Origin of the sequence: Duganella sp. SG902 (assembly GCF_013376005.1) — a bacterium.
Taxonomy (GTDB): Bacteria; Pseudomonadota; Gammaproteobacteria; order Burkholderiales; family Burkholderiaceae_D; genus Rugamonas.
The window spans coordinates 680,892-778,664 of record NZ_JABMJK010000001.1; the positions used below are offsets into that span (position 1 = coordinate 680,892).

The 97,773-nt window shown below is 63.1% G+C and carries 81 protein-coding genes, 3 tRNA genes and 1 pseudogene (1 of these 85 cut by a window edge); 15 read left to right on the top strand and 70 right to left on the bottom strand.

Going from position 1 to position 97,773, the window contains the following annotated elements:
* Together FHW83_RS03060 and FHW83_RS03065 are read left to right on the top strand one after the other, a co-directional pair.
* On the top strand, positions 1-91 hold the 3' portion of the coding sequence (locus tag FHW83_RS03060) for an Hsp70 family protein (protein WP_176644853.1). 1,757 nt of this gene lie to the left of the window's left edge; 91 of the gene's 1,848 nt are visible here — the last part of the coding sequence; its start codon lies off the left edge, out of view; its stop codon occupies positions 89-91.
* 2 nt (positions 92-93) lie between these two features.
* Positions 94-2,940, top strand: a complete 2,847-nt coding sequence (locus FHW83_RS03065; protein WP_176644854.1) for an Hsp70 family protein — start codon at positions 94-96, stop codon at positions 2,938-2,940.
* Here FHW83_RS03065 and FHW83_RS03070 read toward each other — a convergent pair.
* The 7 genes and pseudogenes from FHW83_RS03070 to FHW83_RS03100 form a co-directional block, all read right to left on the bottom strand.
* Positions 2,924-3,526 carry a tRNA-uridine aminocarboxypropyltransferase gene (locus FHW83_RS03070; RefSeq protein WP_176644855.1) on the bottom strand — a complete coding sequence of 201 codons (603 nt, stop codon included), beginning with the start codon at positions 3,524-3,526 and terminating at the stop codon, positions 2,924-2,926. The genes FHW83_RS03065 and FHW83_RS03070 overlap by 17 nt on opposite strands.
* A gap of 15 nt (positions 3,527-3,541) precedes the next feature.
* Positions 3,542-5,248 carry a methyl-accepting chemotaxis protein gene (locus FHW83_RS03075; protein WP_176644856.1) on the bottom strand — a complete coding sequence of 569 codons (1,707 nt, stop codon included), beginning with the start codon at positions 5,246-5,248 and terminating at the stop codon, positions 3,542-3,544.
* Positions 5,249-5,350: 102 nt separating this feature from the next.
* Positions 5,351-6,205, bottom strand: a complete 855-nt coding sequence (gene tssA / locus FHW83_RS03080; protein WP_176644857.1) for a type VI secretion system protein TssA — start codon at positions 6,203-6,205, stop codon at positions 5,351-5,353.
* 9 nt (positions 6,206-6,214) lie between these two features.
* Positions 6,215-8,785 (bottom strand): type VI secretion system ATPase TssH, encoded by a 2,571-nt coding sequence (tssH, locus tag FHW83_RS03085; RefSeq protein WP_176644858.1) that lies wholly within the window; start codon positions 8,783-8,785, stop codon positions 6,215-6,217.
* Positions 8,782-9,243, bottom strand: coding sequence for a type VI secretion system baseplate subunit TssE (tssE, locus tag FHW83_RS03090; protein WP_176644859.1), 462 nt, complete (start codon positions 9,241-9,243; stop codon positions 8,782-8,784). Before tssE ends, tssH begins: the two co-directional genes overlap by 4 nt.
* A 94-nt stretch (positions 9,244-9,337) precedes the next feature.
* A pseudogene (locus FHW83_RS30435) lies at positions 9,338-9,637 on the bottom strand (Hcp family type VI secretion system effector); the annotation flags it as partial.
* 456 nt (positions 9,638-10,093) lie between these two features.
* Entirely contained in the window at positions 10,094-10,921 is an 828-nt protein-coding gene (locus FHW83_RS03100; RefSeq protein ID WP_176644860.1) for a M15 family metallopeptidase, read from the bottom strand.
* A gap of 126 nt (positions 10,922-11,047) precedes the next feature.
* Here FHW83_RS03100 and FHW83_RS03105 point away from each other — a divergent pair, with 126 nt between their 5' ends.
* Positions 11,048-11,806 carry a hypothetical protein gene (locus FHW83_RS03105; RefSeq protein ID WP_176644861.1) on the top strand — a complete coding sequence of 253 codons (759 nt, stop codon included), beginning with the start codon at positions 11,048-11,050 and terminating at the stop codon, positions 11,804-11,806.
* An 11-nt stretch (positions 11,807-11,817) separates the two neighbouring features.
* Here FHW83_RS03105 and FHW83_RS03110 read toward each other — a convergent pair whose 3' ends face one another.
* Entirely contained in the window at positions 11,818-12,522 is a 705-nt protein-coding gene (locus FHW83_RS03110; protein ID WP_176644862.1) for a glutathione S-transferase N-terminal domain-containing protein, read from the bottom strand.
* Between the two features lie 33 nt (positions 12,523-12,555).
* The gene (locus FHW83_RS03115; RefSeq protein WP_176644863.1) at positions 12,556-13,170 is read right to left on the bottom strand and encodes a protein-S-isoprenylcysteine O-methyltransferase; all 615 of its coding nucleotides are present in this window, start codon (positions 13,168-13,170) and stop codon (positions 12,556-12,558) included.
* Between the two features lie 147 nt (positions 13,171-13,317).
* Between FHW83_RS03115 and FHW83_RS03120 the strand changes: the two genes are divergently transcribed.
* Positions 13,318-13,872 (top strand): flavodoxin family protein, encoded by a 555-nt coding sequence (locus tag FHW83_RS03120; RefSeq protein WP_176644864.1) that lies wholly within the window; start codon positions 13,318-13,320, stop codon positions 13,870-13,872.
* Positions 13,873-13,876: 4 nt separating this feature from the next.
* Here FHW83_RS03120 and FHW83_RS03125 read toward each other — a convergent pair whose 3' ends face one another.
* The 5 genes from FHW83_RS03125 to FHW83_RS03145 form a co-directional block, all read right to left on the bottom strand.
* Entirely contained in the window at positions 13,877-14,365 is a 489-nt protein-coding gene (locus tag FHW83_RS03125; RefSeq protein WP_176644865.1) for a GNAT family N-acetyltransferase, read from the bottom strand.
* 26 nt (positions 14,366-14,391) lie between these two features.
* Positions 14,392-14,733, bottom strand: a complete 342-nt coding sequence (locus FHW83_RS03130; protein WP_176644866.1) for a YciI family protein — start codon at positions 14,731-14,733, stop codon at positions 14,392-14,394.
* Positions 14,730-15,674: an MBL fold metallo-hydrolase gene (locus FHW83_RS03135; RefSeq protein WP_176644867.1), complete on the bottom strand. Its 945-nt coding sequence runs from the start codon at positions 15,672-15,674 to the stop codon at positions 14,730-14,732. Before FHW83_RS03135 ends, FHW83_RS03130 begins: the two co-directional genes overlap by 4 nt.
* Positions 15,671-16,813, bottom strand: coding sequence for a sensor histidine kinase KdpD (locus FHW83_RS03140; protein ID WP_176644868.1), 1,143 nt, complete (start codon positions 16,811-16,813; stop codon positions 15,671-15,673). The genes FHW83_RS03135 and FHW83_RS03140 overlap by 4 nt, the downstream gene beginning before the upstream one ends.
* A gap of 156 nt (positions 16,814-16,969) precedes the next feature.
* Positions 16,970-18,061 (bottom strand): hypothetical protein, encoded by a 1,092-nt coding sequence (locus FHW83_RS03145; RefSeq protein WP_176644869.1) that lies wholly within the window; start codon positions 18,059-18,061, stop codon positions 16,970-16,972.
* A 341-nt stretch (positions 18,062-18,402) separates the two neighbouring features.
* Between FHW83_RS03145 and FHW83_RS03150 the strand changes: the two genes are divergently transcribed.
* Positions 18,403-18,771 (top strand): hypothetical protein, encoded by a 369-nt coding sequence (locus tag FHW83_RS03150; RefSeq protein ID WP_176644870.1) that lies wholly within the window; start codon positions 18,403-18,405, stop codon positions 18,769-18,771.
* A gap of 111 nt (positions 18,772-18,882) precedes the next feature.
* Here FHW83_RS03150 and FHW83_RS03155 read toward each other — a convergent pair whose 3' ends face one another.
* The 6 genes from FHW83_RS03155 to FHW83_RS31250 all read right to left on the bottom strand — a co-directional run bounded on the left by FHW83_RS03155 (position 18,883) and on the right by FHW83_RS31250 (position 24,491).
* On the bottom strand, positions 18,883-19,260 hold the full coding sequence (locus tag FHW83_RS03155; RefSeq protein ID WP_176644871.1) for a DUF86 domain-containing protein: 378 nt from the start codon (positions 19,258-19,260) through the stop codon (positions 18,883-18,885).
* On the bottom strand, positions 19,257-19,547 hold the full coding sequence (locus tag FHW83_RS03160) for a nucleotidyltransferase family protein (RefSeq protein ID WP_176644872.1): 291 nt from the start codon (positions 19,545-19,547) through the stop codon (positions 19,257-19,259). Before FHW83_RS03160 ends, FHW83_RS03155 begins: the two co-directional genes overlap by 4 nt.
* A 135-nt stretch (positions 19,548-19,682) precedes the next feature.
* Positions 19,683-19,758, bottom strand: a tRNA-Asn gene (locus tag FHW83_RS03165).
* Positions 19,759-19,815: 57 nt separating this feature from the next.
* The gene (locus FHW83_RS03170; protein ID WP_176644873.1) at positions 19,816-22,014 is read right to left on the bottom strand and encodes a TonB-dependent receptor; all 2,199 of its coding nucleotides are present in this window, start codon (positions 22,012-22,014) and stop codon (positions 19,816-19,818) included.
* Between the two features lie 367 nt (positions 22,015-22,381).
* Entirely contained in the window at positions 22,382-23,077 is a 696-nt protein-coding gene (locus FHW83_RS03175) for a DUF3334 family protein (RefSeq protein ID WP_176644874.1), read from the bottom strand.
* A 490-nt stretch (positions 23,078-23,567) separates the two neighbouring features.
* Positions 23,568-24,491 carry a tetratricopeptide repeat protein gene (locus FHW83_RS31250; protein ID WP_373997158.1) on the bottom strand — a complete coding sequence of 308 codons (924 nt, stop codon included), beginning with the start codon at positions 24,489-24,491 and terminating at the stop codon, positions 23,568-23,570.
* Between the two features lie 19 nt (positions 24,492-24,510).
* On the opposite strand from FHW83_RS31250, the gene FHW83_RS31255 reads away from it, so the two are divergent.
* Together FHW83_RS31255 and FHW83_RS03185 are read left to right on the top strand one after the other, a co-directional pair.
* The gene (locus FHW83_RS31255) at positions 24,511-24,696 is read left to right on the top strand and encodes a hypothetical protein (protein ID WP_373997159.1); all 186 of its coding nucleotides are present in this window, start codon (positions 24,511-24,513) and stop codon (positions 24,694-24,696) included.
* A gap of 1,392 nt (positions 24,697-26,088) precedes the next feature.
* Positions 26,089-27,051 carry a hypothetical protein gene (locus FHW83_RS03185; protein WP_176644876.1) on the top strand — a complete coding sequence of 321 codons (963 nt, stop codon included), beginning with the start codon at positions 26,089-26,091 and terminating at the stop codon, positions 27,049-27,051.
* A gap of 202 nt (positions 27,052-27,253) precedes the next feature.
* Here FHW83_RS03185 and FHW83_RS03190 read toward each other — a convergent pair.
* A tRNA-Asn gene (locus FHW83_RS03190) sits at positions 27,254-27,329 on the bottom strand.
* Positions 27,330-27,526: 197 nt separating this feature from the next.
* On the opposite strand from FHW83_RS03190, the gene FHW83_RS03195 reads away from it, so the two are divergent.
* Positions 27,527-29,014, top strand: coding sequence for an MFS transporter (locus FHW83_RS03195; RefSeq protein WP_176644877.1), 1,488 nt, complete (start codon positions 27,527-27,529; stop codon positions 29,012-29,014).
* Positions 29,015-29,021: 7 nt separating this feature from the next.
* Complete coding sequence (locus tag FHW83_RS03200; RefSeq protein ID WP_176644878.1) at positions 29,022-30,032, top strand: glycoside hydrolase family 43 protein; 1,011 nt, start codon at positions 29,022-29,024, stop codon at positions 30,030-30,032.
* A 24-nt stretch (positions 30,033-30,056) separates the two neighbouring features.
* Here the strand turns inward: FHW83_RS03200 and FHW83_RS03205 are convergent, their stop codons facing one another.
* Complete coding sequence (locus FHW83_RS03205) at positions 30,057-30,935, bottom strand: class I SAM-dependent methyltransferase (RefSeq protein WP_176644879.1); 879 nt, start codon at positions 30,933-30,935, stop codon at positions 30,057-30,059.
* Between the two features lie 117 nt (positions 30,936-31,052).
* Here FHW83_RS03205 and FHW83_RS03210 point away from each other — a divergent pair, with 117 nt between their 5' ends.
* Entirely contained in the window at positions 31,053-31,382 is a 330-nt protein-coding gene (locus tag FHW83_RS03210; RefSeq protein WP_176644880.1) for a DUF2322 family protein, read from the top strand.
* A 94-nt stretch (positions 31,383-31,476) separates the two neighbouring features.
* On the opposite strand, the gene FHW83_RS03215 is transcribed toward FHW83_RS03210, so the two are convergent.
* On the bottom strand, positions 31,477-32,187 hold the full coding sequence (locus tag FHW83_RS03215; RefSeq protein WP_176644881.1) for a glycoside hydrolase family 19 protein: 711 nt from the start codon (positions 32,185-32,187) through the stop codon (positions 31,477-31,479).
* Between the two features lie 367 nt (positions 32,188-32,554).
* Here FHW83_RS03215 and FHW83_RS03220 point away from each other — a divergent pair, with 367 nt between their 5' ends.
* Positions 32,555-34,051 carry a hypothetical protein gene (locus FHW83_RS03220; RefSeq protein ID WP_176644882.1) on the top strand — a complete coding sequence of 499 codons (1,497 nt, stop codon included), beginning with the start codon at positions 32,555-32,557 and terminating at the stop codon, positions 34,049-34,051.
* Between the two features lie 141 nt (positions 34,052-34,192).
* Here FHW83_RS03220 and FHW83_RS03225 read toward each other — a convergent pair.
* Positions 34,193-34,268 (bottom strand) — tRNA-Asn (locus tag FHW83_RS03225).
* 113 nt (positions 34,269-34,381) lie between these two features.
* Positions 34,382-35,578 carry an amino acid aminotransferase gene (locus FHW83_RS03230; protein WP_176644883.1) on the bottom strand — a complete coding sequence of 399 codons (1,197 nt, stop codon included), beginning with the start codon at positions 35,576-35,578 and terminating at the stop codon, positions 34,382-34,384.
* Between the two features lie 114 nt (positions 35,579-35,692).
* Between FHW83_RS03230 and uvrB the strand changes: the two genes are divergently transcribed.
* Positions 35,693-37,765: an excinuclease ABC subunit UvrB gene (gene uvrB / locus FHW83_RS03235; RefSeq protein ID WP_229223994.1), complete on the top strand. Its 2,073-nt coding sequence runs from the start codon at positions 35,693-35,695 to the stop codon at positions 37,763-37,765.
* 114 nt (positions 37,766-37,879) lie between these two features.
* Here the strand turns inward: uvrB and FHW83_RS03240 are convergent, their stop codons facing one another.
* The 33 genes from FHW83_RS03240 to FHW83_RS03400 all read right to left on the bottom strand — a co-directional run bounded on the left by FHW83_RS03240 (position 37,880) and on the right by FHW83_RS03400 (position 76,784).
* A complete protein-coding gene (locus tag FHW83_RS03240) occupies positions 37,880-38,812 on the bottom strand; it encodes an alpha/beta hydrolase (RefSeq protein ID WP_176644884.1) in 933 nt (310 codons plus the stop codon).
* Positions 38,813-38,824: 12 nt separating this feature from the next.
* The gene (locus FHW83_RS03245; protein WP_176644885.1) at positions 38,825-39,460 is read right to left on the bottom strand and encodes an SdpI family protein; all 636 of its coding nucleotides are present in this window, start codon (positions 39,458-39,460) and stop codon (positions 38,825-38,827) included.
* Positions 39,457-39,744, bottom strand: a complete 288-nt coding sequence (locus tag FHW83_RS03250) for an autorepressor SdpR family transcription factor (RefSeq protein ID WP_176644886.1) — start codon at positions 39,742-39,744, stop codon at positions 39,457-39,459. Before FHW83_RS03250 ends, FHW83_RS03245 begins: the two co-directional genes overlap by 4 nt.
* A gap of 137 nt (positions 39,745-39,881) precedes the next feature.
* A complete protein-coding gene (locus FHW83_RS03255; protein ID WP_176644887.1) occupies positions 39,882-40,964 on the bottom strand; it encodes an ABC transporter ATP-binding protein in 1,083 nt (360 codons plus the stop codon).
* 10 nt (positions 40,965-40,974) lie between these two features.
* Positions 40,975-44,757 (bottom strand): GH36-type glycosyl hydrolase domain-containing protein, encoded by a 3,783-nt coding sequence (locus FHW83_RS03260; protein ID WP_176644888.1) that lies wholly within the window; start codon positions 44,755-44,757, stop codon positions 40,975-40,977.
* Positions 44,758-44,762: 5 nt separating this feature from the next.
* Positions 44,763-46,121 carry a GH1 family beta-glucosidase gene (locus tag FHW83_RS03265; RefSeq protein WP_176644889.1) on the bottom strand — a complete coding sequence of 453 codons (1,359 nt, stop codon included), beginning with the start codon at positions 46,119-46,121 and terminating at the stop codon, positions 44,763-44,765.
* A gap of 19 nt (positions 46,122-46,140) precedes the next feature.
* Positions 46,141-49,299 (bottom strand): discoidin domain-containing protein, encoded by a 3,159-nt coding sequence (locus FHW83_RS03270; RefSeq protein WP_176644890.1) that lies wholly within the window; start codon positions 49,297-49,299, stop codon positions 46,141-46,143.
* The gene (locus FHW83_RS03275; protein ID WP_176644891.1) at positions 49,296-50,111 is read right to left on the bottom strand and encodes a carbohydrate ABC transporter permease; all 816 of its coding nucleotides are present in this window, start codon (positions 50,109-50,111) and stop codon (positions 49,296-49,298) included. The genes FHW83_RS03270 and FHW83_RS03275 overlap by 4 nt, the downstream gene beginning before the upstream one ends.
* Positions 50,108-50,983, bottom strand: a complete 876-nt coding sequence (locus FHW83_RS03280; protein ID WP_176644892.1) for a carbohydrate ABC transporter permease — start codon at positions 50,981-50,983, stop codon at positions 50,108-50,110. Before FHW83_RS03280 ends, FHW83_RS03275 begins: the two co-directional genes overlap by 4 nt.
* Entirely contained in the window at positions 50,980-52,242 is a 1,263-nt protein-coding gene (locus FHW83_RS03285) for a sugar ABC transporter substrate-binding protein (protein WP_176644893.1), read from the bottom strand. Before FHW83_RS03285 ends, FHW83_RS03280 begins: the two co-directional genes overlap by 4 nt.
* Positions 52,242-53,651: a glucoamylase family protein gene (locus FHW83_RS03290; RefSeq protein ID WP_229223995.1), complete on the bottom strand. Its 1,410-nt coding sequence runs from the start codon at positions 53,649-53,651 to the stop codon at positions 52,242-52,244. The genes FHW83_RS03285 and FHW83_RS03290 overlap by 1 nt, the downstream gene beginning before the upstream one ends.
* A 7-nt stretch (positions 53,652-53,658) precedes the next feature.
* Positions 53,659-56,511: a TonB-dependent receptor domain-containing protein gene (locus FHW83_RS03295; RefSeq protein ID WP_176644895.1), complete on the bottom strand. Its 2,853-nt coding sequence runs from the start codon at positions 56,509-56,511 to the stop codon at positions 53,659-53,661.
* 60 nt (positions 56,512-56,571) lie between these two features.
* Positions 56,572-57,579, bottom strand: a complete 1,008-nt coding sequence (locus tag FHW83_RS03300) for a LacI family DNA-binding transcriptional regulator (RefSeq protein WP_218105934.1) — start codon at positions 57,577-57,579, stop codon at positions 56,572-56,574.
* 144 nt (positions 57,580-57,723) lie between these two features.
* Positions 57,724-58,320, bottom strand: coding sequence for a MarC family protein (locus FHW83_RS03305; protein ID WP_176644897.1), 597 nt, complete (start codon positions 58,318-58,320; stop codon positions 57,724-57,726).
* Between the two features lie 67 nt (positions 58,321-58,387).
* The gene (locus FHW83_RS03310; RefSeq protein WP_176644898.1) at positions 58,388-59,032 is read right to left on the bottom strand and encodes a choice-of-anchor E domain-containing protein; all 645 of its coding nucleotides are present in this window, start codon (positions 59,030-59,032) and stop codon (positions 58,388-58,390) included.
* Between the two features lie 36 nt (positions 59,033-59,068).
* A complete protein-coding gene (locus tag FHW83_RS03315) occupies positions 59,069-59,743 on the bottom strand; it encodes a choice-of-anchor E domain-containing protein (protein WP_176644899.1) in 675 nt (224 codons plus the stop codon).
* A 231-nt stretch (positions 59,744-59,974) separates the two neighbouring features.
* Positions 59,975-60,520 carry a phosphoribosyltransferase gene (locus FHW83_RS03320; RefSeq protein WP_176644900.1) on the bottom strand — a complete coding sequence of 182 codons (546 nt, stop codon included), beginning with the start codon at positions 60,518-60,520 and terminating at the stop codon, positions 59,975-59,977.
* 12 nt (positions 60,521-60,532) lie between these two features.
* On the bottom strand, positions 60,533-61,843 hold the full coding sequence (locus FHW83_RS03325) for an adenylosuccinate synthase (RefSeq protein ID WP_176644901.1): 1,311 nt from the start codon (positions 61,841-61,843) through the stop codon (positions 60,533-60,535).
* A gap of 4 nt (positions 61,844-61,847) precedes the next feature.
* The gene (locus tag FHW83_RS03330) at positions 61,848-63,008 is read right to left on the bottom strand and encodes an ATP phosphoribosyltransferase regulatory subunit (RefSeq protein ID WP_176644902.1); all 1,161 of its coding nucleotides are present in this window, start codon (positions 63,006-63,008) and stop codon (positions 61,848-61,850) included.
* Between the two features lie 155 nt (positions 63,009-63,163).
* A complete protein-coding gene (hflC, locus tag FHW83_RS03335) occupies positions 63,164-64,075 on the bottom strand; it encodes a protease modulator HflC (RefSeq protein ID WP_176644903.1) in 912 nt (303 codons plus the stop codon).
* Entirely contained in the window at positions 64,075-65,376 is a 1,302-nt protein-coding gene (hflK, locus tag FHW83_RS03340; RefSeq protein ID WP_229223996.1) for an FtsH protease activity modulator HflK, read from the bottom strand. The genes hflC and hflK overlap by 1 nt, the downstream gene beginning before the upstream one ends.
* A gap of 17 nt (positions 65,377-65,393) precedes the next feature.
* Complete coding sequence (gene hflX, locus FHW83_RS03345) at positions 65,394-66,557, bottom strand: GTPase HflX (RefSeq protein ID WP_176644905.1); 1,164 nt, start codon at positions 66,555-66,557, stop codon at positions 65,394-65,396.
* A 42-nt stretch (positions 66,558-66,599) separates the two neighbouring features.
* A complete protein-coding gene (gene hfq / locus FHW83_RS03350) occupies positions 66,600-66,836 on the bottom strand; it encodes an RNA chaperone Hfq (RefSeq protein WP_072780809.1) in 237 nt (78 codons plus the stop codon).
* Between the two features lie 285 nt (positions 66,837-67,121).
* Entirely contained in the window at positions 67,122-68,468 is a 1,347-nt protein-coding gene (gene der / locus FHW83_RS03355; protein ID WP_176644906.1) for a ribosome biogenesis GTPase Der, read from the bottom strand.
* Between the two features lie 4 nt (positions 68,469-68,472).
* Positions 68,473-69,612: an outer membrane protein assembly factor BamB gene (gene bamB, locus FHW83_RS03360; protein ID WP_176644907.1), complete on the bottom strand. Its 1,140-nt coding sequence runs from the start codon at positions 69,610-69,612 to the stop codon at positions 68,473-68,475.
* A gap of 20 nt (positions 69,613-69,632) precedes the next feature.
* Positions 69,633-70,265, bottom strand: a complete 633-nt coding sequence (locus tag FHW83_RS03365; protein WP_176644908.1) for a tetratricopeptide repeat protein — start codon at positions 70,263-70,265, stop codon at positions 69,633-69,635.
* Between the two features lie 30 nt (positions 70,266-70,295).
* Positions 70,296-71,648, bottom strand: coding sequence for a histidine--tRNA ligase (hisS, locus tag FHW83_RS03370; RefSeq protein ID WP_176644909.1), 1,353 nt, complete (start codon positions 71,646-71,648; stop codon positions 70,296-70,298).
* A 63-nt stretch (positions 71,649-71,711) separates the two neighbouring features.
* Positions 71,712-72,974, bottom strand: coding sequence for a flavodoxin-dependent (E)-4-hydroxy-3-methylbut-2-enyl-diphosphate synthase (gene ispG / locus FHW83_RS03375; protein WP_176644910.1), 1,263 nt, complete (start codon positions 72,972-72,974; stop codon positions 71,712-71,714).
* An 18-nt stretch (positions 72,975-72,992) separates the two neighbouring features.
* A complete protein-coding gene (locus FHW83_RS03380) occupies positions 72,993-74,039 on the bottom strand; it encodes a helix-turn-helix domain-containing protein (protein ID WP_176644911.1) in 1,047 nt (348 codons plus the stop codon).
* 13 nt (positions 74,040-74,052) lie between these two features.
* Positions 74,053-74,874, bottom strand: a complete 822-nt coding sequence (gene pilW, locus FHW83_RS03385; RefSeq protein ID WP_176644912.1) for a type IV pilus biogenesis/stability protein PilW — start codon at positions 74,872-74,874, stop codon at positions 74,053-74,055.
* Positions 74,874-76,046: a 23S rRNA (adenine(2503)-C(2))-methyltransferase RlmN gene (rlmN, locus tag FHW83_RS03390; RefSeq protein ID WP_176644913.1), complete on the bottom strand. Its 1,173-nt coding sequence runs from the start codon at positions 76,044-76,046 to the stop codon at positions 74,874-74,876. Before rlmN ends, pilW begins: the two co-directional genes overlap by 1 nt.
* 72 nt (positions 76,047-76,118) lie before the next feature.
* Positions 76,119-76,526 carry a nucleoside-diphosphate kinase gene (gene ndk, locus FHW83_RS03395; RefSeq protein WP_176644914.1) on the bottom strand — a complete coding sequence of 136 codons (408 nt, stop codon included), beginning with the start codon at positions 76,524-76,526 and terminating at the stop codon, positions 76,119-76,121.
* 51 nt (positions 76,527-76,577) lie between these two features.
* A complete protein-coding gene (locus tag FHW83_RS03400; protein ID WP_176644915.1) occupies positions 76,578-76,784 on the bottom strand; it encodes a hypothetical protein in 207 nt (68 codons plus the stop codon).
* On the opposite strand from FHW83_RS03400, the gene FHW83_RS03405 reads away from it, so the two are divergent.
* Positions 76,774-77,454 carry a Bax inhibitor-1/YccA family protein gene (locus FHW83_RS03405; RefSeq protein WP_176644916.1) on the top strand — a complete coding sequence of 227 codons (681 nt, stop codon included), beginning with the start codon at positions 76,774-76,776 and terminating at the stop codon, positions 77,452-77,454. The genes FHW83_RS03400 and FHW83_RS03405 overlap by 11 nt on opposite strands.
* Positions 77,455-77,499: 45 nt before the next feature.
* On the opposite strand, the gene pbpC is transcribed toward FHW83_RS03405, so the two are convergent.
* The 9 genes from pbpC to FHW83_RS03450 form a co-directional block, all read right to left on the bottom strand.
* Positions 77,500-79,602: a penicillin-binding protein 1C gene (gene pbpC, locus FHW83_RS03410; RefSeq protein WP_176644917.1), complete on the bottom strand. Its 2,103-nt coding sequence runs from the start codon at positions 79,600-79,602 to the stop codon at positions 77,500-77,502.
* Positions 79,599-85,307, bottom strand: a complete 5,709-nt coding sequence (locus FHW83_RS03415) for an alpha-2-macroglobulin (protein ID WP_176644918.1) — start codon at positions 85,305-85,307, stop codon at positions 79,599-79,601. Before FHW83_RS03415 ends, pbpC begins: the two co-directional genes overlap by 4 nt.
* Positions 85,308-85,387: 80 nt before the next feature.
* Positions 85,388-86,731 (bottom strand): 23S rRNA (uracil(1939)-C(5))-methyltransferase RlmD, encoded by a 1,344-nt coding sequence (rlmD, locus tag FHW83_RS03420; protein ID WP_176644919.1) that lies wholly within the window; start codon positions 86,729-86,731, stop codon positions 85,388-85,390.
* A gap of 164 nt (positions 86,732-86,895) precedes the next feature.
* Positions 86,896-87,900 (bottom strand): RNA polymerase sigma factor RpoS, encoded by a 1,005-nt coding sequence (rpoS, locus tag FHW83_RS03425; protein WP_176644920.1) that lies wholly within the window; start codon positions 87,898-87,900, stop codon positions 86,896-86,898.
* A gap of 13 nt (positions 87,901-87,913) precedes the next feature.
* Positions 87,914-88,852, bottom strand: a complete 939-nt coding sequence (locus FHW83_RS03430; RefSeq protein WP_176644921.1) for a peptidoglycan DD-metalloendopeptidase family protein — start codon at positions 88,850-88,852, stop codon at positions 87,914-87,916.
* A gap of 29 nt (positions 88,853-88,881) precedes the next feature.
* The gene (locus FHW83_RS03435; RefSeq protein WP_176644922.1) at positions 88,882-89,751 is read right to left on the bottom strand and encodes a protein-L-isoaspartate(D-aspartate) O-methyltransferase; all 870 of its coding nucleotides are present in this window, start codon (positions 89,749-89,751) and stop codon (positions 88,882-88,884) included.
* Positions 89,748-90,485: a 5'/3'-nucleotidase SurE gene (surE, locus tag FHW83_RS03440; protein ID WP_176644923.1), complete on the bottom strand. Its 738-nt coding sequence runs from the start codon at positions 90,483-90,485 to the stop codon at positions 89,748-89,750. Before surE ends, FHW83_RS03435 begins: the two co-directional genes overlap by 4 nt.
* 70 nt (positions 90,486-90,555) lie before the next feature.
* Positions 90,556-92,517, bottom strand: coding sequence for a KGGVGR-motif variant AAA ATPase (locus tag FHW83_RS03445; RefSeq protein WP_176644924.1), 1,962 nt, complete (start codon positions 92,515-92,517; stop codon positions 90,556-90,558).
* A 9-nt stretch (positions 92,518-92,526) separates the two neighbouring features.
* Complete coding sequence (locus FHW83_RS03450) at positions 92,527-93,132, bottom strand: toll/interleukin-1 receptor domain-containing protein (protein WP_176644925.1); 606 nt, start codon at positions 93,130-93,132, stop codon at positions 92,527-92,529.
* Between the two features lie 158 nt (positions 93,133-93,290).
* Between FHW83_RS03450 and FHW83_RS03455 the strand changes: the two genes are divergently transcribed.
* A complete protein-coding gene (locus FHW83_RS03455) occupies positions 93,291-94,268 on the top strand; it encodes an NADPH:quinone oxidoreductase family protein (RefSeq protein WP_176644926.1) in 978 nt (325 codons plus the stop codon).
* A 107-nt stretch (positions 94,269-94,375) separates the two neighbouring features.
* Here the strand turns inward: FHW83_RS03455 and FHW83_RS03460 are convergent, their stop codons facing one another.
* The gene (locus tag FHW83_RS03460) at positions 94,376-96,412 is read right to left on the bottom strand and encodes an ATP-dependent DNA helicase (RefSeq protein WP_218105936.1); all 2,037 of its coding nucleotides are present in this window, start codon (positions 96,410-96,412) and stop codon (positions 94,376-94,378) included.
* A 15-nt stretch (positions 96,413-96,427) separates the two neighbouring features.
* Complete coding sequence (locus FHW83_RS03465) at positions 96,428-96,628, bottom strand: YdcH family protein (protein WP_008450659.1); 201 nt, start codon at positions 96,626-96,628, stop codon at positions 96,428-96,430.
* Between the two features lie 137 nt (positions 96,629-96,765).
* On the opposite strand from FHW83_RS03465, the gene FHW83_RS03470 reads away from it, so the two are divergent.
* Positions 96,766-97,569 carry a PP2C family serine/threonine-protein phosphatase gene (locus FHW83_RS03470; protein ID WP_176644927.1) on the top strand — a complete coding sequence of 268 codons (804 nt, stop codon included), beginning with the start codon at positions 96,766-96,768 and terminating at the stop codon, positions 97,567-97,569.
* Here the strand turns inward: FHW83_RS03470 and FHW83_RS30440 are convergent.
* Positions 97,536-97,773, bottom strand: a 238-nt coding sequence (locus FHW83_RS30440; RefSeq protein WP_218105937.1) for a hypothetical protein, incomplete at its 5' end; no start/stop codon positions are given. The two genes, FHW83_RS03470 and FHW83_RS30440, sit on opposite strands and share 34 nt — an antisense overlap.

Sequence of the window (97,773 nt, forward strand, 5' to 3'; positions counted from 1 at the left end):
GGCGACCGAATCCGGAACGCTGGAACTGGCCGCCGTGGCCAACGACGGCCGGCGCTGGAAGGTGGAGTTTGACGTTCGTTCCGCCGCCTGAGCATGAGCAAGTACGTCGTCAGCATCGATCTGGGCACCACCAACACGGTGATGGCCTATGCGGAAGCCGGCGGCGCCGAGATCCGCTTGTTCGATATCGACCAGCTGACGGCGCCCGGCGAGATAGGTGCGGCGGCGTTGTTGCCGTCCTTGCGCTATCACCCGGCCGACGGCGAGCTGGCGGATGGAGAGCTGCAGCTGCCATGGCCGTCCGACGAGCCGGCGGTGATTGGCCGCCTCGCGCGCAAGCTCGGGGCCCAGGTGCCGGGACGTTTGGTGGCCAGTGCGAAGAGCTGGCTCTCGCATCCGCAGGTGGACCGCATGGCGCCGATCCTGCCGTGGGGTGCGGAAGCCGATGTGGCCAAGGTGTCGCCGGTGGCGGCCAGCGCTTCATATCTGGCGCATTTGCGCCATGCGTGGAATGCGCGCTTCGCCGCGCATCCACTGGAAAAGCAGCAGGTTGTATTAACCATTCCCGCATCGTTTGACGAAGGCGCGCGTGTACTAACCCTGGAAGCGGCGCGCATGGCCGGCTTGCCGTCCTTGCGGTTACTAGAAGAGCCGCAGGCGGCGTTTTATGACTGGCTATACCGCCAGCGCGATGCCCTGAGCGAGCAATTGGCGGACACGCGCCTGGTGCTGGTGTGCGACGTCGGCGGCGGCACCACGGACTTCAGCCTGATGAAAGTCGATGCCGACGCGGCGGGTCAGCCAGCCATCAGCCGCATCGGCGTGGGCAACCACCTGATCCTCGGCGGCGACAACATGGACCTCGCCCTCGCCCACCTGGTCGAAGCGCGCATGGCCGCGACGGCTGGAGCGGCGCGTGAGCGCTTGTCGGCGGCGCGGCTATCGCAGCTGGCGGAGCGCTGCCGGGCGGCGAAGGAATTGCTGCTGGCGGCGGACGCGCCGGAACGCACCACGGTCACGCTGCTGGGTTCCGGTTCGAAACTGATCGGTGGCTCGCGCTCCGCCGATCTGACCCGCGATGAAGTCGCCACCCTCGTTATCGACGGCTTCTTCCCGCTCAACGAAGCGCAGGAGCCGGCCAGGCGCGCACGCGGCGCCATCGTCGAATTCAGCCTGCCCTACGCCAGCGACGCGGCCATCACGCGCCACCTTGCGGACTTCCTGCGCCAGCATGCCGCCGCCGCGCGCGAAGCCCTTGGCCTGCCCGCCGACAGCACCGCCATCCCGATCCCGGACACGCTGCTGCTGAACGGCGGCGTATTCCGCGCCGACGCCCTCGCGCGCCGTCTCGAGGCCGCACTGGCCGGATGGCACCAGCAACCGCTGCGCGTGCTGCACAACGACAATCCCGACGTCGCCGTCGCGCGCGGCGGCGTGGCCTACGCGCTGGGCCAGTCCGGCCGCGCGCCCGTCATCGGCGGAGGTTCAGCGCGCAGCTACTTCCTGCTGCTGGACGACACCGGGCCAGCCGACAAGCCACGCCGCGCCGTCTGCATCCTGCCGCGCGGCGCCGCCGAAAACCGCGAACAACTGCTGGCCGACCGCACCTTCGCCCTGCGCCTAGGCAGGCCGGTGCGCTTCCACCTGGCGTCGTCCACCGCGGACGCACCGCAGGCCGGCGACCTGGTCGAGCTGCGGCCCGACGAATACATCCAACTGCCGCCCATCGCCACCGTCCTGCGCGACAGCGGCGCCGCCGACGCGCGCAGGGAAATCCCGGTCCAACTGGCCGCCATGCTGAGTGAAGTCGGCACACTGGAAGTCCACTGCGTCGCCAAAGAGGACAAGCAACGCTGGCTGCTCGAGTTCCAGCTGCGCGGCGACACCACGCCCGAAGCCGAGGCCCCCGACGAGGCGCCCATGCCCGCCGGCCTGGCCGCCGCCCTTGAGAAAATCGACCGCATCTTCGGCAGCCGCGCGCAGCAGGTCGACGTCAAGGAAGTGAAGCAGCTGCGCGCCCAACTTGAACACCTGCTGGGCAGCCGCGAAAGCTGGGCCACGCCGGTGCTGCGCCGCCTGTTCGACGCGCTGATGGAGCGCGCCAAAGGCCGCCGCCGCTCGTCCGAGCACGAGCGCGCATGGCTCAACCTGAGCGGCTACTGCCTGCGCCCCGGCTTCGGCCACACACTGGACGAATGGCGCATCGAGCGGCTATGGGCCCTGTTTGAAAGCGGCGTACAAAACCACAAGGACAGCCAGGTCTGCGCCGAATGGTGGACGCTGTGGCGCCGCGTTTCCGGCGGCTTGAGCGTGGAGGCGCAACTGCGCGTGCTGGACGATTTCGCCTTCAACGTGCAAGCCGATGCCACTGAACGCGGCCGCCGCCCCGTCACGCTGGTCAACGGCAGCGAGGAAGACATGCTGCGCCTCGGCGCCTCGCTGGAGCGCATCCCCGGCAACTACAAGGCGGAAATCGGCGCATGGATGCTGGACCAGCTGCACAAGGCCACCAAGGCCGCAAGCAAAGCCGCCGCCGACAAGACCCGCACCGGCGCGGCCAACCTGGCCAAGGCCGAAGCCACGCAGGGCCGCTTCCTATGGGGCCTGAGCCGCGTTGGCGCACGCCAGCCTTTCCACGGCAGCGCGCATGACGTGGTGGACACCGTCACCGTCGAACAATGGCTGGACGCGGTGCTTGCGCTGGACTGGAAAAAAGTGGAGCCGGCAGGCTTCGCCGCCGCCCACCTCGCCCGCATGACCGGCGACCGCTCGCGCGACATCAACGACACCCTGCGCGCCGAAGTGCTGCGCAGGTTGAACGCGATCGGCTCCCCCGTCAACTGGAGCGCCATGGTGCGCGAGGTGGTGCAGCTCGATCAGGCCGACGAAAAACGCATGCTGGGCGATGCCCTGCCGCCGGGCCTCAAACTGATCGCTTGACGTAACTGGCCTGCTGCGCGACAAAACCGTCAAAGGCGTCGATCAGCGGATTGTATTTGTTTATATCGTTTTCCAGCTGCGCCAGCGCGTACACCGTGGCCTCCAGCGTGGATAGCTGATCCGGCAGGTGCGCCTTGCGGATCAGGTAGTGCGACGGCGGCGTATCGCGCAGCGGCAGGCGTGGCAAGGTTTGCAGCAACGGATTCAGATACAGCATCTTGCGGCTTTTGCGCCATGTCCCATCCAGCACCACCAACCGCAGCGGCTCATTCAGCCACGCCGCATCGAACGGCTCGGACTTCCGCTCCGTGTCCGGGTACAGCAGCACATTGCGGCGCTCCGGCGAGAGCAGCGACTGCAGGTGCCGCGGCTCAAAAGCCTCGCCCACCTCCAGCCGGCTGTTGGACAAACTCAAATGGAGCAGCCGCGCGCTGCCCTTGGCGTTGCTGACTTCCATCGGATGCTGAAGGATCAGGACTTCAACCTGATTAGGCAGCGCGGTCACCCAGCGGCATATGCAGGTCTGCTGCGGACGAAGACACGCGGCGCACAATGTGCGCCGCGCGGAGTGAGGGGCGGTATTCATAGACCGCCATTGTACTTAGAACTCTTCCCAGTCGCCCGATTCGTTGGCGGTGGCGACCGCCTTGCGCGGCGCGGCCGCCGCCGCCGGCTTGGGCGCGGCCACCGCCACCACCGCGGCGCGACGCGGCAACGGCTTGGCGCGCGCCGGCGCGGACACACGCGGCAACGCCGGCGTCGAATAAGAAGGATCCAGCTTGAACACGCTGACCACATCCGCCAGCTTGGCCGACTGCTCCTGCATCGACTCCGCCGCAGCCGCCGCCTGTTCGACCAGCGCCGCATTCTGCTGCGTCACCTGATCCATTTGCGTGATGGCGTCGTTGACCTGCGCGATGCCGATGCTTTGCTCTTCGCTGGCATTGCTAATCTGCGTCATGATCTGCGTCACGCGGCTGATGCTCTGGACGATTTCCTCCATCGTATGGCCGGCCTTGTCCACCAGCTCGGTGCCCAGCCGCACCTTCTGCACCGAGTCGTCGATCAAGCCCTTGATATCCTTGGCGGCGGCGGCGGAACGCTGCGCCAGCACCCGCACTTCCGACGCCACCACGGCGAAGCCGCGTCCCTGTTCGCCCGCGCGCGCCGCTTCGACCGCCGCGTTCAAAGCCAGGATATTGGTCTGGAAAGCGATGCCGTCGATGACCGAAATGATGTCCACGATCTTGCGCGAGGAATCGTTGATCGAGCCCATGGTGTTGACCACCTCGCCCACCACCGAACCGCCACGGCTGGCGATCTCCGACGCGCTGATGGCCAGCTCATTGGCCTGCCGCGCATTCTCGGCGTTGAAGCGCACGGTGGACGTCAACTGCTCCATCGACGACGCGGTTTCCTCCAGCGAGCTGGCTTGCTCCTCGGTGCGCGAGGACAGGTCCTGATTGCCGGCGGCGATCTCGGTCGACGCCGTCGCCATCAGATCGGTGCCGGTGCGCACCTGGCCGACGATGTTCACCAGATTGGTGTTCATGGTCTTCAACGCGCTCATCAACTGGCCGGTTTCGTCGTTGCTGTTGACCTGGATATCGCTGGTCAGATCGCCCGAGGATACCGTCTCCGCCACCTTCACCGCCTCGTTGATCGGGCGCGTGATGGTGTGCGTGATCCACCACGCGGCCACCACGCCCAGCACGATCGCGGCCAGGCCGAGCATGATCAGCAGCGTGCGGCCGCTCTTGTACTGTTGCTGGATCTCGGCCGCGGTTTCGTCCAGCGAGGCAGCCTGCTTGTCGGAGAAAGCCTTGAGCGCGGCCAGGTAGCGGATGCGGCTCTGGGTCATGTCGCCTTCATAGATTTTGGTGGCGGCGTCCATGTCGCCCGCGTTCTTGGCCGCGAAGACGGCTTTGCGGAAATCGGTGTAGGCCTTGCGCGTCTCCAGCACCTGCTTGAACGCCGGCTTGAGATCGTCGTCATCGATGTTGGCGCCGATCTGATCCTGGATCTGGGTGGCGCGGCCCGACGATTCGGCCATCAGGGCCTCCAGCTTCTTCTGGTCGGCCGGATCGCGCACCATGAAAGCGCCGGTGGTGCGCGCGGCGTTGACCTCGATGATCTTGCCCCACTCCGCGATCAGCCGTTCATCGCGGATTTTCACGTTGATCATCTCGTCGGTCATGGCGCTGGCGCCGCTCAAACGCAGTATGCCGATGGTGGTCATCGCAACCAGCAGTAACAAAATAAGCGAGAAACCGAAGCCGAGGCGGGTACCGATCTTGAGATTGTTCATAGCGACTCCCTAGCTAAAAGTCTGGATTGTCCAGTTCATGCTAGCACTATTTGTCCACAATCTATAGCTTCAAAAGAAACTATTTGCGCTGCGGCGCAGCATTCATTCCAATGCGGAAGGCGTCCCCAGCAGCTCCTCGACGCCGGCGATGGCGGCGGGATCCTTGAGCACCGCGCGCAACCAGACATGCAGCGGCATCTCGCCCCAGCTGGCCGCACGCTCGGCCAGATAAGCGACCGGGCTGTGCGGCTCGGTGCGGCGGAAGAACTCCGCTATCAAACGCAGTTGGCGCAAGGCTTCCGCGCGATCCTGCAAGGCCGCGCCGGGGATCGTGGCAACGCTACCAAGAGTGGCTTCGGCGCCATCGGCGAGCGTGACAAAATGGCTATGCGGCGCGAGATTGCGGATCACCGCTTGCAGCGCATCCTTGGCCAGCGTGAAACCGGGACCGTCCGCGCCCAGTTGCGTATCTACCACGCGCTCCAATTGAATCAGCGCGGAAAGGCAAAATTCGGCGTCGGCCAGCGCAGGCGCGGCGCATTCCAGCACCAGCGCCGGCGTGCGGGTGAGCAGCCAAAACAGGTTGCCGATGCGCTGATCGTAGTCGCCGTCATCGACCAAGGGATACAAATCGGTCCAGTATTGTTCGCACAAGCCGGCCAGCAGCGCGTAGCCCTCACCCAGCCCGCGCAGGCCGCGCGTTTTGGCCTCGGCTTCGGCCAGCCAGGCGGCCAGCCGCAAGTCCTTGCTGCGCGTGGCGATCAGTTGCGCGCAGCGGCTGGCGACGAACGGCCAGTCGGCTTCCTTCAATGCGGCGGCCCATTCGCCCTGGTCCAGCGTGGGGTCGTCGTGCTGGCGCGCCTGGGCCACTTCGTCCACCTCACGACTGAAGGACAAATCCTCACCGCCGCGCCGCTCGGCGCTCACCGGTTGCAGCAGTTGTTCGATGCTGAGCATGACGCGCTCCTATTTGATGATGTATTTGAATTGGCCTTTGCCGCTGGCGCTCACCTTGATGCGGCTGATGGCCTGCTCCTGCGCCATCTTCTCCAGCACGGCCTGCGCGATCTCCGGCAGCAGCGAGCCATTCAGGATATGGTCGACATTGCGCGCGCCGGAGTCGACTTCGGTGCAGCGGGCCAGCACGGCATCCACCAGCGACGGCTCCCAGCTGAAGTCCGCGTGATGGTGCCGCTGGATGCGCTGGGCGATGCGCGCCAGCTTCAGCGCGATGATCTGCGCGAGCACCTGGTCCGGTATCGGGTAGTACGGCGTCACTTTCACGCGGCCGAGGAAGGCCGGCTTGAAGTGCTTGACCAATTGTGGCCGCAGCAGTTCTTCCAGCTCCGCCGGCGACGGTGGCTGCTCCTTGTTCAGGCAAGCCTGCATGATGGTGGCCGAGCCGGCGTTGGAGGTGGCGATGATGATGGTGTTGCGGAAGTCGATCTCCCGGCCTTCGGCGTCGTCCAACACGCCCTTGTCGAACACCTGGAAAAACAATTCGACCACGTCCGGATGCGCCTTCTCGATTTCGTCCAGCAGCACCACGCTGTAGGGATTGCGGCGCACGGCCTCGGTGAGCACGCCGCCCTGTCCATAGCCGACGTAGCCCGGCGGCGAGCCTTTCAAGCCGGAGACGCTATGCGCTTCCTGGTACTCGCTCATGTTGATGGTGATGAGTTTGCGTTCGCCGCCATACAGCAGATCGGCCAGCGCCAGCGCGGTTTCGGTCTTGCCGACGCCGGACGGACCAACGAACAGGAACACCCCTTTCGGCTTGTTCGGGTCGTCGAGGTTGGCGCGCGCGGTGCGCACGCGCTGCGCCACGGCCGCAATCGCATGCGGCTGGCCGAGGATGCGTGCCTGCAGCGCATCCTGCAGCGACAGCACGGTGCGGATCTCGTCCTTCACCATTTTCCCGAGCGGGATGCCGGTCCAACCGGAGACGATGGCCGCCACCGTGGCGCCATCCACCTCCAGCGGCACCATCGGCGTTTCGCCTTGCAGCGCGGTCAACTCCTCCTTGAGCGCGCGCACCTCGCCCTCGCCGCCGGTGCGCTGGCGCACGATAGCGGCCACGATGGCTTGTTCGCGCTGCCAGCGCTCGGCGTGCTGCGCATGTTCCTCCATGAAGGCCAGGTGCGCGGCCTGCAACTGCTGCAGGCGCTGATGCTGCGCTGTGTTGCCATCCTCGCGCCGCAGCGCGGTGATCTCGGCCGAGATACGTTCCATCTGCCTGGCCGTATCCTCAAGCAGGGCCGGCGTGCCGCTTTGCGCCAGCGCCACGCGCGCGCAGGCGGTATCAAGCACGCTGACCGCCTTGTCCGGCAGCTGACGGCCGCTGATGTAACGGTGCGACAGGCGTACCGCCTCGGTCACCGCTTCATCGCGGATACGCACACCGAAGTGGTTTTCCATCAGTGGCGCCATAGCGCGCAGCATGGCGCTGGCGATGTCCTCTGAGGGTTCCTCCACCTTGACCACCTGGAAGCGCCGCGCCAGCGCCGCGTCCTTCTCGAAGTATTTCTTATATTCGCTCCACGTTGTGGCGGCAATGGTGCGCAACTCCCCGCGCGCCAGCGCCGGCTTGAGCAGGTTGGCGGCATCGTTCTGGCCCGCCGTGCCACCGGCGCCGATCATGGTGTGCGCCTCGTCGATGAACAGGATGATGGCGCGAGGGCTTTGCCGGACTTCGTCGATGACGTTTTTCAGGCGGTTTTCAAACTCGCCCTTGACGCTGGCGCCGGCCTGTAGCAGGCCCATGTCCAGCGTGTGGATCTCCACCTCCATCAACGCGGACGGCACATCGCCGGCGGCCACGCGCAGCGCCAACCCTTCCACCACGGCGGTCTTGCCGACGCCGGCCTCGCCGGTCAGGATGGGATTGTTCTGCCGGCGGCGCAGCAGGACGTCCACGACTTGCCGGATTTCGGCCTCGCGGCCGATCACGGGATCGAGCTTGCCCTCGCGCGCAAGCCGCGTCAGGCTGGTGGTGTACTGGTCCAGCGCCGGCGTGCGCGCGCCGGCGGCAAGCGGTGCGGCGGCGGTCGCGGGGGCTGCGGCCGTCTCTTCCTGCGAGCCATGCGTGTATTTCTCCAGTTGGTGTTTGACTTCGTCGATGGGAATCCTGGCGAACTGCTGGGATGCGCGCAGCGCCAGTTGTTCCAGTTCCGGCTCGGTGAGCAGTGCCACCAGCAGATGCGCGCTGCGGATCTGGTCCGGCGGCGTGGCCAGCGAGGCGATCAGCCAGGCATGCTCCAGCAGCAGCGGCAGATAGCGCGAGAACACCGGCGTGCGCGTGCTGCCGCTTTTGAACTGGCTGACTTCCTGATGCAGGTCCGCTTCCAGCGCCTCCAGATTCACACCGGCCTGGCGGGCGATCAGCACTAGGTCGCAGCGCTCCTGTTCCAGCAAGGCCAGGAGCAGATGTTCAATGTCGACCTCATAGTGCCCCAGCGCCACGCAAATGCTGGCGGCGCGGGTGGCGGCTTGACGCGTGGTGTCATTCAGCTTGCCGATCAGGGATTTCAGGTTCATTTGCGGCCTCCGCGTGCGCTGCGATTGATCGAGTATTGCAGCGATGACGGTTGCAGCACCGCGTCAAAGCTGACGGCTTCCGTGTAAGGCAATCCGGCCAGCGTGCCGTAGATGGCGAAGCGCACGCGGTTGATGGCGCCGGGTTCGTGTTCAAGGACGGCCTGCACGTTGCGCAGGCGCGGCTCGTGCCGCTCGATGGCGGTCTTCAGCGCGGCGCAGACACGGGCACAGTCTTCGCCGCTGCTCAGGCACATGCCGGCGAAGTCCAGCAGTCCGTAGTTGGCGATGGAACGCGCGCATTCGGGATAGGCGCGCATCATCTCCTCCGGCAGCGCACAGCGGGTGTTCAGCAGATCTTCCAGATCGCGCGCCACGCTGTCCTTGAGCTGCTCCAGCGAGGTGCGCGGCGCGGCCGCACCGAGCAGACGGTCCAGCAGGCCGGGAGTAAAGCCGTTCATGCCGTGCTTTCGAAAAAGAGCCAGGCCGTGCAGGCCTGGCTAAAGCGCGCCGCGACGATTCGCCACGAAGACCGCCGCCGGCGCGGGGGATTGATTACACGATGCGGTTGCTGGCCAGGTCCCAGCCGCCGGAGGTGTTGCCGCCGGCGCCGCCGCTGATTTTCTGCTGCGTGTACTTCCATTTGATCTTGGAGAACTTGAAGGCCACGTCCTCGCTCAGGATGTCGCCCTCCTCCACCGCCGGCGAGACGGCGCCGATCAGCACATTCTCGATTTCGATTTCGTAGTACTTCACACGCTCGCCCTGGGCGTCCGCGCGCATGAATTCGAACTTGGCCTTGGGGATGGTGCGTCCGGCCGAGCAGGTTTGCAGCAGGATCGGCGACGACAGGTCCCAGGGCAGCTCGTACAAGGCGCGCGCGCCGGACACGATGCCCAGCTTGGATCCCCTGATGGTCTCTATCGCCTTGAGCATGCTGTCGCGGATGGCCTTGACCTCGGCGGCGGACGGATCGGCGGCGGCCTGGCCAATGGCCTCGCCCAGCCGTTCCGACTCGCGCCGCGCGCGCCAGCGGCGCCACCACCACACCGCGCCGGCCAGCGCCAGCATCGCGGCGGTCGCGGCCAGCGCCCAGATCAGCGCCAGCTCCAGCACTTGCGCGCCAAGATAAAATAACGCCGCCATCGCCATCAAGCCGATGATGGTGAGGTGGCGGCTGTCAGTCAGGAAGCTCCAGATTCTGCGCATCATAAATCGTGTCCGGCAAAGACGGCGACGCCCAGGCGGCAGGCGGACCGATCAATGTTGCCACCAACAAAGCCGGGATTTCTTGCGCAAAAACAATCCCGCTTATTTCTTCACCGTGCCCGGCACACGCAGCTCGGTGTGGCCGAAATCCATCATGGTCCAGCTGCCGCCCCAGGTGAGGCCGGCAGCTTGGGCGGCGGCGCCATAGAACTGGTAGCCGCGCATGGCCCAGGGATCTTTCTCTGAAATCACCAGCTTGCCGTCGCGCAGAAACGCGCAGTCGGCAGCCAGGCCGAACTGGTGATAGCTCTGGAACGCGCGCGCGTTGGTGACGCCAGGGCCGGCGGCGGCCAGCGCATTCTGCCGCTCCGGGCTGCGATAGCCTTCCAGAATCGCCATGTCGTAGCCGTGGCGCTCCTTCATGATCTTGAACACCAGCAGCAGCCGCTGCGCAAAAGCCGGATCCAGCAGCTGCCAGTTGCGGTTGGCGCCATCCAGCATGGGCCGCACCAGTGCGACCTCGGCCGTGGTGAACGCCAGCGGCGGCAGCGGCGCCGGCGCGCTGAGCTGCTCGCCTTGCAGCAAGCCGGCGATCTGCTCGTTGATGGCCTGGGTATTGCTGTCGAAGCCGGACAACATGCCGCGGCCGCTGAGCATCAGCGCCAGCAGCGGCGGCACGGATACCAGCACCAGGGCCGCCAGCAATAACGGATAGCGCCGCCTCAGGAACCGCAGCGAGCCGCCGGCCTCGCGTCCCAGACCGCCCGCCTGCCGCAGGCCATCATGCAAGCCGCCGCGCAAGCGTTGCGCGATGCGACGGCCGGCCGCGCCGAGCGACCGCAGCACCACGTCGCGACTGGCGGGAAACAGCAACAACCAGGCGCTAAAACACGTCACCACAAAGAACAACAGCATGGAAAACAGAAACATGGTGCGCTCCATCAAAACGGGCCTGCGCCACAGACCGGACACTGCATCGTAGGCCGTTCGCAGCGCTGCGATGCCGGCCAGATCAAACGCACGGGAGATATTGTGGAAAAGGCGAAACCAGATCTGATGAGCGGTTCCTGCACGCACCGGCCGGCGGACAGCAAGCGCATCCTGGCGCAGCTGGAACATGGCGCACGGCCGGCGGGTCCGGCGCGCACGGCCGGCTGGACCATCGACGGCTGGACCATCGGTCTGTTTGCGCTGTTGCTGTTGATGTGCTGCGTGGCGTGGATGATGCACGATAAAACCATCACGCCGAAAAGCTACCGGCACGACTACGGCGGCGCGGCCCGGCGGATGGCGCCAGCCGCCCAGGAACACCTGCCGCAGGCCGCACAGGCTGCGACCATCATCAATATCGAATCGCCGCCGATGGCGCCCGCCGCCGACGTGGCGCCGGCGGGGGGCACGGTGGACGTGGCAGGCGCCACAGGGTCCGCAGGTCCCGCTGTGGCTGCGATGGCCGCCCCGGCGTCCGGCCACGTCGCGTCTCTTCCGCCGGCACGGGCGCTCGCGCGCACCGGCGCCCCGCAACAGAAGCCGCTGGCACCGGCGGCCCGCGCGGCAGCCGCCGCCAGCCCGGCCGCGCACGCCGGCGATACCGACGTCGCCCTGCTGACAGCGCTGGTGGCGCACGCCGGCACGCCGTCCGCCGTCATGCCGGAACGCCCGCGCGACATCGTCGAACGTCAGGATGGCGACAGCACCGCGCAGCTGCTGGCGCGCTGCAAGCAGCTCGGCCTGATCGAAGGCATGCTATGCCGCTCGCGCATCTGCTCCGGCCGCTGGGAGAACGACGCCGCCTGCCGCGCGCCCGCGCATTAATTGCTGGACGGTCAGCCCTCCGCAGGAATTTTCAACCCTTTCGCCACGGCGGGCCGCGCGAGGAAAGCGTTCAGCACGCGCTGCACGTTACCGAACTTGTGGAACTCGACCAACTCGCCGGCGCCATAATAATTCACCAGGTTGCGCACCCACGGGAAGATGGCGATGTCGGCGATGGTGTAGTCATCGCCCATGATCCACTGGCGGCCCTCCAGACGCTGCTCCAGCACGCCCAGCAGGCGCCTGGACTCGTTGATGTAGCGGTCGCGCGGGCGCTTGTCCTCGTACTCCCTGCCGGCGAACTTGTGGAAGAAGCCGACCTGGCCAAACATCGGGCCGATGCCGCCCATCTGGAACATCAGCCACTGGATGGTCTCGTAGCGACCGGCGGCGTCTTTCGGCAGCAGCTGGCCGCTCTTGTCGGCGATGTACAGCAGGATGGCGCCGGACTCGAACAGCGGCAGCGGCTTGCCATCCGGGCCGTTGGGGTCGATGATGGCTGGAATCTTGTTATTCGGATTCAGCGACAGGAACTCCGGCGACATCTGGTCATGATGGTCGAAGCTGACCAGATGCGGTTCGTAAGCCAGCCCGGTTTCCTCCAGCGCGATCGACACCTTCACGCCATTCGGCGTCTGCAGCGAGTACAGCTGGATACGCTCAGGATGCCGGGCCGGCCACTTGCCGGTGATAGGGAAAGCAGACAAATTCGACATGGGACACTTTCAAAGAAAATATCCATCGATTATCTACGAACCGCGCGAAACGTGCTGGCAGCCGCCAACCGACGGGAACAAGCGGTTGGTGCGCTGCCGGTATTCCTCGTACTGATTGCCGAAGTGGTCCAGCATCATCTTCTCTTCCAACTCGATGCGCGAGAAGTACAGGATCGAGAAAGCCACCAGGAACGCCGGGCCGACCACAAAGTTAGCCAGCAGCAAGGCTTGGGCCAGCGCGTTGAGGAACACGGCGGTGTACATCGGATGGCGCACCCTGCTGTAGACGCCGCTGGACACCAGCGTATGCGACTCCTTCATTTCCAGCTTGGGCGAGAACAGCCGCCCCAAGTCGTGGTGTGAACGCCAGAAAACATACACACCCACCGCCGCCACCACCACACCGAGCACACCCTGCAACAAGCTTTGCTGGTAATTGGCGAAATCAAACCATGGCGTAACCAGGTACAGCACCGGCATGGTGAGCGAACCGGTGAACACCAGCAACAGATTGAAGCGCTCCCTCGCGCTGTCCCGGGACTCCACCGACTTGGCCTTCTTGTTGCGGAACTCCCATGGCGCGCGGATCAGGAAACAGGCAACGATCATGACGACGAAAAGCCCGTCAAACACTCCCAGTTGGTGCATGGATGTCCCCTCTTAGCGGTGAGTAATTTTGGTTATCAGCATAGCATAAGCACCACGGCCCTCCCCGGTCACTAACCTTTTGGTACGTACTTATCAGGCCGCCCCCTGTCCTTTACACTGCGGACTCATCATTCAACAGGGGGATCTATGAGCAAGACGATTGTGGTCTACCATTCCGGCTACGGCCACACCAAGCGTGTGGCGGAATATGTGAGCGAAGGCGCGGGCGGCGAGTTGCTGGCCATTGACGCGGAAGGCAACCTGCCGGAAGGTGGCTGGGACAAACTGGCTGCGGCAGACGCCATCATCTTCGGCGCGCCGACCTACATGGGCAGCCCGAGCTGGCAGTTCAAGAAATTCGCCGACGCCACCTCCAAGGTCTGGTTCACGCGCGGCTGGCAGGACAAGGTCTTCGGCGGCTTCTCCAACAGCGCCAGCCTCAACGGCGACAAGCAGGTTTCGCTGATCGCGCTGCAAACCCTGGCCTCGCAACACGGCGGCATCTGGGTCAGCCTGGGCATGCCTCCGGCCAACAGCAAGGCCGCGCAACGCACCGACATCAACAACCTCGGCGGCTCGGTCGGCCTGCTGGTGCAATCGCCGTCGGACGCCAGCGTGGACGAGATCCCACAGGGCGACCTCGATACCGCCAAGGCCTACGGCAAGCGCGTCGCGGAAGTGGCCGCGCGCCTGGCCAAGTAATACCCTAGGCGCTTCTTCTGAAGACCAGATCGCCCGGTGCATAGCTGTACAGCGTGCACCGCGGCGGCTCGCTCGGCACATAGCCGCTCCGCAGCAACAAGTTTTGCGAGCGATGATTGGCCGGCACGGTCGTGCCCCAGAACGCCGTCACCGCGTGGCTGCGCGTCAACTCATCGTGCAGCCAGCGCAACCCTGCGGTAGCGTAGCCGCGCCCCCAATGCTGATGGCCGAACAGGAAAGCCACCTCGGCCAATCCATGATGCACGGTCGCCTCAAGCCGCCCCAGCATCATCCCCGCCTCATCGCGGATCAGATAGTTGAGCCAGTATTCATCCGCAACGCCGTGTCCCGGTCCCGCAATCGCGCGCTCCAGCCCGAGCTTGAACTCGTACAGCGACGGCAGCTCGTCCTCGATATGCTGGTAGACGGCGGGATGCAGCAACACCGTAGCCAACTCATCGAGATGGGCAGTCGACAGTTCTTCAATGCGCAAGGGCGGAGACGAAACCGTAGGCAACTTCAACAATCCGGATCGAAGTGAAAAATACGCAGCTCCTGGGCGCAGCGGCAAGCCTTGGCGATGCGGGCGGCCCACGCGACGGCATCCTCGCGCGTGGGCAATTCCAGCACGGTAAAACCACCGTCGAGCGACGGCGCCCACGGATAGCCGCCCTCGGTGACGGAGCCGTCCGCCGCGACCAGCACCGGCGCCACCGACTCGTCGATGCCGCCACCGAACACATACACGCCGGCCGCCTTGGCCTCCGCGATCACCGCGTGCGAGGTGCGGACGACGTCCTCCCATTCGCTATCGGGAACCACCATCGCCGCGCTGGGAAACGAAATCAGGTACTTGCTCATGGGGCTACTCGCTTTCCGCAATATTCAGCACGCTTGGCAGGCACGCGCAAAACCTGATCGACATAATAGCCCAGCGCCGCCTCGGTGTACTTGGGATTCGGGTGCATGGCGACGAAGGCCGCGCCCTGCTGGCGCCAGATCGCGACACAGCTCGCGGTGGGCTGATCGCCGTCGGCGCAGGCCGTGAACGCATCGAACGCATGCCGGTAGCTGGAGAACGTGGCGTGGTCCATGGGCAGGCCGTGGCCCGGCACCAGCGTCTGGAAATCCAGCTGATCGATCTCGGCCAGCGCCTGGCGCCAGCCCTCGGCGCAGCCCGTATCAAAGAACGGCAGCGGCACCACCACCAGATCGCCGGCGAACACCGTTTTGCTGGCGGGATCGTGCACCCACACATCGCCCTCGGTCGCGGCATGGCGGGCCAGATGCAGTTGCAACTCGCGCTCGCCCAGCCTGATCGTCATGGTGCCCCGGACCGGCTGGTCGGGGATCAGATTGACCGGATCGTTGATCGCGTTCAAATACAGGCGCGTATCGGTCTTGCGCGTTTCCGGTACCGCCGGATCGTCCAGACTGGCCTTGGCCTGCTCCACGCCCCGGGCCAGAAAACCTTGCAAGGCGCCCTCCACGGCCGTACTCGCATACAGCTTCGCGCCCGGATAGGCCGCGCGGATGCGCGCGTTACCGGTCGCATGGTCGAGATGCCAGTGCGTGTTGATGATGGCGGTGATCGGCTTATCGCGGGCCCTGGCCACCGCGATGATCTTTTCGGTATGCTCCGGATGCCGGCCCGTATCGATGACCAGCATTTCCCGCGCCCCCTCGATGACAATCGAATTCCCGTCCGGCTGCTGATTCGCCGGCACCTGGCCTTCGATGAAGGTGTATGGCGCTTGCGCCAGTCCCACGGCCAGCGCTACGACTCCAGCAACGCCGCTCAAGGGCTCACCGCCGACGCGGCCTGCTCGACAAACGGCCGGCAGTCCACCGGAATGTCGATGATGAAGGTGGTGCCGCTGGCGGCCGAGCTGTCGACCGCGACGCTGCCGCCATGGCTCTCGGCCACAGACTTCACAAACGGCAACCCCATGCCCCAGCCGCTCTTGTCGGCCACGCTGCCATCGCGCCACAAATACTCGAAAATCTGCCCGTGATGCTCGGGCGCGATCGGCGTGCCGGTGTTATGCACCGAAATCAGCAAACGTCCATGCGCCTCGTCGATCTTGACCTGCACACCCTTGCCATCGCCATACTTGATGCCGTTGATGACCAGGTTTTCCAACGCCCGGCGCAGGGAATTTTCGCACCAGTAGCCGACCACCGATCCGCCAGACACCGTGCACTCGGCGGTGTCGTTCAGGCTGGCATCGGCGCACACCGATTGCGCCAAAGGCAACACATCAAACTCGGAAAGATCCAAGGGCAAGGCTTCGCTACGGTTGAAGCTGAGCGCATCCAGCAACTCGTCGATCATGGCGCTCAGGCGCTGACCGTTGTGCAGGATTCTTTTGGCCATCTCGGGCGTCTTCTGCGGCGAGGCCGCCAGGGTCAGGATATGCGCGGCATTGACCATCACCGACAAGGGCGTGCGCATGTCGTGCGACAAGGAGGCCGCCATTTTCTGCCGGAAGGAGTCGTGCATCGAGGTGAATTTCTTGATCGACTCGCGCACCGCCAGATCGATCGAATTATTCACGATGCCCCACTCGGTGCGAGTCAGCGTCACGCCGCGCTCATCCGCCACCTGGGAAAACGCGTCGCGGAACAGCTGGTACTCGTGAACGATCTGCTCGGGCTCGTACGACGTCATGCGCGCGCGTTCGTTGCCGTGCGCGGCCGCGACATCGTTGTTGCTGGTGCCATTGCTGCGCGGGTGGTTCGGCGTGAGCGCCTCCGCGATATTGTCGTAAAAGATGGGAAGCGTGTTCAACAGGATGGGATGCAGCACGTGCTGCGCGCCCTTGATCAACAGGCGGACCTGGCGCTCCCATTCGGCGAACACCGCGTCGCGCATCGCGAGAACCTGCTTGGAGGTGGCCGACAGGCCATTGGGATTCATTTTCTGATCTGACGCCAGCATGCTTGCCGCCTTCTTCTAAGGTGTGCTGTAGGTTGCGATAGGGATGGCGGGCGAGGTTTGGGGCCGCGAAATCAAAATTTCCTACATGATACGGCAAATGCTGGCCGTTTAGCCGCCGGAAACAAAAAAGCCCAACCGCGAAGGCTGTAACGCCGTTCAGTTAAACGGCGTCGTTCCAGCGGAAGTGCGCTGGCGGACGTTTCTGGCACCGGATTCGGCATCGGACTCCGGATCGCGCTCCCGCGTGCCCGACGGTCCGGCCTCCACCTCCCCGCCGGACGGGCTGGAAGGAAACAGCTCCAGCAACGTTTGCTGCACCGACCGCTGGATATCGGTGGCCTCGGCCTGCGGCGCGGGATGCGCGCGTGGCGGGTTCTGCGGTGCGCTGGCCAGCGCACCGGCCACCCGCGAAACCTCACGCGCCGCGCCCACCGCCTCCCTGACCGAAGCCCCCATTTGCCGAAGCACGCTGGTGGCGAGGAGATCGTTGCGAAAATCCGCACTTTCCAACGCCGGCAGATTCATGCTGAACATCGTCATGTCGTGCAAATCGTCCATTTTCTCGCGCACCCGATCCGCGAAGTCCGGATCGATGGCGGGCGTCGGCGCGAAAGTCTTGGTCTGTTTGAAGCCCAGCACAGACAGTCGCTTGCGCACCACATCGATTCTCGCCCCCACCGCGTCGCCATGCTCCGCGTGAAACTCTGCCTTCTCCCGCAGCGCTGGCGCCGCCGTCCGCGCATCATAGGAATAATCGCTCACGCGATGCTCGGGCGGTATGTCCGGCGAGGCGTACCTGCCGTCCTCGGCATGTATTGCCGGCCCCTCGCCCCAGGCGTCGAGAACGACCGTGGGCTGCGCCCGGCCGTCCGGGTCCGAGGTGCGCAACTCCGCCCAGCCATGATCGACGCTGCGATTGAAAACACTGTGCGCCTCCTGCCCGTCGGACAGCCGCGCCGCCAGTTTATGCACCGCGACGGCGGAATGCTCGCCGCAATTGCCTGCGCCCGCGATCTCCGCGATCGCGGCCCGATGCAGCGGCAAGGCGTTCAACTTGCGGCTATTGCGGACCACCCGCGCCGCCGAATAGGTGCGCGTGCTGTTGCCGTTGGAGGACGCGATATCCGTGGTGACGTTGCCCCGCCCGATGGGCAAGGCTTCGCGCGTTTCCTGCAGCACGTCGTTGGCCTGGCGCAGGCGAGCCAGCTCCTGTCCCTCGATCTCCCTGCCATCGATCCTGCGCCCCATGAGATAGCTCGCCAGCTGCTTGTCGTGCGCGGCCAGCTTGCGCGGGGCCGCCGGACTGGCGGGCCGGGGCGCTCGGGGTGGCAACGCGCCCAGCGGCGGCGAGCCGGCGCGGCCAGGGCTTCGGGGCGCAGAGGCGGCTTCGCCTCTTTCCTGTTCGGTCGCCAACTCCGTACTGGCTGACGACGGTTGGGTTCTTGAAATCGGGAGCATGGTTCGGGATAGACGCGAAGGCCGACGATGTCCACCATTTTCATCCCACACGCAGCGGCGTCAGTCCGATTTACGAAACAACCACGCCATAAGCGAAACAGTGCCAAACGAATCCGCGCCCATACCGGCGTATGATGGAATCGAGCCGTCTTAAGAAAGTGGAGCAAGCCGTGGGGGATCTGCAATGCGACAACGCGCTGCTGAGGCAGCGGGCGGACAGCGGTTTCGAGGCGGTTCAAGCACAGTTTGCGCTGACCGAAGAAAAGTTGCGACGTGAGTTCCGCGACGGGCTGCACACGCTGGAGACATGCCTCGGTGCAAAAATCGAGGCGGAAGCGAGGTGCCTGGAGAACAGCTTCAGCAACGAGATTCAACTCCTCGCCGCGAGAATGGATCGGCAAGACGCCAAGATTGATCAGCTGACCAAATGGCTGATCGGCGCCCAGATTACCGCCATGGCTTTCGTGGCCGGCACCGCCGTCCAGCTCTTCTTACGATAAATGCAAAAAGCCCAACCGTGAGGCTGGGCTTTTCTGTGTTCTGGCTCCCCGCCCTGGACTCGAACCAGGGGCCTGTGGATTAACAGTTTGGCGATCCGCCGTATTCTAAGGCTAGGGCGCATTCGATTCCTGCTTATCTGCCGCGTCGCGGATTGACGGAAGGACCTCAACTAGCCGAGGCAAGGCCTCTTGGACTGTGTCCCATACGACAGCCAGATCAATATCGAAATACCCATGTGCAATCCGATTGCGCATTCCCTTCATGTTGCGCCACGGGGTCGTTGGATATCCATCAAGGAAGGACGCATGATCGTGTAACAGCCTGGCCGCTACCTCACCAACAACAATCAGGTTCAAAACAACTGCTTGCTGTGTGCGCTTATCGCCGAAAAAAGTTATTTTATCCATCCCCTCGACATAGCTACACGCCTGAGTGGCGGCAGCCAGCATATGGTCAAGATAGTCCGGCAGACGAAGGACCTTACTCATACCGGCCGTGAATCAGCAATGACCTGTTCTCGAAACTTTGGAGGAAGGTCGCCCGGAATCAGTAGATCAACAGGAACGCCCAGCAAGTCCTCCAACTCGACTTGCAATCCACCTAAGTCGAAAAGCGTGGTACCCGGCAATGGATCAACAAGCAAGTCCAAGTCGCTGCCCTCATTATCCAGCCCCATAGCAACCGATCCGAACACCCGCGGATTTTCGGTACGAAACCGGCTCGCAGCAGCACGGATTGCGGCACGATGCAATTCAAAGGCGATGGAGGGTTTCATGCTGCATCCTTTATCTGGCCTATGTATCAGGAGATGGCACCACTATACCCGAACTCGAAGACACAAGAAAAAAGGCCCAATGTCGCATTGCAACGATCTTGAGCGTTGCAAGCACATATGGGCCTTTTTGTATTCTGGCTCCCCGACCTGGACTCGAACCAGGGACCTGCGGATTAACAGTCCGTCGCTCTACCGACTGAGCTATCAGGGAAAAGAGGCCGCATTATATACGGCCCTTTTTCAGCTGTCTAGGCTGAAAGGCAATTTCTTAGAAACCGCCGCGGAACTGCACACCAAACTGGCGCGGCTCGTTGACGAAGCCGGTCAGGTTGTTGAAGTCGATGCCACCGATGATGCGGCGGGTGTTGGTGATGTTGCGGCCGAACGCTGCCACTTCATACTTGCCGCCATCCCAGTTGTAACCCACGCGCAGGCCGCCTTCCAGCATTTCCTTGCCGGTGAACTCCTTCGATTCGTACAGGAAGAAGTTGATCTTGCTGCGGTACGACCAGTCGGTCAGCACGAACAGGTTGCCGTCGGCCAGCGGGAAGTTGTAGCGCGCCGAGGCGTTCACGATGTACTTCGCGGCCTGTGGCAGCGGGTTGCCGTTGATCGACACCAGGCCGTTGGCGCCGATCGGATCGGTGATGGTGCACTGCGCGCACTTGGCCACGTACAGGCTAGGATCCTTGATCTCGGTGAAGTTGTACGAACCGCTCAGGCTGACCTTGAAGTCCGGGGTCACGAAGCCTTCGATCTCGCCTTCCAGGCCGCGACCGGCGGTCTTGGCGGCGTTGATCAGCTTGGTCACGTTGGAGTTGCCACCCACCACGGTCAGCTGCTGGTTCTTGACGTCGTAGTTGAACACGCTCAGCGACGCGCGCGCGCGGCGGTTGAACAGGTCGGCCTTGATGCCGGCCTCGTACGAGGTGATGGTTTCCGCATCGGCCACGGTGATCGGCACCGATGCCGACGCCGCCGCGATCGAAGGCGCGCGGAAGCCGGTCGCCACGCGGGCGTAGGCGCTCACGTCCTTGTTGATCTTGTAGGTGCCGCTCAGGTCCCAGTTCGCCTTGTTCTTGCTCTCTTCCACCGACTTCGGACCGATCTGGGTCACGTTCCACGATTCCACGGTGCGGAAGTCTTTCTGGTCGTGGGTGTAGCGCAGGCCGCCACGGAGCGAGAACTCGCTGTTCACGTCATAGGTCACCGAGCCGAAGGCCGCGTAGGCGGTGTTGTTCTGGTGGCTCAGCAGGTGCGAGGTTTGCGCCTGGGTGTTGCTGTCGAAGTTGTCCGACGCGCCGTCGCCGCTTTCCTTGAAGTAGTACACGCCAGCCTGCCAGTTCAGCGGGCCCGCGTTTTTCGATTCGACGCGGAATTCCTGGCTGTACTGTTTCAGCTCAGGCATGCTGCCGGCGGTCTGCACCTGGAACGGGATGAAGCCCGGACCGGTCGGGGTGCCGCCGTCGATGTCGCCGCGGGTGTAGTAGTTGTCCACGCCTTCGTAGCCGGTGATCGAGAACAGCTTGACCGAACCCAGGTCCCAGGTCAGGCGCGCGTTGGCGCCGTTGGTGCGCAGGTTCTGGAAGTTCAGGCCGTTGGTGTTGATCTTGGTGAAGTCGTAGCCGTCGGCCAGGTCGTTGGTGCCCTTCTTGATCAGGTTGGCACGGAACAGGCGCGCGCTGCCGTCGGTGCTGCGGGCGTGCACGTTGAACAGGGCGTTGAAGGTGGCGTTCGGCTTGTACAGGAACTGCACGCGCTCGGCGTGTTCGTTGTAGCCTTCCAGCGCGTTGGCCTGGCCGGTGTAGGTGTTGTCGACGAAGTCGTCGCGGTGCTGGCGCAGGGTCGATACGCGCATGGCCCACTCGCTCGACAGCGGCACGTTCACGGCCGCTTCCAGGTTGGTGGTGTTGTGCGAGGCCCACGACAGGCTGTAGTAGCCTTCGACCTTGTCCAGCGATGGCTTGGCCGATTCAAACTTGACCACGCCGGCCGGGGTGTTGCGGCCGAACAGGGTGCCTTGCGGGCCGCGCAGCACCTCCACGCCGGCCACGTCGAATACCGGGAAACCTTTCAGGATGCCGTTCTCTTGCACCACGTCGTCATACACCAGCGACACCGGCTGCGAGGCGAAGGTCGAGAAGTCGGTGTTGCCGTAGCCGCGGATGTAGAAGCGCGGGAAGGTACGGCCGTTGGACGATTCCACGTTCAGCGAAGGCACTTTGCCGGCCAGGAAGCGGATGTCCTGGCCGCCGGACAGCAGCACGTCCAGCTTTTCGTTGTTCAGCATGGTCACGGAAACTGGCACATCCTTGATGTTTTCCGCGCGGCGCTGGGCGGTCACGGTCACGGTTTCCAGCTGTGGCTGTTGGGCGGTGGCGGCGTCAGTTTGTGCCAGGGCGGAGCCGATAGGCAAAATGGCGCTCAGCGCCAGTACGCGCTTGTGCATCTTCGACAGTTTGATCATTCAATTTCCCGGTTTAAATGTAGTGCAAAGAGTTAGAAACAGTGTCTCCTGCTTTCTCTTTTTTGCGGTGCAGCGCTTGTTGTGAATATCAATAGTGCACTGACTTTTTTGAAAGGCGATATTCTTTCAGATTGATACCATGTATTGCAAGCTGAATATAACTGAATCCAAATTAACGGTTGGAAATTCGGTTGAGCATATGCAAAGACTGAATATTCAGTGGCTTAGGCGTGTCGCCCGCGCCACCTAGTGATGATATCGGTAAGCTTGCCGGGGCGGCATCGGGCGGCGGGAAAACGCGGCAATTGTAGGAAAATTGCCACAAAAAACAGCACGGCCAGCGCGTGGCTGGCCGTGTGAGGGAGGATTACATGCCCAGCGACCTGAGCAGTTCGTCGGCGTCGGTGTCGCCGCCGCCGGCGCTGGCGGCCGGGGCCGATGCCGCCTGGGCCGCGCGCTGCTGCTCCAGCAGCGCGTCCGGATCGTCGATTTCGCTGGCGTCAAAGTCGTGCAGGCGGATGAACTCGGTGCGGTCGATCGCCAGCTCCAGGTAGAACACATTGCCGCTCTCGGTGTAGAAGCTGACGCGGCGCATCTCCGGGCGGTCCAGCGGGGTGTCCACGCTGAGCACGATCTGCTTGTTCAGCACCAGCATCTTCGGCTGGTTCTGGGTGATGTTGGTCTGCAGTTCTCGCCGCACCTTGCCGGTGAAGTCGCCGACGATCTGGTTCATCAGCTCGCCCATGATGTTGGCCACCTCGTCCGAGGTGTGGGAGCTGGCCAGCTCGGACTTCGGCATGCCCATGTTGATCATGTAGCGCTCATAGATTTCCATCGCCGTGCCGGCCGCGAAGTTCAGCACCACCAGGCCGGTGAAGCCGCCGTCAAACAACACGAAGCAGCCGATGTCGGGCTTGAGGCCGATCTTGGTGATGCGCTGCACCATGCCCGAGTACACCACCTTGTTCTGGGTCGCCGCTTCCAGCACCTTGCTGACCGACTTGCACAGGCTCTCCAGCAGATCTTCCGTGCCGTAGACAACCGCTCTGTTTTCGCTGCTCATAATCTACCTCTACTCTATTCGTACTTGGTGAGAAACATCACTCAGAATACCGAGTGGCAAGTTTCCCGTCCATAGGAATCGCGGATTTCTGTGACATTTAGCTGAGCGCGTTCTTTTCGCCCAACCTCGCCAGCGTCGCGGCGCCACCATGCATCACCGCGGCGAGCCGGAAAAGCAAAAAGCCCAACCGGTGAGGGGCGGGCTTTCTCGTATTCTGTATTTTGGCTCCCCGACCTAGACGCGAGCCAAGGACCTGCGGATTAACAGAAGGGGGCGCCCAGAAGCTGATGGGCACCAAGTAAAAGAAGCAACGGGTTTTCCAGCCCCTGCCGCTGCATCCCTCAAGAACCGATCAAATACCGAAACAGTATGGCGGCTGCCGTTGCGTCGCTGGTGAAAAATTGATGCAGGACAAGGGCTTGGACGGCCGAATGCCGAACGAGCACCGAAACCAACGTTGTCGCGGCAGCAGCCATCAGAGCAGCGCTAACTATATACGGCGCAAGAAAGTCAGCCGCCCTACAACCCGCTCTAACTCCCGCCGAATTCGGGTGTCATGCATGTTGTTTTGAACATAATGGGTCAGCGACGTAACCTCTTTATCTGCTAGCCCAAGTTGGGCTGGCTTAGCTTTTAAATATGCCCATGCACGTTGAATGGCGCATCGTTGCCAAGCAATCCCTTGCGCTTCTGCTCTTTCCAGCGATTTCTCACATTCCCGCACTTGTCCCAAGCGCGCTTCAATCAAGCCTCGTGTTAACCAGACCTCTCCCTCCATCGGGAGTAGTTCTACTGCCATTACCGATTTACGGAGGGCATCCTCATTATCACGAATATCATGAAACAGGAAATAGGCATACCTATCCCAGAGCCAACCATTGTCGCGGTCTACCATGATCGCCAATTCAAAAAGGCGCTTACTTTCATCAAAATCTCCTTCATGGCGAGCCCGATGCGCTGCCTTTGCTTGTGGCGTCCTGAACGCAGCCGCAATTCTGTCGCCTGTGTATGATCTTGTGCCCTTAAGGTAGGCAGAATACTGCGTTCGCGCTTTATTTATTTCCACATCACTCGGACTCTCAGTGCCATCAGCAAGTTTTACATTCTTCTCTTTTGCATATTCAAGGAAATTATTTGAGAACGTTAATTGCAAGTCCCCTTGAACATTGATTTGAGAGGCGATACCACCTGTCTCTTGGAGGGCCAATTCGGCAGCCTGCACAGAAACCCCAACAATATCCGCACAAATTCTCAGGGACTGCGACTCATGTGAGTCTCCTATCCGCGTCATGAGAAGAAGTAACCGCCTTACGCCGGCCCCTAATCGAGCCCAAGTATCTGCAAACAGGAATGTACCAAGATCTTTTCTCAGCATTCCAGCAACGCGATCTGCTGCCTGATCTATTTTCTTCACCGCAGGGTCTGAAAGAGCATTGGCGAAGGCATTTAGTACAATTGGACGCCGTTCCAGTTTATTCAAAGCCGATAGAATTTCCTCGTCCTTCGCTCTCCTGACCAAATGGATATTCAACTTGATGGCTCTATCGCGCAAGAATTCAATGGCCTCCTGCTCTGACAGTGCGTCAATTCCGACTGGATCAGCACCTAATTGTTCATAACGTCGTGACGTTAAAATAACCCGACCTACTCGCCTTGATACCTCTTTAAGTTCTTTACCAAATCGTGTGCGTTCTTCATCGCTCTCGATAAGAGTTTCAGCATTATCAATCACGATTAGAATATCTTTTCGTTCGACTTTTAGCTCATCCTTTATTCGGCCTTGCAATTTGCTTGCCGCTTGGGCTACCTCTAACCGGTAAAAATCGGAGCCTGGATACTCTCCAAAAAAGAGCAAGTGAACAAACGCTAGAAGCTCCATGAGATGGGGTTGGCCGGCAGAGATAGGCTCCAGCCCGTTTATCCCCCACTGCCACCTCTTTGCAGTGTAAAAAAGAATTAGAGTCGGCTTCCACTCCATTTCCTGCTCTTCTTCAAGGACTCGGTGCAAAAACTCAAGGACAAGGGTCGTCTTTCCATAGCCACCGTCACCATACACCAGACATGATCGGGATTCTTCATCAATGGCCCACTCTTTCAATTCATCCAACTGTTCACTTCGCCCTGTAAATGAATCAGTTGTACGTTCGGGCAAATAGCACAGTGGTTCCCAAGAATTTTCCCATATCGATAAACTGGGAGTGCCGCGTCCTGCCAGATTCCTAAAAGGATTAACAGCCTCATACACAAATTCTTGACGTGAATTACTTCCAGTATCTACTTGACAGTACGCCCTTACGACATCCGGTGAAAGAATTTTTATCCGCCGAATGAGTGCCGGCGTCTGATTCCAGCCGCGGATGAAATCTAGATTCCGGGCTAATCGACCGTCCCCGATCTTCGCTTTACCATCCGTTTCAATAACAGGAAGGACTGGCAAAAGATATTCTAATAAAAACTTAAGCGCATCGATCTCTGCTTCTCGTTGATATCCTCCAACAAGCCCATGTCCCTCAGCCCCATCATTTCGAAGCGATACAACAGCCCGAAGTAAACCTTGCAAATTCTTGGGGTGTGCGTTACATAGAAGATTTGCTGGACGTTGCTCTGTAGGTTCCACTAACATTCGTGAGATGCCGCTCCATCCCATTTTTTCACAAGTTATTAAAAGTGCTTCAAAGCCATCTACGAGCGCCCCGTCAGCTGGCGATCTTAATCCCTGAATGATATTCTGGTCAGGCTGCAGGTCAGAAGAGGGGCTCTGCTGGGAGATCCATTCAAGTAGCCCATATGTCACCTGCTGCAAAAGAAGACGAATTGAGGAAATTACACGGACACGACATTCAACGTCTGAGTCACATTCTTGAATTCCGACTAGGGTACTTGCAAAATAGTTTTTCATCGTGACCTATCATTTGAAATGGATCGGCAACCATAATTACCAACTCAGGAGAAAAATTAGTAGCTAGTCGCTGGGCAAACGGTTTGTAAATACAAAGAATAGCATGTTGCCTATGCGAAAACATCACACATTCTCACGAATCGTTCAACTGATCGAATTAGATAGCGAGGCAACCAATGCGTACACCGCCACCGACGCACTAGGTCTTGCACGCGAAATCAATCTGCGTCGGAATGCGGTCGCTCATGAAGCACTATTTGATAGTGAAAATGCCGGTCAGCGCCTATGGGCTGACAAAGCGCTACGTACCCGCCCTGCAACGAAAATGCAAAAATACACTAGACGTACTCAACTAACACATGCAATTGCTGATTGGCCAAAGTACTCTACGCTTCAAGCGCAACGGGCAGAGAGGCCATCTAATGCACACCACCAACGCAATGGTTCGACCATGAAAATGACTGCTTATGAGTTCGCATCATCCATCGAGACTCGAATTGAGTCCCTTTCAAATGAGCAATACCATAATCGCGTTCGCCCGGCAAAGCGACTGATTGAAGAGTTATATCCTCTGTCACGCCTAGCTCTAGCGTTCAAGCAGCCTGGGCTTGATGTACATGTCGAAGCGAACGAAAACAGCGGCCGAGCGGACGGGCATATTTGGTTATCTGGATACATAGAAAAGGACTTCGAGGTTCAGGTAACTTTCGCGGGTTATGGTGAAAAAGACGCATTACGGTCAGCTTTGCTAGTTCAGCAGGGTTTTGCTCCAGGGGCCGGTCCTATAGATAAAATAGCGGGGGAAATCGTCGCGGTTATGGAAGCCCAAGACTATGACGCTCCAATAAAGCCACTGGCCGCATCCATACGTGAGCGCACCTTGGCGAAAGCGGCAAAAAAATATGCCCCAGAAACAGTCCTAATCGTCGCATTTGAAGATATGCGCTTGAGAGGGTGTGGCTGGTGGAAGTGGCTCTACGCCGCAATAGAGAACGTAGGGGGAATTGAACGCGGAAATTTTGCGCAGGTGTACCTCTTCAACGGCTGTTCAAATGAATTCCAGCAGGTCGCTTAGGTAAAAAGTTCTTGCTCGCAAGATCTGGAGCTTCGCTTATAGCAACGCAAGCCTAGCCCTGTCAGCATGAGCCCAGCCTAAGGGTAGCGCCCCCACCACCGCCCAACAGCCTCCCCACACCCACTACGCGCAAATAAATGGCCCCGAAAAACGCAAAAACCCAACCGGGTTAGGGCTGGGTTCATGGCATGCTACTGAATTCTGGCTCCCCGACCTGGACTCGAACCAGGGACCTGCGGATTAACAGTCCGTCGCTCTACCGACTGAGCTATCAGGGAATTGAGGCCAGAATTATAGCGGGAGTTTTTTAATTTGGCGAATTTTTTTACGCCATCCCACTCACGCCGCGCTTGACGCTCCCGGCGGGAAAAGTGACAATGAAATGATTGCGCTATTCATTTCGCATGAAACCCCATGGTAATACCATGAGGAACGCCGGCGCGATCCGGCCCCTACAACGATAAAACGAGACACGATGAGCCATACCAACCTGAGCCCGACGGGCAAACTTTCGGTCGTGGAGAAGATCGGCTACAGCCTGGGCGACCTGGCCGCCAACCTGATCTTCCAGACGCTGCTGACCTTCATCGCCTTCTTCTACACCGACGTCTACAAGATTTCGGCCAACGCGGCGGCCACCATCATCTTCATCGGCGGCCTGGCCGGCGCCTGCTTCAACCCGTTGATGGGCCTGCTGGCCGACCGTACCGTCACCCGCTGGGGCAAGTTCCGCCCTTGGTTGCTGTGGACCTCGGTGCCGTTCGGCCTGATCGCCATCCTCGCCTTCAGCACGCCCAACCTGGGCGACAACGGCAAGATCATCTACGCCACCCTCACCTACATCGCGCTGCTGCTGATCTATTCGGCCAACAACCTGCCCTACTCGGCCCTGAGCGGCGTGCTGACCGGCAGCATGCAGGAGCGTAACAGCCTGTCGTCCTACCGCTTCGTGGCCGTGATGGTGGCGCAACTCATCATCCAGGTGCTGCTGCTGCCGCTGGTGCTGATCCTGGGCGGCGGCGACAAGGTCGAGGGCTTCCGCAACACCATGATCATCTTCGCCGTGGCCGGCACCATCTGCTTCCTGATCACCTTTGCCACCACCCGCGAGCGCATCGTGCCGACCGCCGCCCAGCGTTCGACCATCGGCCAGGACGTGGCCGACCTGCTGCGCAACAAGCCGTGGGTGGTGATGATGCTGCTGACCATCCTGGTGTTCGTCACGCTGGCGCTCAAGGGCGGGCTGTACATCTACTATTTCAAGAACTACCTGAGCGAAGCGGCGCTGTCCGCCTTCCTGAAGGACATCGGCTTCATCAGCTTCATCGGTCACCTTAACGCGGCGCTGAACAGCATCGGCCTCACCAAGTTCCAGTGGCCTGAAGACCCGGCCACCTCGGCCTTCAGCCTGTTCAATGGCGCCGGCATCCTCTGCATGATCATTGGCATCGGCTTCTCCAAGTCGCTGGCCGACCGCTTCGGCAAGCGCGACGTGTACGGCGTGACGCTGTTCATCTCCACCCTGTTCATGCTGGCGTTCTACCTGTATCCGCCAACCTCCATTGGCCTGGTGTTCGGTTCGCAGATCCTGCATGGCTTCTTCTACGGCATCACCATTCCACTGCTGTGGGCGATGATCGCCGACGTGGCCGACTACTCCGAATGGAAAAACAACCGCCGCGCCACCGCCCTGCTGTTCTCGGCCATGATCTTCGGCCTGAAGGCCGGCCTGAGCATTGGCGGCGCGCTGGTGGCGGCCCTGCTGTCCAGCTTTGGCTACGACGGCACGCAAGTCGTACAGCCGCAAACCGTGGCCGAAGGCATCCGTTTGTCGATCAGCGTGTACGCCTCGATTCCATTCCTGGTGGGCGCCGGCTTGCTGTACTTCTACGAAATCAACAAGGCGTCGGAGCGCACGATCGAACTGGATCTGCAAACCCGCCGCGCCCAACCTAACGCATAAGGCAAACATGTCCGAACAACTGACCCCGGCCGAAGAACAGGCCCTGCAACGCGCCATCTCGCAGCCGCTGGTGAGCCACATCTACACGGCCGACCCGTCGGCGCACGTGTTCAATGGCAAGATCTACATCTATCCGTCGCACGATATCGAGGCCGGCATTCCTTTCAACGACAATGGCGACCACTTCGGCATGGAGGATTACCACGTGCTGTCGATGAACAGCCCGAACGGCGCCGCTACCGACCACGGCGTGGCGCTGCACGTCAAGGACGTGCCATGGGCCGAGCGCCAGATGTGGGCGCCGGATGCTGCGTACAAGGACGGCAAGTATTACCTGTACTTCCCGGCCAAGCGCGCCGATGGCATCTTCCAGATCGGCGTGGCGGTGGGCGATCAACCGCAGGGCCCTTTCGCGCCCGAGCCGAGGGCCATCGAAGGCAGCTATTCGATCGACCCTGCGGTGTTTGAGGATCAGGGCGAGCACTATATGTACTTCGGCGGCATCTGGGGCGGTCAGCTACAGAAGTACCGCAACAACGAATATGGCGCGGCGAACGAAGAACCTGCGGACGACCAGCCGGCGTTGACGGCGCGCGTGGCGCGCCTGACGGCTGACATGAAGCAGTTTGCCGAAGCGCCGCGCGACGTCGTGATCGTGGATGAAAACGGTCAGCCACTGCTGGCCGGCGACCACGAGCGCCGCTACTTCGAAGGCCCGTGGATGCACAAGTACAAGGGCAAGTACTACTTCTCCTACTCGACCGGCAACACCCATTTCCTGTGCTACGCGGTGGGCGACAATCCGTACGGCCCGTTCACCTACCAAGGCAAGATCCTGACGCCGGTGATCGGCTGGACCACCCACCATTCGATCGTGGAATTCGAAGGCCGCTGGTTCCTGTACTACCACGACAGCAGCCTGTCGAAAGGCATCACCCACCTGCGCTCGGTGAAAGTGACCGAGCTGCACTACGACGAAGACGGCCGCATCAAGATCATCGACCCGTACGGCAAATAAGTCCCGTAGGCGGGCCGCGCAAACTCAGACGATGAGGGAGCGCGACGGCTTTTGCACGCGCTGTTTCTCCAGCACCACCATCGAATCGTGGATGTGCAGGCCGGGGCAGAAGTTGCTGACTTCCGGCACCTTCTGCCCATCGATGTGATACCAATGATGGAGGTCGTCGATCAAGTCCTGCACCATCGTGCTGAAGAAGTTGCTGGGCGCGCGGTAGCCGCCGCCGAAGGTGTCCCAGTACGCCGTGTGCAAGTCCTCGATCATATAGAGACCGCCTTCGCTGACCTTCGGGAACAAGGCCTTCAGCGTCAACGGGATGTGCTCCATCTGATGGCTGCCATCATCGAGCACGATGTCGACGCCGCCCATCTCCTCCACCACCGACGCCAGGAACTGCGTATCCGTCTGCGAACCGATGCGCACCTGGCCCGCAATGCCATTCAGCTTCGCACAGTTGGGATCGATGTCGACGCCGTAGATGATGGCCTCGTCGCCAAAATACTTGCGCCACATCTGCAGGCTGCCGCCCTTGCTCACGCCGATTTCGAGGAAGCGTAACTTCTTGCCGCGATAGGCGCTGAAATAGCGGTCGTACAGCGGGAGGTAGTGGTGCCACTTGTGCACGAGGTAGCCCTTGTTCTCGGCATACATGCGCGCCAGATCGCCCTCGAAGCCGTACTTGGTGCGGATATCGTGCTCGACGCCCAGCTGCTCGTCATAGCCGAACTGATTGATATCGACCAGCGGGATGCGGTTCTGCCCCGACAGCCAGCGCAACTGATCCTTCGGCAGGCCCAGCTGGGTGTGGACGATGTCGTACACCGTCGGGAGCAGGCTCGGATGATTGGTCAGCAAGTGATTCAGGGATTCCAGAATGGTGACTTCGATGTTCTTTTCGCTCATGTCTAATCCCTCGTTGAATTGGTAGCAAGATCATACGCTACGACAACCGCATTACCAACTAAAGAGCACCTATGACAAAATACCGTTTTTAACCCGATGATCACCTGTAAGAATCCCATGCAACGACCAAACTTCAGCGACAAATTTTCCGACAACCTGGCCCTGCTTCCCGTCATGGATGCGGTGGCGGCCATCGAACTGATCGACCAGTCGGGCGCGCCCGTGGCAAAGATTGAAAATAAACCAGGCCAGGCGGGATCGCTGCGCGTTTATGGCTGGTTGGCCGACGCGTTCGGCGCGATCACGCCTGAAGCGGCCGAACTTGGCCTGAAGATTTATGCCGAACACACGCAGGATGCCCGCGCCAACCCAGGCAAACATCCCAACATTGACCGTCTGTTCAACATTAAAACCGCAGATCAGACGCTGCAGGCGAAAGGCTTGTGAGCGCGATTCCCCAACAGGCGCTTGCAATGAAAATGGCCGCCGATGCGTTGCACTAGCGGCATAAGTGAGCGGGGGCGCTGAGTAAGTCCCTGAATCAAGGCTGCTTCGAGAGGCATCCGTAAAACTGCTCGGCGTACTTAGCAGGTATGTGTGCCCGCCTCGAGCCTGGGTTGATAATACCGCGAGCCCCCACCCAGTCGGAATCTCGTTCATTAAGATAAGTCGACAGCTTGCGCCTGTTCCCTGTGCGCCTATCTCTGGAAAACAGACCTTGGACAGCCCCCTCTACGAGAATGGGAATGGCTTTTTTATTGTCAAGTGCGAGGTCTGGGTTTTCCACTAGTTCGTTACCCCAGCCAAGTGCATGACCGACGCGCCCATAATTAATCTTGTGAGTGAGTTGCACGAAACCACGACCGTAGTAGGATTTTCCATTGACAGGGATCGCATAGTTGTCAGACGCGGGCCGGTTGGATTTCTTGAACAATGCGGTTACCGCATCAATTGAACATTGATCGGTTGAGCAGAGACCTTCCCGTACAGGCAACATCTTTCCGGCAGTTTCCCTATATGCAGTTGCCAGAATATAAGCGAGCCAGCGCTTGTCTTCGTAGCGCGTAGATTCCCAGTAATCAAAGATACCGTCGAACGTCTTCTGCGGCTCGCCTTTGAACAGGTATTTGGGAAAGGACGTTGAGCACTCGGCATAAAATGCATCGCGATTTATCTTATGCCCGACTTCTTGAGCCTCGACGTTTATAGAAAAGAGCGGAAGCAGGGCCAAAAGCGCTTTTAGATTTCTCATGATTTTCCTATGGATCAAGTACAAGGCGCATCGCAACTTCACTTGCAAGAATAGCAGCTTGTCCAGTAACAAAACTCTCGGATTGTCACCCACCAAAAATTGCAACCTCCCTATCCGGCTATTACTCAGCTACGCCGCGCGTCACGCCCAACTGTTGCATTTATGACATTCGTTACTTTTCGAGAGAATGTCGTCAGTTAAATAGTAGAAAATTAATTCTTGTAGGAATAATCTTACAAAATAGGATTTTCCCGAAGAGGCGGTTCGGAATTCCACTTACAAAACTCGAAAAGAAGCCTATCCCTGTGGCGTCAGATCCGAACACATATGTGCAAGCTCATCAAAAATAAAACAGAAGGGGAAAGCGATGTCCACCTTAAAGCTCATTGTCGCGTTGGTATTGATCAACAGCTTGGCTGGTTGTGTCAGCATGGTTCGCGACCAAGAAGGAGCAATTCAACTCTTTAGCCCAAAAGATGTTGTTACTGTTAGCGACGCTAACAAGTCAAATCCAGAAAGTAAGAAAGGGGCGTCAACGTCAAAATCAGTTATCGGGCCGGTGGATCCTGCGAACTTCGCCAAGTTAATTAATAGCAACGCATCGGATCTGGACGAGGCGCTCCGACTGTTTGGAATCGCGTGCAATGTTTCGGTCAACGAGCAATGCCGTATGGTCCGGAATAGCGCCCAAGATCGGCTTATCGCATCTTCGAACGCCATATGCAGAGAGTACAAGAACACCTTGAAGCGAGCTCACGCGGAGACAAACTTCGCCTACGGCGGCCTTGCCACGTTATTTGGCGGCATCGGGGCTGTTACCACGGCAGTGAATCCAGCTCGGCTGTTCGCGGGGGCGGCATCAATCACCACTGGTGTGAGAGCGGAAATGAATCAATCGATGTATTCCATGCTCGCCATTGAGATCGTCACAAAAGCGATTGACAAAGGCAGGGCCGATGTCCTGAAGGATATTGACGTGAACCAGCGCAAGGAAATCGGGAACTACAACTTGGAGAGAGCAATTGCGGACGCGGAAGAGTACCATTCGCGATGCTCGCTCCTTGCTGGTTTACAAGAGGCGTCTGCCTCTGTTGCTCAGTCCAGCATTGGCTTGAAGGCACTCAATCAGACGCTTGAAGATCTCGGACAGACCGCACAGATTCAGGTAGGGAGAAAGAAATACAGCTTGTATGGCACGAACCAAGTATTCATTAGCAAAGTCTGCTCTGGACTGACCGATGACTATGAAATCTTCAAGAAAACTCAAGGGATAGACATCAAACTGACTGAGTACGCGGACCTCGACAACAAGTGGCAGACACTGACTGGCAAAGATGAGTATTGTAAGTCCGGGGCAGTCAATCCGACTGATGCCGAGTGGACTGAGTTGGTCGCACAATTCAGCAAAACACAAGACGATGCCCAGCGAGACAAAGTACTTGCTCAAATCGCTGCGCAGCAGGCAAAAGCCACGGCAATTGAGCAATTCCTGAAGGCCAACTTGTCCAGCGTTACGGCTGCCATGCAAAATCGCGCAACCGTCATACAGCAGATTGCCGTTCAAAGAACTGAGATCGCAACGTCATTGGGCACTTTCAAAACCGCTGTCCTCTCTGAGGCCGCAGCCGACAAAGACACTTTCAACGTCAAGGACCTCAAGATGCTCACGGCAAAAGTGAGAAATGTGCTTGATCTCGTCGCAAGGACAAAAACCCAATTAGCAGCAAACGACATCGTTCAGCTGAACGCAGCATTGGGGGCTGTTGACGCGCTCACCCTTGATTCCACGACCAATGACTTGGAAGCTGCAAAGAGTAAATTGGCCCAAGCATTTTCAGCCCTGACTGGCTGGAGCGCAAAATAGGGACGCGGAGGTAGGCTCCCCCGTCGGCACCCCGTAAGCTTGAACCGGAGGAGGCCCAGCCCAATATGCAAGGCTAAACAGGTCCTAAAAAGCAAAAACCCAACCGGGTTAGGGCTGGGTTCTTGGCATACTACTGAATTCTGGCTCCCCGACCTGGACTCGAACCAGGGACCTGCGGATTAACAGTCCGTCGCTCTACCGACTGAGCTATCAGGGATTAGAGGCAACATTTTATACTGTTTCTTTCACACCGGCAAGGTGCAATTTACTGCGGTATTTCCTGCTGCCTTTCGTATCAAGCTTTACAGCTCAACGCGAAGAAACAAGAGTTTAGAGCACTTCCGCGATGGCGTCAATAACGATATCGATATTGCGCGAATTCAACGCGGCTACGCAGATGCGGCCGGTGTCGACAGCGTAGATCGATTTCGCGCGCAATTGCTCGACTTGCGCCTTGGTCAGGCCGGAGTACGAGAACATGCCCACCTGGTCGCGCACGAAGGCGAAGTCGTGGCCTTTGGCTTGCAGCTTGACAACAAACGCTTCGCGCATTTCCTTGATGCGCACGCGCATCGCGGCCAGTTCATCTTCCCACTTCTGACGCAGTTCTGGGGTGGTCAGTACGGTCGCCACCACCTTGCCGCCGTGTACCGGTGGGTTGGAGTAGTTGGTGCGCACCACACGCTTCAGTTGCGACATCAGGCGGGCCGCCTCTTCCGCGGTGGCGGCCACCACGCTCAGCGCGCCTACGCGCTCGCCGTACAGCGAGAACGATTTGGAGAACGAGTTCGATACCAGCAGCGGACCGCCGGCTTCCGCAAAGCGGCGCACCACGGCGCCGTCTTCCGCGATGCCCGCGCCAAAGCCCTGGTAAGCCATGTCCAGGAACGGCACCAGGCCGCCGGCGGTGATGGCGGCGATGACTTCGGTCCACTGGTCAGAAGTCAGGTCGGCGCCGGTCGGGTTGTGGCAGCAGGCGTGCAGCAGCACGATGGAGCCGGCTGGCATGGCCTTGATGTCGGCGATCATGCCGGCGAAGTTCACGCCGTGGGTGGCGGCGTCGAAGTACGCGTAATTGTTGACTTTGAAGCCGGCGCTTTCGAACAACGCGCGGTGGTTTTCCCAGCTTGGGTCGCTGATGTAGACTTCTGCATTCGGGGCGAAGCGCTTCAGGAAGTCGGCGCCGATTTTCAGTGCGCCGGTGCCGCCGATGGCTTGCACGGTGACCGCACGCTTCTCTTGCAAAACAGCGCTGTCGGCGCCAAATACCAGTTCTTGCACCGCCTTGTCGTAGGCAGCCAGGCCTTCGATCGGCAGATAGGTGCGCGGTGCTGGCGCCGCGATCAGGATTTCCTCCGCTTTTTGCACGCACGATAGCAGCGGCACTTTACCGTTGTCGTCATAATAGACGCCGACGCCCAGATTGATTTTCTGAGGGTTTTGGTCGGCGTTAAAGGCTTCGGTAATACCCAGGATAGGGTCGCGTGGTGCCATGTCGATGGCGCTGAACAAGCTAGGATTCGTCATGATAAGATTGGATTCAATTGGAAGCGGTTCGCAGCAGAGATGTATAGACAGCGCCCTTAAAATAACGACTTCAGGCCGCTGGCAGGCCATTATTCTAACAAAGGTCTGAGCAAGATGGCTGAATTACCTGTAGCAGATACCCCCAAGGCGACCGTGGTGACGTTCCCGGATTCGCCGTTCAAATTGCACCAGCCCTTCCCGCCCGCCGGCGATCAGCCGACGGCGATCGACCAACTGTGCGAGGGCATCGACGACGGCCTGTTTTTCCAGACGCTGCTCGGCGTGACCGGCTCCGGCAAAACCTACACCATGGCCAACGTCATCGCCCGCAAGGGACGTCCCGCCATCGTGTTCGCGCCGAACAAAACGCTGGCCGCGCAGCTGTACTCGGAGTTCCGCGAATTCTTCCCGGAGAACGCGGTCGAGTACTTCGTGTCCTACTACGATTACTACCAGCCGGAAGCCTATGTGCCGCAGCGCGACCTGTTCATTGAAAAGGATTCGTCGATCAATGAGCACATCGAGCAGATGCGCCTGTCGTGCACCAAGTCGCTGATGGAGCGGCGCGACGTGGTGATCGTGGCGACCGTGTCGGCCATCTACGGTATCGGTAATCCGAACGAGTACCACCAGATGATCCTGACCCTGCGCCAGAAGGATCGCGTGGCGCAGCGCGACATCATCGCGCGCCTGATCCAGATGCAGTACACGCGCAACGAAGTGGACTTCGGCCGCGGCACCTTCCGCGTGCGCGGCGATACGCTCGATATTTTCCCGGCCGAGAATGCGGACCTGGCGGTGCGCCTGGAGCTGTGGGACGACGAGCTGGAATCGATCCAGCTGTTCGATCCGCTGACGGGCCGCGTCAAGCAGAAGATCCCGCGCTTCACCGTGTATCCAGGCTCGCACTACGTAACACCGCGCTCCACAGTGCTGAACGCGATCGAAAGCATCAAGGAAGAGCTGCGCGAGCGCCTTGAGTTCTTCCGCAAGGAGGGCAAGCTGGTTGAGGAACAGCGTCTTGAACAGCGCACCCGCTTCGACCTGGAGATGCTGGCCGAAATCGGCTTCACCAAGGGCATCGAGAACTACTCGCGCCACCTCAGCGGCGCCAAGGCGGGCGAGCCACCGCCAACGCTGGTGGACTACCTGCCGAAAGATGCGCTGATGTTCCTCGACGAGTCGCACGTGCTGATTGGCCAGTTGAGCGCCATGTACAACGGCGACCGTTCACGCAAGACCAATCTGGTGGACTACGGCTTCCGCCTGCCGTCCGCGCTGGATAACCGGCCGTTGAAATTCGAGGAATTCGAGCAGAAGATGCGGCAGACGATCTTCGTCTCCGCCACGCCGGCCGAATACGAGAAGTCGCATGCCGATCAGGTGGTGGAACAGGTGGTGCGTCCGACCGGCCTGGTGGACCCGCAGGTGATCGTGCGCCCTGCCCTATCGCAGGTCGACGACCTGATGTCCGAGATCACCGACCGCGTGGCCAAGAACGAGCGCGTGCTGGTCACCACGCTGACCAAGCGCATGTCGGAGCAGTTGACCGAGTACCTGAGCGATCATGGTGTGAAGGTGCGTTATCTGCACAGCGATATCGAAACGGTGGAGCGCGTGGAGCTGCTGCGCGATCTACGCATTGGCACCTTTGATGTGCTGGTCGGGATCAATCTGCTGCGCGAAGGCCTGGACTTGCCGGAGGTGTCGCTGGTGGCGATTCTGGACGCTGACAAGGAAGGCTTCCTGCGTTCCGAGCGTTCGCTGATCCAGACCATCGGCCGCGCCGCGCGTAACCTGAACGGTGTGGCGCTGCTGTACGCCGACCGCATGACCGATTCGATGGAGCGTGCGATTGGAGAGACCGAGCGTCGGCGCGCCAAGCAGATCGCCTTCAATGAAGCCAACGGCATCGTGCCACGCGGCGTGAAGAAGATCATCAAGGACATGATCGACGGCGTCTACAGCGAGAAGGGCGCGAAGGAAGAGCTGGAGGTAGCGCAGGAGACGGCCAAGTACGAATCCATGAGCGAGAAGCAGATCAGCAAGGAGATCAAGCGCCTGGAAAAAGCCATGCTCGATCACGCCAAGAATCTGGAGTTCGAAAAGGCCGCGCAGGTGCGCGACCAGCTGCATCATCTCAAGCAGCAGTTATTCGGCGCGCCGGGCGCCGACAACATCGCCTGAACCACCACCCCGCCCCCCCGTCATTCCGGCGAAGGCCGGAATCCATAGAACGCATGAGGGATCACAGCGCCAGCGTTCCATGGATCCCGGCCTTCGCCGGGACGACGGTGCGGTTTAGTTGGCGATGAAGGTGGTAAGCGCTTCAAGCAACTGCGGCGCCACCGGCAGGTCCGGGCTCGCGTAGGATTTCTGCTGCAACGCCTGATCGTCACCGACGATTTTCAGCAGATGGTTCATACCCTCCACAATCACCACCTTCGCCTTCGGCGCAGCGGCGGACAGCAACTTCGCCTCCTCCTGCGGCACCTGAATATCGGACGTCCCCTGCAAAATCAGCACCGGCATCTTCAGCGCGGCAACAGCCTTGCGCGGATCATGCTGCAAAGCGGAGATCAAATAGGGCTGAACCTCCGGCCGATACAGCGCCATCAGCGACGGCGACACCTTGTCCACCGTCTTGCCCTCCTTGAGCGAGGCCAGGATGCCGTCGCTCTCGGCCATCAACGGCGGCGGCAGTTTGTCCTTCAGCTGCTCGCGCAGGATCTCGTCCAGCGAGTGGCCGGCGCCCGCGATCAGCACGCAGGCATCCGCCCCACCCTGCGCACAGGCTTCCGCGGCGATCTGCGCGCCTTCGCTATGACCGGCCATCACCACGCGCGAGAAGCGCGGATCGCTGTGCAGTTTGCGCAGCCATGCGGCGGCATCGCCAATGTAATCATCGAGGCGCAGATTCTCTTCCTTCCACACCGGCAGCGCGCTGGAGCCGATTCCGCGCTTGTCGTAGCGCACCGATGCAATACCCTGGCGCGCCAGGCCTTCCGCCACCATTTTCAGCGAATCGTTAGGACCAGGCAGCAGCGTGCTGTTGCCATCGCGGTCGGTGGGGCCGGAGCCGGAATGCAGCAGCACCACCGGCACTTTACCAGTCACGCCATCAGGCGTCAGTTCAGTGCCATACACCGTGCCGCCGCCCACCTCCAGCGATACCGGCCGCGAGGCGGCAAACACGGACGACGACAACAGCATCAAGGACAGCAACAGCTTCATACTTTTCTCCATTTATTGAGGAAGACGTTTGTACAGCACCAGCGAATAGCCGGTGGCCACCGGCGCCCACACCATCATCACCGCCAGCAGCAGCCAGTACGGCGCCCCCAGCCAGACGGCGATCAGCCCAAGCACACCACTGCCGACCATCAGCTTGCCGGCCAGCCGGTGCGTGGCGTTCCATACGCGCTCGTTCGCCAGCGTCCATGGCGTGCGGATGCCGAGGAAAAAGTTGCGCCGAACCTTGCCCATCGGGTTGCCGACCAGGATAAGGACGATGAACACCAGCACCGGCACCACGCGCTCGACCCGCACCTGCACGCCCAGCGCGGCGCACAGCACCAGGATCTCGACGCCGGCCATCAGCGCGACCGGAATGGCCATCAGATAGCCGTACGTATCGCCCGAAGCCTGCACCTCGAACTGCTTGGGCGACAGCCATGGCAGCGCGACGCCCAGCAGCAGGAAGCCGCTCATGCAGCCAGGTCCCAGCAGCCACAGATGCCAGCGCGGCCCGTAGCCATCCACCTGCCCGGCCACGTTCCAGTGGATCGGCATCGAGGCCGGCAGCGACGGGTAAAAGTAGGCGGTAACGGCCGTCATGGCGGCGATCATCAGGATGCACAGCAATAAGGCGCGAGGCTTCATTTCTTTCTCCCTTGAGGTTGGTCGCCGGCCAGGTCCATCATCCAGGCCAGCACGTCTTGCAGCACGGTGGTGTTGAGGCCATACCAGATGGTCTGGCCTTCGCGCCGGCGCGTGATCAGGTCGGCCTCGGCCAGCACCGCGAAGTGGTGCGACATGGTCGGCTTACTCATGTCGAAGTGCTGCGCCAGGTCGCCGGCCGTCATTTCGCCACTCCGCAGCAGACGCAGGATCTCGCGCCGGGCGGGATCGGCGATGGCTTTAAAGGCGCTGTTGGATGCGTTCATTAGGCAAACATCTAATTAGACAGTTATCTAAATATAGGCGGATTTAAAAGCCGGGTCAAGTCCCAATGCCGCTAAGTTAAGAGCCATCGAAAAAGGCTTAACTTTGCGGCATCAGGATCAAGTCCCAGCCAACGTCGTCAGGCGACGGCCATGCCCTCATGGTCGAACACATGCCAGCGCTCCGGCGCCACCTGCACCCTCGCCATCTGGCCGTTTCGCCAAACCGCCTCGGCGTCCACCCGGGCGATAAGCTGCGTGCCCCCGCCGTCCGGCGTCAGATAGACGTAGCTGGCATCGCCCAGCAATTCAGCCGCCTGCACCATCACCTCGATGCCGCTGCCACCGCCGGGCGCCAGCGCCATATGCTCCGCCCGCACGCCCAGCGTGACGCTGCCCCCCACCACCACGCCAGCACGCGCCGACACTGGCGCCAACGCACCGCCAGCCACACGTACAGTCATCAACTGCGCATCGATCGCCTCCACCTTGCCGGCGATCAGATTCATCGCCGGCGAACCGAGGAAACCGGCCACAAACAAATTGGCCGGCTTCTGATACAGCTCCAGCGGCGCACCAACCTGCTCCACCACGCCGCCGCGCAGCACCACGATGCGGTCCGCCAGCGTCATCGCCTCCACCTGGTCATGGGTCACGTAGATCATGGTGCTGCGCAGTGTGCGATGCAGGTTTTTCAGTTCGATGCGCATCTGCACACGCAAGGCCGCATCCAGATTGGACAGCGGTTCATCAAACAGGAACACCTCGGGCTGACGCACAATGGCGCGGCCTATCGCCACGCGCTGCCGCTGGCCGCCGGACAGCTCTTTCGGCTTGCGCTCCAACAGCGCTTCGATCCGCAGCACGGCCGCCGCCTGCATTACCTTGTCGCGGATGGCGGCGGGCGGCAACCCGGCCAGTTTGAGCGCGAAGCCCATGTTGTCGTACACCGTCATATGCGGATAGAGCGCGTAGCTCTGAAACACCATGGCGATGCCCCGCTGGGCCGGCGGCACATGCGTCATGTCCTTCCCGCCGATGACGACCACACCCTGGTCCGGGCTTTCGAGCCCGCAGATGGTGCGCAACAGCGTCGACTTGCCGCAACCGGATGGTCCGACGAACACCACAAACTCACCATCCGCGATGCTCAAATCGATACCGCGCAATATCTGCTGCTGGCCGAAGCCTTTACGGATGCCTTGTATTTCCAATCCCGCCATGCGCGTCCCCTTAGCCCAGCAGTACTTCGATATGATGCGTTCCGCCACCGCCGCGCAACGGAATGCGCGCCACGCCATCTTGCGGCGCCAATGGCTGACCGTCGACCGTCACGCCCACCACGCGCTGCGCGCTGCCCTGAGGATTCCTGGCCACGATGTGATACTGCCCGCCGTCCGGCGCGGCATAGCGGATGCTGAACTCCGGCCAGTCATCCGGCACGCGCGGCGCCAGCACGATATGATTGCCGTCTTCGATGCGGAAGCCCAGCACCGATTCCAGCCCCACGCGGAACATCCAGCCGGACGAGCCGGTGTACCAGGTCCAGCCGCCGCGTCCCACATGCGGCGCTTCGCCATAGACGTCGGCCGCGATCACATACGGCTCCACCTGATACACCGCCACCGCCGCCGCATCGAGCGCATGGCTGACAGGACTCAGCATCTCCAGCAGCCGCGCGGCACGGTCACGCCGTCCCGCTTCAGCCATCGCCCGCACCGCCCAGCAGGCGGCGTGCGTGTACTGGCCGCCGTTCTCACGCACACCGGCCACGTAGCCTTTGATGTAGCCCGGATCATTGGGCGTGTTGACAAAGGCTGGCGTCAGCAGACGAATCAGGCCATCCTGTTCCGACACCAGCCGCTGCTCCATCGCGTCCAGCGCCTGATTGGCGCGTTCCTGCGGCGCGGCGCCGGAAATCACCGCCCACGCCTGGGCCAGCGCGTCGATCTGGCATTCGTCGCTTTCCTTGGAGCCGATGACGGCGCCGTTGTCGTAGAAGGCACGCCGGTACCAGCCGCCATCCCAGCCATCGGCGTTCAGCGCGTAGTCCAGGTGATCGTGATAAGCACGGTAGATGAGCACCCGCGCGTGATCGCCGCGCTGCTCGCAGATAGGCAGGAAATCCTTGATGATGCGAGACAGGAAAAAGCCCATCCACACGCTCTCGCCACGCCCTTCGCGGCCAACGCGGTTCATGCCGTCGTTCCAGTCGCCGGTGCCCATCAGCGGCAGACCGTGCGCGCCCTGGGTCAGGGAGCGGTCCAGCGCGCGGCAGCAATGCTCGTAGATGTCGGCGCTGTCGCCGGACAGCTCCGGTTTCAGGTACACCTCATCCTCGCCCTCTTCCAGCAGCCGGGCTTTCAGGAAAGGCTCGACTTCATCCAGTACGCCGCGGTCGCCGGTGGTATTGATGTAGAAGGCGGTGATGTACGGCAGCCAAAGCAGGTCGTCCGAAAAGCGCGTGCGCAAACCTTGCTCCATCGGCGCCGTGTGCCACCAGTGCAGTACATCGCCTTCCACGAACTGGTGGGCCGCGTGAATGCGGATCTGCTGGCGTGTCAGGTCCGGGCGCGCGTACACCATGGCACTGGAATCCTGCAACTGGTCCCGGTAGCCCAGCGCGCCGCCGGACTGGTAGAAGGCCGAGCGGCCCCAGATGCGACAGCTCAGGTTCTGATAGGCCAGCCAGCCGTTCAGCATCAGATCCACCGCCGGCGTCGGGGTCCGCACCTGTACCGCGCCGACGGTGCGGCTCCAGAACGCGGTGATCTCGTCATACGCGTTCTGCACCGCGCCCGGCGCCGCGTAACGTCGCACCAGCTCCAGCGCCGCTTGGCGCTCCACCGTTTCGCCCAGCAGGAACACGCATTCCAGCGTGGCGCCCGGCGCCAGTTCGTGCGTGGCCTGCAGCGCGGCGCAGGGATCGAGACCGGCGCCGCTGACGCCATCCAGGCGCGGCGCCGCCAAGGCCGCAGGACGCGCTGGGCTGCCATGCAGGCCGATGAACGAGGCACGGTCCGCGCTGTGATGTACTTCAGCGCCATGAGCCAGGAATGCGGCAAACGTCACGCCATCGGCAAACACCCCGGCCATCGGGTTATGCGCCAGCAGCACGCCCGACGGATCATGCTCGGTGACGACAAAGCGGCTGCTGTCGGCGGGCGTGCCGCCCAGTACCAGACGCTGGTAGGAGAACAGCGATAGCCGCCGCGCCGCCGCGCCAAGGTTGGTCACGCGGACGCGCACCAGCTTGACCGGGTCGTGGCGCGGCACGAACATGGTGGTTTCCTGCTCCAGTCCATGGCTGACATGGCGGAAGCGCGTGTAGCCGAAACCATGCGCGGCCTCGTAGCCGGCCGCCGTCGGCGTCGGACCTGGCACCGGCGACCAGAATTGGCCACTGTCCTCATCGCGGATGTACAGCGCCTCGCCATGCGGATCGCGGATCGGATCGTTGTACCACGGCGTGAGGCGGTGCACGCGGCTATTGCGGCTCCACGTGTAGCCGGCCCCGCTGTCGCTGACCAGGAAGCCGAAATGTTCATTGGAGACGGCGTTGGTCCAGGCCAGCGGCGGCCGGTGCAGCCCGCGCCGTGCATCCCAGTCCATACGGATCACGTATTCATCGCCGGCGTCGTTAAAGCCGCCGTTGCCATTGAAGAAGCGCAGCGCGGTGCCGTCATCCAGCGAAGCCGGGCCCTCCGGCTGTGCGGCGCCAGCGCCGATCATCTGGGCGGCTGGCGCGGCGCCGTCCGGGTGGTCCAGCGATGGTAATGCTTCACGCACCACCAGCAGCGCATTGAGTTCGATGCGAGCCAGCTCCGCGGACGGCAGGCTGGAGGGGTCACGCACGTAGAGGCCTTCCTCGGCAGGCCATGCGTCCGGCGCGCCAAGCAGCAGCACATTCAGGCGCAGACCGAGCGCAGACCAGTAGCGGCGCGCACCCAGCAGGAGTTCGATGTCTGCATCACCGGGGCGTGCCGCGTGCAGAAGCACATGGACCGTCGGCAGCCCTGCGGCCGCGCTGGCGCTGGTGGCCCTGACCACGGCGCTGGCGGCGGCCAATGCGGCCGGGGGGGCGCGCAGGCCGGACTGGCCGTACAGGATCGCACCGGCGAGGCGCTGGCAGTATTCCGCCTGCGTAGCGCTCAAGCCGATCCGCTCGCGCAGGGCCTTGCCAGCGGCGCGCGCCGCATCCATCAGTGGCAGACCATCGTCGCGTAGCGCATCGGCCAGCGTCAGCGCCTGTTCGCGGTTGGCCGCCGCGCCAAGCACGAACAGCACGCGCGCCACTCCTCCCGGCGTCAGCGTCACGCTGCGACGCAGACTGAATGCCGGATCAAGTACATTGCCGGCGGTGCCCGACAGCGCGCCGTCCATGCCGGCCGGTGCGCGCAGGTCGCGGCCACGGCCAACGAAACGGGTGCGGTCGGTCTCAAAACCGGCCGCGTCGCCGCCAGCCGCCGCGTGCATCATCCACAGTCCGGCCTCGCCCTCGCCGCGTGGACGGCGGCGCGCAAGCAGTACACCGTTGGCCGCATCGTGCTCGGTCTGGACAAACAGCTTGGAGAAAGCCGGATGCGCGGCTTCGTCAGACTGACGGTTCAGCACCACCTCAAGATAGCTGGTCACATCGATCCGGCGCGGACGCTCGGACAGGTTGCGCAACAAGATGCTGCGCACCTCCACGTCCCGCACGGGATCGACAGCCGCTTCCAGTCTCGCCTCGACGCCGTTGGCGACCACGCTGATCCAGCAACTGCCGTCATCACCGCCGGCATCACGCCGGGCGCCGTCAACGTCACAAGGTTGCGCGCCCAGCGACCATTGCTGGCCGCTGTCGGCGTCACGCAAATAGAAGAAATAGCCTTCCGCGTCTTCAACGCGGTCGCCGCTCCAGCGCGACAGCATGGTGTCGCCTACGCGGCTGAAGCCTGTGCCGGCGCCGGTCAGCAAGGTGGTAAAGCTGCCGTTCGACAGCAGTTGTGCGTGGCGCATCAGTGGATGGGTCATGATCTTTATACGGTTGTGTTCAGGCAGGCGCCATTGCTGGCGACGATATCGGCATACAGGTAGGCGCTGTCTTTCAGCGTTCGCTGCTGGGTGGCGAAGTTGACGTGAATGATGCCGAAGCGCTTGGCGAAGCCCAGCGACCATTCAAGGTTGTCGAGCAGCGACCACACCATGTAGCCCCGGATGTCCACACCCTGCGCCAGCGCTGCGCTCAGAGCGCCCATGTTCTTGCGCAGGCAATCGACGCGCAACGGGTCGTGCACGCGGCCGCTCTCCGCGACAGGCGGATCGTAGAAGGCAGAGCCGTTTTCCATGATGTAGAGCGGCGTGTCGCCGTAGCGCTGTTTGAAGTTCAGCAGCGTGTCGGTAAGCCCTTGCGGGAAGACTTCCCAGCCGGTTTCGGTGTATGTGGCCTGCGGCTGGCGCACCGGTGCCACCTTCAGCGGCCAATTGGACGGCTCGTTGCGTACCACGGCACGTGTGTAGTAATTGATGCCGACGAAGTCCAGCTTCTGGCGGATCAGCGCGAAGTCCTCGGCCGGCCAATCCGGCCAGGCGTCGCCAAACATCTGCTTGAGCTCCGGCGGGTATGCGCCGAGGAAGATCGGATCGAGATACTGGCGGTTCATATAAGCGTCGGCGCGCCGGGTCGCGTCCAGGTCTTCCTGCGATTGGCTGGCCGGGTACTTCGGCTCGATGTTGACGACGATGCCGATCTGGTGCCGGCCAATTTCCCGGTAAGCTTTGACGGCGCTGCCGTGTGCGCGCATCAGGTTGTGGCTGGCCAGCGCCGCCTCGTGCAGGCTGCGGTGGCCCGGCGCCAGCGTGCCGTGCATGTAGCCGCCGTCCGTCACCACCCACGGTTCATTCAGTGTGGCCCAGGATTTGACACGGCCATCGAAAGCCTTGAACAGGATGCGTGCGTAATCGGTGAACCAATCGGCGATGTCGGGGTTCAGCCAGCCGCCGCGATCGTCAAGTGCCGCCGGCAGATCCCAGTGGTACAGCGTGACCAGCGGTTCGATGCCGTTCGCCAGCAGTTCGTCGATCAGACGGCTGTAGAAATCCAGGCCGGCCTGGTTGATGGCGCCCCGCCCCTGCGGCAGGATGCGGCTCCAGGAGATGCTGAAGCGGTAGGCCTTGAGTCCCAGCTTTGCCATCAGCGCCACGTCCTCCTTGTAGCGGTTGTAATGGTCGCAGGCGATGTCGCCGCTGTCGCCGTCGCGCACATTGCCCGGCACCGCGCAGAACCGCTGCCAGATGCTGGCGCCGGCGCCATCGGCCAGCGGCGATCCTTCGATCTGATAGGCGGAGGTGGCGCTGCCCCACAGGAAGCCGGGTGGGAAGTGGATGGTTTGGCTCATTGGTCGGTATCCCTCGAAGTTAAAACGGTGCGCCATCGATCAGCAGGACCGCTGGCAGGCTGGTAATCGTGATCTGGCGTCCCTGCCAGTTCACCGGCTGGCCGTTCAGGACTGCCGCACCGGGTGCGGTGGACCACGGCCAGGTGTAGATCACGCCGCCGGGCGGCATGTGCGGCATGGCAGCGACGCGCAGCGCGACGCTGCCGCCCTGCCGGGCAAGCGTGTAGCTCAGCGGGCCGTATGGCGTGCGCAATCCCTGCAGACCGACGCCATCGCCGGCCAGCCATGCGGTGGGAATGCCTTCCGCCAGCAGCAGCGCGTGGTCGGATTCGCGCTCGTAAGCGAAGGAATCCAACGCGGCGCGGATGTAGTCGGAGGAGATCCAGCCGTGCGGCATGTCGCCTAGGAAGCGCGGCTCGCGCGCATCGCGGCCGACCACTTCGGCCCACTGGTTCCAGGCGCGTGGGCGCTGATCAGCGTAGAAGTAGTCCAGCAGTTGCGCCGCGCGCTCGCGCCAGCCCATGCGGATGAAGGCGCTGACATTGCGCAGTTCGTAGGGTGTGTAGTCTTCCCACGCCTTGCCGCCGTCGCGTCGCGCAAGGAAGAAGTCCCAGTATTTCTCATAGGTTGCGCTCAGCAGCGCGGCTGGCAAGTGATGTTGTTCGCCGCCGGGCGTGAGAGCGATGGTGGACGAGGTGGGGTCGAAGTCGCCCAGTTCGGCCGCGCCAGGCAGGTAGTTGATGCCATGGGCGCGGGTGCTGGCGGCCAGTGATGCATAGAGGTCGTGGCGGAATTCGTCACGCTGCGCGGCGAAACGGCGGGCGGCGTCGGTGTGGCCCAGAATGGCGGCGATATCGGCGGCGTCCTTGTAGCCGCGCATGGCCCAGAAGTCGTCCCAGTAGGAATGCATGGGCTTCTCGGAATAGCCTTCGTGGCTGATCGACGCTGGCATCAGTCCGAACAGCGCCTCGCGGCCGGCGGCGCGGTTGGCTGGCGTGCGCTCGGATTGACGCAACGTCTCCATGTAGTCGGCGGAGGCTTCGACGCGCGGCCAGATCGCCGCCAGTGCCGCCTTGTCGCGCGTGTAGCGATACAGTTCTGCGGCGAGGAAAATCAATTCGCCATGGCTGTCGTTTTCCGGCACCGGGTCGGCGCCGCGCCGGTCCACGCAGCATGGCACTTTGCCGTTGTCAAACTGGTACGGCGCGTACCAGCGCAGGTAGCTGGCGGCGGTTTCCGGTTGGCCGAGCCGCAGCAGCGCTTCGGACATCATGGCGCCGTCGCGTATCCATGAGCGGCGATAGGAACGGGTGCCTGGCTGGATGGCATCGCCTTCGCGGCTCATCAGGATGTGGGCCAGCGAGGAACGCAGAGTGTCGGCCATGTGTTGGCCGGCCGAAGGCACCGTCAACGTGACATGATTCAGTTTGACGCGCCATTCGTCCGCAACCCGCGCCTGCCGGGCGGCGAGCCAGGGGACGGTGACGGTGGCCGGCCTATCGTTGGCCGTACCGGCCATCGGCAGTACAGCGCCGAGCGCCACACTGCCGCGTGCAGGCAGCACAATGTCGTAACTGAGTGTGGCGGAGGCCATGCCGGCGTCGTCATGCAGCACCTGGGAGACAGTGCTTCGTGAACTGCGCCGGCGTTGCGACAGCTCAGGCAGCAGGCCGGCGTCAAAGGAGGATAGCGCGACGCTGGACGGTGTCACGACGGGATAGACTTTGCCGCTGCCATTGACGCTGAGCGCCTTGCCGTCCCACGCCACGTCGCTGATGGCGCTGTAGCCGCCGGGGGTGTTGAGGAACTGGCGCGGCGCGTTGACCTGAAATGGGCGAGCAGCCAGCACCAGCGTCAGTTTCTTTTCCGTCGGCTCCAGGTTGGTGAGCGTGTAGCGCGCCAGAAGTTGCGACGCCGCTGGCGTGCCGTCGGCGGCCGCGGTGACGCTCAACGTCCATGACGGATGCCGCCAGGTGACCGTCGGCACCGGCAGGTAGCCGTCTTCCAAACTTTGGCTGACCTCCACATCGGCCCAGCTGACCAAGCGCCCGCCATCGCGGACAAACGGCTCTAGCGAGAAGCCGCCCTGCCTTGCCTCCAGTGCACCATCCTCTGAAATCAGCGCGCTATGATCGCCGCCGCCATCCACGCCCACCAGCGTCCAATAGGGTTGTTGGCCGCTGAAACCGCGTGGATACAGGCCGCGTGACGCTGTCGCGGCCAGCGCCGAGATGAACTGGTTGGGCGTGGCGCCATAGGCGAGATCCTTCAGTTCCACTTCCGCCAGGGCGTATCCGGCGCCGAGCCCGGCGTGCAGTGAGAGCCGGATGTAGCGCGCTTCCGATTCCGGCAGCCGCAATGGATCGCCGCCGCCGTTGCCGGCGCTGACGCGGCGTACGGTGCGCCATTCACGGCCATCATCGGACAGCGCGACGTCGTAACGGCTGGCGTAGCGGCGATCCAGCCAATGCAGCAGCAGGCCGCCGAACTCGCGGGATGCGCCGAGATCGATCACCAATTGCTGCTCGCCGCGCCGGCTGATCCACGCGCTGGCTGGATTGCCGTCAAGCGCCAGCGCGGCGCCGCCGTGTGGCACGTCGGACGACGCGCGCGCACGTGGCTGCGGCCACGAGACCGGCGCCGGCGGCAGTTCGCGGATTTGCAGCTGGCGCAGATAAACCGAGCCCTTGCCGCCACCGCTGCCGGCGCTGATCACAAATTCCAGCCGCTCGGCATGCGTCAGACGACGGTCCTTGGCCGGTCCCCAAGCAAACGCGATCTGGCGCTTCTTGATGCGTACCAGTTGCCACGTTTTCGGGAACTCGTAGTCCTGCTGCTGGAACCACCAGACGTTGTCGCCACTGGCATCGGTGAGCTTGAACTCAAAATGGTTGACCGGCGCGTCGGCGCGCACATAGAACGAGATCTCGTAGTTTTCCGGCAGGTAGAGCGGCAGGCTGCGGCGCACGAAGGCATAGCCTCCCCTGCCGGCGAAGTCGAAATCCAGCCGCAGGCCGCCGTCAGCCGCGCTGGCGCGCGACTGCACGCCATCCGAAGCCTGCGCCTGCCATGCGGCGATGTCGGAAAAATCGTCCAACACGCGTGATGACGCGGCGGCATTGGCAGTCATGGCGGCCAACGCCAGCACCAGGGTAACGAAGGAGCGCAATATCTTCATCCCTTCACACTCCCCACCAGCAGGCCCTGGATGTAATAGCGCTGCAAGCCAAGGAACAGCAGCAGCACCGGCAACACGGTCAGCACCGATCCGGCCATCATCAGTTCGTTATCCTGCACATGCTCGCGCGAGAGCGACGCCAGCGCCACCGGCAGTGTGTACAAGTCCTTGTCGGTCAACACGATCAGCGGCCACATAAAATCGTTCCAGGTGCCGAGGAAAGTGAAGATGCCCAGCGTGACCAAGATAGGCGTCAGCAACGGCAGCACGATGATGCGGAAGATCTGGAACTCGCTGGCGCCGTCCATGCGCGCCGCCTCCAGCAGCGCGTCCGGTATCGTCAGCGCGTACTGGCGCACCAGGAAGATGCCGAAGATGCCGGCCATCGCCGGCACCAACACCGCGCCGTATGTATTCACCAGCCCGAGATACTTCAGTAGCAGGAACAGCGGCAGCATCGCCACCTGGCTGGGAATCACCAGCGCGCCCAGCATGGCCTTGAAGATGCGTTCGCGCCCCTGGAAACGCAGCTTCGCGAACGCATAGCCGGCGCTGACATTGAACAGCAGCGACAGCACCGTCGCCGCGCAAGACAGCAGTACGCTGTTGAGCAGATACTGGCCAATGCCGGCATGGCTGAACAACTCACGGTAGTTATGCAGCGTGGCGGATTGCGGCAGGAACCGCAGCGGGAAACCGCTGGACTCGCCCGGCGCCATCAGCGACGCGGACAACATCCATAACAGCGGGAACAGCGTCAGCACGCCGGCGCCCAGCATCAGGCCATTCAGCAGCAAGGCGCGCGGCTTCATACCTCGCCTCCCTTGGCAAAGCGCAGCTGCAGCAGCGTGACGCAGAACATGATCGCAAACAGCACGAACGCCACCGCCGACGCGGCGCCCAGATTCCACCACTTGAAGCCCTGCTCGTACATGAAGTACAACACGCTGACCGTGCTTTGCACCGGCCCGCCCTGCGTCATCACATACGGCTCGGCGAACAGCTGGAAGTAGCCGGTCATGCTAAGGATGCTGACCATCAGTAGCGTCGGCCCCAGCATCGGCCAGGTCACGTAGCGGAACTGCTGCCAAGTACTGGCGCCATCCAGTCCCGCCGCCTCGTACAGGTCCTCTGGGATGCTCTGCAATCCCGCCAGGAAGATGATCATGTTGTAACCGAAGTTCTTCCACACCGCGAACAGGATAATCGCCGGCATGGACCACTGCGGATCGTTCAGCCAGTCCACCGCCGGCAGGCCCAGGCCCTGCAAGCCATGGTTGATCATGCCGTAGCGCGTGTGCAGCAGGTAGCGCCAGATCACCGCCACCGCCACCAGCGACGTCACCACAGGCGCGAAGAACGCGGTGCGGAACAGACCTTTGCACCATGTCAGCCGCGAATGCAGCAGCAGCGCCGCGCCCAGCGAGGCGGCGATCGACAATGGCACGCCAACCATCACAAAGTACAGCGTATTGCCCAGCGCCTGCCAGAACAGCGGCGTTTGCAGCAGCCCGATGTAGTTGCGCAGCCCGACGAAGCGCAGGTTGCGCAGATCGGCCAGCGCGTAGATGTCGAAATCGGTCAGGCTCATGACCAGCGCAGCCAGCACCGGCAGGAAGAAAAACACGCTGATGACCAGCAGCGCTGGCGCCACGAAGCACCAGGCGGCACGTTGCGAATTCATCGCGCCTCCTTCCGCGCCAGCATCCAGCGGCGCTTTTCCAGTATGTGGTCGGCCTTGGCGTCGAGCAGCGCGGCAGCCTGTGCCACCGTCAGTTCGCCGTGCGTGACGCGCTCCGCGACCAGCCGCATCTCGGTGGCGATCTGCTCCCATTCCGGCACCTTGGGCGTCGGACGCACACGCTCGAACTGCTGCGCGAAGGCGCGTGCGTGGACGTCATTCGCCAATCGGGGCATGGCCCAGTTGCTGCGGCGCGGCGGCAGGTCGCCGGTCAGTTCATGGAAGCGCGCCATGGTCTCGGTGCGCGACAGGTACTCGATCAGCTGCCAGGCCTCGGCCTTGTGGCGCGACGAGGCGGCCAGCACGAGACTGGAGCCACCCGCCACCGAAGCGGCAGGTCCGGCGGGGCCAGGCAGAATGGCGGTCATCCATTCGTTCTGCTGCTCCGCCGGCAGCCGGCGTTTGAATTCGCCCATATTCCACGGCCCCGATATGTAGAACGACACATAGCCCATGCCGAATTCGTGATAGACATTGGTGATGCGGTTGATCGGCGCCAGCTTCTGCGCGTACATGTCCGCATACAGCTGCAGCGCGCGCTGAAAACCGGCGCTGCGGAAATTGCCATAGCGGTCGCCGTCGCGCAGCAGCGGTTCGTTCTGCTGCAGCGCGAGTGCCAGCAGCGGTTCGAATTCATCGCTGGGCAGCAGGATTGCGTAGTTGTCTGGGCCGACGATGCGCTTGATCGCGCGCATCGCCGCCATCCAGTCGTTCCAGGTCTTCGGCGGTTGCGCGTAGCCGGCGCGCTTCAGCAAGTCCTGCCGGTAGAACATCACGCGCGTGTCCACATACCAGGGCAGTCCCCACAGCTTGCCATCGACCACATTGGTATCCCAGATGCCGGGGAAGTAGTCTTCCTGCTTGACCACCGCAGATGCGGCGACATGACCATCCAACGGCGCCAAGGCGTTCAGCACTTCAAACTCCGGTATCCAGGTATTCCCAAGCTGGAAGACGTCCGGCATGACTTCTCCGGCGAAGGCTGTCAGCAGCTTTTCGTGCGCGGCGGTCCATGGCAGCTGCTGCACTTCGACGCGCACGCCAGGATGCGTGCGCTCGAATTCCGGTATCAGCGCGGTGACTACTTCCCCCTCGCGGCCCATGGCCCAGAACTTCAGCACCACGCCCTGCTGCTGCCGCTGCGTGCAGGACGACAGCAGTGCCGCCAGCGACAACAGCAGCGCAATGGACACACGCCGCATCATTTCTCCAGCCAGCCGCCGGTGAAGCCGGCGCGTTGCAGCCCAAGACGGATGGCCGGGTGGCGGCGCATGACGCGCCAGACCAGCTCATTGCGATAATTCTCCGTCATGGCGATGATCGGCCCCTGGTCGATGCCCAGGTAGTCCTTGTCCACCCAGCCCTTGCCCGCCACCACCTGTCCCTGCGACACCGGCACGTTGTACTTGAAGCTCGGATTGAAGGCGTCGTAGAAGCCGTATTCGCCGTAGATGAAGTCACCGTAGCGCTGCTTCATCTCCAGCACCGCCGGCACCACGATCTCCGGCGCGAACGGCAGCGACGAGGCGGCGGCGGTCGGCGCCAGCGTGCAGTCGTCGTAGGCTTTCAGGCCGCCGATGCCGCGTGCCGAGTAGGTGCGGAACGGCAGCTGCGTGCCTTTGTACTCCAGCACCTTGTCGACCGGGCCATCGCTGGCGGTGATGCCCCATACGTTCTGTCCATAGCCTTCGCAGCGCAGCGGATTGGCGACAGCGTAGGCTTGCTGCGCATAGGTGGCGCGGCGGCTGTTCTCAAAGTAGTCGTACCCGCGCGCGCGCATGTACTCGTCGCGGATGCCGCGGAAATCAATCCACACATGGCTGTACTGGTGGACGAACAGCGACGGGAAGCCCAGATGCTCCTGCGTGCCCTTGCCTTCCAGGCTTTTGTCGTATGTACTGGTCCAGGCCTTCCACGCATCCGGCTGCACCGGATGCGTGGGCGATCCCAACGCCAGCACGTAGATCAGCATTGCCTCGTTATAGCCCTTCCAGTCGTAGCCGTGGAAGCCGGTCTCCGGCTCCCATCCCAGGACAATCGATGGCTTGCGGGCCTGCGCCCAGGTCCAGTCGACCCGCTCGTAAATCTCTTTGGCCAGCTTGCGGATCTCCTGTTCGCCAGCGTCGCTGCCGTCGAAATAGGATTCACAGAACAACGCGCCGGCCAGGAACAGCGCGGTGTCGACGGTCGACAGTTCGACCTTATCGTTGTGGCGCAAGCCTGTCTTCATATCCAGGAAGTGGTAGAAGAAGCCCTTGTAGCCGCTGGCCACCGTGCCCTTCCCCGGCCCTTGCGGCGCGTTGCGGAAGAAGCGCAAGGTCGCCAGCACGCGGTCGCGCGCCTGATGGCGCGTGATGTAGCCGCGCTCCACGCCGATCGGATACGCCGTCAGTCCAAAGCCCACCGCCGCCACGCTGGAAAACGACGGCGTCGGATAGCGGTCCGGCACCAGCCCGTTGGCGGGATTGGCGGTGTCCCAGAAAAAGCGGAAGGTACGTTGCGAGATGTCGTCAAACACCGGAGGCAGCGAGGTGTCGCGGGCCGGCGCGGGCGCGGCGCCGGACAGCGCGCAGCAAGCCAGCATCCAATTCAGAACGGTACGATAGCGCATGCGGGCCTCAGAAAGCATAACGGGCGCTGAACTTCACGGTGCGCATCGGGCCGCCCATGGAATTCGGCACGCCGAGGTTTTTGTTGTCGCCGCCGAAGCGGTTCTGCGGATTGCCCGGTCCACCGCCCCAGCCGTCGTAGCCGCCGTAGTTGATGCTGTTGAACAGATTCAGCACGTCGGCGCGCAGCGACACACGGCCGAAGCGGAACGCCACTTCCTTCGACAAGCCCACGTCCACCTGGTGGAATGCATCGCCACTGCCTTTGGCCGAGACGCACTGGTCGAATCCCCGCGAGCAGTCGGTGATGCGGTATGGCAGGCCGGAACCCAGCGTCAGCTTCCCGGACAACATCAGGCCCCACGGCAGCCAGCCATCGGACACGCCAGCCACCACCAGCCGGTGGCGCTCAACGTCGGTCGATGGATTCCACGCGTACGGATAGCGGCCATAGGTCCAGTTGAAGATATTGTTGGTCCACTCCTTGTTGGTGGTCTCGCCACGGCTGTAGGTGTAGGTCGCGCCCAGGCTCCAGGTGGAGGCCTTGGTGTAGGGCTTGTCCGCCTTCAGGTAGAGCGAATCGGTCTTGGCCTGACTGATGAAGTCACCCAGCACCAGCGTGCCGTAACCCGGGACCGATCCCCACAGCGGATCGATCGGGCTTTGCGTACCCCAGCCACCTTTCGGATCGCGGTTGCCGCCGAACCAGTTGAACTGGTTATGACTGCGCGAGTTGGTGTAGCCCACTTCGCCGTTCCACATGCCCAGCGCCTGGCGCAGGCCAAAGCTGTACTGGTCTGTGTACGCCATCTTGTGGTCATTCTTGATCAGCCACACCTCGCCGCCCGGCTGGGCGTTCTTCTGCGCTTCGTCCAGCGCGTGGTTGGCGATGGTGCGGTCGTAGGCGCGTCCCCACCCCGCGAACAGCACCGAGGCGCGGTCGCCAAACAGGTCGTAGGACAGGCCGAGACGCGGCGCCCAGGCGTTCTTGAACGGCTTGCGGCTGTTGCCGGTGCTGATGTAGTCGTTGATATTGATGCCGCCCTTGGCCAGCGACTGCGCATAGGTCTGACCGGCCGGCGCGCCATCGCGCGGGTCCTGCTTGCCGAAGATGGCCACGCGGTCGGCCGGCGTGACGTAATTATCGTTCAGCATATTGTCTTCGTAGTCGTAGCGCAGGCCGAGATTCAGCAGCAGCTTGTCGTTGTACTGCCAGTCGTCCTGGAAGTAGATGCCGTACTGGTTGTTGGCGAAGTCCACGCCGGATGCCGGAATCGCCGGATCGGTGCGGATGGTGCTGGGCTGTCCGGTCACGGTGTCGATGCGTTGGTAGATCTGGTCCACCGCGCGCGCCGTGCCGGACAGGTCATAGCTGATGCGCTTGACCTTGAAGCCGGCCTTCATCGTGTGGCCTTTGATGCCGGTGTAGGTCAGGTCATCCTGCAGCAGTTGGCCGCTCTGCTGGCGGAACTGGTTGTTAGGCGAGCCGCCGACGATGATCACGTCCACCACGTTGTTGTCGGTATTGCTGGGCGAGACCTGGTAGCGGATGTAGGGCTTGGTCGCGGTCGAATGCGGGTTCCAGGTATATTTTTCGTAGCCGAGACGCGCCTCATTCAACCATCCGCCGCTGCTCCACTCGTGCTTGAAGTCGAAGCGGTCCTCGTCGTTGCCACGGTTGAGCGTATTCTCCGCCACGCTCAGCTTCATGTCTTCCGGGATCTGGTCGGTCTCGCGGCGGATGCGCGCGGTCGCCTCGACACGCTGGTTCTCGGTCAGCTGTGCATCCACCTTCAGCAGGAACAGGTCTTCCTTGAACGACGACACCGTGGCGCCCTGCTGCGCCAGCAGCGACGGCACGATGCCGGCGTTGGGCAGCAGGTCGGTGCGCTGCGCGATGACCTGGCGCGGACTGTCGATCTTCTTGCCCTCGTAAGCGAAGAAGTAATGCGCCACGTTCTTCTTGATCGGCCCACCCAGCGTCACGCCAAACTGGTCCTGCGACGATGCCGGCCGCGCGATGCCGCGCCGCTCGGCGTCCTTTTGGAATGGATCGAGCGCGGTCAGGTTGGTGCCGGTGTGGTCCCAGAAGGCGTCGCCATGCAGCTCGTTGCCGCCCGACTTGGTGACGGCGCTGATCGCCGCGCTGGACACCTGGTCGTACTCCGCCTTGTAGTTCTGCGAGATCACCTTGTACTCCGCCACCGCCGACTGCGGGAACGGATTGCCGCGGCTGGAGTCGATGCCGGAGACGCCGCCGCGCAGGATGTTGTTCTTCTGGCTGACGCCATCGATGAAGACGTTGACGTTGTCCTGGTTCTGCGCCCCGCTCTGCAGCTTGACGTTGCCGCTTTGGTCGACGTCGAAGCGCACGCCCGGCGCCAGGTCGGCGAAGGACAGGAAGTTGCGCGTCACCTGCGGCAGCTTCTCGATCTGCTGGCGCGACACCGAGGTGCCGACCTCGGAGCCGGCGACATCGCGCCGCGTGGCCGAGCCGGTGATCACCACCTGCGTCACGCCCTCCTGCAGTTGCAGATCGACCTGGCTGGTCTGGCCGACGCTGACCACCACCAGTTCCGAGGCCTGGTCGCCTACCTTGATCTGGTAGGTGCCCGGCGCCACGCCGGTCAGCACATAGCTGCCGTCGGCGCGGGTGACGGCGTTGTAGGCGTAGCCGTTCAGCTGGTTGACGGCCACCACGGCGGTGCCGGCGGCGGCCGCGTCGCCGCGCTTGACCTGGCCCTGAATGGTGGCGCTGCTCAGTTGCGCGCTGGCGTACGGCGCCGCCAGCAGGACGGCCGACAGCGCGGCCGCCATCACGGACAGACGGCAGGCGATATTGCGGGTTGGTGCTGTTTTCATGCTTGTCTCCTGATTTTTTATATGTATCTAGGTCATGAAGCTGCGGTGTTGCGGGTGTGGTTAGGGTGGACTGAACTCTCCCGTGGAGGCGCGCACCACCAGCGTGGCGGCCAGCGTGGCGATGCTGGCCGGCGCGCCGGCGCCGGCGCCTATGGCGGCCAGCAAGCGCTCCAGCGCCTGCACGCCCAACTCGGCGATGGGCACGCGCACCGTGGTCAGGGCCGGGCTGACGTAGCGGGCGATGGGAATATCGTCGAAACCCGCCACCGCCATCGCGTGCGGCACCTGAACGCCGCCCTGCGTCAGCGTCAGCAGCGCGCCGATGGCCATCATGTCGTTGGCGGCAAACAGCGCTTGCGGACGCTCGCCGGCCGGCAACGCCAGCAGCGCGCGTCCCACCGCCTCGCCGGACTGCTCCGAGAAGTCGCCCTCGAACACGCGCGGCGCCACGCCCGGCGCCAGCCGCGCCAGCGCCGCCTGGTAGCCGCGCAGGCGCTCCTGCGCCTCGTAGTTGCCGGACGGGCCGGCGATGAAGGCGATGCGCTGATAGCCGCAACCCACCAGGTGGCCGACCATGGCCTGCGCCGCGCTGTAGTTGTCGACCGACAGCGCCGGATAGTGCGTGCCGCCGCCGGCGGTGTTCATCAGCACGATGGGCAGTTCGTCCGGCAGGTTGTCCGACAAAAACGCGGCGTCGACGTGCGGCGACATCACCAGCAGGCCATCGACGCGGCCGCGCATGGCGCGCAAGGCCAGCGCCGCCTCGTCGGCGTCGCCATGCAGACTGGAGACCATCAGGTGCAGGCCGCGCTGGCGCGCCGCGCCGTCGATGCCGCGGATCATCTCCGAGAAGAACTCGCCGTACAGGTCCGGCAGCAGCACGCCGATGGTGTTGGTGGTGCTGGTGGTCAGGCTGCGGGCGCCGACGTGCGGCATGTAGCGCATGCGCTTGACCACCTCCAGCACATGCTTGCGGGTGTCGTCGGTGATGCTGGCGTGGCCGTTGAGCGCGCGCGACACCGAGGCCACCGACACGCCCGCCGCCTGCGCCACATCCTTGATCGTCACTGCCATAATCCGCCCTTTTAGAAAATGTAACCGGTTACATTGATATCAAAAAATAAAACCGGCAACTTCGCTAACGAATGTAACCGGTTACATCGGTGTGAAATAAAGTGTACTCGCATTTTCATGCGAGCACCAAAGCTTTTTTTATAATGTTTTCACGAATTCGCGGATGCCGCCCAGCAGCATCTCGACCGACATCGCCGTCAGGATCAGGCCCATCAGCCGCTCGAAGGCGGTCATCACCTGCGGCCCAAGCACCTTCTGCAGTTTCTCGGCGCTGAGGAAGACCATCAGCCAGATCCCCCCCACCGCCGCCAGCGCGGCCACGTGCACCAGCACTTCGCCGGTGCTCTCGCGCGAGAACAGCAGCACCGTGGCCAGCGCCGACGGCCCCGCCAGCGCGGGAATCGCCAGCGGCACGATGAAGGGCTCGGCGCCATCGGTGCGGCCCAGCACGCCGTCCGGGTGCGGGAAGATCATGCGGATCGAGATCAGCAGCAGGATCACGGCGCCGCCGATGCGCAGCGACACTTCGGACAGGTGCAGCGCGCTGAGGAAGTGACGGCCGAAGAACATGAAGATCAGCAGCAACACAAAGGCGATCGCGCATTCGCGCACCACGATGCGCGGGCGGCGCGCCACCGGCACCGGGTTGAGCACGCTGGCAAACAGCGGCACGTTGCCGAACGGGTCGGTCACCAGCAGCAGCAGGATGAAGGTCTGGAAGAAGTCCTGGGTCATGTAATCTCAAGGGGAAAAAGAAAAACGGGAGCCGAGGCTCCCGTTTGAGTGTACCACCAGATTCAGCTTATGCCGATTTGCGGCGGCGGGCTACTACACCCATCAGTGCCAGGCCGCCCAGCAGCATGGCGTAGGTTTCCGGTTCCGGAACTGGCGCGGCGTCGTAGGTGTAGGTCACCTTGGCGTAGCCGTCCATCACGATGATCGGGTTGTAGGTGGCGTTGCCGCTACCCGAGCTGGTGGCCGACGACCAGCCGGTCAGCAGCGCGGTGTAGTCGCCGGTGCCCTTGAAGGCGCTCAGGTCGGACGACGAGTTGAAGCTCACCGAGTTCGACACGGTCCATGGGTTCAGCGTGACGTTGCCGGTCTGGCCAGCGGCCAGCGAGAAGTTCTTGGTGATCGAGCCCGAGGTGGTCAGCACGCTGCCCAGCACGTCGCTTTCGATCTGGCCGCCAGCGGTCACCACGAAGGTGCCCGCGCCGGTGGTGGCGTCGTTGGTCACTTCGATCGAGCCGCTCAGCACGTTGAACAGTTCGAACTTGACGCCGGTCAGGGTGCCCAGCGCGGTGTTGAACTTGGCGAAGCTCAGCTCGCCGTCGTTTTCTTCGATGTTTTGCGCGGTGTTCGAGGTGAATTCGATCACGGCCGCGTTGGCGCCCATGGCCAGGGTCAGGGCCGCAGCGGCGAAAATGGTTTTCGAGAATTTATTCATGTTGAGATCCAGATTCTTGGTTGTCGGGTTGGCGTATCAGGCTTGGGCCGAGCGCGATTTGCGCTTGGCGGCGTATGCCACAACACCCAGGCCCAACAGCAGCATGCCGTAGGTTTCTGGCTCTGGCACTGGCAAAGCGGTGTAGGTGTAGGTTACTTTACCGGCGCCGTCACCCAGGGTGGTGAACTTGGTGCCGATGCCGGTCTGGCCGACAGCGGTGCCGGTGGCGTTGATCGCCAGCGCGGCGGTCACCGAGCCGGTGCCGGTGAACAGGCTGAAGTTGCTGGCGTTGACCGCGTAGCTGCTGAACAGTTCGGCTTCGCCGCTGGCCACGGTCACGTTGGCGGTGTTTTTAACAGCGGTCGCGTTGACGCCGCTGAACAGGGATTCGGTGTCGCCGCCCAGCGCCAGGCCGCCAGGGCCGGTCAGGGTCATGGTGGTCGACAGGCCGACGGTGGTGGTCTTGTTCTTGGTCAGGCTGGTGTTGGTCAGCTCGACTTTACCGTTCACCGACGAACCGTATTCGATGGTGATGGCGGTCAGGGTGCCCAGCGAAGCGTCGAACTGGTGGATCGACAGATCGGTCAGGATGTTGGTGAGGGTCGAGCCAATCGAGGTGATGTCGTATTCAACGACGGCGGCCATCGCAGGAGCGGAGAAGGCGCCAGCTGCGACGCACAGGGAGGCGGCAGCAAATTGTTTCAATTTCATGAGATATCCTTATTGTTAGGGCACAGATTGCGGGCCTTGAAGAGTGGCCGCAGAGTGCTTGCTTTGCCGCCTTTTTTCTTACTTAACGCAATCTTAACATACAATATGGAAATGTCATCGCCTTTCCAGCATTTTTCGATGAAAAAATGAAATTAGAGTTGCCGAAAAGTAATTTCAAATAAAAAACGACCCGGGAGGGTCGTTTTTTTGCCACACCGAGTGGAAAACGGCTTAGTTGCTGGCTTCGCCTTTTTTGATCCAGGCCGCCAGCTGGTGCGGACGCAGGCCGTCGTAGTCCTCGAACGGCTGGTGGATCCATGGGTTGTGCGGCAGTTCTTCCATCTGGTAATCCGGACGGAACGCCGAGCTGCCCTTGGTCCAGATGACCGCGGTTTTCACCTCGGTCACGCCGGCGAAATTCTGCTTCAGGTGGTCCACCACCTTCATCAGGGTCACGCCGGAATCGGCCAGGTCGTCCAGCAGCAGGATCTTGCCGGACAGCGGGCCCTTGGTCATCGTCATGTACTTGGCGATGTCGAGGTCGCCCTGCACCGTGCCCTTCTCCGCGCGGTACGAGCTGGTCGACAGGATCGCCAGCGGCACGTCGAAGATGCGCGAGAACACATCGCCCGGACGCACGCCGCCGCGCGCCAGGCACAGCACCATGTCAAATTTCCAGCCGGAATCGTGCACCTTGAGCGCCAGGCGCTCGATCAGGCGGTGATACTCGTCCCAGGAGACCCAGAGGTGTTTTTCGTTGGATTGTGGGGTGCTCATAAAATTCCTTAATTACGCGAACGGGTGGCGCAGGACGATGGTTTCTTCGCGATCCGGACCGGTCGACACCATGTCCACCGGCACGCCGACCAGCTCTTCGATACGCTTGATGTAGTTGCGGGCGGCGACCGGCAGGGCTTCCATGGTCTTGGCGCCGACGGTGCTGTCCTTCCAGCCCGGCATTTCCTCGTACACCGGCACGCAGCGCGCGGCTTCCTCGGCGCCCGATGGGAAGATGTCGGTCGGCTCGCCGTCGATGGTGTAGCCGGTGCACAGCTTCAGGCTTTCCAGGCCATCCAGCACGTCCAGCTTGGTGATGCACATGCCGGTCACGCCGTTGATCTGGACCGAGCGGCGCAGCAGCGCGGCGTCGAACCAGCCGCAGCGGCGGGCACGGCCGGTCACGGTGCCGAACTCGTGGCCCACTTGCGCCAGGTGGTGGCCCACGCCGGCGTCGGTCGGCAGTTCCGAAGGGAACGGGCCGGAACCCACGCGGGTGGTGTAGGCCTTGGTGATGCCCATGACGTAGTGCAGCATGCTCGGACCGACGCCGGCGCCGGCGGCGGCATTGCCGGCCACGCAATTGGACGAGGTCACGAATGGATAGGTGCCGTGGTCGACGTCCAGCAGCGAGCCCTGGGCGCCTTCGAACAGCAGGTTGGCGCCGGCCTTGTGCGCCTTGTACAGGGCGCTCGAGACGTCGGTCACCATCGGGCGCAGGCGCGGAACGTAGGCCAACGCGTCGTCCAGGGTCTTCTGGTAATCGATCTTCGGTGCTTTCAGATAGTTTTCCAGCACGAAGTTATGGTAGTCCAGGTTGGCTTCCAGCTTCTCGGCCAGGCGCTTCTCGTTCAACAGGTCGGCGATGCGGATGGCGCGACGGGCCACCTTGTCTTCATATGCCGGGCCGATGCCCTTGCCGGTGGTGCCGATCTTGGCGTCGCCACGGGCGGCTTCGCGCGCGTGGTCGAGGGCGGCGTGGTAAGGCAGGATCACCGGCGCGGCGTCCGACACTTTCAGACGCGAGGCCACTTCCACGCCCACGGCTTCCAGCTTGTCGATTTCGCGCAGCACGTCCGGCACCGACACCACCACACCGTTGCCGATGTAGCAGGCCACGCCCGGACGCATGATGCCCGACGGGATCAGCTGCAGCGCAGTTTTCACGCCGCCGATGACCAGCGTGTGGCCGGCGTTGTGGCCGCCCTGGAAGCGCACCACACCCTGGGCGTGGTCGGTCAGCCAGTCGACGATTTTGCCTTTACCTTCATCGCCCCACTGGGTACCGATGACGACGACGTTTTTTGCGTTTTTGTTTGACATCACATTAACCTAAGTTTTTAAGAATCCAGTTACTACCATTCTCTTCGAGCACCAGCGCGCGATCGCACTCGAACTCGTCCAGTTCGTGGCTGTGACCCGGCATACTCTGGATCACCACTTCGCCGGACTTGCGCAGCTCGGCGATTTTTTCCTTCAATTCCGGCGCATTGCCCCATGGCGCGCGGATCGAATGCTTGCGCTCCGCGGTCGGCAACAGGCGCGCCAGCTCGCGCAGGTCGAGCGAGAAGCCGGTGGCGGGACGCGCCCGGCCGAAGGCCTCGCCTACGTGATCGTAACGGCCGCCGCGCGCCACCGCGTTCGGCAAGCCTGGCACATACAGCGCGAACATCGCGCCGCTTTCGTATTGGTAGCCGCGCAGGTCGGCCAGGTCGATCGCCACCTGCGCGCGGCCGAGGGCCGACGCCGCCAGCGCCGCCAGTTCGGCCAGCGCCTTGGCGATGCCCGGCAGTTGCGGCAGCACTTCGCGCGCCTTGGCCAGCACGTCGATATCGCCGTACAGCGATGGCAAGGCCAGCAGGGCATCACGCACTTCCGGCGCGTAATCCTTGGTCAGCGCCTGCAGGTCCGGCACATCCTTGGCGCGCAGCGCGGCGTGGATTTTCGCCTGATCGCGCTGGGCGGCCGGGCATTGCTCCAGAAGCGCGCGCAGCACGCCGACATGGGTCAGGTCCAGGCGGACTTCGTTGAAACCGGCCAGCGCCAGCGAGGCCAGCGCCAGTTCCTGGATTTCGGCGTCGGCTTCAAGGCCGGCATGGCCATACATCTCGGCGCCGATCTGCAGCGGCTCGCGGGTGGCATGCAGGCCCGATGGACGGGTGTGCAGCACGCTGCCGGCGTAGCACAGGCGCGTGACCGAGGCGCGGTTCAGCAGGTGGGCATCGATGCGCGCCACCTGCGTGGTCATGTCAGGACGCAGGCCCAGCATGCGGCCCGACAGCTGGTCCACCAGCTTGAAGGTGCGCAGGTCGGTGTCCTCGCCGGCGCCGGTCAGCAGCGACTCCAGGTATTCCAGCAGCGGCGGCATCACCAGTTCGTAGCCGTACAGGCGGAAATTATCCAGCATCAGGCGACGCAACTCTTCAATCTTGCGTGCTTCCGACGGCAATACGTCGGCGATATTCTCGGGCAGCAGCCAATTAGGCATGGGACTATTTAATTAAGAAATGAACAATGCGGCGCGGAGGCCTCGGCCACCCAAGCGGAGGGCCGAACCTGATATTTTACGCGAAAACGCGTCTTTAGAGGGGAAAAAGATGCGATCGGGACACCTTGTGAGTGTCCCGATACGAGGTCCCTGCTTTACTTCTTGGCTGGTGCGGGTGCGGCGCCGCCGGCGCCGGAGCCTTTGAAGTATTTGAAGAAGTCGGAGCTGGAATCCATCACCATCACGTCGCCGTGGTTCTTGAAGGTGGCGCGGTAGGCTTCCAGGCTGCGGTAGAACTTGTAGAACTCCGGATTGCGGCCAAACGCTTCGGCATAGATGGCAGAGGCCTTGGCGTCGCCCTCGCCGCGAATTTCCTCGGCGTCGCGATAGGCTTCGGCCAGGATCACGGAGCGCTGGCGATCGGCATCGGCGCGGATCTTTTCAGATTCCGCCGAACCGGTCGAACGCAGCTCATTGGCCACGCGCATACGCTCGGCCTTCATGCGCTCGTACACGGAGTTGTTGATCTGCTCCACATATTCCACGCGTTTCAGGCGCACGTCGATGATCTCGACGCCGATCTGCGCGGCCTCCTGCACCACCTTGGTACGGATGCCCTCCATCACCTTGCCGCGCTGGCCGGAGATCACTTCCGCCACGGTGCGCTTGGTGATTTCCTCGTTCAGCGCCGCCTTGATGATCTGCGACATGCGGTCGCGCGCGCGGCCCTCGTCGCCGCCGAAGGTGACGTAGTACAGCTTGGGCTGGTTCTCGCCGCGGCCGATGCGCCACTTGACGAAGCTGTCCACCAGGATGTTCATCTTCTCGGCGGTGATGAAGCGTTCGGCGTCGGGCGACTCAATGGTCATGATGCGGTTATCCAGGAACAGCACATTCTGGAACGGCGGCGGCAGTTTGAAATGCAGCCCCGGTTCACGGATGACTTCCTTGATCTGGCCCAGCGCGAACACGATCGCGTACTTGCGCTGGTCGACCACGAACACGGTCGACGACAGCAGCATCAGGGCGATGAAACCCAGGACGACGGTACTGGCTATGCGATTCATTAACGGCTCTCCCGGTCACGTAAGGATTCACGCGAGCGCGAGTCGCGCGTGCGGTTCACTTCCACCGACGGCATCAGTTCCGACGGCAGCGTGGTGCTGCTGGACGGCAGCGACGATTGCGCCTGCGCGGCGCGCGCGGCGGCCGCTTGCGCGTCGGTGGCGGCGGCCTGCGCGATCAGCTTGTCCAGCGGCAGGTACAGCAGGTTGCTGCCGCTCTTGGCATCCACCATCACCTTGGAGGCGCTGGAGAAGATCTGCTGCATGGTTTCCAGATACATGCGGTCGCGCGTGACGGCCGGCGCCTTCTGGTACTCGACCAGCACCTGCTTGAAGCGCGAGGCGTTACCGGTGGCGTTCTCCACCACCATCGAGCGGTAGCCCTCGGCCTCCTGCATCAGGCGCGACGCGGTGCCGCGCGCCTTCGGAATCACGTCGTTGGCGTAAGCCTGGCCTTCGTTCTTCTGGCGCTCGCGGTCCTGCCCCGCCTTCACCGCGTCGTCAAACGCGACCTGCACCTGCTCCGGCGGCTGCACCGCCTGCAGCGTGACGCTGGAGATCAGCACGCCCGAGGCGTAGCGGTCGAGGATCTGCTGCATCAGCTGCTGGGTTTCGAAGGCCACCTTGTCGCGGCCCTCGTACAGCACGAAGTCCATCTTGTTCTTGCCAACGATTTCGCGGATCGAGGTCTCGGCCACCTGGCGCACGGTGTCCTCCTCGTCGCGGTTGTTCATCAGCCACGCGACCGGGTCCTTCAGCTTGAACTGCACGGCGAACTGGATGTCGATGATGTTCTCGTCATCGGTCAGCATCAGCGATTCGCGCGTCTGCTTGTTCTTGATGTTGCCGCGGTAGCCGATTTCCACCATGCGCATCTGCGATACCTTGACCGTTTCGTCGCTCTGGAACGGGTACGGCCAGCGCCAGTTGAAACCGGAGCCGGTGGTATGGCTGACTTTACCGAAGGTGTAGACCACGCCGGTCTGGCCTTCCTGCACGATGAACGAGCCGCTGGCCAGCCAGATCAGCGCGACCACCGCGCCGATGGCGCCGGCCGTGGCGCGCACGCCGCCGGACATGTCGGGACGATTGCCGCCGCCATCGCCGCCGCCGTTGTTGTCGCCGTTGTTATTGTTGGGACGCTTTTGCCCGAACAAGCCGTTGAGGCGCTGGTTGAAGTCGCGCCACAGCTGTTCCATGTCGGGCGGTCCTTCGCCGGGCTTCTTGCCTTCGTTGGCCTGCGGCTTGTTGTCCTTCCCCCAGCGAGGGTCGTTCAGCGACAGCTTCAGGCCGAGTCGTTTCATAAGTGAGGAGACACGCATTAGTGTGATCCAACGTCAGTGAGGGTGGGACTGCTCTCTACTTCTTCTAATTCTTCTTCGATGTCGTAAGACGGCTGCTGCAGGCGTGCGCCCGGCGCGGCCTTGGCCCACTCGGTGATGGCGTCGCGCAGCAGGTCCAGTCCCTGCCCCGTGCGCGCACTGAGGAAGACCCTGGAAATCTTATCATATTCATCTCGCTCGACCGAGGGTTCCAGGCCGGCGGCGTCGATCTTGTTCCACACCAAAATCTGCGGAATGTGATCGGCGCCGATTTCCTGCAGCACCATGTTGACCTGCTCGATCTGCTCCATGCGCACCGGCGAGGCCGCGTCCACCACGTGCAGCAGCAGATCGGCGTGGATGGTCTCCTCCAGCGTGGCGCGGAACGCCGCCACCAGCTGGTGCGGCAGCTCGCGCACGAAGCCGACGGTGTCGGACAGGACCACGTGGCCGACCTCCTCGTTCATGTAGACACGGCGCGAGGTCGTGTCCAGCGTGGCGAACAGCTGGTCGGCCGCGTACACGCCCGCCTTGGTCACCGCGTTGAACAGGGTCGATTTGCCGGCGTTGGTGTAACCAACCAGCGAGATGGAGAAAGTCTGGGTGCGGTTGCGCGAACGGCGCTGGGTCTCGTGCTGCTTGCGCAGCTTGGCCAGACGCGAACGCAGCATCTTGACGCGCTCGCCGATCAGCCGGCGGTCGGTCTCCAGCTGGGTTTCACCGGGACCGCGCAAGCCGATACCGCCCTTCTGGCGCTCAAGGTGGGTCCAGCCGCGGATCAGGCGCGTGGCCAGATGCTGCAGCTGCGCCAGCTCGACCTGCAGCTTGCCCTCGTGGCTCTTGGCACGCTGGGCGAAGATGTCAAGGATCAGGCTGGTGCGGTCCAGCACCCGGATGTTCAGGCGCTTTTCCAGGTTGCGCTGCTGCGCCGGCGACAGGGCATGGTTGAAGATGACGATTTCGACGCGGTCGGCCAGCACGGCCTGGCCGATTTCGTCCGCCTTGCCGCTGCCGACGAAATAAGCCGCATCCGGCGAGGAACGCTTTGCCGTGATCGTCGTCACCGGATCGGCTCCGGCGGAACGGACCAGCAGTTGCAGTTCCTCCATGCTGGCGGCAAAGTCGCCCTTGCCGAAATCGATACCGACTAGAGCTGCACGCATACGACGGTCAGGCCTGGTAAAAAGAAGCGATGCTGCAAATGCTTATTCCGCTTCGTTTTCGATATTGAGGTTGACGGCGCGCGCCGGCACCACGGTGGAGATGGCGTGCTTGTAGACCATCTGGGTCACGGTGTTACGCAGCAGTACGACGTATTGATCGAAAGATTCGATGTGGCCCTGCAGTTTGATGCCGTTGACCAGGTAGATCGACACCGGAACGTGCTCTTTGCGCAAGGCATTCAGGAATGGGTCTTGTAACAGTTGCCCTTTGTTGCTCATAACAGCTCCATTTTATGTTGTTGTGTTGGAAGTGGAGGCGAAACGCTTGATTTCAAGTACGTGGCTCAGCAAAAAGTCTAACTAAAGTCAAACAATTTTCGCTGAAACACCGCTCGCCACGCCAAAAGTGGTGCTTCTAAGCCACTGTACCTTGTTTTTGCTTTTTTTGCAGGGTGTTCCTTTAAAAAAAGCGTAAAAAAATCGCCGTCATTCCGGCGCAGGCCGGAATCCATGGAACGCCAGCATGCTACCTGCGCATGGATTGCCGCCCGCGCGGCAATGACGTCACTTTTCCGACGATTTTGCGAATGGATTTTTACCGGTGCGCAGTTCGATGCGCAGCGGCGTGCCGACCAGATTGAACGTATCGCGGAAATGCTTCTCCAGATAGCGTTTATACGGCTCGCTGATGGCATCCAGCGAGTTACCGTGGATGACGATCACCGGCGGGTTCATGCCGCCCTGGTGGGCATAACGCATCTTCGGACGGATCGAACCCTTGCGCTTCGGCTCCTGCTTCTCCACCGCCTCGATCAGCGCGCGGGTCAGCTTCGGCGTGGACAGGTCGGCAAACGCGGCGGCGTAGGCCTGGTCCAGGGATTTCATCAGCGGGCCAATGCCCTGCGCCTTCAGCGCCGAGATGAAGTGCATCTTGGCGAAGCCGAGGAAGTCCAGCTTGCGGTCGATGTCGATCTTGATCTCGTCGCGGCGCCACGATTCCAGGCCGTCCCACTTGTTGACGGCGATGACCAGCGCGCGGCCGGTTTCCAGCACGAAGCCGGCGATGTGGGCGTCCTGCTCGGAGATGTCCTGCTGGGCGTCCAGCATCAGCACCACCACGTTGGCTTCCGAGATCGATTGCAGCGTCTTCACCACCGAGAACTTCTCGATCGCCTCGAACACCTTGCCGCGGCGGCGGATGCCGGCGGTGTCGATCAGGGTGTACTTCTTGCCGTCGCGCTCAAACGGAATCTCGATCGAGTCGCGCGTGGTGCCCGGCATGTCGAAGGCGATCACGCGCTCCTCGCCCACCAGGGTGTTGATAAGGGTCGACTTGCCGACGTTGGGACGGCCGACCAGCGCGATCTTGACGCCGCGGTCCGCCTTCTCCAGCTCCTCCGGATCCTCCGGACGCTGCTGGAAGGCGGTGTCCAGCGCCAGGTCAACGAGGTCGTGCACGCCGTCGCCGTGCGCCGACGAAATGACAGCCGGTTCGCCCAGTCCCAGTTCATAGAAGTCCGCCACCACCGCGGTGTAGCGCATGCCTTCCGCCTTGTTCACGACCAGGATCACCGGACGGCCGCTCTTGCGCAGGAAGTCGGTGATGGTCTTGTCGTGCGGCGTCAGACCTTGGCGGCCGTCGACCAGGAAGACGACAACGTCGGCTTCGGCCACGGCTTGCTTGGTCTGCTTCGCCATCTGGTGGAGGATGCCTTCCTTGGCCACCGGCTCGAAGCCGCCGGTGTCGATAACGAGGAAGGGACGTTCGCCGACACGGCCCTCGCCATAGTGACGATCGCGCGTCAACCCAGGCAAGTCCGCCACCAGCGCATCGCGCGAGCGGGTCAGACGATTGAACAAGGTCGATTTCCCAACGTTGGGTCGACCCACTAATGCGATTACCGGCTTCATTTTATTATTCGACCGCCAGAGCGGTCACAGTCCCTGATTGGGTTTGGAAAATCAAATTCGTGCCGGCGATGACCGGGTCAGCCTGGATAGGGCTGCCGTCCGTCGCCACACGACCTATAAATGCGCCATCTTCCCGCGACAGGAAGTGGATGTAACCCTGATAGTCGCCCACCGCCACCGCGCGGCCATACGACACGGGGGTCGACAGCACACGGTACGACAGCTTGTCGTTCTTCCAGGCGTTGGCGCCGTTTTCACGGCTGTAGGCGCCAACTTCGCCTTTGTCGTCGGAGACGAATACAAAGCGCTGGTCCACCGCCACGCCCTTGTCGGACGAAGTCGGCTTGCTCCAGTGCGGCGCGCCGGTGGTGGCGTCGAAGCAGGCCACGCGGCCCTGGTACGACACGGCGCAGACATCTTTTTCGAAGATCACCGGGGTGCCGGCGATGTCGGTCACGCGTTCCAGCTCGGTGGCGCCGCGCGGCTCGCCCACCACCACTTCAAAGCGTTGCAGGCCGCCGGCCACGTTCAGCGCCAGCAGCTTGCCGCCCGGCTGGGCGATGTAGGCATTCTGGCCGTTGATCACCATGCCCGGCGCATTGCGCAGGGTCAGGGCCGGCGTGGTGCGGGCCACGTTCCACTTCTTGGCGCCGGTCTTGGCGTCGTAACCGGTGATCATGTTGTCGACACTGCGCACCACCACCACGCCGCTGCCGGCTTCCGGCGAGGACAGCACCTCGCTCGACGCCTGCGCTTTCCACAGCTGCTTGCCGTTGGTGTCGTAGGCCAGGATCTGGCCCTTGACGCCGCCGACCACCACCACCTCGCCATCGCTGCCCACACCGGCCGTCAGGTCGGTGCCGGTCTTGATGCGCCAGATTTCCTTGCCGGTGGCGGCGTTCAGGCGCACCAGCGCGCCGTCGGCGTCGGCCACGTAAATGCTGTCGCCGGCGACGGCGGGCGTGAACACCGCGTTGCCGGCCTTACCGACCGAGTACTTCCACACCACCTGCGGCGTGAGCGAAGGATTCTTCAGCTCCACCAGCGGCGCCGGCAGGTTCTTGGTTTCCTTGGACGAGAACAAGGAGCAACCGGCCAACATCGCGAACACGCTTGCTGCAACTACTTTTTCGGTAATACGCATAGTTTTCTAAACCTTGATCGTTAGGCGGTGCCGCCGATGGCTTCCAGTTTCATCTGAATCAGCTGACGGCCAGGGTTCTTCTTGTCGGTGGCGTCCAGCGCGGCCTTGTAGGCGGCGCGGGCTTCGGCCAGCTTGTTCTGCGCCGCCAGCACATCGCCCTTGCGGTCGGCCACGGCACCGGCGAACTGCGCAGGCACGTCGCCGCCCAGCACCTTCAGCGCCTCGTCGTAGGCTTTTTCATCCAGCAGCACACCGGCCAGGCGCACCTTGGCGACCGCCTTGAACTCGTCCGCGCCATGGTCGACCGCCCACTGCAGCTGGGCCTTGGCCGATTTCAGGTCATTGGCGTCGAACGAACTCTTGGCAGCCACCAGCGCGGCCATCGGCGCGTAGGCGGTGCTGGCGAACTTCGATTCCATGTCGCCGGCGGCGCGCAGCACCTTGGCGTTGTCCTTGGCTTCCACCGCCGCCTGCAGCTCGCCGTACAGGGCCGAGGCCTTGCCGGCCTGGTCTCGCTGGTAGTAGTTCCAGCCGTTCCAGCCGGAGTACGCCGCGAGGCCAGCGATCAGCACCCAGGTGGTCACATTGCCGTACTTGTCCCACCATGCTTTGAGGGTCGCTATCTGTTCTTGTTCTTCAAGATCGTATGCCATGGTATTCGTCTGCCGTAGTCGTTGGTTGAATTAATGGTTGCAGTGCTCGTCGTGCACGTGGTGGTGGTGATCGCCGCCATCGGTGATCTGGTCCACCACGAAGTCTACTACCTGGTCGAACGGCACCGTGGTTTGCTGCTGTTCGCCTTCCGCCGCGCGCATCGCCTTCACGGCGGCGGTGTTGTTGGCGACTTCGTCCTCGCCGATGATGACGGCGAAGGCCGCGCCCGCGCCGTCGGCCTTCTTCATCTGCGACTTGAAGCTGCCGGCGCCGGCCGCGGTGGAGCCGTGCATGATCACGTCCAGGCCGGCGTCGCGCAGGCGCTCGCCCAGCACGAAGGCTTGCAGCTGCGCCGCCTCGCCCTGGTGGACCAGGTACACGTCGCACTGGTTAGGCATGTCCGGCTCGCCGGCTTCCTTCATCAGCTCCAGCAGGCGCTCGATGCCCATGGCGAAACCGACGGCGGGCGTCGGCTTGCCGCCGAAGGAGGCGATCAGCGGATCGTAACGGCCGCCGGCGCACACCGTGCCTTGCGAGCCCAGTGCGTCGGTCACCCATTCGAACACGGTGCGGTTGTAGTAATCCAGGCCGCGCACCAGGCGGGTGTTGATCACGTACTGGATGTTGTTGTGGTCGAGGATCTTGCGCACGCCGTTGAAGTGGGCCAGCGATTCCTCGCCCAGGTAGTCCATCAGTTTCGGCGCAGCGTTGACCAGGTCCTGCATGGCGGGGTTCTTGGTGTCCAGGATGCGCAGCGGGTTGCTGTGCAGGCGGCGCTTGGCTTCGGCGTCCAGGATGTCTTCGTGCTTTTCCAGATAGGCGATCAGGTCGACGCGGTGGCGCGCGCGCTCTTCGGCGTCGCCGATCGAGTTGATCTCCAGGCGGATCTCAGGCAGGCCGAGGTCGTCCCAAAGGCGGCGGCACATCATGATCAGTTCCGCGTCCACGTCCGGGCCGCTGAAGCCCACGGCTTCGCAACCGAACTGGTAGAACTGGCGATAGCGGCCGCGCTGCGGACGCTCGTGACGGAACATCGGGCCGGTGTACCAAAGGCGCTTCGGACCTTCGTAGACCAGATTGTGTTCGATCACCGCGCGCACGGCGCCGGCCGTGCCTTCAGGGCGCAGGGTCAGCTGGTCGCCGTTCATCGAATCTTCGAACGAGTACATCTCTTTTTCGACGATGTCGGTGACTGCGCCGATGGCGCGCTTGAACAGCGCCGTGTCTTCCACGATCGGCGTGCGGATCTGCTGGAAGCCGTAGCTTTGCACCACCGACTGGGCGGTGTTCTCGAACAGCTGCCACAGGTGCGAATCCTGCGGCAGGATGTCGTTCATGCCTTTGACAGCGGTGATTTTTTCAGTTTTCTTATTTTCGGACATTTCGATCTCTCACAGTCGTCATTCCCGCGCAGGCGGGAATCCATACTCAGCATGGGTTCCCGCCTACGCGGGAACGACGGGTTGGTAGTTCTTCTTCACGTAATTCAGTACGATTTCCTGGAACTCTTCCACGATGCGCTCACCGCGCAGCGTCGCCACCTTGGCGCCGTCCACGAACACCGGTGCGGCCGGCGATTCGCCGGTGCCCGGCAGGCTGATGCCGATGTTGGCGTGCTTCGATTCGCCGGGACCGTTGACGATGCAGCCCATCACGGCCACGTTCATCGCCTCCACGCCCGGATAGAGCTTTTTCCACTCCGGCATCTGCTCGCGCAGGAAGGTCTGGATGTTGTCCGCCAGCTCCTGGAAGGTCGTCGAGGTAGTGCGGCCGCAACCCGGGCACGCGATCACCATCGGGGTGAATTTGCGCAGACCCATGGTCTGCAGGATCTCCTGCCCCACCACCACTTCCTTGGTGCGGTCGCCGCCCGGTTCCGGGGTCAGCGAAATGCGGATGGTGTCGCCGATGCCTTCCTGCAGCAGCACCGACAGCGCGGCGGTCGAGGCGACGATGCCCTTGCTGCCCATGCCCGCCTCGGTCAGGCCCAGATGCAGCGGATAGTCGCAGCGCTTGCCCAGTTCGCGGTACACGGCGATCAGGTCCTGCACCCCCGAGACCTTGCACGACAGGATGATCTTGTCGCGGCCCAGACCCAGTTCCTCCGCACGCTGCGCGTTTTCGATGGCCGAGGTGATCAGCGCCTCGTACATCACCTGCTGCGCGGTCCATGGATTTTCACGCACGGCGTTTTCGTCCATGATGCGCGCCAGCAGCGCCTGATCCAGGCTGCCCCAGTTGACGCCGATGCGCACCGGCTTGTCGTAGCGCGCGGCCACTTCAATCATCTGCGCGAACTGCGTGTCGCGCTTGGCGCCCTTGCCGACGTTGCCGGGATTGATGCGGTACTTGGACAGCGCCTTGGCGCACTCCGGATAGTCTTGCAGCAGCGTGTGGCCGTTGTAGTGGAAGTCGCCCACCAGCGGGACGTCGACATCCATCTTGTCCAGCTGTTCGCGGATGTAGGGCACCGCCTCGGCGGCTTCCGGACGGTCCACGGTCAGGCGCACCAGCTCCGAGCCGGCGCGCGCCAGGTCGCGGATCTGGATCGCGGTTTCAATGGCGTTGGCGGTGTCGGTGTTGGTCATCGACTGCACCACCACCGGGGCGTCGCCGCCCACCCAGATCTTGCGCTCGCCGTGCGAGATCAACACGCGGCGGCTGGCGCGGCGGTCGTTTGGTCCCGATGGAATAGCAGTTTGCGTCATGGTCGTTCTACTCAGTTCTTACTTGATGTTCACGCGGGATATCGTACCGCCCGGGATCAGCGGCAGCGGCAGCGGCGCACCACCCAGCGTGGCTTCCACGCCGCCCGGCTTGCCGACGATGAGCAGCGCCGGATCCTTGATGTCAAAGGTCTCGGTGCTGCCGGCCTTCACCACGCGCGAGATCAGCGAGGTGGTGCCAGGGCGGCGAATCTCCACCCACGAATCTTCCGTCACTTTCAACACCAGTTGGTGGCCGCTGCCGGCCGCCGCCGGCGCCGGCGCCGGCGCGGCGGGCGCCGGAGCGGGCGCTGGCGCGGTTGCGGCCGGCGCGGGCGCCTGGGCTGGCGCCGCCACCGGCGCGGCGACCGCCGGCGATGGCGATGGTGTTGCGGCCGGTGGCGTCGCGGCGCCCGTCGCCGGTGCTGCCGCGGCGGCGGTGCCGGTGGCGGCCTGCTCGCCTTGCGGCGTCACCGAAATCAGCGGCACGTTCGGCGACTGCAGCGTGCTGCTGGCCGTTTCCTGACCCGGCTTGACCAGCGTGGTTTCCAATGCCGGCGTGGTCTCGGCCGGCTTGGCCGCTTCTTCCTTGCGCTCGAACAGCGAGGCCGGAATCAAGCCGCTCTGGTAGGCGTAAGCACCTGCCGCCCCGACCACCACCACCACCGCCAGGCCGATCAGCCAACCGGCCGGCGCCGACGACGAACGTCCCGTCATCGACGGGAAGCGCGACTCCGAGAACGAAGCCGCCAGATCCTTGCGCGGGGCCACCACGACCTCGGGGCTGGTCGGTTGCGCCGCTTCGATCATCGCGACCAAGGGCGCCGCGTCCATCTTCAATACCTTGGCGTAGGCGCGCACAAAGCCGCGCGTGACCGCCATATTCGGCAGCGCGGCGTAATCGCCGGCCTCCAATGCCTTCACCTGACGCACCGCCAGCTTCAGTTGGTCCGCAATCTGTTCAACCGTCCAACCCATCGCTTCGCGTTGGGCGGCCAGCAACGCACCGGGCGTGGCCTTGCCAGTGTTGCCCTGCTCCTGCGGCGGTTCTGCCCACTCAGAATTCATTGGTACCCCTGTTTCACTCATCAAACGCCCCACGTTGATAAGCAGCATACTCGGTCGAGCCGGGGTGGTGGCGACGCAATTGCGTCGCCCAACCAGCTTCCGCGGCCGTATCGCCCAGCTTATGCTGCACCTTAATCGCGAGCCACAGCACATCGGCCGTGAGACTCTCCATCTTTGCCACCTTGTTCAAACGGGTGATGAAAAAATTGGCGCGCACGTAATCGCCTTTTTCAAAATAGACCCGCGCCAGATTGGCGTTGGTGGCCGGCAGGTCGGGCGTCAACTGCAAGGCTTGCAGCAGATAACGCTCCGCGCTGGCGTAATCCTTGATCTTCAATGCGCACGAGCCGGCGTTGTTCGCGGCGCTGGCCGGCGAACGGTAACTCCGGTTGGCCAAGGCCGCATCAAACAGCGGCAAGGCCTCCTTCACACGGCCTTGCTGGCACAGGAAGGAACCGTAGTTGTTGGCCAGGTCCGGGCTGTTCGGCGCCAGCTTGCGCGCGCGCACGAAGTTGTCCTCGGCCAGCGCGGTCTCGCCCATCTGCTGGTAAATCAGGCCGCGCATGCCGTAGCCGTCGGCATAGTTCGGATCGGCCGCCAGCGCCAGCTTGACCTCGTCCAGCGCCACCGCGTACTGGCCCTGTTCGAAATAGCCGATCGCCAGCTGCATGCGGATATCCACCTTGCGCTGGATCGCGGTCTGGTCCGACGCCGTGCTCAGCTCGGCCTTGCCGCTCTTGCCCGGCTGGGGGCCCGGCGAGGCGCAACCGGCCAGCGCCCCGGCCACGCAAAGCGCGACGAGACTGAGCCGGCTACGCTGCGCCAGGAAGGTCATCAGGAACGGATCTCCACGATCTTGCCGAAGTTGGCGCCGAACTTGTTCTGGTACTCGGCCATTTTTTCCATCCGTTGCTGGACCTTGGTACGGTCCTGCACCTCGCCGGCCAGTTGGCCGCAGGCGGCGTCGATGTCGTCGCCACGGGTTTTGCGGATGGTGGTGACGATGCCAGCGTCGAGCAGGATTTGCGCGAAGGCGGCGATGCGCGGGTTCTTCGAGCGCAGCAGGCCCGATTCCGGGAAGGGGTTGAACGGAATCAGGTTGAATTTGCAGTTCACGCCATACTCGGGGTGCTGCACCAGCGCCACCAGTTCGCGCGCGTGCTGGTCGGTGTCGTTGACGCCGTCCAGCATGCAGTACTCGAAGGTGATGAAGTCGCGCGGCGCGAACTCGATGTAGCGCTTGCAGGCGGCCATCAGTTCCTTGAGCGGGTATTTCTTGTTGAGCGGGATCAGGCCGTTGCGCAGCTCGTCGTTGGAGGCGTGCAGCGAGACCGCCAGCGCCACCGGCACTTCCTGCGCCAGCTTGTCGATCATCGGCACCACGCCCGAGGTGGACAGGGTCACGCGGCGGCGCGACAGGCCGTAGGCGTTATCGTCCAGCATCATCTTCAGCGCGGTGGCGGTCGGCTCGAAGTTGAGCAGCGGCTCGCCCATGCCCATCATCACCACGTTGGTGATCTGGCGCTCGCCCTTCGGGCCCGGTTCGATGCCCTTGGTGCGGCGCAGTTCGAATTCGGCCATCCACAGCTGGCCGATGATTTCGCCCACGGTCAGGTTGCGGCTGAAGCCCTGCTTGCCGGTCGAGCAGAAGCGGCAGTTGACGGCGCAACCGGCCTGGGTCGAGATGCACAGCGTGCCGCGCGTTTCCTCCGGGATGTACACGGTTTCCACGGCGTTGCCATTGCCGACGTCGACCAGCCACTTGCGGGTGCCGTCGGACGAGGTATGGTCGCTGATGATCTGCGGCGCCACGATCTGGGCGCGGGTTTTCAGTTTGTCGCGCAGCGACTTGGCCAGATCGGTCATGCTGTCGAAGTCCGACGCACCGAATTGGTGGATCCAGCGTTGCAGTTGCTTGGCGCGGAACGGTTTCTCTCCCAACTCGGCGCAGTAGGCGTTGAGTTGCGCGGGATCGAAATCCAGCAAGTTGGTCAGAGCAGCGTTCATAGTTTGGTTCACAACAGTACTAAGCATTTATCCCGTTTCCGCACCGCGGCGCGGAAACGGAATCCTTACGAATTACTTACCGAAGAAGTAAGCGATTTCAACAGCGGCGGCTTCGACAGCGTCCGAGCCGTGCACGGCGTTGGCGTCGATCGAGTCAGCGAAATCGGCGCGGATGGTGCCTTTTTCCGCTTTCTTCGGATCGGTCGCGCCCATCAGTTCGCGGTTTTTCAGGACGGCGTTTTCGCCTTCCAGAACCTGGATCATGACCGGGCCCGAAACCATGAAGTCCACCAGGTCCTTGAAGAAGCCGCGCTCTTTGTGCGCGGCGTAGAAGCCTTCGGCGTCAGCGCGCGACAGTTGCTTCATTTGAGCGGCAACGATCTTCAGGCCAGCTTCTTCGAAGCGGGTGTAGATTTTGCCGATCACGTTTTTTGCAACTGCGTCTGGTTTGATGATCGACAGGGTGCGTTCGATTGCCATTTGAAAAACTCCAATAAAAAGAAAGGTTTAAAACAAGAATTGATAATCCAATCAACCTTTGATTTTACCATAGAACACCCCATATTCCGAATAACGGCGCGGGATATGCTTGCACTGCGGACAATTAAGGCGGTTTAAGTCCGGATTAAGTGCATTTTTGGCATGTTTTTGCGCATTCTTCGTACGCCATGCTATGCTTTTAGCAAGCGGTAAACTTTTACCTGCATTGGAAACTGGAGGCACTACTATGATCAACATGCAAAAAACCTACGACCTGGCGGCGAATCGTCAGGCCGTCCAGCACAAAGTGCTGCGCAATACCTACTGGCTGCTGGCCCTGTCGATGGTTCCGACCGTGTTCGGCGCGGCCCTCGGCGTGTCCCTGCACCTGCCTCTGGGCGGTGGTTTGATGGCGTTGCTGTTCCTGGCCGTGGCCTTCGGCTTCATCTGGGGCATCGAGAAGAACAAGGATTCCGGCGTCGGCGTGGCCCTGCTGCTGGGCTTCACCTTCTTCATGGGCCTGATGCTGACGCCTCTGCTGTCGCGCATCCTGGGCTTCGCCAACGGCGGCTTCCTGATCATGACCGCGTTCGGCGGCACGGCGGCGGTGTTCGCGACGCTGGCCTCGGTGGCCACCGTGTCCAAGCGCGACTTCTCGGGCATGGGCTCGTGGCTGTTCGCCGGCGTGATCATCCTGCTGCTGGCGTCGGTCGCCAACATCTTCCTGCACATCCCGGCGCTGGCGATCGTGATCTCGGTGGTGGCGATTGCCATCTTCTCGGCCTACATCCTGTATGACGTGCAGCAGATCGTCAACGGCGGTGAGACCAACTACATCCGCGCCACCCTGGCCCTGTACCTGGACGTGTACAACATCTTCACCAGCCTGCTGCAACTGCTGGGCATCTTCGGCGGCGACCGCGACTAAGCGTCCCCCGCCCCCCCCAAAAAGCCGGCCCCGCGCCGGCTTTTTTTATTGCGCGCCGCCGCCGCGCACCTGGAAACGGGTGGTCACGACGGGGTTGGCGTTGGCGTCGATCAGGGCCAGCTGATGCTGGCCTGGCGTCGGGCGCCAAGGGTAGTCGGCGCTGGCCTGGCCCAGCGCCTCGCCGTCCAGCTGCCAGCGCAGGCCGTGGCCGCCCTGGGCCAGGAAGAAGACGCGCTGAGTGGCGTCCGGGATGTCGGGATCGATCGCCAGGATGCTGGCGTCGCCCGGATACAAGATCTTCGGCGCGCGATGTTCGTCGCGCACCAGGGCGATCACCGGGCTTTCGGTGCCGGCGATGAACCACTCGCCACGCGCCGATTCCAGCTCCGGCTGGAAGGCGACCTGCTGGCGCAGCACGCCCGCCGGTGGCTTGGGCGCGCGGCTGGGCTGGCCGCGGTGGAGGTAATCCATCACGTCGCGCCACACCGGCGCGGCGCCGGTCACGCCGGACACGTCCCACATCGACTGGCCATCGAAATTGCCAACCCAGACCCCAACCGTGTACTTGTCCGAATAACCGATGCACCAGTTGTCGCGCATGTCCTTGCTGGTGCCGGTTTTGACGGCTGCCCAGAAGGTGGTGGCAAGTTCGTTCTTCAGGCCGAAGGTGACGCTGCGCGCCGCGCGGTCGGCCAGGATGTCGCTGACGATGAAGCTGGCGCGCGCGTCCAGCACGCGGCGCGCGGCGCCAGCACCAGCGTCAGCACCGCGCCGCATCAGCGTGGCCGAGCCATACACGCCGCCATTCGCCAGCGCGCGATACGCATTGCTCAGTTCCAGCAGCGACACCTCGGCGGAGCCCAGCGCCAGCGAATAACCATAGTATTCGGCCGGTTGCGTCAGGCTGCTGAGGCCCAACTCGCGCAAGCGCTCGTGAAAGCGCTCCATCCCGGTCATCATCAGCGTGCGCACGGCCGGCACGTTGAGTGAACTGGCCAGCGCGGTGCGTGCACTGACAAAGCCCTTGAATCCCCGGTCATAGTTTTGCGGCGCGTACAGCCCGGACGGCGTCGAGACATCGATGGGCGAGTCGTCCATCAGCGAGGCCGCCGTGATCTGCCGGCGCTCCAGCGCCAGCTCGTACAGGAAAGGCTTGAGCGTGGATCCGGCCTGGCGCAGCGCCGCCACGCCGTCCACGTCGCCCCCTCCCGGATTGCCAACGTACGCCAGGATCTCGCCGCTGGCGTTGTCCAGCACCACCAGCGCGCCATCGTTGACGTTGCGGCCGTTCAGCGCGGTCAACTGCTGGCGCAGCACCACCTGCGCATAACGCTGCAAGCCCGCGTCCAGCGTGCTGCGCACCGCCTGTCCGCCGCGCGTCAGCAGTTGCTGAGCCACCTGCGGCGCCGGCGGCAAACTGGACGCCAGCTGCGGACGGCCCCACGCCAAAATAATCCGCAACTGGATTTCGCTGCAGGTCGACGGCAAGCGCAATTCTTGCGCCAGCCCGCAGGCGCGCTGCGTCACCACCTTCTGCCCCGCCGCCGGCCCGCGCAGCAGGCTGGCAAGTATCACCGATTCGCTCAGATCCAATCCGGACGGCGCCTTGCCGAACATGCCGCGCGCGGCCGCGCCGACGCCTTGCAGCTCGCCGCGATACGACACCATGTTCAGGTAGGCCTCCATGATCTGCTGCTTGGACCACTCGGCGTCGAGCTCGCGCGCGGCCTTGACCTGATCCCACTTCTGCGACCAGCTGCGCCCCTTGGCCGCAGGCTGCAAGGCCGGATCGAGCAAGGCCGCCAGCTGCATGGTGATGGTGGACGCGCCGCGCGGGCGTGTCCGGAACAAGTTGTCCCAGGCGGCCTTGGCGGCCGCGCTCCAGTCCACGCCTTTGTGTTCGTAGAAGCGCTGGTCCTCGGCCTGCAGCACCGCCGCCGGCAGCGCGGGCGAGATATCGCCCAGCGCCACCCACGGCATGCGCCGCACCGCCATGTCGATACGCAGCGATTGAATCGGCTCGCCATGCCGATCCAGCAGCTCGGCGTCCGACGAGCGATAGGCCGCGCGCACCGCGTCAAACGTCGGCACGGCCTGCACTGCGGCGCTGGCCAGCGCCAGCACCAGGGCGGAGACGATCAGTTTCATTTCACCGTCATGGCCGCGTTGGGTGCGGCGCCAAACATCTCCGGGCTGTACATGGCTTCCACCCGCGTCGGCGGCAGGTTGAACTGGCCGGGATTATTCAGGCGCACCGTGTACTCCACGCTCCATTTGCCTTTCGGGACAAACGCATAAAACGCCCGATACCCCTCGAAGCTGCGCTCCTGGAAGGCCGGATATGCCCAGCCGGTGGCGCGCTCGCCGCTGGTGGAGATCTGCGAATCGCCGCCGAGGCCCGACCCCAGCACGGTGGCGCTGGCGGGAATCGGATCGTCCACCACCACCCACGTCATGTCCGACTGCGCCTCCAGATCGAGATGCACGCGATAGGTATCGCCACGCGACCACACGCCTTTGGCCTTCTGCTCCAGCGGCGTGATGGTCTTGGCGATCTTGTAGCCGCTCGACAGCGGCGCCTTGAGCGGCACCGCCGACAAGGTCTGCACCGTGGCCCATGGCTTGCCGGCGCCAGTGTGCTCCAGCTCCAGTTGACCGCCGCCGCCGCGCGGCCATGGCAGCAAGGCCGTGCCGCCGGCGGGATCGCCGCCGAAGGCGATGCTCTTGCTGGCGTTGGCCAGCGTGGCGCCAGCGGTGCCGGTCACTTTTTCGCTTTCGAACAGGCGCGAGAACTTGTCCATGCCCAGCACGCCCCAGGCGTTGGCGACGGTCGTGCCCCAGCGGCCCTTCTTCTGCCGTCCCAGCGCGCCGCGCGCGAGGCGGCCGATGTCGTCCTTCCAGGCCGGATTGTCGGCCATGACCAGCAGCAGGCGATTGGCGTTGCTGTCGGCCGAAGACATCAGCCACCACCAGTCGTCGGTGCGCTCGGTCGAGAAGGTCATGGTCGTGCCCTGCAGGTTGAGGCGCGAGCGCAGAATCTGGTCCGCCTCCTTCAAACGCTGCGCGTGCTGTGGCAACTTGGGCGAGCGTTGCAGGATCTGATACCAGTCGATGACGGCGGACGTCGGCCACAGGTTCGGTTGCACCGAGAACGACTCCAGCTCACTGGCGGTGACCGGCCTGGAACGCGACAAGGCTTCCAGCGCGGCGATCTTGCGCACCGCCAGGTCGGCCGTCGGCAGCGACGAGTAGCGCACCACCTTGCCCTGCACGAAAGCCAGCAGCGCCGATTCCATGCGGCCTTTCAGCGCATCGGGGATCGTGTAACCGGCCTCGCTGGCGGCGGACAGCACATAGGCCGTCAGCGTGTCGCTGCCCTTGTCCATCTGCGCGAAGTATTTAACCAGGCCATCGGCGTCGAGATAGGCCGGCAGCTTTTCCGCAGCGTCGTTCCACATGCCCTCATCGTGCAGCGCGATCGAGCGCGATGTCATTTGCTCGAAGCAGCGATACGGGTATCGCAGCATGTAGTCACGCACGCCGGGCAGCTCGCCGCCCAGTCTGGGGCTGTACTGCACCTGCACGCCGCCGCGTCCCGGCAGCGCGTCATCCGGCAGCTTGACCGCCATGCTTTGCTTGCGGTCCAGTTGCAGCAGGGTCGCCTGCATGACCGTGACCGGCACCGCGGGGACGATTTTCTGCGTGATCTTGATGCGGTCGGACGATGCCGGGCCGCCGCCCTCCACCGCCGCGCTGACGTCCCACGCCAGCGTCGCGGCGGACAACGGCGCCTGCGCGTCCCAGCCCACCTCGCGCGCCTGTCCCGGCTTCAGCGTGACCGACTGCGGCGGCAGCGGCTTGCCGCCCACACCCGCAGCCGCCGCGCTGGCGATACCGGCACCACTGGCGTTGGCATTCACGCGCAGGGTCGCCTTGACGGCGGCGTCCGTGGTGTTGCGCAGCGTGAAAGTGGCGCGGAAGCGGTCGCCCTCGCGCACCATGGACGGCAGGCCGGATAGCAGGATCAGGTCCTGCGAGCTGCGCACCTCCGTGCGGCCGGTGCCAAACAAGTCCGCCTGCGCGCTGGCCACCGCGACAATCCGGAACGCCGTCAGCGAATCGTTGATCGGCACCTGCACCGTGGCTTCGCCATTCGCGTCCAGCGTGACGCGCGCCTTCCAGAACAGCAGCGTGTCGAACAACTCGCGCCCGGCGCCCTTGCCGCCGCCACCGCCGGCCGGCACCGCCTTGCGGCCGAAGTGGCGCTTGCCCACCACCTGCATCTGCGCCGTGGCGGTGGACACCTGCAGGTTACGCTGCTCCATCATGGCTTCCAGCAGATCCCAGCTGGTGTTCGGCATCAGCTCCAGCAGGCCGACGTCGACCGCCGCCAGCGCCACTTCCGCGCCGGCCGGCGGGACCGAGCCGTCGGGGCGCGTGACCTTCACCGCCACCGTGGCCTTGTCGCGCACCTTGTACACATCCTTGTCGGCCTTGACCTGCACCTTCAGTTCATTGGCCGACCACCCCACACGCAGCGGCGCGATGCCCAGCTTGTAAGCCGGCTTGCCGAGATCGACCAGCGCGGTCGGCTGCACGCCGTTCACGCGGCCGCGCACCACCAGCGCGGAGACATAGACATTCGGCGCATACTGCTTCTTCACCGGGATCGAGAACACCGGTTCGCTGCCGCTGAGCGGGCGCACGTAGGTGTCGATCACGCCCTCGCGCTCCACCGTGATCAGCGCGGTCGCCTCGCGGAACGGCATGCGCACCTGGAAGGTGGCGGTGTCGCCAGGTTCATAGCGTTTTTTCTCAGGCAGCAGATCGATGCGGTCGTTGTCGGTGGCCGCGAACCACCAGTCGGCGCCGTCGGCCACCCAAGTCTCGCGGTTGGTGACGGCCACGCGCTGCTGCGCGTCCTGGGTTTTCGCGCGCAGGATGAGATTGCCGGAGGCCGGCGCCTTGATCTGGCAAATCAGCAGGCCCTTGCCATCGGTCTTGCCCTCGCAGGCGGCGCCCAGCGCTTTGACCTCGCTGCTGTTTTCATAGGCGTAGAAGCCGCCGATCAAACGACGGCGATGCGAGTAGGACTGGCGCTGGAAGATATCCACCGCCACCGGCGCATCGCTCACCGGCCTGCCCTGCAGGTCCAGCACCGCCACCGTGAACTTGAGCGCATCCTTGCTGGCCACCCAGCCGTCCGGCTGGATGCCGATCACGTAACTGGAAGGCCACAACGGAATGCGGGTGGCGGCGGACAGGGTTTCGCCATTGGCGTCCTGCCAGGTCATCTCGGCCATCACCTCGTGCGGCGTTTGCACGGCGGGCAGCTGATCCAGCGTGACGCGCGCGCCACCGGCCTTGTCCAGCGTCACGCTGCGCGTGCGGACGGCGCCGGCCGCCGCCGCGTCCTCCTCGCCCTCGAACATGCCCTCATCGTCATCGAAGCTGCCGCCGCGCTGCTCGACGCCGACCTTGACGTCGCCGGCGCTGAAGCTGAAATCGGCGTAATCCTCGAAGCTGACGCTCTTGTTCTGCACCACGGTGCGCAACTGCACCGGCGCGTCGCCCGCCCCGCCGCCGGACAGATAGCTTAGCTGCACATCCAGATCCACCGAAGACGCCTGCACCGCCGGCGCTTTCGGCCCCTGCAGCAGCGCCTTCATGGTCGGCACGCGGAACTGCTCGACACGGAAGCGGCCCGACCCGCGTCCGCCAATCATCAACTGGTACCAGCCCTGCTTGGCGGCGGCCGGAATTGGCCAGCTGTTCTCGGCCGAGCCGTTGGCGCTCCACTTCAGCGGCAGTTCATACTGCTGGCCGCTGCCCTCATGGATGATGAACATGCTGGCCGGCTGCTCCTTGGCGGCGCGCACCAGTCCCTGCTCCACGTGGCGGCGCAGGAAATGCTTCATGTGCACCGTCTCGCCGGCGCGCAGCAGCGTGCGGTCGAATACCGTGGATGCGATCACATTGTCGGCGCCGTAGTAACCGGTCGGCAGATTGAAGCGCCAGGTCTCGATGCCACGATCCCAGTCGGACAGCGTGAACGTCATATCGCCGCCCAGCCGTGCGCTGATGAAGAAGCGCTGATCCTCCTTCTGCACCAGCTCCTGGCGGATGTGCGCCAGGCCGCCGCTGTCCGTCATGCCCTGCCACAGCAACGCGCCCTTGTAGTCGCGCACCGCCACCTGCGCCTGCGCCACCGGCTGGCCCTTGTCCAGCGACGTCACCCACACCAGCGACGATTCGGCGCCGTGCTTGAAGTGCGCCACCATATTGGTCACCAGCGCCGCGCTGCTCACGTAGGCCGGCCCCTTGTCCAGCGCCAGCCCTGTCCCCAGCTTGGGACTCGCCAGCTCCACCACGTAGAAGCCCGGCTTACGCAGCGGGATGCCGACCACTTCGAACGCCTTGGCGCCGCCCGGCTTGGGCATGCTGAAGCGCTCCACCTTGCCGGCTTTGGCGTCCAGCAGCGGCTTGCTCATCTTGTTAACGTGCAGTTCCTGCGGTTCCCAGCTGTAGCTGCTGCCCATGCGCTTGAGCCATGCGATCACCTGCTGGTCCTGCTGGTCCGGCGAGGAGGCGGCGTCGTTGACGCGCAGCGCGGCGCCATCGACCTTGGCGCCGGCCAGCTGCGCCTCGACATTGCGCAGCGTGACCGGCAGCAGCTTGTCGCCCTTCGCTTCGATGATGCCGAAGCGCGCCGGGAACTTGACCAGCGGCGGCTGCGCGTCGGTGCGGATCGCCATCGGGAAGCGCGCCTGATTGAGCAGCGCGCGGCCGGCATCGTCCTTCACGCCGGCCGGCAGCGAGACCGTCAGCCTGGCGCTTTCCGGGAATGGGCCCTTGAAGGTCAGCCATTCCAGGTATTCGCTCTTTTCCTCCTCCTTGTCGAGCGTTGGCTTGAAGACCTTGCCGCCCGGCCCCGTGATCTTGACGGCCAGCGCGTCGGCGCGCTTGACCGGGGCGCTGAACTGCACACGCATCGGCAGGAAAGGCACGCAGCCGGCGTCGGCGCTCAACCTGTCGCAGCTGAAGCGCGCGGTGAAATCGGGCCGCGTTTTGTAGGACAGCGTTTGATCCTGCGTGGTGGCGATGCCGCTGTCGGCCTTGATGCCCGCGCCCCACACCAGCGACACCTCGGTCGCCGCCGGCAGGCTGCGTTTGCATTGCAGGACCGCGAGCGGCAGGCGCTCCAGCTTTTTGTTGTTGACCGCCGTGGTGGCGCGCCACACCACGCCGCGCGCCTTGAAGTACAGGGACAGATAACGCTCGGTGAAGGACTTGCGCAGATCGAGCACCTGCTGGCGCTCCGCGCCCTGCAGCACGCGCACGCCGATACGCTCATTGATGCCCTCCGCGCGGCACCACGCCTGCGCGGCCACGGTTTCGTCGCTGGCCGGCGCGTCGAGGCCGAGCACGAAGATCTGCTGCTCGTCGATATAGCTGCTACCCTCGCGCGGCGCCGCCTCCACGATGGCCGGGCCGCCGGTATCGAAGCTGAACTGGCGCGTGCCGGCCAGCGGCTTGCCGCTCAAATCCTTGACATCGTCCTTGAGCGTGAAGCGGCAGGCCACGCCGGCCGGCAGGTCGCGCGCGAAATCGTAGCTCCAGTTCTGGCCATCGATCCAGCGGCCCTTGCCCTCTTCCGGACAATCGATGCTGAACGGATCGCCCAGCCGCATATCGCCCAGCGGGACCATTTGCCCGTTGAAGCGCGCGGCCACCTGGCGCACGCCCTTGACGGTGCCCGATGGCGAAAACGAGGTGACGGAGGTATCGGCCAGAACGGCCAGCGGCAGGCTGCAGAACGCAGCCATGGCGATGAGGCGGGACAGGAGGCGCATGCCAACTCCAGGCGCTGATAATGATCAGCTCAGTGTTGCGCAGCCCTCCTGCAAAGTCAATAACATTAGAAGAAAAACACTTACACCAGATCGAACACGGCCATCGACTCGACGTGCGAGGTGTGCGGGAACATGTTGACCACGCCCGCCTTATCGAGCTTGTAGCCGGCCAGGTTGACCAGCACGTTGGCGTCGCGCGCCAGCGTCGACGGGCTGCACGAGACGTAGACGATGCGCTTGGGCAGGAATTCCGGATTGGTCTTGCGCAGTTCGCCCAGCGCCAGCGACAGCGCCATGGCGCCATCGCGCGGCGGGTCGATCAGCATGCGGTCGAACTTGCCGAGGTCGATCAGGTCCTGCGGCGTCACCTCGAACAGGTTGCGGTTGTAGAAGGTGGTCTTCTTATCCAAGCCGTTGGCCTTGGCGTTGCTCAGCGAACGGTCGGTCAGCGCCTGGCTGCCCTCGATGCCTACCACCTCGCGCGCCAGCGTGGCCAGCGGCAGGGTGAAGTTGCCGAGGCCGCAGAACAGGTCGGCCACGCGGTCTTGCGGCTGCACCTCCAGCAGGCGCAGCGCCTTGTGCACCAGCACGCGGTTGATGTGGTGGTTGACCTGGGTGAAGTCGACCGGCTTGAACGGCATGCGCACGCCGAATTCCGGCAGCAGGTAGTGCAGCTGCGGCTCCAGCGGGTAGAACGGCTCGGCGGTCTCCGGGCCCTTGGTCTGCAGCCAGAACTGCACCTTGTATTGGTCGGCGAAGGCCTTGATCCTGGTTTCGTCGTCGGCGGTCAGCGCGTCCATGATGCGCAGCACCAGCACGGTGACGTCTTCGCCGATGGCCAGTTCGATCTGCGGGATCTGGTTGTACAGCGACAGCGAGCCGACCAGCGTGCGCAGCGGCATGAACATGTCCGACACGTGCTTGGGCAGGATCTGGCAGCTCTGGATGTCGGCCACGAAGATGGACTTTTTCTCCTTGAAGCCGACCAGCACCGTGCCCTTCTTCTCGACCCAGCGCACCGACAGGCGCGCGCGGTAGCGATAGCCCCAGGTCGGGCCGTACATCGGACGCATGATGTTGTCGGCCGTGACTTTGCCGATGTGCCACAGATTATCTTCCAGCACGCGCTGCTTGATCGCCACCTGCGCGCTCGGCTCGATGTGCTGCATGGAGCAGCCGCCGCAGTAGTCGAAGTGCTCGCACTTGGGCTTGACGCGCATCGACGATTCGCGGTGCAGCGCGGTCATTTTGGCCGCTTCCCAGTTTTTCTTTTTCTTGAAGGTCTCGAAACTGACGCGCTCGCCCGGCAGGGCGCCTTCCACGAACACCACTTTGCCCGGCGTGCCGTCTTCATTGTCCTGCATGTGGCCGACGCCACGGGCGTCCATGTCGAGCGATTTGATGTCGATGGTATTTTCTTGCATAGCGTTCAATATTGAATGAAAAGGCGGCTTCAACCCGTCATTCCGGCGGACGCCGGAATCCATACTGAGTTCGCGGGTATGCGCAGGGGCTATGGATTCCGGCCTTCGCCGGAATGACGGATCGCGGGACAACGGTGGTTGCGTCGGGCCGATATGATAGCAGACTACAGCAGGGAATCGCGGACCACGCCGCGCGCGGCCATGGCGCGCTTGAGCTTGACGAGGGCTTCCTGCTGGATCTGGCGCACGCGCTCGCGCGTGACGCCCATTTCCTCGGCCAGGGTTTCCAGCGTGGCCGGGTCGTCGTTGTCCAGGCCGAAACGGCGCATGATGACGATGCGCTGCTTGTCGGGCAGCTTGGCCAGCCAGTCGCGCACCAGCACCGTCATTTCGTGATGCTCGGCGCGGGCGTCCGGGCTGTCCTCGCTGTCGCCGGGCAGCATGTCCATCAGCGACGACTGGGGGTCGTTGTCGAGCGGCGCGTCCAGCGAGGTGGCGTGCTCGGACAGCGCCAGGATGTCCTGCACCTCCTCCACCGGCCGGCCGACCAGCTCGGCGATGTCCTCGGCGGTGGCGTCCTTGCCGTTGTGGTGCTGGGCCTCGAGGTGGTATTTGCCGCGCAGGATCTGATTCAGCTCGCGCACCATGTGCACCGGCAGGCGCACCGTGCGCGCCTGGTTCATGATGGCGCGCTCGATGCTCTGGCGTATCCACCAGGTGGCGTAGGTGGAGAAGCGGAAGCCGCGCTCGGGCTCGAACTTGTCGATGGCGCGCATCAGGCCGATGTTGCCCTCCTCGATCATGTCGAGCAGCACCACGCCGCGGTTGATGTAGTGCTTGGCGATCGACACCACCAGCCGCAGGTTGTGCTCGATCATGGTCTGGCGCGCGCTGAAGTCGCCGGCCTTGGCCAGGGTGGCGTAGTGGACCTCCTGCTGCGCCGTCAGCAGCGGCCGGGTGCCGATCTGGTTCAGGTAGTGCTGGGTGGTGTCGGTGGACAGCTCGGCCGCCAGCACTTTCTTCAGCTCGTCGACGCTCTCCAGCACCGCGCCGGCTTCCGGCAGATCGGCCTCCTCCCCCCCATCGATCGCGGCATCATCGTTGGCATCGTCCCGGAAATCGTCCGGGAGAGCATCGTCATCCATCTGATCGTGTGGCGTGGAGGTCATCGCATCGGCTCAGCTATCGGTTGGGCAGGAAGCGGGACGGGTCGACCGGTTTGCCCTGCTGCCGTATTTCAAAGTGCAGCTTGACGGAATCGGTGTCGGAATCGCCCATTTCCGCAATCATTTGTCCCTTGCTCACGCTCTGCCCCTCCTTGACCAGGATGGTCCGGTTGTGCGCGTAGGCCGACAACAAATTATTACTGTGCTTCACAATGACGAGATTACCATATCCGCGGATGCCGCTGCCGGCGTACATCACTTTTCCCGCGCCGGCGGCCACGACTTGCTGGCCGGCCTTGCCGGCGATGTCCACGCCCTTGTTCTTGCCCTCGTCGAAGGTGGCGATGACCTTGCCGTCGGCCGGCCAGATCCAGCTCAGGTTGGCGTCGTCGGCGGCCAGCGCCGGGGCGGCGGGCGCGGCCGGGACCGGCACGCTGGCGCGCGGCGCGGCGGCGGCCGGCGCTGGCGCCGGCGTCGCCGCCACGTCCTTGCCGTTGTCGGCGCGCTGCAGCTCGGCCAGGTTGGCCTCGGAGTACGGCTTCTTGTCGCCCTTGGGGCCGGTTTTCTTGACCACCGGCGGCGGCGGCGGGGTCTTGTCGGACGGCGGCATGATCACGGCGGCGGTCTCCACGCCGCTGCCATTGCCCTCGGGCGGCAGCACGCGCAGCACCTGGTCGACCTTGATGTCGTTCGGATTGGCCAGGTTGTTCCAGGCCACCAGGTCGCGGTAGTTCTGGCCGAACTCGAGCGCGATGCGGATCAGGGTGTCGCCCTTCTTCACGGTGTACAGGCCGCGCTCGTCGCGGGCGACCTGCGCCGTTTCGCTCGGCGTGGCGGGCTTGACGGCCGGCGGGATCGTGCGGTCTACGACCGGGGCCTGGTTGGGGGTGGTGCCGCAGGCGCTCAATAAAGCGAGCGCGAAGCCCATCAAGAGCAAATTACTTTTCTTCGTCATTCTCATCGTCGTGTCTAGTGGTTCGGGCCTTAAATCACGCCCGGGCGCAGCGGCACGAAATGGCAATCCTCCAGCGTCTGGCTGGCCCACTCCGTCTTGCCGATGCGCGTAATCAATTCCAGGTGCTGCGTGCGCACGCCCACCGGCGCGACCAGGCGACCGCCGATGGTCAGCTGCTCCAGCAGGGCTTGCGGCACTTCCATCCCGGCCGCGGCCAGAATGATACCGTCAAACGGGGCCGCTTGCGGCAGCCCAAGCATACCATCTCCGTAATGCAAGCGCAGATTCGGTATCCGCAGGGGCCGCAGATTGGCCTTGGCCAGCTCGTGCAGCGGCTTGATGCGCTCGATCGAATACACCTCCTGCGCCACGCACGCCAGCACCGCCGCCTGGTAGCCGCAGCCGGTGCCGATCTCCAGCACGCGCTTGAGCTGGCCGCCGTTGCGCATCACCTCGATCATGCGCGCCACGATGTAGGGCTGGGATATGGTCTGGTGGTGGCCGATCGGCAGCGAGGCGTCGACATAGGCCTGGGGCGCCAGGCCCTCGTCCATGAACATGTGGCGCGGCACCGTGTCCATGGCGTTCAGCACCACTTGGTCCTGGACGCCCTGCCTGGCGATGCGCTGCACCATGGCGCGCCGCACGGCCTCCGACACCAGCGGGTTCTGGCGCGGCGCGGGGGCCGGCAGCGGCTGGGCGCGCTCCATGGCGTAGCTGTGCGACTTCGACGGCGTGGCCACCGGCCGCGGGGCCGGATACTGGGGCGGCGCGTGGCGCGCGGCGTTCTGGGTGGCGGTTTGCGGTGTCGCCACCGGCCCGAAGACCGTCGCCTTTTTGGCCCCCTTGTCGACTACCGAGGACAGCGGCAAAGGAAAGGTACGGTTTTTTTCGGTCATGCCAAGGCCTTTGCCAGTGCACTGAGTTGGGAGGTGTGGGTCAGGTCGATCTGCAGCGGGGTGATCGAGGTCTTGCCGTTGGCCACGGCGTGGAAATCCGTGCCCTCGCCGGCGTCCTTGCACGCGCCCGGCGGGCCGATCCAGTAGATATCCCTGCCGCGCGGGTCCTTGGCCCGGATCACCGGCTCCGACTGATGGCGCCGGCCGAGCCGGGTCGCGGCCACGGCCTTAAGTTGCTCATAAGGCCGATTCGGTATATTCACGTTCCACAGGCAGGGACGCGGCAGTTCCTCGTAAAAGCGCTGGACCAGGTCGCGCGCGTGGCGCGCCGCGTCCTCGATATGCTCCCAGCCGTAGGCGCCCTGCGAGAAGGCGATCGACGGGATGCCGAACAGGAAGCCCTCCGTGGCGGCCGCCACCGTGCCGGAATACAGGGTGTCGTCGCCCATGTTGGGGCCGTTGTTGATGCCGGACACCACCAGGTCCGGCTTGTAATCGAGCACGGCGGTCAGCGCCACGTGCACGCAGTCGCTGGGCGTGCCGTTGACAAAATAAAAACCATTGGCCGCGCGCTGCACCGACAGCGGCCGGTCCAGCGACAGGGAGTTCGATGCGCCCGAACGGTTGCTGTCCGGCGCCACCACCACGATCTCGGCGATGGGCGCGAGCGCCTCGGCCAGCGCATTGATGCCGGGCGCGAGGTAGCCGTCGTCATTGCTTATCAGGATTCTCATACCGGAGATTTTACCTGAAGCAATGGCCGGACTGCGCACGCCGGCGGCCCGGAAAACAGATAAATTTCGCTCAACGCGACGGCGCGCGCGGCGCCGACAGGTAACCGTCCAGCGCCAGCATTTCATCGGAGGCGCGCGACCACAGGCTGTTGGCCGCCGCCGCGCTGCGCGCGCGCCCCGGACGCACCAGCGCGTCGCCGTAGTCGTCCATGGCGGCGTTCTGGTGCAGCTCATGCACCGGCGGCAGCTCGGCCGCGGGCATTCCCAGTTGCAACTGCACCTCGGCCAGCTGCTCTCGCGCCTTGCGGGCGTCGGCGTGATCCGGCCCCAGCCGCCGCAGCTGGGCGTGCAGCACCGCCTCCAGCAGGCTGCGGGCGGCGTCCAGCTCCTGCATGTGCACCAGCGTTTGCGCCAGCGCGGTCTTGCTGCGCAGCGTGTCGACGTGCTCGGCGCCCAGCAGGCGCTTGCGGGAGGCCAGCACCTGCTCCTGCACGCTGCGCGCGTGTTCGGTGTCGCCGCGCTGCAGCAGCAACTCGGCGCGCGCGGCCTTGGCGGACAGCGTCAGCAGGTGCTCGGCGCCGAGCAGCCGCATATAGGTGTCGATCACGGCGTCCTGGATGGCCAGCGCCTCGGCCAGCCGGCCTTGCAAGCCCATGGTGTGGGCCAGGGCGCCGCGCGCCGCCAGCGTATCGACATGTTCGGCGCCCAGCAGCCGTTCGCGCGCCTCGACCACGCACTCCTCCAGAAACTGCGCCGCCTCCAGCTTGCCCTGCAGCCGCAGCGCCGCCGCCAGATTGGTCTTGCTGACCAGCGTGTCGGGATGATCCTCGCCGAGGCCGCGCTGGCGCAAGGTCAGGCTTTCCTCGAAACAGGCCAGCGCCTGCCGCAGCTTGCCCTCGCGCCGGTACAACTCGCCCAGCAGATTAAGGTCGCGCGCCAGCGGCTGGGGCACGGCGCGGCCGGCGCCGCCGCCGGCCTCCAGCGCGCGGCGCGCCTCGGCGATCGAGGCCAGCAGGTGGATCTCGCGGTGCGACTGCCACGGGAAATAGCCGGGCGCCAACCAGTCGAGAAAGGCCTCGAAGGTGCGCGTCAGCGAAAAGCGGTCGCCGCCCTGGTCGAGCCGCACCGCCACCTGCTCGCCATAGGCGAAGGTGCGGGTCTGCTGCAGCTGCACCTCGTCGAAATAGCTTTCCAGCGACAGCTGCTGCATGCCGTAGCAGTCGCGGATCAAGTCCTCGAAACTGGGCTGGTAGCCGAGTATGCGCTGGCGCTCGTCGCCGCGACGCCATTGGGCGCGCTGGGCGCTGTCGCCCATTTCTATGCGCGAGGGCAAGGGGTAGACCAGCAGCGGCCGCTGCTCGTCCTCATGGCTGCGGCGATAGGTGGTGGCGCGCGCCACCAGCGCCTGCACGCCCTCCAGGCTCTGCCGGTTGGGCGTGAACACCACCACCAGCTTGCGCGGGAGCAAGGTGGTGCAGATGCCGGCGCTATCGGTGCGGCCGGTGCGCGAATCGACCAGCACGTAGCGGAAATGGCGCGACAGCCGGTCGGCGAAGCAGCGAAACAGCGCCGGGCAACTGTGGAACAGCTCCTCCCAGTCCATGGAGGCCAGCCGCTCGCCATAGCTGTCGTCGAACCGTCCGGCGCGCATCAGGTACAGCTGGCTGCCCTGATCGACCCGCGTCACATATTGCCCGATATCAATATGCGACAGCACCTCATGCGCGAGTTCCTCGTCGTCGAGCGCGGCGCCGTTGCGGTGGCCGTGGAGTTGCTCGCGGCAGGCCTCGAACAGCTCGAGCACGCCCGGCTTGGGCTCGTGGTGCTGGTCGGCGAAATAATGGTGCAGCCCCGGGGCTTCGAGATCCCAGTCGACCATCAACACCGGCGTGGTGGCGTTTTGCTGGCGCGCCAACAGCACGGCGATATTCGATAGCGCCATCGTGCGCCCAGTGCCGCCCTTGTAAGAATAGAAAGTAATCACTTCGCCGCTGGTGCTGAGCGGCGGCAGGGTCAATGGATTGGATTCCATGGCAAACCTTTAGCGAGGGAAATGTGGAGGAGGAATGGCACGCCACTCCGGCGGGATGTCGGGCAGCACGAAACGGCTGCAGTCATGCCCCGGCGGCATGCTTCGTTTTAGGCAGTGGTAATGCTCAGCGATGCGGTGGACGATTTTCTCGATGTCCGGAATGAAGTCGGGATTGGTCTTCAGGTCGCCGCTGGCCAGCGTGTAGCGGGAAAAATCCACATACATGCCGGGGCCGGCGATTTGCGGCGGCAAGCCGCCGGGATGGCGGGTCATGATGACGGGAATGATCAGATGGCTGGGCAAGCTGTACCACTGCTTGCGCTCGCGCTCGATAAGTTGCATGGCCGCGAACTCGCGGCGGGTGTAGCCGTGGGCCTCGTATTTAGGTGTATAAATGGCAATCATGCACACGCTCTCGCACATGGCGTGCGCGATCTTCTCGTCGAGGTCGTCTCCCCCGCCGAGTTGCTCACTATCAACAAAAAGCTCTTCCTCATTGTCGAAGTGCGGTTCCAGGTAGCACTTCAAGGCGTCGATCAAATCGTCCTTGAACTTACTCATATATGTATGCCGGCCATGGGCATAACTGAAAAAGCAGCCGTGACGGATAGTCATGACATCCTCCCTGCGTTTAACCAACTCTAACAAGCCATAATGCAGAGACTTTGAGTTAGAACAAACGTGCGACAGGCGGAACTTTGCGCAATCGGCTGGCAGTTTCAGGTAAGATAAAAATATAACGACCGTTCTTTTTTATAACCAAGGAGACTCGCATGAAAGCTGTGGTATGCAACGCCTGGGGCGCGCCGGACACCCTGACCATGCAAGAATTACAAGATCCGCAAGCGGGACCGGGGCAGGTGGTAATCGATGTGCGCGCCGCCGGCGTCAACTTCCCGGACGTGCTAATCGTGCAAGGAAAATATCAATTCAAGCCGGAACTGCCATTCGTGCCCGGCAGCGAAGTGGCCGGCGTGATCCGCTCGGTCGCTGACGATGTGACAACTTTCAAACCCGGCGACCACGTCATCGCCTTCGTCCCGACAGGTGGCTTCGGGCAACAGCTATTAGCGCCAGTGCAAGCCCTGATTCCCATGCCGTCCGACATGGATTTCGACACGGCGGCCGCCATCACCCTCACCTACGGCACCTCGTACCATGCGATTGCGGACCGGGCCGCGCTAAAAAATGGTGAGAACATGCTAATTCTTGGCGCGGCTGGCGGGGTGGGCCTGGCCGCCATCGAAATAGGAAAAGCCCTTGGAGGCCGCATCATTGCTTGCGCCTCGACCGATGAGAAGCTGGAAGTGTGCCGCCAGCACGGCGCGGACGTCCTGATCAACTACAGCCGGCCGGACTGGCGTGAGGCGGTCAAGGCCGCGAGCGGCGGCAAGGGGCCGGACGTGATCTACGACCCGGTTGGCGGCGAATATGCCGAGCCGGCGTTCCGTTCGATCGCGTGGGGTGGGCGTTACCTGGTGGTCGGCTTCGCCAACGGCGGGATCCCGAAACTGCCGCTGAACCTGACGTTGTTGAAAGGCGCCTCGCTGGTCGGCGTATTCTGGGGTGAGTTCACCAAGCGTGATCCAAAAGGCAACATGGCAAACATGCGCCAGCTGCTGCAATGGTTACAGGAAGGCAAAATCAGCCCCCGGATTTCAGGGCGCTACCAGCTGGAGAACGCGGCCCAGGCACTGAACGACATGGCCGCCCGCAAAGTCACCGGCAAAGTAATAGTATTGCCGCAATAACAATTTGGGGTCAGCTCTGACATTCGGACATTAGGGAACTATTTCACAGCTTTTTAGTTCCGCAATGTCCGAATGTCAGAGCTGACCCCAAATTTTTTGACTGAAAGTTACTGATCGGAATTCTTGTTTTTGAAGAATTCGATCACGACTTGCTGTTCGCGCGTGCGTTTGAAGGACGGCAGGCTTTGCCAGATGCGGCGGCCATAGGGCTTGGAAATCACGCGCGGATCGCACAGCATCAGCACGCCACGGTCTTTTTCGTCGCGGATCAGGCGCCCGGCGCCCTGCTTCAGGTTGATGATGGCTTCCGGCAAGGTATGGCTCATGAAGCCATTCTTGCCCTGCTTTTCCATCACTTCCAGCCGCGCCGCCAGCACCGGGTCGTCCGGCGGGGCGAACGGAAGTTTGTCGATGATGACCAATGACAGCGCGTCGCCGCGCACGTCCACGCCTTCCCAGAAGCTTTGCGAACCGATCAGGACGCCATTGCCGGCCTTGCGGAACTGGTCCAGCAACTCGGTCCGGCCTTTGTCGCCCTGCACGAACAGCGGATACGGCAGGCCGCGCTTGTCGAATTCGTCGCGCAGGCGCTCGGCGGCACGCTTGACCGCGCGCAGGGTCGTGCATAAAAGGAAAGTCTTGCCGCCGGCCGCCTCGATCACCGGCAACGCCAGGTCCAGCACCGCGTCGGTGTAGCCGAAGGAATTCGGGTCCGGCAGGCCGGTCGGCACGTACAGGATGCCCTGTTCCTCGTAGTTGAACGGGCTCGGCCACGACATCGACGGCTCGTCGGTCAGGCCCATTTGCTCGGCGAAATGGCTGAAATCGTTCTTCACCGCCAGCGTCGCCGAGGTGAAGATCCAGCTGCGCGGCACGCCTTCCCGCTGGCCGTTGAAGATCGGCGCGATCGATAGCGGCGTCTTGTGCAGCTGCAGCGACGAGGCGTAGGCCTCCACCCAGAACACCGCCTCCTCGCCCTTGGCCACCTTGGCCTTGGGGTCGAATTTCCACGCCGCCAGCCGCGCCACCAGGTCGAGGCCGCGCTGGCGGCATTGTTCCAGCGTTTCCGCCCGCTCGGCCTGCTTTTCCAGCACGGCCATCATGCCGTCCAGCTCGTCCTTGAGTTTTTCCAGCGCCGGGAAGAAGTCGCTCGATGGCGCGATCTGCGGCAGCGACAGGCGCACGATGTCCTGCGGGAAGGTCAGGCGCAGGTCGCGCGCCGCCTTTTCCACCACGGTGACCACCTTGCCCCAGTCGGCGCCGTCGCGCGCGTTGGACAAGCCCTCGGCCAGCACGTCGCGGCACAGTTCCAGCACCTGGGAGGTGGAAAACGTGTCGCCGAAGAACAGGGTGGCGGTGTCCGGCAGCTGGTGCGCCTCGTCGAAGATGATGGTGTTGGCCGACGGCAGCAGCTCGGCCACGCCGGAGTCCTTCAGGGCCACGTCGGCGAAGAACAGGTGGTGGTTGACCACCACCACGTCGGCCTGCTGCGCCTCCTTGCGCGCCTTCATGATGAAGCAATCCTGGTAATACTGGCATTCCGCGCCCATGCAGTTGTCTCGGGTCGAGGTCACCAGGTTCCAGATCAGGGCGTTTTCCGGCACCCGCGCCAGCTCGGCCTTGTCGCCGGTCTTGGTCATCTTCAGGAAGCGCGAGATTTCACGCAGGTGGCCGACGTCGTCGCGCGAGGTCATGCGGCCGTTCTGCAGCGTGCGCTCCAGATGGTAGTGGCAGAGGTAGTTGGAGCGCCCTTTCAGCAGCGCCACCGAGACCGGCGCCTGCAAGGCGTTGCGCACCGCCGGGATGTCGCGCAGGAACAGCTGGTCCTGCAGGTTCTTGGTCCCGGTCGAGACGATGGTCTTGCCGCCCCACAGCAGCGCCGGCACCAGGTAGGCGAAGGTTTTGCCCGTGCCCGTGCCCGCCTCGGCGATCAGCGTGGTCTGGGACGCGATGGCCGCGGCCACGGCCTTGGCCATCTCGGTCTGCGAGCGGCGCGGGCGGAAGTCGCCCACGGCCGGCCCCAGCGGTCCGCCGGCGCCGAACAGGCGCTCGACCTCGGAATCGTACTTGCCGGGAGGCTGTTCAGGCGTGGCGCCGATGACGGCGGGAATGGCGTCGGGAGTCGGAGGGAGGTGTTCGGTCAAAATTAGTCGGGGTGCTTACGCCGGAACGTCGGGCACCAATTGCATTTTCAGCAGAGTGATATGGTCTTTCAGTTGCAGCTTGCGCTTCTTGAGGCGGCGCAATTGCAGTTGATCGTGGTGTCCATCCAGCGTGAGCATGTCGATCACCGCGTCCAGATCGCGGTGCTCGACGTCGAGTTCAATCAGGCGACGTTGGATATCTTGTACATCAGTCATATTTCTCAGCCAAATAGTTTCACTGGAACAACATAGGTATTGCGTACAAACTGCGACACGGTGCATAGTTTAATCTACGGCGGGCCTGCCGCCAACAGAATGATCGCTCACCCGCCGTCCAGGATACAGTACCGACTATGAGCGCCTACAAAATCGAAGCCGGGACCGCCCAGCATATCGGCGGCCGGCCGCGGCAAAACGACCGGGTCGCCCTGTACACGGCCGCCCAGGCGCCGGGCTACGTCATGGCCGTGCTGGCCGACGGCAACCACAGCCCGATCGGCGCCGACCAGGTGCTGCTGACCGCCAAGCATCTGTTTGACGAATACCGCGTGGGCGACACCGCCAACCTGGCGCGCCTGCGCGAACTGCTGCGCAATATCGCGCTGGAAGCGCACCAAGTCATCACCATGAATCCGCTGGCCGCCAGCGCCGAACCGCACAGCGCGCTGGCGTTGATGGTGCTGACGCCGCAGGCGCAGGTGGTGTGGGCCCATGTGGGCGACGCCCGGGTGTACCGTTTCAGCGGCGAGACCTGCGCCATGCGCACCAACGACGGCGCCTACGTCGAGCACCTGATCCAGCACGACAAGCTGCCGCCGGAGGCGGCCAGGAAGCATCGCGGCTCGCGCCTGCTGAACAATGTGCTGGGCAACAGCCTGAAGGCGCCGTTCGTCACGGTCGGCTGGCACGAAGGTCTGCAGGCCGGCGACGCCCTGATGCTGTGCTCGGACGGGCTGTGGCAGTGGTTCCGCCCCGAGGAACTGGCGGCGGCGGTCCAGCGCAACACGCCGCGCCAGGCGGCCGAACGGCTGATCGGCAAGGCCGGCGAACGCGCCCAGGGCAAGGGCGACAATTGTTCGATGGCCATCATCAAGCTGGTGGCGCCGCCGCAGGAGACGCCCGGCTACACGGTGGAAAAGATGCGCCGGGCGGTGTGATTCAGGGCCGCTGCGCGGGCACCGGCGAGCTGCGCACGTTCTATGGATTCCCGCCTGCGCGCACTGCTGTCCGGAATAAATTTGCTTGAATAAGCCTGAAGGTGTTGCAGGTATTGGTTAACGGGCGTATACCCGTAGTCGCCAAACTCAAAAACCAAACCCGCAACATGTTCAGGATATCGACTTTTCATCAAATAATGAAGG

Bases quoted from the DNA above. Each gene is read 5' to 3' on its own strand.
- FHW83_RS03175 (WP_176644874.1), bottom strand. From the start codon at position 23,077: ATGAGCAGCGAAAACAGAGCGGTTGTCTACGGCACGGAAGATCTGCTG.
- FHW83_RS03220 (WP_176644882.1), top strand. From the start codon at position 32,555: ATGTCCACCTTAAAGCTCATTGTCGCGTTGGTATTGATCAACAGCTTG.
- FHW83_RS03445 (WP_176644924.1), bottom strand. From the start codon at position 92,517: ATGGAATCCAATCCATTGACCCTGCCGCCGCTCAGCACCAGCGGCGAA.
- tssH (WP_176644858.1), bottom strand. From the start codon at position 8,785: ATGAACCTGAAATCCCTGATCGGCAAGCTGAATGACACCACGCGTCAA.
- FHW83_RS03265 (WP_176644889.1), bottom strand. From the start codon at position 46,121: ATGAGCCAAACCATCCACTTCCCACCCGGCTTCCTGTGGGGCAGCGCC.
- FHW83_RS03280 (WP_176644892.1), bottom strand. From the start codon at position 50,983: ATGAATTCGCAACGTGCCGCCTGGTGCTTCGTGGCGCCAGCGCTGCTG.
- pbpC (WP_176644917.1), bottom strand. From the start codon at position 79,602: ATGAAACTGATCGTCTCCGCCCTGGTGCTGGCGCTGGCCAGCGCCGCA.
- FHW83_RS03310 (WP_176644898.1), bottom strand. From the start codon at position 59,032: ATGAATAAATTCTCGAAAACCATTTTCGCCGCTGCGGCCCTGACCCTG.
- FHW83_RS03450 (WP_176644925.1), bottom strand. From the start codon at position 93,132: ATGACTATCCGTCACGGCTGCTTTTTCAGTTATGCCCATGGCCGGCAT.
- FHW83_RS03415 (WP_176644918.1), bottom strand. From the start codon at position 85,307: ATGCGCCTCCTGTCCCGCCTCATCGCCATGGCTGCGTTCTGCAGCCTG.
- FHW83_RS03185 (WP_176644876.1), top strand. From the start codon at position 26,089: ATGCGAAAACATCACACATTCTCACGAATCGTTCAACTGATCGAATTA.
- hflC (WP_176644903.1), bottom strand. From the start codon at position 64,075: ATGAATCGCATAGCCAGTACCGTCGTCCTGGGTTTCATCGCCCTGATG.
- FHW83_RS03145 (WP_176644869.1), bottom strand. From the start codon at position 18,061: ATGGGGCGCAGGATCGATGGCAGGGAGATCGAGGGACAGGAGCTGGCT.
- FHW83_RS03065 (WP_176644854.1), top strand. From the start codon at position 94: ATGAGCAAGTACGTCGTCAGCATCGATCTGGGCACCACCAACACGGTG.
- FHW83_RS03245 (WP_176644885.1), bottom strand. From the start codon at position 39,460: ATGAAGCCTCGCGCCTTATTGCTGTGCATCCTGATGATCGCCGCCATG.
- FHW83_RS03325 (WP_176644901.1), bottom strand. From the start codon at position 61,843: ATGTCAAACAAAAACGCAAAAAACGTCGTCGTCATCGGTACCCAGTGG.
- FHW83_RS03240 (WP_176644884.1), bottom strand. From the start codon at position 38,812: ATGAAGCTGTTGCTGTCCTTGATGCTGTTGTCGTCGTCCGTGTTTGCC.
- FHW83_RS03330 (WP_176644902.1), bottom strand. From the start codon at position 63,008: ATGCCTAATTGGCTGCTGCCCGAGAATATCGCCGACGTATTGCCGTCG.
- FHW83_RS03305 (WP_176644897.1), bottom strand. From the start codon at position 58,320: ATGACCCAGGACTTCTTCCAGACCTTCATCCTGCTGCTGCTGGTGACC.
- FHW83_RS03295 (WP_176644895.1), bottom strand. From the start codon at position 56,511: ATGAAAACAGCACCAACCCGCAATATCGCCTGCCGTCTGTCCGTGATG.
- FHW83_RS03200 (WP_176644878.1), top strand. From the start codon at position 29,022: ATGTCCGAACAACTGACCCCGGCCGAAGAACAGGCCCTGCAACGCGCC.
- FHW83_RS03270 (WP_176644890.1), bottom strand. From the start codon at position 49,299: ATGAAGATATTGCGCTCCTTCGTTACCCTGGTGCTGGCGTTGGCCGCC.
- FHW83_RS03075 (WP_176644856.1), bottom strand. From the start codon at position 5,248: ATGAACAATCTCAAGATCGGTACCCGCCTCGGCTTCGGTTTCTCGCTT.
- FHW83_RS03400 (WP_176644915.1), bottom strand. From the start codon at position 76,784: ATGTTGATCATAGTAGTGCCTCCAGTTTCCAATGCAGGTAAAAGTTTA.
- FHW83_RS03070 (WP_176644855.1), bottom strand. From the start codon at position 3,526: ATGAATACCGCCCCTCACTCCGCGCGGCGCACATTGTGCGCCGCGTGT.
- FHW83_RS03130 (WP_176644866.1), bottom strand. From the start codon at position 14,733: ATGAGCAAGTACCTGATTTCGTTTCCCAGCGCGGCGATGGTGGTTCCC.
- FHW83_RS03380 (WP_176644911.1), bottom strand. From the start codon at position 74,039: ATGAATTCTGAGTGGGCAGAACCGCCGCAGGAGCAGGGCAACACTGGC.
- ndk (WP_176644914.1), bottom strand. From the start codon at position 76,526: ATGGCAATCGAACGCACCCTGTCGATCATCAAACCAGACGCAGTTGCA.
- FHW83_RS03120 (WP_176644864.1), top strand. From the start codon at position 13,318: ATGAGCAAGACGATTGTGGTCTACCATTCCGGCTACGGCCACACCAAG.
- FHW83_RS03435 (WP_176644922.1), bottom strand. From the start codon at position 89,751: ATGACCGAAAAAAACCGTACCTTTCCTTTGCCGCTGTCCTCGGTAGTC.
- hisS (WP_176644909.1), bottom strand. From the start codon at position 71,648: ATGTCCGAAAATAAGAAAACTGAAAAAATCACCGCTGTCAAAGGCATG.
- FHW83_RS03470 (WP_176644927.1), top strand. From the start codon at position 96,766: ATGAGCGCCTACAAAATCGAAGCCGGGACCGCCCAGCATATCGGCGGC.
- FHW83_RS03195 (WP_176644877.1), top strand. From the start codon at position 27,527: ATGAGCCATACCAACCTGAGCCCGACGGGCAAACTTTCGGTCGTGGAG.
- rlmD (WP_176644919.1), bottom strand. From the start codon at position 86,731: ATGCAAGAAAATACCATCGACATCAAATCGCTCGACATGGACGCCCGT.
- FHW83_RS03430 (WP_176644921.1), bottom strand. From the start codon at position 88,852: ATGACGAAGAAAAGTAATTTGCTCTTGATGGGCTTCGCGCTCGCTTTA.
- FHW83_RS03365 (WP_176644908.1), bottom strand. From the start codon at position 70,265: ATGGCATACGATCTTGAAGAACAAGAACAGATAGCGACCCTCAAAGCA.
- FHW83_RS03290 (WP_229223995.1), bottom strand. From the start codon at position 53,651: ATGCGCTATCGTACCGTTCTGAATTGGATGCTGGCTTGCTGCGCGCTG.
- rlmN (WP_176644913.1), bottom strand. From the start codon at position 76,046: ATGAACGCTGCTCTGACCAACTTGCTGGATTTCGATCCCGCGCAACTC.
- FHW83_RS03155 (WP_176644871.1), bottom strand. From the start codon at position 19,260: ATGAGTAAGGTCCTTCGTCTGCCGGACTATCTTGACCATATGCTGGCT.
- FHW83_RS03455 (WP_176644926.1), top strand. From the start codon at position 93,291: ATGAAAGCTGTGGTATGCAACGCCTGGGGCGCGCCGGACACCCTGACC.
- FHW83_RS03315 (WP_176644899.1), bottom strand. From the start codon at position 59,743: ATGAAATTGAAACAATTTGCTGCCGCCTCCCTGTGCGTCGCAGCTGGC.
- pilW (WP_176644912.1), bottom strand. From the start codon at position 74,874: ATGACCTTCCTGGCGCAGCGTAGCCGGCTCAGTCTCGTCGCGCTTTGC.
- hflK (WP_229223996.1), bottom strand. From the start codon at position 65,376: ATGAAACGACTCGGCCTGAAGCTGTCGCTGAACGACCCTCGCTGGGGG.
- ispG (WP_176644910.1), bottom strand. From the start codon at position 72,974: ATGACGCAAACTGCTATTCCATCGGGACCAAACGACCGCCGCGCCAGC.
- bamB (WP_176644907.1), bottom strand. From the start codon at position 69,612: ATGCGTATTACCGAAAAAGTAGTTGCAGCAAGCGTGTTCGCGATGTTG.
- FHW83_RS03100 (WP_176644860.1), bottom strand. From the start codon at position 10,921: ATGTTTCTGTTTTCCATGCTGTTGTTCTTTGTGGTGACGTGTTTTAGC.
- FHW83_RS03115 (WP_176644863.1), bottom strand. From the start codon at position 13,170: ATGCACCAACTGGGAGTGTTTGACGGGCTTTTCGTCGTCATGATCGTT.
- FHW83_RS03255 (WP_176644887.1), bottom strand. From the start codon at position 40,964: ATGGCGGGATTGGAAATACAAGGCATCCGTAAAGGCTTCGGCCAGCAG.
- FHW83_RS03160 (WP_176644872.1), bottom strand. From the start codon at position 19,547: ATGAAACCCTCCATCGCCTTTGAATTGCATCGTGCCGCAATCCGTGCT.
- FHW83_RS03215 (WP_176644881.1), bottom strand. From the start codon at position 32,187: ATGAGAAATCTAAAAGCGCTTTTGGCCCTGCTTCCGCTCTTTTCTATA.
- rpoS (WP_176644920.1), bottom strand. From the start codon at position 87,900: ATGACCTCCACGCCACACGATCAGATGGATGACGATGCTCTCCCGGAC.
- surE (WP_176644923.1), bottom strand. From the start codon at position 90,485: ATGAGAATCCTGATAAGCAATGACGACGGCTACCTCGCGCCCGGCATC.
- FHW83_RS03105 (WP_176644861.1), top strand. From the start codon at position 11,048: ATGAGCGGTTCCTGCACGCACCGGCCGGCGGACAGCAAGCGCATCCTG.
- FHW83_RS03260 (WP_176644888.1), bottom strand. From the start codon at position 44,757: ATGACCCATCCACTGATGCGCCACGCACAACTGCTGTCGAACGGCAGC.
- FHW83_RS03230 (WP_176644883.1), bottom strand. From the start codon at position 35,578: ATGACGAATCCTAGCTTGTTCAGCGCCATCGACATGGCACCACGCGAC.
- hflX (WP_176644905.1), bottom strand. From the start codon at position 66,557: ATGCGTGCAGCTCTAGTCGGTATCGATTTCGGCAAGGGCGACTTTGCC.
- FHW83_RS03275 (WP_176644891.1), bottom strand. From the start codon at position 50,111: ATGAAGCCGCGCGCCTTGCTGCTGAATGGCCTGATGCTGGGCGCCGGC.
- FHW83_RS03110 (WP_176644862.1), bottom strand. From the start codon at position 12,522: ATGTCGAATTTGTCTGCTTTCCCTATCACCGGCAAGTGGCCGGCCCGG.
- FHW83_RS03140 (WP_176644868.1), bottom strand. From the start codon at position 16,813: ATGCTGGCGTCAGATCAGAAAATGAATCCCAATGGCCTGTCGGCCACC.
- FHW83_RS03320 (WP_176644900.1), bottom strand. From the start codon at position 60,520: ATGAGCACCCCACAATCCAACGAAAAACACCTCTGGGTCTCCTGGGAC.
- FHW83_RS03210 (WP_176644880.1), top strand. From the start codon at position 31,053: ATGCAACGACCAAACTTCAGCGACAAATTTTCCGACAACCTGGCCCTG.
- uvrB (WP_229223994.1), top strand. From the start codon at position 35,693: ATGGCTGAATTACCTGTAGCAGATACCCCCAAGGCGACCGTGGTGACG.
- FHW83_RS03250 (WP_176644886.1), bottom strand. From the start codon at position 39,744: ATGAACGCATCCAACAGCGCCTTTAAAGCCATCGCCGATCCCGCCCGG.
- tssA (WP_176644857.1), bottom strand. From the start codon at position 6,205: ATGCTCAGCATCGAACAACTGCTGCAACCGGTGAGCGCCGAGCGGCGC.
- hfq (WP_072780809.1), bottom strand. From the start codon at position 66,836: ATGAGCAACAAAGGGCAACTGTTACAAGACCCATTCCTGAATGCCTTG.
- tssE (WP_176644859.1), bottom strand. From the start codon at position 9,243: ATGAACGGCTTTACTCCCGGCCTGCTGGACCGTCTGCTCGGTGCGGCC.
- FHW83_RS03205 (WP_176644879.1), bottom strand. From the start codon at position 30,935: ATGAGCGAAAAGAACATCGAAGTCACCATTCTGGAATCCCTGAATCAC.
- der (WP_176644906.1), bottom strand. From the start codon at position 68,468: ATGAAGCCGGTAATCGCATTAGTGGGTCGACCCAACGTTGGGAAATCG.
- FHW83_RS03465 (WP_008450659.1), bottom strand. From the start codon at position 96,628: ATGACTGATGTACAAGATATCCAACGTCGCCTGATTGAACTCGACGTC.
- FHW83_RS03150 (WP_176644870.1), top strand. From the start codon at position 18,403: ATGATGGAATCGAGCCGTCTTAAGAAAGTGGAGCAAGCCGTGGGGGAT.
- FHW83_RS03405 (WP_176644916.1), top strand. From the start codon at position 76,774: ATGATCAACATGCAAAAAACCTACGACCTGGCGGCGAATCGTCAGGCC.
- FHW83_RS03285 (WP_176644893.1), bottom strand. From the start codon at position 52,242: ATGCGGCGTGTGTCCATTGCGCTGCTGTTGTCGCTGGCGGCACTGCTG.
- FHW83_RS03170 (WP_176644873.1), bottom strand. From the start codon at position 22,014: ATGATCAAACTGTCGAAGATGCACAAGCGCGTACTGGCGCTGAGCGCC.